117 protein-coding genes, 2 tRNA genes, 1 other RNA gene and 1 pseudogene (2 of these 121 cut by a window edge) are annotated in these 111,086 nt (G+C 69.7%); 59 read left to right on the forward strand and 62 right to left on the reverse strand.

Going from position 1 to position 111,086, the window contains the following annotated elements; translation table 11 throughout:
- Positions 1–815 carry the 3' portion of a zinc-binding alcohol dehydrogenase family protein gene (locus ACIA8R_RS01400; RefSeq protein ID WP_397035864.1) on the forward strand. It extends 139 nt beyond the left edge of the window, so 815 of the gene's 954 nt are visible here — the last part of the coding sequence; the start codon falls outside the window, past its left edge; its stop codon occupies positions 813–815.
- A gap of 5 nt (positions 816–820) precedes the next feature.
- Here the strand turns inward: ACIA8R_RS01400 and ACIA8R_RS01405 are convergent, their stop codons facing one another.
- Entirely contained in the window at positions 821–1,771 is a 951-nt protein-coding gene (locus ACIA8R_RS01405; RefSeq protein ID WP_397035866.1) for a serine hydrolase domain-containing protein, read from the reverse strand.
- Positions 1,772–1,900: 129 nt separating this feature from the next.
- Here ACIA8R_RS01405 and ACIA8R_RS01410 point away from each other — a divergent pair, with 129 nt between their 5' ends.
- The 3 genes from ACIA8R_RS01410 to ACIA8R_RS01420 all read left to right on the forward strand — a co-directional run bounded on the left by ACIA8R_RS01410 (position 1,901) and on the right by ACIA8R_RS01420 (position 4,252).
- Positions 1,901–2,884: a polyprenyl synthetase family protein gene (locus tag ACIA8R_RS01410; RefSeq protein ID WP_397035868.1), complete on the forward strand. Its 984-nt coding sequence runs from the start codon at positions 1,901–1,903 to the stop codon at positions 2,882–2,884.
- Positions 2,885–2,968: 84 nt separating this feature from the next.
- The gene (locus ACIA8R_RS01415; protein ID WP_357693491.1) at positions 2,969–3,643 is read left to right on the forward strand and encodes a hypothetical protein; all 675 of its coding nucleotides are present in this window, start codon (positions 2,969–2,971) and stop codon (positions 3,641–3,643) included.
- A 42-nt stretch (positions 3,644–3,685) separates the two neighbouring features.
- Entirely contained in the window at positions 3,686–4,252 is a 567-nt protein-coding gene (locus ACIA8R_RS01420; RefSeq protein ID WP_397035870.1) for a hypothetical protein, read from the forward strand.
- Here the strand turns inward: ACIA8R_RS01420 and ACIA8R_RS01425 are convergent.
- Both ACIA8R_RS01425 and ACIA8R_RS01430 read right to left on the reverse strand, forming a co-directional pair.
- Positions 4,230–5,660, reverse strand: a complete 1,431-nt coding sequence (locus ACIA8R_RS01425; protein ID WP_397035872.1) for an MFS transporter — start codon at positions 5,658–5,660, stop codon at positions 4,230–4,232. The two genes, ACIA8R_RS01420 and ACIA8R_RS01425, sit on opposite strands and share 23 nt — an antisense overlap.
- A gap of 41 nt (positions 5,661–5,701) precedes the next feature.
- Positions 5,702–6,430 carry a class I SAM-dependent methyltransferase gene (locus tag ACIA8R_RS01430; RefSeq protein ID WP_397035874.1) on the reverse strand — a complete coding sequence of 243 codons (729 nt, stop codon included), beginning with the start codon at positions 6,428–6,430 and terminating at the stop codon, positions 5,702–5,704.
- Between the two features lie 178 nt (positions 6,431–6,608).
- Here ACIA8R_RS01430 and ACIA8R_RS01435 point away from each other — a divergent pair, with 178 nt between their 5' ends.
- The 3 genes from ACIA8R_RS01435 (at position 6,609) to ACIA8R_RS01445 (ending at position 9,434) form a co-directional block, all read left to right on the forward strand.
- Positions 6,609–7,940 (forward strand): LCP family protein, encoded by a 1,332-nt coding sequence (locus ACIA8R_RS01435; RefSeq protein WP_397035876.1) that lies wholly within the window; start codon positions 6,609–6,611, stop codon positions 7,938–7,940.
- 100 nt (positions 7,941–8,040) lie between these two features.
- A complete protein-coding gene (locus ACIA8R_RS01440) occupies positions 8,041–8,970 on the forward strand; it encodes an ArsA-related P-loop ATPase (RefSeq protein WP_364083747.1) in 930 nt (309 codons plus the stop codon).
- A 77-nt stretch (positions 8,971–9,047) separates the two neighbouring features.
- Positions 9,048–9,434 carry an SCO5389 family protein gene (locus tag ACIA8R_RS01445; RefSeq protein ID WP_357693479.1) on the forward strand — a complete coding sequence of 129 codons (387 nt, stop codon included), beginning with the start codon at positions 9,048–9,050 and terminating at the stop codon, positions 9,432–9,434.
- Positions 9,435–9,469: 35 nt separating this feature from the next.
- Here ACIA8R_RS01445 and ACIA8R_RS01450 read toward each other — a convergent pair whose 3' ends face one another.
- The 3 genes from ACIA8R_RS01450 to ACIA8R_RS01460 are packed head-to-tail and all read right to left on the reverse strand — an operon-like array spanning position 9,470 to position 12,084.
- Positions 9,470–10,450 carry an LLM class flavin-dependent oxidoreductase gene (locus ACIA8R_RS01450; RefSeq protein WP_357693477.1) on the reverse strand — a complete coding sequence of 327 codons (981 nt, stop codon included), beginning with the start codon at positions 10,448–10,450 and terminating at the stop codon, positions 9,470–9,472.
- A 17-nt stretch (positions 10,451–10,467) separates the two neighbouring features.
- Positions 10,468–11,139: a ribonuclease HII gene (locus ACIA8R_RS01455; RefSeq protein ID WP_364083740.1), complete on the reverse strand. Its 672-nt coding sequence runs from the start codon at positions 11,137–11,139 to the stop codon at positions 10,468–10,470.
- Between the two features lie 9 nt (positions 11,140–11,148).
- Positions 11,149–12,084, reverse strand: a complete 936-nt coding sequence (locus tag ACIA8R_RS01460; RefSeq protein WP_357693473.1) for a LysR family transcriptional regulator — start codon at positions 12,082–12,084, stop codon at positions 11,149–11,151.
- A 79-nt stretch (positions 12,085–12,163) separates the two neighbouring features.
- On the opposite strand from ACIA8R_RS01460, the gene ACIA8R_RS01465 reads away from it, so the two are divergent.
- From ACIA8R_RS01465 to ACIA8R_RS01475, 3 genes are all read left to right on the forward strand, one after another.
- Positions 12,164–13,450 carry a pyridoxal phosphate-dependent aminotransferase gene (locus ACIA8R_RS01465; protein WP_364083736.1) on the forward strand — a complete coding sequence of 429 codons (1,287 nt, stop codon included), beginning with the start codon at positions 12,164–12,166 and terminating at the stop codon, positions 13,448–13,450.
- 141 nt (positions 13,451–13,591) lie between these two features.
- Complete coding sequence (locus ACIA8R_RS01470) at positions 13,592–14,236, forward strand: GNAT family protein (RefSeq protein WP_352318377.1); 645 nt, start codon at positions 13,592–13,594, stop codon at positions 14,234–14,236.
- A gap of 254 nt (positions 14,237–14,490) precedes the next feature.
- Positions 14,491–17,493 (forward strand): AfsR/SARP family transcriptional regulator, encoded by a 3,003-nt coding sequence (locus ACIA8R_RS01475; protein WP_397035877.1) that lies wholly within the window; start codon positions 14,491–14,493, stop codon positions 17,491–17,493.
- A 257-nt stretch (positions 17,494–17,750) separates the two neighbouring features.
- Here ACIA8R_RS01475 and ACIA8R_RS01480 read toward each other — a convergent pair whose 3' ends face one another.
- Complete coding sequence (locus ACIA8R_RS01480; protein ID WP_364084239.1) at positions 17,751–19,163, reverse strand: methyltransferase; 1,413 nt, start codon at positions 19,161–19,163, stop codon at positions 17,751–17,753.
- A gap of 124 nt (positions 19,164–19,287) precedes the next feature.
- Between ACIA8R_RS01480 and ACIA8R_RS01485 the strand changes: the two genes are divergently transcribed.
- Complete coding sequence (locus ACIA8R_RS01485; protein ID WP_357693465.1) at positions 19,288–19,590, forward strand: hypothetical protein; 303 nt, start codon at positions 19,288–19,290, stop codon at positions 19,588–19,590.
- Here the strand turns inward: ACIA8R_RS01485 and ACIA8R_RS01490 are convergent.
- From ACIA8R_RS01490 to ACIA8R_RS01500, 3 genes are read right to left on the reverse strand one after another with little or no spacing between them, the layout of a single operon-like run.
- Positions 19,562–20,539 carry an NAD(P)-dependent oxidoreductase gene (locus ACIA8R_RS01490; RefSeq protein ID WP_357693463.1) on the reverse strand — a complete coding sequence of 326 codons (978 nt, stop codon included), beginning with the start codon at positions 20,537–20,539 and terminating at the stop codon, positions 19,562–19,564. The two genes, ACIA8R_RS01485 and ACIA8R_RS01490, sit on opposite strands and share 29 nt — an antisense overlap.
- Positions 20,540–20,572: 33 nt before the next feature.
- Positions 20,573–21,172 (reverse strand): TetR/AcrR family transcriptional regulator, encoded by a 600-nt coding sequence (locus ACIA8R_RS01495; protein WP_364083728.1) that lies wholly within the window; start codon positions 21,170–21,172, stop codon positions 20,573–20,575.
- The gene (locus ACIA8R_RS01500) at positions 21,169–21,681 is read right to left on the reverse strand and encodes a GNAT family N-acetyltransferase (RefSeq protein ID WP_364083725.1); all 513 of its coding nucleotides are present in this window, start codon (positions 21,679–21,681) and stop codon (positions 21,169–21,171) included. Before ACIA8R_RS01500 ends, ACIA8R_RS01495 begins: the two co-directional genes overlap by 4 nt.
- Positions 21,682–21,739: 58 nt before the next feature.
- On the opposite strand from ACIA8R_RS01500, the gene ACIA8R_RS01505 reads away from it, so the two are divergent.
- The 4 genes from ACIA8R_RS01505 (at position 21,740) to ACIA8R_RS01520 (ending at position 25,179) form a co-directional block, all read left to right on the forward strand.
- Positions 21,740–22,219 (forward strand): helix-turn-helix domain-containing protein, encoded by a 480-nt coding sequence (locus ACIA8R_RS01505; RefSeq protein WP_357693457.1) that lies wholly within the window; start codon positions 21,740–21,742, stop codon positions 22,217–22,219.
- A 49-nt stretch (positions 22,220–22,268) separates the two neighbouring features.
- Positions 22,269–23,072, forward strand: coding sequence for an SURF1 family protein (locus tag ACIA8R_RS01510; RefSeq protein ID WP_397035880.1), 804 nt, complete (start codon positions 22,269–22,271; stop codon positions 23,070–23,072).
- A gap of 9 nt (positions 23,073–23,081) precedes the next feature.
- Positions 23,082–23,825, forward strand: a complete 744-nt coding sequence (locus ACIA8R_RS01515; RefSeq protein ID WP_397035882.1) for a tyrosine-protein phosphatase — start codon at positions 23,082–23,084, stop codon at positions 23,823–23,825.
- Positions 23,826–23,982: 157 nt separating this feature from the next.
- Positions 23,983–25,179 (forward strand): amidohydrolase family protein, encoded by a 1,197-nt coding sequence (locus tag ACIA8R_RS01520; protein WP_352362172.1) that lies wholly within the window; start codon positions 23,983–23,985, stop codon positions 25,177–25,179.
- On the opposite strand, the gene ACIA8R_RS01525 is transcribed toward ACIA8R_RS01520, so the two are convergent.
- The 4 genes from ACIA8R_RS01525 to ACIA8R_RS01540 form a co-directional block, all read right to left on the reverse strand.
- The gene (locus tag ACIA8R_RS01525) at positions 25,176–25,529 is read right to left on the reverse strand and encodes a YkvA family protein (RefSeq protein WP_364083716.1); all 354 of its coding nucleotides are present in this window, start codon (positions 25,527–25,529) and stop codon (positions 25,176–25,178) included. The two genes, ACIA8R_RS01520 and ACIA8R_RS01525, sit on opposite strands and share 4 nt — an antisense overlap.
- Before the next feature lie 65 nt (positions 25,530–25,594).
- Positions 25,595–27,013: an amidase gene (locus ACIA8R_RS01530; protein ID WP_397035885.1), complete on the reverse strand. Its 1,419-nt coding sequence runs from the start codon at positions 27,011–27,013 to the stop codon at positions 25,595–25,597.
- Positions 27,013–27,978 (reverse strand): LLM class F420-dependent oxidoreductase, encoded by a 966-nt coding sequence (locus ACIA8R_RS01535; RefSeq protein WP_397035887.1) that lies wholly within the window; start codon positions 27,976–27,978, stop codon positions 27,013–27,015. The genes ACIA8R_RS01530 and ACIA8R_RS01535 overlap by 1 nt, the downstream gene beginning before the upstream one ends.
- A gap of 66 nt (positions 27,979–28,044) precedes the next feature.
- Positions 28,045–28,713, reverse strand: a complete 669-nt coding sequence (locus tag ACIA8R_RS01540) for a TetR/AcrR family transcriptional regulator (RefSeq protein ID WP_397035889.1) — start codon at positions 28,711–28,713, stop codon at positions 28,045–28,047.
- Between the two features lie 157 nt (positions 28,714–28,870).
- Between ACIA8R_RS01540 and ACIA8R_RS01545 the strand changes: the two genes are divergently transcribed.
- Positions 28,871–29,779 carry a hypothetical protein gene (locus ACIA8R_RS01545; RefSeq protein ID WP_397035891.1) on the forward strand — a complete coding sequence of 303 codons (909 nt, stop codon included), beginning with the start codon at positions 28,871–28,873 and terminating at the stop codon, positions 29,777–29,779.
- Between the two features lie 128 nt (positions 29,780–29,907).
- Here ACIA8R_RS01545 and ACIA8R_RS01550 read toward each other — a convergent pair whose 3' ends face one another.
- From ACIA8R_RS01550 to ACIA8R_RS01570, 5 genes are all read right to left on the reverse strand, one after another.
- Positions 29,908–30,966 (reverse strand): aspartate-semialdehyde dehydrogenase, encoded by a 1,059-nt coding sequence (locus ACIA8R_RS01550; RefSeq protein WP_357693440.1) that lies wholly within the window; start codon positions 30,964–30,966, stop codon positions 29,908–29,910.
- Entirely contained in the window at positions 30,963–32,237 is a 1,275-nt protein-coding gene (locus ACIA8R_RS01555) for an aspartate kinase (protein ID WP_357693438.1), read from the reverse strand. The genes ACIA8R_RS01550 and ACIA8R_RS01555 overlap by 4 nt, the downstream gene beginning before the upstream one ends.
- 87 nt (positions 32,238–32,324) lie before the next feature.
- Complete coding sequence (locus ACIA8R_RS01560) at positions 32,325–32,855, reverse strand: DUF5063 domain-containing protein (RefSeq protein ID WP_352362187.1); 531 nt, start codon at positions 32,853–32,855, stop codon at positions 32,325–32,327.
- The gene (gene recR, locus ACIA8R_RS01565; protein WP_357693436.1) at positions 32,848–33,447 is read right to left on the reverse strand and encodes a recombination mediator RecR; all 600 of its coding nucleotides are present in this window, start codon (positions 33,445–33,447) and stop codon (positions 32,848–32,850) included. The genes ACIA8R_RS01560 and recR overlap by 8 nt, the downstream gene beginning before the upstream one ends.
- Positions 33,448–33,449: 2 nt before the next feature.
- The gene (locus ACIA8R_RS01570; protein WP_125640519.1) at positions 33,450–33,800 is read right to left on the reverse strand and encodes a YbaB/EbfC family nucleoid-associated protein; all 351 of its coding nucleotides are present in this window, start codon (positions 33,798–33,800) and stop codon (positions 33,450–33,452) included.
- A 491-nt stretch (positions 33,801–34,291) separates the two neighbouring features.
- Between ACIA8R_RS01570 and ACIA8R_RS01575 the strand changes: the two genes are divergently transcribed.
- Positions 34,292–35,548, forward strand: coding sequence for a GAF domain-containing protein (locus tag ACIA8R_RS01575; protein ID WP_357693434.1), 1,257 nt, complete (start codon positions 34,292–34,294; stop codon positions 35,546–35,548).
- A 25-nt stretch (positions 35,549–35,573) separates the two neighbouring features.
- On the opposite strand, the gene ACIA8R_RS01580 is transcribed toward ACIA8R_RS01575, so the two are convergent.
- Entirely contained in the window at positions 35,574–37,892 is a 2,319-nt protein-coding gene (locus ACIA8R_RS01580; protein ID WP_397035895.1) for a DNA polymerase III subunit gamma and tau, read from the reverse strand.
- Between the two features lie 31 nt (positions 37,893–37,923).
- Positions 37,924–38,019, reverse strand: an RNA gene (gene ffs / locus ACIA8R_RS01585) — signal recognition particle sRNA small type.
- Positions 38,020–38,125: 106 nt separating this feature from the next.
- Here ffs and ACIA8R_RS01590 point away from each other — a divergent pair.
- Positions 38,126–38,213: transfer RNA gene (locus ACIA8R_RS01590), tRNA-Ser, on the forward strand.
- Positions 38,214–38,215: 2 nt separating this feature from the next.
- Here the strand turns inward: ACIA8R_RS01590 and ACIA8R_RS01595 are convergent.
- The 3 genes and pseudogenes from ACIA8R_RS01595 to ACIA8R_RS01605 form a co-directional block, all read right to left on the reverse strand.
- A complete protein-coding gene (locus tag ACIA8R_RS01595) occupies positions 38,216–38,497 on the reverse strand; it encodes an SRPBCC family protein (protein WP_397035897.1) in 282 nt (93 codons plus the stop codon).
- 65 nt (positions 38,498–38,562) lie between these two features.
- Complete coding sequence (locus ACIA8R_RS01600) at positions 38,563–39,240, reverse strand: aldo/keto reductase (protein WP_397035899.1); 678 nt, start codon at positions 39,238–39,240, stop codon at positions 38,563–38,565.
- Between the two features lie 104 nt (positions 39,241–39,344).
- Positions 39,345–39,572, reverse strand: a pseudogene (locus ACIA8R_RS01605) (aldo/keto reductase); the annotation flags it as partial.
- A 174-nt stretch (positions 39,573–39,746) separates the two neighbouring features.
- On the opposite strand from ACIA8R_RS01605, the gene ACIA8R_RS01610 reads away from it, so the two are divergent.
- Entirely contained in the window at positions 39,747–40,670 is a 924-nt protein-coding gene (locus ACIA8R_RS01610) for a hypothetical protein (RefSeq protein WP_397035901.1), read from the forward strand.
- 55 nt (positions 40,671–40,725) lie between these two features.
- Positions 40,726–41,202, forward strand: a complete 477-nt coding sequence (locus ACIA8R_RS01615; RefSeq protein WP_364083680.1) for a hypothetical protein — start codon at positions 40,726–40,728, stop codon at positions 41,200–41,202.
- Between the two features lie 6 nt (positions 41,203–41,208).
- Here ACIA8R_RS01615 and ACIA8R_RS01620 read toward each other — a convergent pair whose 3' ends face one another.
- Complete coding sequence (locus ACIA8R_RS01620) at positions 41,209–41,850, reverse strand: LysE family translocator (protein ID WP_397035903.1); 642 nt, start codon at positions 41,848–41,850, stop codon at positions 41,209–41,211.
- Positions 41,851–41,938: 88 nt separating this feature from the next.
- Between ACIA8R_RS01620 and ACIA8R_RS01625 the strand changes: the two genes are divergently transcribed.
- The 4 genes from ACIA8R_RS01625 (at position 41,939) to ACIA8R_RS01640 (ending at position 44,579) form a co-directional block, all read left to right on the forward strand.
- Positions 41,939–42,901: a neutral zinc metallopeptidase gene (locus tag ACIA8R_RS01625; RefSeq protein WP_397035905.1), complete on the forward strand. Its 963-nt coding sequence runs from the start codon at positions 41,939–41,941 to the stop codon at positions 42,899–42,901.
- A gap of 54 nt (positions 42,902–42,955) precedes the next feature.
- A complete protein-coding gene (locus ACIA8R_RS01630; RefSeq protein ID WP_397035907.1) occupies positions 42,956–43,813 on the forward strand; it encodes a neutral zinc metallopeptidase in 858 nt (285 codons plus the stop codon).
- Between the two features lie 45 nt (positions 43,814–43,858).
- Entirely contained in the window at positions 43,859–44,155 is a 297-nt protein-coding gene (locus tag ACIA8R_RS01635) for a type II toxin-antitoxin system VapB family antitoxin (protein ID WP_357693414.1), read from the forward strand.
- 109 nt (positions 44,156–44,264) lie between these two features.
- Complete coding sequence (locus ACIA8R_RS01640; RefSeq protein ID WP_397035909.1) at positions 44,265–44,579, forward strand: hypothetical protein; 315 nt, start codon at positions 44,265–44,267, stop codon at positions 44,577–44,579.
- Positions 44,580–44,619: 40 nt separating this feature from the next.
- On the opposite strand, the gene ACIA8R_RS01645 is transcribed toward ACIA8R_RS01640, so the two are convergent.
- The 4 genes from ACIA8R_RS01645 to ACIA8R_RS01660 form a co-directional block, all read right to left on the reverse strand.
- Positions 44,620–44,709 (reverse strand) — tRNA-Ser (locus tag ACIA8R_RS01645).
- A gap of 10 nt (positions 44,710–44,719) precedes the next feature.
- Positions 44,720–45,190 (reverse strand): tRNA adenosine(34) deaminase TadA, encoded by a 471-nt coding sequence (tadA, locus tag ACIA8R_RS01650; RefSeq protein ID WP_357693410.1) that lies wholly within the window; start codon positions 45,188–45,190, stop codon positions 44,720–44,722.
- A gap of 26 nt (positions 45,191–45,216) precedes the next feature.
- A complete protein-coding gene (locus tag ACIA8R_RS01655; protein ID WP_357693408.1) occupies positions 45,217–45,693 on the reverse strand; it encodes a tRNA adenosine deaminase-associated protein in 477 nt (158 codons plus the stop codon).
- Between the two features lie 18 nt (positions 45,694–45,711).
- Positions 45,712–46,227, reverse strand: a complete 516-nt coding sequence (locus ACIA8R_RS01660) for a tRNA adenosine deaminase-associated protein (protein WP_397035911.1) — start codon at positions 46,225–46,227, stop codon at positions 45,712–45,714.
- Between the two features lie 149 nt (positions 46,228–46,376).
- Here ACIA8R_RS01660 and upp point away from each other — a divergent pair, with 149 nt between their 5' ends.
- The 6 genes from upp (at position 46,377) to ACIA8R_RS01690 (ending at position 50,451) form a co-directional block, all read left to right on the forward strand.
- Entirely contained in the window at positions 46,377–47,015 is a 639-nt protein-coding gene (gene upp / locus ACIA8R_RS01665) for a uracil phosphoribosyltransferase (RefSeq protein WP_397035913.1), read from the forward strand.
- A 210-nt stretch (positions 47,016–47,225) separates the two neighbouring features.
- Positions 47,226–47,450, forward strand: coding sequence for a hypothetical protein (locus tag ACIA8R_RS01670; protein ID WP_352318442.1), 225 nt, complete (start codon positions 47,226–47,228; stop codon positions 47,448–47,450).
- Positions 47,451–47,547: 97 nt separating this feature from the next.
- A complete protein-coding gene (locus tag ACIA8R_RS01675; protein ID WP_352318444.1) occupies positions 47,548–47,706 on the forward strand; it encodes a hypothetical protein in 159 nt (52 codons plus the stop codon).
- On the forward strand, positions 47,703–48,236 hold the full coding sequence (locus ACIA8R_RS01680) for a PH domain-containing protein (RefSeq protein WP_125640563.1): 534 nt from the start codon (positions 47,703–47,705) through the stop codon (positions 48,234–48,236). Before ACIA8R_RS01675 ends, ACIA8R_RS01680 begins: the two co-directional genes overlap by 4 nt.
- Positions 48,237–48,332: 96 nt before the next feature.
- Positions 48,333–49,676, forward strand: a complete 1,344-nt coding sequence (locus ACIA8R_RS01685; RefSeq protein ID WP_364083663.1) for a helix-turn-helix transcriptional regulator — start codon at positions 48,333–48,335, stop codon at positions 49,674–49,676.
- 100 nt (positions 49,677–49,776) lie between these two features.
- The gene (locus ACIA8R_RS01690; protein WP_357693399.1) at positions 49,777–50,451 is read left to right on the forward strand and encodes a FadR/GntR family transcriptional regulator; all 675 of its coding nucleotides are present in this window, start codon (positions 49,777–49,779) and stop codon (positions 50,449–50,451) included.
- Positions 50,452–50,458: 7 nt separating this feature from the next.
- Here ACIA8R_RS01690 and ACIA8R_RS01695 read toward each other — a convergent pair whose 3' ends face one another.
- Positions 50,459–51,301: an SDR family oxidoreductase gene (locus tag ACIA8R_RS01695; protein ID WP_397035916.1), complete on the reverse strand. Its 843-nt coding sequence runs from the start codon at positions 51,299–51,301 to the stop codon at positions 50,459–50,461.
- Entirely contained in the window at positions 51,298–51,585 is a 288-nt protein-coding gene (locus tag ACIA8R_RS01700; RefSeq protein ID WP_364083657.1) for an antibiotic biosynthesis monooxygenase, read from the reverse strand. The genes ACIA8R_RS01695 and ACIA8R_RS01700 overlap by 4 nt, the downstream gene beginning before the upstream one ends.
- 63 nt (positions 51,586–51,648) lie before the next feature.
- Between ACIA8R_RS01700 and ACIA8R_RS01705 the strand changes: the two genes are divergently transcribed.
- Positions 51,649–52,104 (forward strand): MarR family winged helix-turn-helix transcriptional regulator, encoded by a 456-nt coding sequence (locus ACIA8R_RS01705; RefSeq protein WP_397035918.1) that lies wholly within the window; start codon positions 51,649–51,651, stop codon positions 52,102–52,104.
- Between the two features lie 4 nt (positions 52,105–52,108).
- Here ACIA8R_RS01705 and dnaN (ACIA8R_RS01710) read toward each other — a convergent pair whose 3' ends face one another.
- The 3 genes from dnaN (ACIA8R_RS01710) to ACIA8R_RS01720 form a co-directional block, all read right to left on the reverse strand.
- Entirely contained in the window at positions 52,109–53,206 is a 1,098-nt protein-coding gene (gene dnaN / locus ACIA8R_RS01710; RefSeq protein WP_397035920.1) for a DNA polymerase III subunit beta, read from the reverse strand.
- A gap of 124 nt (positions 53,207–53,330) precedes the next feature.
- Positions 53,331–53,984 carry a response regulator transcription factor gene (locus ACIA8R_RS01715; protein ID WP_357693392.1) on the reverse strand — a complete coding sequence of 218 codons (654 nt, stop codon included), beginning with the start codon at positions 53,982–53,984 and terminating at the stop codon, positions 53,331–53,333.
- Positions 53,984–55,402 carry a sensor histidine kinase gene (locus tag ACIA8R_RS01720; protein ID WP_397035923.1) on the reverse strand — a complete coding sequence of 473 codons (1,419 nt, stop codon included), beginning with the start codon at positions 55,400–55,402 and terminating at the stop codon, positions 53,984–53,986. The genes ACIA8R_RS01715 and ACIA8R_RS01720 overlap by 1 nt, the downstream gene beginning before the upstream one ends.
- Positions 55,403–55,511: 109 nt before the next feature.
- Between ACIA8R_RS01720 and ACIA8R_RS01725 the strand changes: the two genes are divergently transcribed.
- A complete protein-coding gene (locus ACIA8R_RS01725; RefSeq protein WP_397035925.1) occupies positions 55,512–56,417 on the forward strand; it encodes an ABC transporter ATP-binding protein in 906 nt (301 codons plus the stop codon).
- The gene (locus ACIA8R_RS01730) at positions 56,414–57,145 is read left to right on the forward strand and encodes an ABC transporter permease (RefSeq protein WP_364083647.1); all 732 of its coding nucleotides are present in this window, start codon (positions 56,414–56,416) and stop codon (positions 57,143–57,145) included. The genes ACIA8R_RS01725 and ACIA8R_RS01730 overlap by 4 nt, the downstream gene beginning before the upstream one ends.
- 5 nt (positions 57,146–57,150) lie before the next feature.
- Here the strand turns inward: ACIA8R_RS01730 and ACIA8R_RS01735 are convergent, their stop codons facing one another.
- A complete protein-coding gene (locus ACIA8R_RS01735; RefSeq protein WP_357693384.1) occupies positions 57,151–58,062 on the reverse strand; it encodes an SMP-30/gluconolactonase/LRE family protein in 912 nt (303 codons plus the stop codon).
- Between the two features lie 56 nt (positions 58,063–58,118).
- Between ACIA8R_RS01735 and ACIA8R_RS01740 the strand changes: the two genes are divergently transcribed.
- Together ACIA8R_RS01740 and soxR are read left to right on the forward strand one after the other, a co-directional pair.
- Positions 58,119–58,550, forward strand: a complete 432-nt coding sequence (locus tag ACIA8R_RS01740; protein ID WP_397035927.1) for an Lrp/AsnC family transcriptional regulator — start codon at positions 58,119–58,121, stop codon at positions 58,548–58,550.
- Between the two features lie 9 nt (positions 58,551–58,559).
- Entirely contained in the window at positions 58,560–59,066 is a 507-nt protein-coding gene (gene soxR / locus ACIA8R_RS01745; protein WP_397035929.1) for a redox-sensitive transcriptional activator SoxR, read from the forward strand.
- Here soxR and ACIA8R_RS01750 read toward each other — a convergent pair.
- Together ACIA8R_RS01750 and dnaB are read right to left on the reverse strand one after the other, a co-directional pair.
- On the reverse strand, positions 59,032–59,487 hold the full coding sequence (locus ACIA8R_RS01750; protein ID WP_357693378.1) for a universal stress protein: 456 nt from the start codon (positions 59,485–59,487) through the stop codon (positions 59,032–59,034). The genes soxR and ACIA8R_RS01750 overlap by 35 nt on opposite strands.
- 104 nt (positions 59,488–59,591) lie before the next feature.
- The gene (dnaB, locus tag ACIA8R_RS01755) at positions 59,592–62,447 is read right to left on the reverse strand and encodes a replicative DNA helicase (protein WP_397035931.1); all 2,856 of its coding nucleotides are present in this window, start codon (positions 62,445–62,447) and stop codon (positions 59,592–59,594) included.
- Between the two features lie 284 nt (positions 62,448–62,731).
- Here dnaB and ACIA8R_RS01760 point away from each other — a divergent pair, with 284 nt between their 5' ends.
- Both ACIA8R_RS01760 and ACIA8R_RS01765 read left to right on the forward strand, forming a co-directional pair.
- Positions 62,732–64,033: an MATE family efflux transporter gene (locus ACIA8R_RS01760; RefSeq protein WP_397035933.1), complete on the forward strand. Its 1,302-nt coding sequence runs from the start codon at positions 62,732–62,734 to the stop codon at positions 64,031–64,033.
- Positions 64,034–64,155: 122 nt separating this feature from the next.
- Positions 64,156–65,625 carry an APC family permease gene (locus ACIA8R_RS01765; RefSeq protein ID WP_397035935.1) on the forward strand — a complete coding sequence of 490 codons (1,470 nt, stop codon included), beginning with the start codon at positions 64,156–64,158 and terminating at the stop codon, positions 65,623–65,625.
- Here the strand turns inward: ACIA8R_RS01765 and ACIA8R_RS01770 are convergent.
- From ACIA8R_RS01770 to rpsF, 7 genes are all read right to left on the reverse strand, one after another.
- Positions 65,622–66,365 (reverse strand): amino acid ABC transporter ATP-binding protein, encoded by a 744-nt coding sequence (locus tag ACIA8R_RS01770; protein WP_397035937.1) that lies wholly within the window; start codon positions 66,363–66,365, stop codon positions 65,622–65,624. The two genes, ACIA8R_RS01765 and ACIA8R_RS01770, sit on opposite strands and share 4 nt — an antisense overlap.
- Complete coding sequence (locus ACIA8R_RS01775) at positions 66,362–67,222, reverse strand: amino acid ABC transporter permease (RefSeq protein WP_357693368.1); 861 nt, start codon at positions 67,220–67,222, stop codon at positions 66,362–66,364. The genes ACIA8R_RS01770 and ACIA8R_RS01775 overlap by 4 nt, the downstream gene beginning before the upstream one ends.
- The gene (locus tag ACIA8R_RS01780; protein WP_357693366.1) at positions 67,219–68,088 is read right to left on the reverse strand and encodes an ABC transporter substrate-binding protein; all 870 of its coding nucleotides are present in this window, start codon (positions 68,086–68,088) and stop codon (positions 67,219–67,221) included. Before ACIA8R_RS01780 ends, ACIA8R_RS01775 begins: the two co-directional genes overlap by 4 nt.
- Positions 68,089–68,380: 292 nt before the next feature.
- Positions 68,381–68,827: a 50S ribosomal protein L9 gene (gene rplI, locus ACIA8R_RS01785; RefSeq protein WP_357693364.1), complete on the reverse strand. Its 447-nt coding sequence runs from the start codon at positions 68,825–68,827 to the stop codon at positions 68,381–68,383.
- A gap of 14 nt (positions 68,828–68,841) precedes the next feature.
- Positions 68,842–69,078 (reverse strand): 30S ribosomal protein S18, encoded by a 237-nt coding sequence (gene rpsR / locus ACIA8R_RS01790; RefSeq protein WP_020543048.1) that lies wholly within the window; start codon positions 69,076–69,078, stop codon positions 68,842–68,844.
- Positions 69,079–69,141: 63 nt separating this feature from the next.
- Positions 69,142–69,705, reverse strand: a complete 564-nt coding sequence (locus ACIA8R_RS01795; protein WP_364083620.1) for a single-stranded DNA-binding protein — start codon at positions 69,703–69,705, stop codon at positions 69,142–69,144.
- Positions 69,706–69,852: 147 nt separating this feature from the next.
- Positions 69,853–70,143, reverse strand: coding sequence for a 30S ribosomal protein S6 (gene rpsF / locus ACIA8R_RS01800; protein WP_026214314.1), 291 nt, complete (start codon positions 70,141–70,143; stop codon positions 69,853–69,855).
- Between the two features lie 191 nt (positions 70,144–70,334).
- Here rpsF and ACIA8R_RS01805 point away from each other — a divergent pair, with 191 nt between their 5' ends.
- On the forward strand, positions 70,335–70,652 hold the full coding sequence (locus ACIA8R_RS01805; protein ID WP_397035941.1) for a hypothetical protein: 318 nt from the start codon (positions 70,335–70,337) through the stop codon (positions 70,650–70,652).
- A gap of 58 nt (positions 70,653–70,710) precedes the next feature.
- On the opposite strand, the gene ACIA8R_RS01810 is transcribed toward ACIA8R_RS01805, so the two are convergent.
- Positions 70,711–70,890 (reverse strand): hypothetical protein, encoded by a 180-nt coding sequence (locus ACIA8R_RS01810; RefSeq protein WP_357693360.1) that lies wholly within the window; start codon positions 70,888–70,890, stop codon positions 70,711–70,713.
- 76 nt (positions 70,891–70,966) lie between these two features.
- On the opposite strand from ACIA8R_RS01810, the gene ACIA8R_RS01815 reads away from it, so the two are divergent.
- Positions 70,967–71,710: a deoxyribonuclease IV gene (locus tag ACIA8R_RS01815; RefSeq protein WP_364083614.1), complete on the forward strand. Its 744-nt coding sequence runs from the start codon at positions 70,967–70,969 to the stop codon at positions 71,708–71,710.
- Between the two features lie 128 nt (positions 71,711–71,838).
- Here ACIA8R_RS01815 and ACIA8R_RS01820 read toward each other — a convergent pair whose 3' ends face one another.
- The 4 genes from ACIA8R_RS01820 to ACIA8R_RS01835 all read right to left on the reverse strand — a co-directional run bounded on the left by ACIA8R_RS01820 (position 71,839) and on the right by ACIA8R_RS01835 (position 77,296).
- Positions 71,839–72,903: a mannosyltransferase family protein gene (locus ACIA8R_RS01820; protein WP_357693357.1), complete on the reverse strand. Its 1,065-nt coding sequence runs from the start codon at positions 72,901–72,903 to the stop codon at positions 71,839–71,841.
- Positions 72,900–74,216: a glycosyltransferase family 87 protein gene (locus ACIA8R_RS01825; RefSeq protein WP_397035944.1), complete on the reverse strand. Its 1,317-nt coding sequence runs from the start codon at positions 74,214–74,216 to the stop codon at positions 72,900–72,902. The genes ACIA8R_RS01820 and ACIA8R_RS01825 overlap by 4 nt, the downstream gene beginning before the upstream one ends.
- Entirely contained in the window at positions 74,213–76,678 is a 2,466-nt protein-coding gene (locus ACIA8R_RS01830; protein ID WP_397035946.1) for a transglycosylase domain-containing protein, read from the reverse strand. Before ACIA8R_RS01830 ends, ACIA8R_RS01825 begins: the two co-directional genes overlap by 4 nt.
- A gap of 231 nt (positions 76,679–76,909) precedes the next feature.
- The gene (locus ACIA8R_RS01835) at positions 76,910–77,296 is read right to left on the reverse strand and encodes a DUF5318 family protein (RefSeq protein WP_364083602.1); all 387 of its coding nucleotides are present in this window, start codon (positions 77,294–77,296) and stop codon (positions 76,910–76,912) included.
- Positions 77,297–77,429: 133 nt separating this feature from the next.
- Here ACIA8R_RS01835 and ACIA8R_RS01840 point away from each other — a divergent pair, with 133 nt between their 5' ends.
- Together ACIA8R_RS01840 and ACIA8R_RS01845 are read left to right on the forward strand one after the other, a co-directional pair.
- On the forward strand, positions 77,430–78,014 hold the full coding sequence (locus ACIA8R_RS01840) for a PadR family transcriptional regulator (protein WP_125640646.1): 585 nt from the start codon (positions 77,430–77,432) through the stop codon (positions 78,012–78,014).
- A 13-nt stretch (positions 78,015–78,027) separates the two neighbouring features.
- Positions 78,028–79,107: an inositol-3-phosphate synthase gene (locus ACIA8R_RS01845; RefSeq protein ID WP_364083598.1), complete on the forward strand. Its 1,080-nt coding sequence runs from the start codon at positions 78,028–78,030 to the stop codon at positions 79,105–79,107.
- A 24-nt stretch (positions 79,108–79,131) separates the two neighbouring features.
- Here ACIA8R_RS01845 and idi read toward each other — a convergent pair whose 3' ends face one another.
- Positions 79,132–79,716: an isopentenyl-diphosphate Delta-isomerase gene (gene idi / locus ACIA8R_RS01850; protein WP_364083595.1), complete on the reverse strand. Its 585-nt coding sequence runs from the start codon at positions 79,714–79,716 to the stop codon at positions 79,132–79,134.
- Positions 79,717–79,822: 106 nt separating this feature from the next.
- On the opposite strand from idi, the gene ACIA8R_RS01855 reads away from it, so the two are divergent.
- Positions 79,823–81,112, forward strand: a complete 1,290-nt coding sequence (locus tag ACIA8R_RS01855) for an MFS transporter (protein WP_364083592.1) — start codon at positions 79,823–79,825, stop codon at positions 81,110–81,112.
- On the opposite strand, the gene ACIA8R_RS01860 is transcribed toward ACIA8R_RS01855, so the two are convergent.
- Complete coding sequence (locus ACIA8R_RS01860; protein ID WP_364083589.1) at positions 81,092–82,516, reverse strand: CCA tRNA nucleotidyltransferase; 1,425 nt, start codon at positions 82,514–82,516, stop codon at positions 81,092–81,094. The two genes, ACIA8R_RS01855 and ACIA8R_RS01860, sit on opposite strands and share 21 nt — an antisense overlap.
- Positions 82,517–82,646: 130 nt before the next feature.
- On the opposite strand from ACIA8R_RS01860, the gene ACIA8R_RS01865 reads away from it, so the two are divergent.
- The 8 genes from ACIA8R_RS01865 (at position 82,647) to trxA (ending at position 91,599) form a co-directional block, all read left to right on the forward strand.
- The gene (locus ACIA8R_RS01865; protein ID WP_397035949.1) at positions 82,647–83,171 is read left to right on the forward strand and encodes a YbaK/EbsC family protein; all 525 of its coding nucleotides are present in this window, start codon (positions 82,647–82,649) and stop codon (positions 83,169–83,171) included.
- 44 nt (positions 83,172–83,215) lie between these two features.
- On the forward strand, positions 83,216–85,345 hold the full coding sequence (locus ACIA8R_RS01870) for a DUF6049 family protein (RefSeq protein ID WP_397035951.1): 2,130 nt from the start codon (positions 83,216–83,218) through the stop codon (positions 85,343–85,345).
- Positions 85,342–86,946, forward strand: coding sequence for a murein biosynthesis integral membrane protein MurJ (murJ, locus tag ACIA8R_RS01875; RefSeq protein ID WP_357693339.1), 1,605 nt, complete (start codon positions 85,342–85,344; stop codon positions 86,944–86,946). The genes ACIA8R_RS01870 and murJ overlap by 4 nt, the downstream gene beginning before the upstream one ends.
- 230 nt (positions 86,947–87,176) lie before the next feature.
- Positions 87,177–88,697, forward strand: a complete 1,521-nt coding sequence (locus ACIA8R_RS01880) for a protein kinase family protein (protein WP_364083583.1) — start codon at positions 87,177–87,179, stop codon at positions 88,695–88,697.
- 16 nt (positions 88,698–88,713) lie between these two features.
- Positions 88,714–89,349, forward strand: a complete 636-nt coding sequence (sigM, locus tag ACIA8R_RS01885; protein WP_357693335.1) for an RNA polymerase sigma factor SigM — start codon at positions 88,714–88,716, stop codon at positions 89,347–89,349.
- Positions 89,339–90,217 carry a zf-HC2 domain-containing protein gene (locus ACIA8R_RS01890; protein WP_357693333.1) on the forward strand — a complete coding sequence of 293 codons (879 nt, stop codon included), beginning with the start codon at positions 89,339–89,341 and terminating at the stop codon, positions 90,215–90,217. Before sigM ends, ACIA8R_RS01890 begins: the two co-directional genes overlap by 11 nt.
- A 124-nt stretch (positions 90,218–90,341) precedes the next feature.
- Entirely contained in the window at positions 90,342–91,274 is a 933-nt protein-coding gene (trxB, locus tag ACIA8R_RS01895; RefSeq protein WP_357693331.1) for a thioredoxin-disulfide reductase, read from the forward strand.
- A gap of 10 nt (positions 91,275–91,284) precedes the next feature.
- Positions 91,285–91,599, forward strand: a complete 315-nt coding sequence (gene trxA / locus ACIA8R_RS01900) for a thioredoxin (protein WP_397035955.1) — start codon at positions 91,285–91,287, stop codon at positions 91,597–91,599.
- Positions 91,600–91,676: 77 nt separating this feature from the next.
- On the opposite strand, the gene ACIA8R_RS01905 is transcribed toward trxA, so the two are convergent.
- A complete protein-coding gene (locus tag ACIA8R_RS01905) occupies positions 91,677–92,294 on the reverse strand; it encodes a GNAT family N-acetyltransferase (protein ID WP_357693328.1) in 618 nt (205 codons plus the stop codon).
- Positions 92,295–92,563: 269 nt separating this feature from the next.
- Between ACIA8R_RS01905 and ACIA8R_RS01910 the strand changes: the two genes are divergently transcribed.
- The gene (locus ACIA8R_RS01910) at positions 92,564–93,796 is read left to right on the forward strand and encodes a PLP-dependent aminotransferase family protein (protein ID WP_357693547.1); all 1,233 of its coding nucleotides are present in this window, start codon (positions 92,564–92,566) and stop codon (positions 93,794–93,796) included.
- 129 nt (positions 93,797–93,925) lie between these two features.
- Positions 93,926–94,882, forward strand: a complete 957-nt coding sequence (locus tag ACIA8R_RS01915; protein WP_357693326.1) for a D-alanine--D-alanine ligase — start codon at positions 93,926–93,928, stop codon at positions 94,880–94,882.
- Positions 94,883–95,010: 128 nt separating this feature from the next.
- On the opposite strand, the gene ACIA8R_RS01920 is transcribed toward ACIA8R_RS01915, so the two are convergent.
- Positions 95,011–96,015: a hypothetical protein gene (locus ACIA8R_RS01920; protein WP_397035958.1), complete on the reverse strand. Its 1,005-nt coding sequence runs from the start codon at positions 96,013–96,015 to the stop codon at positions 95,011–95,013.
- Positions 96,012–96,533 carry an RNA polymerase sigma factor gene (locus tag ACIA8R_RS01925; protein WP_397035960.1) on the reverse strand — a complete coding sequence of 174 codons (522 nt, stop codon included), beginning with the start codon at positions 96,531–96,533 and terminating at the stop codon, positions 96,012–96,014. The genes ACIA8R_RS01920 and ACIA8R_RS01925 overlap by 4 nt, the downstream gene beginning before the upstream one ends.
- Before the next feature lie 552 nt (positions 96,534–97,085).
- Here ACIA8R_RS01925 and ACIA8R_RS01930 point away from each other — a divergent pair.
- A complete protein-coding gene (locus ACIA8R_RS01930) occupies positions 97,086–98,132 on the forward strand; it encodes a threonine aldolase family protein (RefSeq protein ID WP_397035962.1) in 1,047 nt (348 codons plus the stop codon).
- A 262-nt stretch (positions 98,133–98,394) separates the two neighbouring features.
- Here the strand turns inward: ACIA8R_RS01930 and ACIA8R_RS01935 are convergent, their stop codons facing one another.
- The 8 genes from ACIA8R_RS01935 to rpmH all read right to left on the reverse strand — a co-directional run bounded on the left by ACIA8R_RS01935 (position 98,395) and on the right by rpmH (position 104,268).
- On the reverse strand, positions 98,395–99,357 hold the full coding sequence (locus ACIA8R_RS01935) for a ParB/RepB/Spo0J family partition protein (RefSeq protein ID WP_357693318.1): 963 nt from the start codon (positions 99,355–99,357) through the stop codon (positions 98,395–98,397).
- A 309-nt stretch (positions 99,358–99,666) separates the two neighbouring features.
- Positions 99,667–100,641, reverse strand: a complete 975-nt coding sequence (locus ACIA8R_RS01940; protein ID WP_397035964.1) for a ParA family protein — start codon at positions 100,639–100,641, stop codon at positions 99,667–99,669.
- Positions 100,642–100,778: 137 nt separating this feature from the next.
- Positions 100,779–101,450, reverse strand: a complete 672-nt coding sequence (gene rsmG, locus ACIA8R_RS01945) for a 16S rRNA (guanine(527)-N(7))-methyltransferase RsmG (RefSeq protein ID WP_357693314.1) — start codon at positions 101,448–101,450, stop codon at positions 100,779–100,781.
- A gap of 543 nt (positions 101,451–101,993) precedes the next feature.
- On the reverse strand, positions 101,994–102,482 hold the full coding sequence (locus ACIA8R_RS01950; protein WP_357693312.1) for a R3H domain-containing nucleic acid-binding protein: 489 nt from the start codon (positions 102,480–102,482) through the stop codon (positions 101,994–101,996).
- A 20-nt stretch (positions 102,483–102,502) separates the two neighbouring features.
- Positions 102,503–103,426: a membrane protein insertase YidC gene (yidC, locus tag ACIA8R_RS01955; protein WP_357693310.1), complete on the reverse strand. Its 924-nt coding sequence runs from the start codon at positions 103,424–103,426 to the stop codon at positions 102,503–102,505.
- 4 nt (positions 103,427–103,430) lie between these two features.
- Positions 103,431–103,688 (reverse strand): membrane protein insertion efficiency factor YidD, encoded by a 258-nt coding sequence (gene yidD, locus ACIA8R_RS01960; RefSeq protein ID WP_352322972.1) that lies wholly within the window; start codon positions 103,686–103,688, stop codon positions 103,431–103,433.
- Positions 103,689–103,705: 17 nt separating this feature from the next.
- The gene (rnpA, locus tag ACIA8R_RS01965) at positions 103,706–104,068 is read right to left on the reverse strand and encodes a ribonuclease P protein component (RefSeq protein WP_357693308.1); all 363 of its coding nucleotides are present in this window, start codon (positions 104,066–104,068) and stop codon (positions 103,706–103,708) included.
- A 62-nt stretch (positions 104,069–104,130) separates the two neighbouring features.
- Complete coding sequence (gene rpmH / locus ACIA8R_RS01970) at positions 104,131–104,268, reverse strand: 50S ribosomal protein L34 (RefSeq protein WP_043614899.1); 138 nt, start codon at positions 104,266–104,268, stop codon at positions 104,131–104,133.
- A gap of 444 nt (positions 104,269–104,712) precedes the next feature.
- Here rpmH and dnaA point away from each other — a divergent pair, with 444 nt between their 5' ends.
- The 6 genes from dnaA to gyrB all read left to right on the forward strand — a co-directional run.
- Positions 104,713–106,293 (forward strand): chromosomal replication initiator protein DnaA, encoded by a 1,581-nt coding sequence (gene dnaA, locus ACIA8R_RS01975; protein ID WP_397035968.1) that lies wholly within the window; start codon positions 104,713–104,715, stop codon positions 106,291–106,293.
- 525 nt (positions 106,294–106,818) lie between these two features.
- A complete protein-coding gene (gene dnaN / locus ACIA8R_RS01980) occupies positions 106,819–107,958 on the forward strand; it encodes a DNA polymerase III subunit beta (RefSeq protein WP_357693304.1) in 1,140 nt (379 codons plus the stop codon).
- A 49-nt stretch (positions 107,959–108,007) separates the two neighbouring features.
- Complete coding sequence (gene gnd / locus ACIA8R_RS01985) at positions 108,008–108,949, forward strand: phosphogluconate dehydrogenase (NAD(+)-dependent, decarboxylating) (RefSeq protein ID WP_364083562.1); 942 nt, start codon at positions 108,008–108,010, stop codon at positions 108,947–108,949.
- A gap of 90 nt (positions 108,950–109,039) precedes the next feature.
- Positions 109,040–110,272 carry a DNA replication/repair protein RecF gene (recF, locus tag ACIA8R_RS01990; RefSeq protein ID WP_397035970.1) on the forward strand — a complete coding sequence of 411 codons (1,233 nt, stop codon included), beginning with the start codon at positions 109,040–109,042 and terminating at the stop codon, positions 110,270–110,272.
- A gap of 31 nt (positions 110,273–110,303) precedes the next feature.
- On the forward strand, positions 110,304–110,762 hold the full coding sequence (locus ACIA8R_RS01995) for a DUF721 domain-containing protein (protein ID WP_397035972.1): 459 nt from the start codon (positions 110,304–110,306) through the stop codon (positions 110,760–110,762).
- Between the two features lie 302 nt (positions 110,763–111,064).
- Positions 111,065–111,086: the start of a DNA topoisomerase (ATP-hydrolyzing) subunit B gene (gene gyrB / locus ACIA8R_RS02000; protein ID WP_364083556.1), read on the forward strand. Its footprint extends 1,922 nt past the window's final position; only the first 22 of its 1,944 coding nucleotides appear in the window; it begins with the start codon at positions 111,065–111,067; its stop codon lies off the right edge, out of view.

Below are 111,086 nucleotides of genomic sequence, written 5' to 3' on the forward strand. Positions count from 1 at the left end.
GCTCGGGCGCGCTGCCGTTCCCGCTGCCGCTGCCCGCCGTGCTCGGCGCGGAGGCGGTCGGCGAGGTCGTCGAGGTGGGCGAGGGCGTGGACGGCGGCCTGCTCGGCACCGTGCGCGTGGGAGTGACCGGCGGCCTCGGCGCCTACGCCGAGTACGTGGCCATGCCCGCCGCCATGACCTGCCCCGTCCCCGAAGACGTGACGCCCCTGGAGGCCCTGGCCGGGGCCGCGCCCGGCGCGATCGCCCTCGCCCTGCTGCACCGGGCCCGGCTCGGCGGCGGGGAGACCGTGCTGGTCGAGGCGGGCGCGAGCGCGGTCGGCGGGCACGTGGTGGCGCACGCCAAGGAGTTCGGGGCGGCCCGGGTGATCGCCACCGCCGGCTCGCCGGCCAAGCTGCGGCGGGCCCTCGACCTCGGCGCCGACCAGGCCGTCGACCACGGCGACCCGGCCTGGCCGGACGCGCTGCCGGACATCGACGTGGTCTTCGAGTCGATCGGCGGCGCGTCGGCCCGGCGGGTGCTCGACCGGCTCGTCCCCGGCACCGGACGGATGTTGTTCTACGGCATGCTCAGCGGCGAGCCCGCCGCCGTCACGGCCGCCGATCTGATGGAGCGCGGCCTGACCGTCGTGGGCTGCAGCGGCCCCGGCTGGGCGGGCCAGGTGTTCGGCACGCACTACCCCGAGATGCTCGCCCGGCTCGGCTCAGGTCGCAGCCGGGCCGCCGTCCACGGGACCCTGCCGCTGGCCGAGGCGGCCGAGGCCCATCGCCTCCTGGAGTCGCGGGCGGCCACGGGCCGCGTCCTGCTGGTCCCGTGACCGGCTCACCGGTCGAGGACGGCGTCCAGCACGGCCGTGGCGCTCACCTGCTCCCCGTTGTAGTCGCCGGCCGTCACCGCCACCACCAGCTCCTCGCCGGGCAGCACGAGCAGCCGCTGGCCGCCGTTCCCGATGGCCTCGGTCCACGGCCGGTCGCCGGTGCTGACGTACCACTGGTAGCCGTAGCGGAAGGTGCCGTCGATGACGACGCGGGGCCGCGTCATCTCACGCACCCACTGCTCGGGGACGATGCCGAGCCCGCCGCCGAGCACGAGCCGTCCGAGTGCGGCCAGGTCGAGGGGCCGCAGCCGCAACCCGGACGCGGCCATCGCCACCCCGTCCGCGCCCTTGGTCCACTCGGACCGGGTGATCCCGAGCGGCTCGAACAGCACCTTCGTGGCGTACTCCTCCAGCGGTTCGCCCGCGCCCCGCGCGATGAGCCCGCCGATCAGCGCCGAGGCGCCGCCGCAGTACCGCCACCGCCTCCCGGCTTCCTCGACCACAGGGCGTTCCAGGACGAACCGGTACCGGTCGGGGGCGAGCTCCATCGCGAGCTCGCTGTTGGCCGGGCTCGTGTACGGCAGGTCCTCGTTCCAGTCGAGCCCGAGCGTCATGGTGAACGCGTGCTCGACGGTGAGGTGAGCCCGCTCGGAATCAGCCACCAGATCCGGATATTCGGGGAACTGTTCCACCAGTCGGGCGTCCGGCGGCGGCACCAGCCCGTCGCGCAGGGCGATGCCGTACAGCAGGGCGACCACGCTCTTGGTGACCGACCGCACGTCGTGCGGAGTGTCCCGGTCGAACACGACGTGCCGGGGCTCCTCCGTGATCCGCTGGTCGACGCCCGCGCCGTAGTGCTCGACGACGACCTCGCCGCCCCGCATGACCACGACCGCGTGCAGGTTGGGCGCCGTGCCGGCGTTCAGGGCCGCCTCGACCCGCTCCGCCATTCCCATGATGTCCTCCTAAGCCCGGGGGACATCCTGTCGTACCGGCTCACACGATGTCAGGGTCAACCCTCGGGCTGAGAGCGTCCTCAGCGTCTCTCAGGCACGGCACAGCGGCTCAGGAGCAGGCTTGATCCCATGGAGCAACTCGTGAACAGCCCCGCCGTCGCCGAAGGTCTGCTCAAGGTCGAGGCCAGGATCAGGCGGCTCAGCGGTTCGTCCGCGCTGCCGGGGATCAACGCGGGCGCCGGGCGGATCGTCGGCGCCGGAGGCAAGCGGTTGCGTCCGGCGCTGACGCTGGCGACCTCGCTCGCCCTCGGCAGGGCCCCCGACCGCCGGGTGATCACGGCCGCCGCCTGCGTCGAGCTCATCCACGCCGGCTCGCTCGTGCACGACGACCTCATGGACCGGGCGACCGAGCGGCGCGGCACCCGTACGCTCAACGCCGAGCTGGGCGAGGGCAAGGCGCTGGTGATCGGCGACTTCATGCTGGCCAGGGCGGGCCTGGCGGCCATTACCGCGGTCTCCAGGCCGGTCGCCGAGGTGCTCGCGGCCACCGTGGTCGAGCTGGCCGAGGGCCAGTACCTGGAGACGAGCGAGCTGTTCAACCCGGCCAGGACCCGGGAGAGCGCATTGCGCTCGATCACCGGCAAGACCGCCGCGCTGTTCCGGGCCGGCTGCCTGGTGGCGGCCGTCTGCGCGCGGGCCTCCGCCGAGGACCGGGCCCGCGTGGCGGCGTACGGCGAGAAGTTCGGGCTGCTCTTCCAGGTGCTGGACGACCTGCTCGACCTGACCGCCTCCAGCGCCCAGCTCGGCAAGCCGGCCGGCAACGACCTGCGGCAGGGCGTCTACAGCCTGCCGCTGCTGCTGTCGGGCACCGACCTGGGCGACCTGCTCGGCCGTGACATGACCGGCGAGCAGGTGGCCGAGGCGCTGCGCAGGCTGCGCGCGGGCGACCTGGTGCCCAACACGCTGGAGTTCTGCCGCGGCCTGGCCTCCGACGCGCTGGCCGCCCTGCCGGTGATCCACGACAAGGAGATCGCGACCCTCCTGTACGGCCTCCCGACGGCCTACATCGACCACGTCGCGAGGATGTCGTCGCAGTTGACGGGCGTCGGTTGAGATTTGTTGGAACAATTGGTAGGAATCGCCTCCACAACCCGGTGAATCGCGCTAATACTGGAGTCACGCACTACAGGAGCGCACATGCGAAAGATCCCCCCTCGCATGATGATCCGGGACGACGGGCTTGAGTCCAGTCACTTCCTCCAGCTCGCCGCCGTGGACTTCACCGGCATCTACGCGGTCCACCTGGCCGCGAAGGAAGAACGGCTGAAGATGACCAGGCTCGCGTTGAGCCTGTTGTCGGGGCCGTTCCTGGCGGCCATCGCCCTGACCAGCGCCAAGGTGGTGGACCCGCAGAGCCTCACGGACTGGCAGCGCGTGCCGTGGTACCTGTTCGCCCTGGTCACGGCGTTCGGGGTGCTCAGCGTGCTGCCGTTCCTGCGGCTGATCGAGGCGGTCGACGCGCACGCCAGGACGGCCCGCGCGATCAACAACTTCCGCCTGCTCTACGCCTCCAGGCTCAAGGACCGGCTCGGCTGGAGCCCGAACCTGCCGACCGACCCGCGCTTCCCGGAGACGTACGCGCCGCTGGCCTGGCCCGGGATCAACGTGATGACACTGGCGCTGGCGAACTCGACCTACCTGACGGTGGGCCTCACGGGCCTCTGCGGGCAGGCGCCCAACCTGCTCATGCTCACCTTCGGCGTCCTCCTGGTCGCGCTGGTCCACTACGCCGTCTACTACGTGCGCTGCAACGTGACCAGGCGACGCCGGCTCCCGCACAACCCCTACGAGTTCCCGAATCAGGAGACCTGAATGCCCGGCCCTGCGTCATGGGCGTCATGTGGGGAGGCGTGGATGTGGATGATGCGACATGTCTGGACGGCGGGCACCCTCGCCGACGACGACCGCGGCCCCGTGATCGAGGCGCCGTCCGTGCTGTTCGAGATCGCCGAGGTGAGGGGCGACGACCCGATCATCGCGCGGTACGGCGACGCCGAGAGGCTGGCCCTGTACAGCAGGAAGTTCAGCGAGGACGTGGTCGTGCCGCCGTTCAAGTACAGCTACGGCGCGCGGATCAGGGGGCAGCTCGCCTGGGCCGCCGACCTGCTGCGGGTCAAGCCGTACAGCAAGAGCGCGTGGATCTCGCTGACCACCCCGGGCGAGCCGTACGACGCGGTGCCGTGCCTGATCGGCGTGGCGTTCCGGATCCGGGACGGCGCGCTCGTCATGACCGCCACCTTCCGCTCCCAGAACGCCTTCACCAGCTACCTCAACTACCTGCCGCTCGCCGAGGTGCACGCGACCATGGCCCGCGGCCTGGAGCTGGACCGGGGCCCGATGCGGGTGTTCGTGGACGTTCCGCACCTGTACCTGGCCGACAGCACCCAGGTGCTGCGCGTCATGCGGCCCGCGCGGCGGTGAGCGGCGCGGCGATCTCCTCCAGGCCCTTGCGCTCGGCCTTGACCCCGAAGACCAGCTCGACCAGCCCCGCGACGATCATCACGATCGCGCCGATGGAGAACGCCAGCGCCGTGTCGCCCGGCGCGCCGCTCTCGACCAGCGAGGCGAACACGAGCGGGCCCGCGATGCCTCCGGCGGCCGTGCCGATCGCGAAGAAGAACGCGATCGCCATCGCCCTGGTCTCCATCGGGAAGATCTCGCTGACCGTCAGGTACGCCGCGCTCGCCCCCGCCGAGGCCACGAAGAGCACCGCCGACCAGCAGAGGGTCAGCGTCATCGCGGTCAGCGCGCCCTGGCCGAACAGCCAGGCGGTGCCGAGCAGCAGCACCCCGGAGCCGATGTAGGTCGCCGTGATCATCGGGACCCGGCCGACGGTGTCGAAGAGCCTGCCGAGCAGCAGCGGGCCGAGGAAGTTGCCGACCGCGATGATGGCGAAGTAGTAGCCGGTGTGCGAGTCGATCTTGAAGAACGTGGTCAGGATCTGGGCGTACCCGAAGGTGATCGCGTTGTACAGGAACGCCTGGCCGATGAAGAGCGACAGGCCGAGCACCGTTCGCTTGGGGTAGAGCGCGACCATCGTGTGCGCGATCCTGAGGAAACCGATCGACCTGCGCTGGTGGATGGTCATCGACTCCCGCGGCTCGGGCAGGTCGCCGCCGATCCGGCGTTCGATGTCGTCCACGAGCTGCTCGGCCTCGCGGTCGCGTCCGTGGATGAACAGCCATCGGGGGCTTTCCGGGACGTTCCTGCGTACCAGCAGGATGGCCAGGCCGAGCACCACGCCGAGCCCGAACGCCACCCGCCAGCCGATGTTGACCGGCAGGTCGTTCAGCAGCGGCACGGTCAGCAGCGCGCCGCCCGCCGCGCCGAGCCAGTAGCTGCCGTTGATGATGATGTCGATGCGTCCCCGGTGGTGGCTCGGGATCAGCTCGTCGATCGCGGAGTTGATGGCCGCGTACTCGCCGCCGATGCCGAAACCGGTCATGAACCGGAACAGGAAGAACCACCAGGCGTCGAAGGACAGGGCGGTCATCAGCGTGGCCGCGAGGTAGACCACGAGCGTCAGCAGGAACAGCTTCTTCCTGCCGAACCTGTCGGTCAGCCAGCCGAAGAACAGGGCCCCCACGCAGGCCCCGGCGACATAAAGGGCCGCGGCCAAGCCGGCGACCTGCGCCTGGGTGATGTCCAGGCCGCTGCCGGGCTTGGCGAGCTGCCCGGACAGGTTGCCGACGATGGTGACCTCTAACCCGTCGAGGACCCATACGGTCCCGAGACCGATGACGATCATCCAGTGCCAGCAGGACCACGGCAGCCGGTCCAGCCGTGCGGGCACTTTGGTAGTTACCGTGCCGGTTTCCACGTCGCTCATAAGGGCACTTGGGTACCCGGTAAACGAACGGCAAACGTTCCCTACAAGGCGGCTTTTCTGGCCTCGACCAGGGTGGTGCCGAACCAGGGGCCGCCGTACCACAGGCGTGCGCCGAGGTCGCGCACGCGGATGTCGATCACGCCCAGTCCGCGCAGGACGTCCTCGTAGGCGGGCACGTACCGGAAGTCCGCGACCAGCATGAGCCCGCCGGGCCGCAGCACCCGATGGGCCTCGCGGACGGCCTGCTCGCGACCTTCGGCGGAGGGGATGTTGTGGATCGCCAGGCTCGACACGACGACGTCGAAGGCGCCGTCCTCGAACGGCAGGGCGCGCATGTCGCCCGTGACCAGGTCGACCCGGTCGGCGACGCCTTCCGCCGCGGCGTTGGCCAGGGTGACGGCCGCGGCGTTGCCCGACTGGTCCTTCGGGCTCCACAGGTCGACCCCGGTGGCCCGTCCGGACGTGAGCCGGGCGGCGGCCGTCAGCAGCACCGCGCCGCGCCCGCAGCCGAGGTCGAGCACCCGCTCACCGCCTTCGAGCGGCTCCAGCAGCTCGCCCCAGACGGCGAACTTGCCGCGGCGGGTGGTGTAGAGGTAGCTGGCCGCGCTGGCCAGCGTGTAGAGCCCGCCGAAGGCGAAGGCGATCCCGGCGGCGGGGATGTCCAGCATGAAGGAGACCACCGCGAGAGCCAGCAGGACGATCGCTCCGAAGAACAGTCCGCCGAGGGCCCACGGTGCGTCGAATCCGTAGCTACCGTGTCGAGTGCTCACTCTCACGTTATATCTCAAGATGGTCTTGACCAGGAATTGAGCAAACACTGCCCCTTCACCCTCAATTGAGCCGCAACGCAATAACTATGGTGACTTGGATGGGCTGGCATTGGGGGTTTGACCAGGCATGACAGGGAAACATCGCGAATTCGGCCTAGGCGCGAGCATTGCGCTGACGGTGGCGTCGGCCGCCCTCTGGGGGGTGGCGCACCTGGCCACCCACCGCCATCGGATGGGCATCGCCCTGATGGCAGCCTACGTCCTGATGCTCGCCGGCATCCTCACGGTGTTCACGGCGTTCAGCACGCGTCTGCTGTCGCTGGCGGTCCAGCCCGGTTGGCTCACCCTGCTCACCGTGGCGCTGGTCGTGATCGCGCTCGTCTGGACCGCGGTGATCATCCGTTCGTTCCTGCTCGTCCGCCCCGACTCCTCCGACATCGCCGGACGCTTCCTGACCACCACGCTCGCAGCCGCCCTCTGCGCGCTCGTCCTGGCCCCCACCGCGTACGCGGCCCGCCTGGCCTACCTGTCCCGCGACGTCGTCAGCAGCGTCTTCTCCACCCCCACCGACAACAGCGCCCCCATCGTCGCCCAGGACCCGTGGCACGGCGCGAAGCGCGTCAACTTCCTCCTCATCGGCGCGGACGCCGCCCCCGGCCGTCCCGGCGTGCGCACCGACAGCATGACCGTGGCCAGCGTGGACACCGAGACCGGCGCCACCACCCTGTTCGGCCTGCCGCGCAACCTGCAGAAGGTCCAGCTCCCGCACGGCCCGGCCCGGAGCCGCTTCCCCTTCGGCTTCACCGGCGACGGCCCCAACACCCCCGGCCTGCTCAACGAGATCTTCCAGTACGCCGAGGACCACCCGGACATGGTCCCCGGCGTCCCCAAGGGCAAGCGCGGCCCGTCGCTGCTCAAGCGCACCGTCAGCGACATCCTCGGCATCCCGGTCCCCTACTACGCCATGGTCGACATGAAGGGGTTCGCCGAGATCATCGACGCGATGGGCGGCGTCCGGGTCACCGTCAAGTACCCCATCGTGTACGGCAAGTACCGCGAGGGCCTGCTCCCCGCGGGCACCCGCAAACTCTCGGGCGAGGAGGCCCTCTGGTACGGCCGGTCGCGCACCGACAGCGACGACTACGTCCGCATGGGCCGCCAGAAGTGCCTGCTCAACGCGGTCGCCAAGCAGGCCGACCCGATGACCGTGCTCAAGAGCTTCGAGAAGCTGGCCGCGGCCACCAAGCGGGCCATCTCCAGCGACGTGCCCCAGGACCTGCTGCCGGCCCTGATCGAGCTGTCGGACAAGGTGAAGGACGCCAGGATCAGGAGCCTGAGCTTCGTCCCGCCGCTGATCAGCACCGTCACGCCCGACTGGTACCTGATCAGGCGCAAGGTCTCCGAGTCCCTGGACGAGCGCCCCGCCAACCGGTCGGCGAGCGCGCACCACTCCGCCGAGCCGACCCAGGACCCGGAGAGCCCGGTCAGCCTCGACGCCGCCTGCGGCTGAACCCTCACCTTCCCGACAGCCATCACCCGTGTACGGAGTGTGGCATGATGGTGCCCGGGCCCAACGGAAACGATTTTCATCGTCATTTCAGGGAGCGCACGTGAGAGTGGCATTCGTCGGCAAGGGCGGCAGCGGGAAGACGACGATCTCGGCGCTGTTCGCACGGCACCTGGCGAGCCAGGGCGACCCGGTGGTCGTCATGGACGCCGACATCAACCAGCACCTGGCCCTGGTGCTCGGCCTCGACGCCCAGCCCGAGCCGCTCGGGGCCCACCTCACCGCGATCAAAGACCTGCTGCGCGGCGACAACCCGCGCATCGCCTCGGCCGAGACCATGGTCAAGACCACCCCGCCGGGCCGCGGCTCGCGCCTGCTGCGCTTCGACGACCTGGCCGCGCTCGACTACGCCGTGACCACCCCTCATGGCCTGCGCCTGCTGGCCACGGGCCCGTTCGACGACGACGACCTCGGCGTGGCCTGCTACCACTCGAAGGTCGGCGCGGTCGAGCTGCTGCTCAACCACCTGGTCGACGGCCAGGGCGAATACGTCGTGGTCGACATGACCGCCGGGTCCGACTCCTTCGCCTCGGGGTTGTTCACCCGCTTCGACCTGACCTTCCTCGTCGCCGAGCCCACCAGGCAGGGCGTGAGCGTCTACCAGCAGTACCGCGACCACGCCGCCAAGTACGACGTCGCGCTCGCCGTGGTCGGCAACAAGGTCCACGGGCCGTCCGACGTGGAGTTCCTGCGCGAGCACGTCGGCGACGACCTGCTGACCTGGATGGAGCACTCCTCGGCGGTGCGCGCCATGGAGCAGGGCCGCCACTTCACCCTCGACGACCTGGAGCCGGCCAACCTCGACGCGCTCGCCGTCCTGTGCAAGACGCTCGACGGGCAGGAGAAGGACTGGGCGCGCTTCGGCCGCCAGACCGCGGAGTTCCACCTGCGCAACGCCCGCGCGTGGGCCAACGCCCGTACGGGAGCCGACCTGGCCGAGCAGATCGATCCTGACTTCGTCTACGGCCCGTAAACCACACCTCCAGGCATCTGGAGCGACCCTCTTCCCCCGCATAACGTCAGATTCGATCCCCTTCGAGAGGAGACAGCATGTCGCTGACCGTCCCGAACGATCTGCTGGACCAGGCCCGAGCCGGAGACGTGGACGACGCCGCGTTCGTCGCCTGCGTCCGCGACTCGCTCCCCTACGCGTGGTCGATGATCAGTGAGCTGGTCACCGAGCGCGAGCGCAGCGGAGCCGAGTTCGCCGACAACCAGGTGCCACCGCCGTCCGAGGAGGCCCGTGGCCAGCTCCTGCGGTGTCTGGCGAGCGACGCGATGCGCGGCGCGCTCGAACGCCACTTCGGCGTACGGCTGGCCTTCCAGAACTGCCACCGGGTCGCCGTCTTCGACCCGTCGGCCACCAAGGCCCTCGACGAGTTCGTGACCCCGCGGGCCCAGATCCTCAACCAGAAACCGGAGCTGGTCGACTGCTGAACCCATGGGCGAGCCGGGCCGTCCCGGCTCGCCCGTCAGCCCCTCAGCAGGGGCAGGACCTCCGCGCCGATGCGGCGCACGTCCTCCAGGGCCCGCCGGTGGTCGCCGATGCCCTCGACGGTCAGGATGACGTGCTCGATGCCGGTGCTCCCGGCCGTGCGCAGCAGCACCTCGGCGCAGTGGGCGGGCGAGCCCACCGGGTGGATGCGCGTCAGCAGGTCGACATAGGCGGCGACGTCCCGTGCCGGGCGCGGCCGGTCGTCCACCGGCAGGTAGCCGGCCAGCCCGGGGCCGAGCCACGCGGGCATCGACTCCTTCAGCTCGCGGACGGCCGCCTCGGTGGAGTCGGCCACGTGGGCCACCCCCGCCGCCAGGTGCCCCGCCGGGCTCCCGCCGCGCGCGACGTGCTCGGCGACCAGCTGGGCCTTCTCCCGATCGCCGATGTGCATGCCGAGCAGCATCGGCAGCCCGCGCTCGGCCGCCAGCGCCACCGTCGAGCCCGACGTGCAGGCCACCACGGGCCGCAGCCGGGCCCGTGGCACCAGGGCGACCTCCCTGAACCGGAAGAACTCCCCCTCGGCCGCCACCGACCCCTCTGACAGGGCCTCGACCAGCAGGTCGAGCGACTCGGCGAACCCTCGCTCGAACCGGTCGAGCCCGGTGCCGAACACCTCCAGGTCGACCCACGGGCCGCCCCGGCCGACGCCGGGCGTGAACCGCCCGCCCGACAGGTGGTGCAGCATGGCCGCCTGCTCGGCCAGCGCGACGGGGTGCTGCGAGGACAGCACGCTCACCGCCGTGCCGAGCCCGATCCGGCTGGTACGCCCCGCGGCCACGGCGGCCAGCGTGACGGCCGACGGGCACACGCCGTAGGACATGAAGTGGTGCTCGGCGATCCAGGCGTCGTGGAACCCGGCCGCCTCGGCGGCCTCGATCAGCTCCACCGAGTTCCGCAGGACCCGCCCGGGATCCTGGCCGGGAAAGCACGCCGCGATGACGAAGATCCCGATCCGCACTCCCCCGATCCTACGGCTCAGCCGAACAGCGCGGCCTGCCCTTCACCCACGAGCGGATCCCTGACCTGCTTCAGATGCCGCCATTGCGGCAGGTCGTCCAGGTAGGACCAGGAGAGCCGGTGGTGCGGCGTGGGGCCGAGCCGGGCCAGGGCCTCCTGGTGTGCGGGCGAGGGATATCCGGCGTTCTCCGCGAAGCCGTACTCCTCATGCCCGATCAGCCCCATGTACGCGTCGCGCCGCACCTTGGCCAGGACCGAGGCCGCCGCGACCGAGACGCTGGCCGCGTCGCCCTTGATCTCCAGGCGGACCGGCCAGGGAGCGCCGATGTAGTCGTGCTTGCCGTCGAGGATCACGGCGTCGGGGCGCACCGGCAGGGCTTCGAGCGCCCGGCGGGCGGCCCTGCGCAGCGCCTCGGTCATGCCGAGCGCGTCGATCTCGGCGTGGCTCGCCTCGCCGAACCCGATGCCGGCCGCCCACGCGGTCAGCTCGTCGGCGAGCGGACCCCGCTTGGCGGCCGAGACCTGCTTGGAGTCGGTCAGGCCGGGCGGCGGCTCGGACAGGTCGGTCACGACGGCGCAGACCGTCACCGGCCCCGCCCACGCGCCCCTGCCCACCTCGTCGACGCCCGCGACCGTGCGGGTGCTCGGCATGGACAGCAGGAGCTGCTCGATCTCGTACGTCGGCGCCATGCGCAGACGCTACCGCTCGGCCGGGGTCACCGGTTCCAGATCGCCCGCGATGTACCGGGCGGCCACGTGGATCGCCCGCAACGTCACCGACACCGACGGCCGGTGCACGCTGGACCTGCGGGCCACCGCGTGCACGTCGCGGCCGACCGGGCTGCCGGGGAACTCCCGCACCGACAGCCCTCGCACCCCGGCGGCCAGCGCGAGCGCGGGCACCGCCGCGATGCCGATGCCCTTGGCGACGAGCGAGAGGATCGTCCCCAGCCCCTCGAACTCCCAGGGCGTCGGCCGGGTGCCGCCGACGTCCTGGAACAGCCGGTCCACCGCCAGGCGCGAGGGCTCGCCGTCGGGGGTGGCCATCCACGGTTCGTCGCGCAGTTCGCGCAGGTCGAGCGGCACGTCGGGGTCGGCCAGCCGGTGCCTGCGCGGCACGACGAGCACGATGGGGTCGCGCAGCAGGGGGAAGACCCGCAGGCTCTCGCTCTCGCGGACCGCGCCGTACCAGTCGTCCACCAGGGCGATGTCCACCTCGCCCGACTGGACCTCCCGCATCCCCCGGCCTGACCGGCTCTGGCCCAGTCGGAGCGTCAGCTCGGTGTGGCGGCGCAGCGAACGCGCGAGCGCCGGCGCGAATGCCACGGCCGCCGTGGGGAAGGCGGTGACGACGACGCGCCCCGAAGGGGTGCCCGCATGGGCGGAGAGGTCGGACTCGGCCTCCTCGACCATTGACAGGATGCGTTCGGCGTGCTGGACGAGCCGGCGTCCCGCATCGGTCAGCTCCGCGCTGCGCGCGGTCCTGTCGATGAGCGCGGTGCCGGTCTCCCGTTCCAGCGCCGCGAGCTGCTGGGAGACGGCCGACGGGCTGTAGCCCAGGGACTCGGCGGCGGCCGCGATGCTGCCACGGCGAGCGAACTCGCAGATCAGTGCCAAACGCCGGAATTCGAGCATCAGACTTCCTTATGCCTACCCACAAAAAGCCTCGCTTGTCCTGATGCCTTCATACAACCACCCTGGGAACGTGACAAACATGACGGTGACCTTGTCCGCCACCTTGGCGGCGAACGAAGACATCGAACGAAGACGACGCGCCGGGGAACGCGTGCTGCACCTGGCCTTCGGCGAGGCCGGCCTGCCCGTCCACCCGGCGCTGCGCGACAAGCTGGCCGCCGCCTCCGAGCGCAACGGCTACGGGCCGGTCGCGGGGGCGTCCGGGCTCCGGGCCGCGGCAGCGGGCTACTGGACACGACGGGGGCTCCTGACCGAGCCCGAGCTGGTCGTCTGCGGACCGGGCAGCAAATCGCTGCTGTACGGCCTGCTCCTGGCGATCGGCGGCGACATCGTCCTGCCCATGCCCAGCTGGGTCAGCTACGCCGCGCAGGCCGATCTGGTGGGCTCCCGCCCCATCCTGGTGCCCGCACCGCCAGGAGAGGGCGGGGTCCCCGACCCGGACCTGGTCGTCACGGCGGTCCGCCGGGCGCGGGCTGAGGGCAGGACCGTCAGCTCCCTGCTGGTCACGCTGCCCGACAACCCCACCGGCCGGCTGGCGACGCCGGAGACCGTCGCCCGCCTGGCGGCCGTGGCGCGCGAGCTGGACCTGATCGTGATCTCCGACGAGATCTACCGCGACCTCGTCCACGACGAGTCGGCGGTCTACACCTCGCCGGCCGACCTCGCGCCCGAGCGCACGATCATCACCACCGGGCTCAGCAAGAGCCTGGCGCTCGGCGGGTGGCGGATCGGCGTGGCCCGGCTGCCCGAGGGCGCGCACGCGCTGCGTACCCGGCTGCTGGCGGTGGCCAGCGAGATCTGGTCGGCGCCGGCCGCGCCCGTCCAGGAGGCCGCGACCTACGCCTTCGAGGAGCCGCGCGAGCTGACCGACCGCGTCGCCGCCAGCCGCCGGTTGCACGGCATCGTGGCGCGGGCCGTCCACGAGCGGTTCACGGAGATCGGCGCCTCGGTGCCGCGACCTCAGGGAGGCTTCTACCTCTATCCCGACCTGAGCCATCTCAGGCTGGGCGGCTCCGCCGACCTCACCAGGATCCTGCTGGACGAGCACGGCATCGGCGTCCTTCCCGGACACGCCTTCGGTGACGACCCGTCGGCCGCCCGCGTACGCGTGGCGGTGAGCCTGCTCTACGGCGACACGCCCGAAGAGCGCATGACCGCCCTGACCAGCACCGATCCCCTTCAACTCCCGTGGATCGCGGCAAATCTGAATCATCTGTCCATGGGCTTGAAGGAGCTGTCCCTGGTCCGTCACGGCGTCGTCGGTGAACGGCACCCGGCGCTGGTCCCGGCGCCATGTCACGGTTAGGCGAATCTTTCCCCAAGAGCTGGTTTACCATCCACCAAATCAGCCCTCTGACCTGCGGAAACACCGCACATCAAGAAACCCGGGAAAGATGGTGCCGAGAGCCTGGTTACACGCGCCCCGCGTGAGCCTCATCATGTGCTCATGCCCGCTCTTGTCACCTTGTCCGGGCGCTCCGTGCGCCTGGAACCTCTCAGCCACGCGGTGATCGACGATCTCGTCGCCGCGGCGAGTGAAGACCGCTCCACTTACGCCTTCACTCGCGTCCCGGACGGCCGGGACGAGATGGTCTCCTATGTGGAGGCCGCCATGGCTGAGCAGGCGGAGGGCCGCACGCTGCCCTTCGCCATCCGGTGGCTGAACACCGACCGCGTGGTCGGTGCCACCCGTCTCATGCACCTGGAGTATTGGCAGGGCCCCATGCCCTGGCCTCCGGGTACACGGGGTGCGGTGGGCGACATCCCGTCCGTGGCGGACATCGGTTACACCTGGCTGGGCGCCTGCGCCCAGGGCACGGGCGTCAACCGGGAGAGCAAGTTCCTCATGCTCTCGCTCGCCTTCGAGACCTGGAACGTCCACCGCATCACACTCAAGGCAGATGTCAGGAACGTCCGATCCCGGGCCGCCATCGAGGCCCTCGGCGCACACTTCGACGGGGTGCGGCGAGCGGATAGCCGAGGCGCCGACAACACGGTCCGAGATACGGCCTTCTACTCGATCCTGAACTCCGAATGGCCGCTCGTCCGAGAACGGCTGGCCATGCGGCTCGGACTGGTAGAGGCAGCGTAGGAACATCGGCAACGGCCCCGCCCATACTTTTCCGGGCGGGGCCTGTATTTTTCTGCGTCCCCATCGGCTCTACATGACACGCCCCCGTGTCGGTGTGTCATGTCCGGCCCACCATCAGCATGCGGAGGCGCGGTCAACACCGGATCAAAGGCGGATCAACGGGTCGTTCGGTGATCAGCCCAGCTCTAGGTGGTGAGTAGTGCTGGATCTATCATTTGGACACAAATCGTTCCATTGCCCAGGAGACAGACGGCATGGCTGGTCAGAGCGTTGAGGGCGGGCTGCGGTTCGCCGTGCTCGGTCCCGTCCGCGCGTGGCGCGAGGGGCAGGAACTCGACCTGGGCACCCCGCTGCAACGCTCCATCCTCGGCATGCTGCTCCTGCGGGAGGGCCGGGCGGTCTCGCCCGCCGAGATGATCGACGCCGTCTGGGGCGAGGACGCGCCGCCCCGCGCCCTGGGCGCGCTGCGCACGTACGTCTCCCGCCTGCGCACGGTCCTCGAACCCGACAGGCCCGCCCGTTCCCGCCCCGAGCTGCTGACCTCCATCGGCCGCGGCTACGCGCTCCGCCTGCCCAACGACGCCCTCGACCTGACCCGCTTCGAACGCGGCATCGCCGAGGCCGAGTCCGCGCGCAAGTCCGGCCGCCTCTCCGCCGCCGCCGAGGGCATGCGGGCCGCGCTGACCCTGTTCGAGGGCGAGCCGCTGGCCGGAGCCGTCGGCCCGTACGCCGAGCACCAGCGCGACCGCCTGGCCGAACGCCGCGTCAGCGTCATCGAGACCCTCATGGACCTCGACCTGGAGCTGGGCGACCACGCCGCGGTCGTGTCCGAGCTGATCGCGCTCACCGCCGAGCACCCGCTGCGCGAACGGCTGCGCGCCCAGCTCATGCTGGCCTACTACCGGTGCGGACGGCAGGGCGACGCGCTCAACGTGTTCACCGAGACGCGCGAGGCGTTGATCGACGAGCTGGGCATCGAGCCCGGCAGCGAGCTGACCACGCTCCACCAGCGCATCCTGGCCGCCGACCCGGCGCTCGCCCTCACGCCTCCCCCGTCCGCGGCCGAGCAGGCCGCCGACGAGCACGAGGCCGAGGAGGAGCCGCCCGCGCTCGAACTGCCGCGTCCCGCGCAGCTCCCCGCCGCGGTCAACGACTTCACCGGGCGCAAGGAGGTGGCCGTCCGCGTCCACACCCTGCTGTCCTCGCAGTCGTCGGCGGAGGGCGTGCCGGTGGTGGCGCTGTGCGGCATCGGCGGCGTCGGCAAGACCACGCTGGCCGTCCACGTGGCGCACACGGCCGACGACCTGTTCCCCGACGGCCAGCTCTACGCCGACCTGCGCGGTCACAGCGACGAGGTGACCGCGCCGGAGTCGGCGCTCGGCGGCTTCCTGCGCGCGCTCGGCGTCCCCCCTGACGTCATCCCCGACGGCCTGGCCGAACGTTCGGCGCTCTACCGCTCGCTGCTGTCCGACCGGCGCATCCTCGTGCTGCTGGACAACGCCCGCGACGCCGACCAGGTCAGCCCGCTGCTGCCGGGCTCGCCGGGCTGCGCCACGATCGTCACCAGCCGGGCCAAGCTGGCCGACCTGCCCGCGGCCAGGCTGATCGACCTCGACGTCATGGAGCCGGACGAGGCGCTGTCGCTGTTCTCCACCGTGGCCGGTCCCGAGCGGGTGGCGGCCGAGCACGGCGCCGCCATGGACGTGGTCGCCGCCTGCGGATTCCTGCCGCTGGCCGTCCGGATCGTGGCCGCGCGGCTGGCCGCCCGCCCCTCCTGGACGGTCGCCTCGCTGGTGCCCAGGCTGGCCGACGAGCAGCGCCGCCTCGACGAGCTGCGCGTGGGCAACCTGGCCGTCGAGGCCACGTTCGCGCTCGGTTACGGCCAGCTCGAACCCGCCCAGGCCCGCGCTTTCCGCCTGCTGTCCCTGCCGAAGGGCCCCGACATCTCGATCGGCGCCGCCGCGGCCGTGCTGGCGATGACCATGTACGAGGCCGAGGAGCTGCTGGAGTCGCTGGTCGACATGAGCCTCCTGGAGGCCACCGCGCCCGGCCGCTACCGCTTCCACGACCTGCTCAGGCTGTTCGCCAGGCGCGTCCTGGACAAGACCGAGCGTCCCGAGGACAAGTCGCTGGCGTTGCGCCGGCTGCTCGGCTTCTACCTGGCCTCGTCCCGGTCCGCCCATCAGCTGGCCTACGAGGGCAGCATGATCCCCGACAACCTGGCCGTGGTCGGCAGCGGGCTCACCTTCACCTCCGTCGACGAGGCCGTGGCCTGGCTGATCTCCGAGGGCGACTCGCTGTTCGCGGCCATCAACCAGGCCGCGACCGCATCCCCCACGGGCGAGCAGCTGCTACCGGCCGCCGACATGCTGGTGGCCATGGAACCGCTGCTGGAGGCCGGTACCCACACCCGCGAGTTCGACCAGGGCACCCGCGCGGTGCTCGCCGCCGCGCTGAGCCTGGACGACGAGGCGAGCGAGCTGCGCTCGCGTTACGTGCTGGGCCGCGTGCTGTTCGCGAGCAACCGGCTCTCGGAGTCCGAGACGCACTTCCGCCGCGTGTACGAGCTCTCCGACGCCCGCCACGAGAAGATCGTCACCGGCGAGGTGCTCAACGCGCTGGCCGTCGTCGTCGGCCGGCAGCGCCGCCACACCGAGGCCCTGGCCCTGTTCGACGCCGCCTCCCGCTACTACCGCGAGAACGGCGTGCCCGCCGGCGAGGCCCTGGTGCTCAGCTACTCGGCCCGCGACCACCTGGGCCTCGGCCACGCCGACGACGCCATCGCGGCGGCGGAGAAGGGCCTGGCCATCTTCACCGAGATCGGCAGCGGCGCCGGCACCGCCCGCGCCCGCTACCACCTGGGCATCGTGCTCAGCCGGGTCGGCCGGCTCACCGAGGCGGTGCACCACCACGCCGAGTGCCTGGCCTTCTTCCGTTCCAGCAAGCAGCGCGTCTGGGAGCAGCGCGTGTGCTCCCGGCTGGCCGAGACGTTCATCGCCGCCGGGCGCTACCCCGACGCCGTACGCCACGCCGAGCAGGCCCTCGTGGTCTCGCGCGAGATCGGCCACCCGTACGGCGAGGCGCTCTCGCTCACCGTGCTCGGCCGGGCGCTACGCGGACTTGGCAGCACCGGGCGGAGCCTGGACTGCCTCCGGCAGGCCTACGACGTCTTCACCAGGCTCGGCGCCCCCGAAGCCGGCGACCTGAAACTCCTGCTGGACGGCTTCGCCGTCGAACGGTCCGTCGTCGAGTCCTGAGTACAGCTCGTCGTCCAGACGTGTCATCCACACATGGTTGATCACAGCTGTCCTTCGTCAATGCCGATGGCAGCCCGGCCGGTCATCCTGACCGCCACGCGTCGCCAGGGGGCCCGGTCATCCGGATGCTTCGCGTGACGGCTAGCCGCCTCACATCAGACGACCGGCCGGACTCGACACGGGACCTTTGAACCCCCCAGGCCCGCGTCTCGGTCAAGAGCTTCCACCCGGGGGGTCAACGTCGGATCAACGGTGAATCAAAGCAGGAAATAACCCTCGGCGATGAGCGGCCGGATCGCGTCGGCGTTGGGGATCTCGCCGTCGCCGACCAGCTCGGCGATCACGTTGAGCAGCGGCCCGAGCGCCAGGTCGCCGTCGCACACGCCGGCCAGCGCGGCCTCGACGGTGCCGACCTCCCTGCTGCGCCGCAGCCCCTGCGTCTGGCGCAGCACGATCCGGATCGGGTCCTCGGCGCCGGGCAGGCCGACACGCTCGTCGAGCACCCCTTCTGCCGTGCGCAGCAGCGCCCCGTCGAGGTCGGCGGCCCGGTGGGCGGCGGCGATCGCGTCGAGCACGTCGTCGACGTAGTCGCCGACCGGGAGGGCCACCTGGTGGGGAAGGTGCTCCACGCGCACGACCGGGTCGAGCGTGCCCGAGTTGCGCATGGTGATCCAGCCGAAGCCGATGCCCTCGACCTTGCGCTCGTCGAACCAGGCCAGCCACCGGTCGTAGTGGTCGGTGTAGCCCTTGGTGCCCTGCTCGGCGGCGTCCTTGAGCCACAGCTCGACGTATTCGGCCGGGTCCTGGACGTCGCGCTGGACGACCCAGGCGTCGCAGCCGGTCTCGCGCAGCCAGCCGCCCACCCGGTCGTGCCAGTCCTCGCCCTCGACGTGCAGCCAGTTGGCCAGGAAGTGGGCCTGTCCGCCGGGCGCCAGGTGGCGCGGGGTGCGGCGGACGAGGTCGCGGCAGAAGTCGTCGGCCTCGCCGCCGGACTCGCGGTAGGTCAGCGTGCGCTCGGCCCCGGGGGCGATGACGAACGGCGGGTTGCTGACGACCAGGTCGAACAGCTCGTCCTCGACCGGCTCGAACATCGACCCCACCCGGGCGTCGACACCCGGCACGCCGGACAGCTCCCAGCTCAGCCGGGCCAGCTCGACGGCGCGCGGGTTGAGGTCTGTCGCCACCACCTGCTCGGCGCGGCCGGCCAGGTGCAGCACCTGGACGCCGCAGCCGGTGCCGAGGTCGAGCGCGCGCGGGACGGCACGCCTGGTGACGAGCTGGGCCAGGTTGGCCGAGGCGCCGCCCGCCCCCACGACGTGGTCGGCCCGCAGCGCCGGGTCGCCGGGCCGGACCTTGCGGTCGGAGACCACGTAGCCGCCGGTCTCCCAGGGCTGGAGGTGCACGGTCGCCCTGATCAGGTCGCCGTCGGCCGACACCAGGCCCGACTCCAGGACGGCGGCCGGCACGGCCCTGGCCGGGACCGGCACGCCGAGCCACCAGAGCCTGATCAGGGTGGCCAGGGGGTCACCGTCGGCGGTCGCCCGCAGAGCCGGGACGAGCTCCTCCCGCGCCAGGGCCGAGGCCGCCATGGCGCCGAGCCGGTCGCGGACGCCGTCGATCGTGTAGCCGGTTTCGAGGAGGTGATGGCGCAGTCGTTCCACGGACACCATCCTTTCACCAGCCACCGACAGTGCTCATACTGTTACGTACACCCCCAAGCGTTCTGCAAGCCATGGACAAGTGGGTGGCGGTATCTCTAAGGGTGCAAGACGCCGCACCGAGGAGCGCGCCACCATGCTGATCCCCTGCCTGGCCTGCGAATCGCGATTCGGGCCCGACGAGTACTTCAACGCCTGCTCCGACTACAACCGTGGCCTGGACCTCGTCTCGTGGACCTGCCCGCGCTGCGGCAACCGCGACGACCTGCGGGTGCTGCCCGGCGAGCTGGGGTTCGGCTATCCCTCGCGCGGCAGGTTCGACGTCCACGACCGGGTGCGCGTGCCCGGCCTGCGCAGGCAGCGCGGCGACCTGCGGCTGGACATCTCCCTCGACCGCTCCCGCTGGCAGGTCAGGACGCGGATCCGGCAACCGGCCTGACCGGCGCGCACGCGTAGGCGGGCGGCTCGCCCCGCAGCAGCCGCGCGATGTCCTCCACCAGCGCCTCCGCCAGCTCCTCCAGGCTCTCCCCGGTGGCCTCGCCCAGTCTGGGCGTGAGCACGACGTTCGGCAGCCTGGTCAACGGGTGGGCCGGATCGAGCCATTCGCCCTCGAAGTGGTCGAGCCCGGCGCCGCCGACCTGGCCCTGCCGCAGCGCGTCCACCAGGGCGGTCAGGTCGTGCAGGGCTCCGCGCGAGGTGTTGAGGTAGATCGCGCCGTGGCGCATCGCGCCGAACTCGCTGTAGCCGAAGAAGCCCCTCGTGTCCGGGGTCAGCGGCACGTGCAGCGACACCACGTCGGCCTCCGCCAGCAGCGCGGGCAGGGTGTGCGTGGCCTCGGGGACGAACGGGTCGCAGGTGACCACCCGCATGCCCAGCCCCTGGCAGCGCCAGCGCATGGCCCGGCCGATCCGTCCGAGGCCCACGATGCCCAGCGTGCGGCCGGTGAGCCGTCTGCCGCGGTGGCGTTGGGCCGGGGGCACCCTGCCGCGGTGCGCCCGGCCCCTGCGCACCTCACGGTCGGCGGTGACGATGTTCCTGCTGACCGCGAACAGCAGCGCGAGCGTCAGCTCGGCCACCGCCTCCGGGTCGCGGTCGGGGGCGTGCAGGACGGTGACCCCGCGTTCGGCGGCCAGGCGCAGGTCCACGCCCGTGGGGGCGCCCAGGCTGGCCACGATGTCGATGTGAAGTCCGAGTACCGAGGTGCGAACCTGGTCGCCGTCGGTGATGAGCACGTTCGCGCCGGTCTCGATGACCAGGTCGGCGAGCTGCTCGTCGGTGAAGCCGACGCTGGGCCGCGGAGGAGCCTCGGCCACGTCGGCGACCTCGCCCAGGCGGGCGAGCGCGCTCTCCGGCAGGTCGGGCAGTACCAGAGCCCGAGGTCTTCTCACATTTGGACAATAACACCACAGACGGTACTCAGATCATTGCTCCCCGCGCTGGCGGAGACTCTGCCAGGCCGCCTCGCCCAGGCCCTTGATCTCTTCCTCGGTCGGGGTGTGCGCCCCGGCGAACCACAGGCGGCACATCTCCTGCGCGGGACCGAGCCACAGGACGTAGCACATGGTGGCGTGGACGGGCTGGAGCCGGCCGTTCTTCATGTGCGGCTTCCACCAGTCGGAGACCTGGCGGAAGAACGCCCGCCTGGCCTCGGCGACCTCCGCGCCGCCCGGCTCGTGCTTGCGCGGCGGGCGCTCGCTGACCAGGATCCTGGCCCGCTCGGGGTGCTCGCCGGCCCAGCGCATGTGGAAGGCGACCACGGCCTCGATGCCGGCGCGGGCGTCGTCGTGGCCGACCAGCTCGGCGAGGAACGCCTGCTGGTAGGCGTCGAGGATCTCGGCGTACAGAACGCCGTAGACATGTTCCTTGCTGGCGAAGTGGTGGTAGAAGCTGCCGACGCTTACACCGCTCTCCTCGCGCAGACTGGCCAGCGTGGTGGCCGAGACACCGTCCTGGCTGAAGCGGCGGAGGGCACCCTCGATGATGCGGGTGCGGCCGTCGCGTCCGTTCTTGACACTCTTCACACTGTCAATGGTGTGCTACCAGAACCTTGTTCCGCAAATACTCCGGCCAGATCGATCATAGCGGTCACCTCGACCGTCCCGGACGCGACCTTCATCCTGGCGTCCGGCCACAGCCTGCGGACGAGCCCGAGCACCCGCCGGTTCTCGCCCAGCACGTCCATCCCCACGGTACGCGCGCCCCGCCCGGCGGCCCTGAGCAGCAAGGCGTCGACGAGCCACGGGCCGAGCCCGCACCCCTGCCAGCGGTCGGCCACGACGACGGCGATCTCGACGTCGGCGCAGCCGCCCCGGTAGCTCATGGCGTGCCCGACGATCTCGTCCCCGGCGGTGACGACGAGCGCGTCGCGGCGTTCGTCCAGGGTCAGCAGGGTGCGTACGAGGTGGGCGGCCGGGACGGCCAGGCCGGTGAAGAACCGCAACGTCTGCGTGTGCAGAGACAACCCGGTCAGGAAGCGTCTGATCCGTTCCTCGTCGTCCGGGCGGACCGGGCGGATCTGAGTTCCGTGCATAGACTCAGCGTGCCTTTCAGAGCTGGGTCTGTCAATTGAACTCAGATATGATGGGGAGATGAACGTGCCGTTCCGATTGGGCTTCCGGGTGGACAACTGCTCGATCGAGCGCACCCTGGACATCGTCGGCGAGAAGTGGACATTCCTGGTGCTGCGCGAGGCGTTCCGCGGCGTACGGCGGTTCGCCGACATGCAGGCGATCACCGGCGCCCCCCGCCAGGTGCTCAGCGCCCGCCTGGCCCGGCTGGTCGACGAGGGCCTGCTGCGCAAGGAGCCCTACCGCGAGCCCGGCCAGCGCCAGCGCGACGAATACCGGCTGACCGACAAGGGCCGCGACCTCTATCCGCTGCTGGTCGCGCTCATGCACTGGGGTGACAAGTACCTGGCCGACGACGAGGGCCCGCCGGTGCGGCTCACCCACCGCGACTGCGGCGCCCCCGTCGAGCTGCGCTTCCGCTGCGCAGAGGGCCACGAGGTGGCCGGTCCGCGCGAGGTGACGCCGGTGCCCGGCCCGGGCCCCGGGCTGCGGAGCGTCTAGCCGGACGGCCGCGTGAGGGAGCACCCGCACCGGTGCCTAACCTTGAAGCGTGTACCGGTTCCTGCTGACGCCCCGGTGGCTGGCGCTCCACGTCGTGGTGCTGCTGGTCATCCCCTCGTTCGTGTTCCTGGGCAGGTGGCAGTTCGGGCGTTTCGAGGAGCGGTCCGACAACAAGGACAGGGTGACCTCCAACATCGAGGCCGCCCCCGCCCCGCTCGACCGGCTCACGGCTCCCGGCCGGCAGGTCGGCGAGGCCGACCGCTACCGCACGGTCGTCGCCTCCGGCACGTACGACGCCGCCAACGGCCTGCTCGTACGCCGCCGCCCGCAGGAGGGCCAGAACGGCTTCTACGTCCTGACCCCCCTCGTCACCGGCGACGGCGCCGCGGTGATCGTCAACCGCGGCTGGATCCCGGCCGCCGCCAGCGCCGACGCGGCTCCCCCGGTCCCCGCCCCGCCCACCGGACAGGTAACTGTCACCGGACGGCTACGTCTGAGCGAGACCGAAGACTCCACCGGCATCCGCGAACGGTCCGGCCTGCCGGACGGCCAGGTGCTGCTGATCGACGCGGACAAGATCGGGAAGCGGTGGCCGTACCGGCTGGTGGGCGGCTATGTCGAGCTCACCGGGCAGCAGCCGGCGTCCGGCTCGGCACCCGCGCCGGTGCCCGCGCCCGACGTCGGCTCCGGCGGCGGGCTCAACCTGGCCTACGGGGTCCAGTGGTGGTTGTTCATCGGCATCGCCATCGGTGGCTGGATCATGCTGATCCGGCGCGAGGTGGCCGAGCGGAAGGCCGGAAAGGCCTCCGGCGAGCCCGTGGCGTCCCCGGAGGCGGAAACCGCCGCCAACTAAGGTTGAAGGGTGATCCGCCACATTGAGTTCACCAATCTCCGCAACTTTCGTGACGTAGGTGGATATGCCACCGAAGACGGGCGTACCGTCCGGTGGCAGCGGCTCTACCGGGCCGACTCCCTGGGCTGGCTGTCCGGCGACGACCTGGCCGCCTTCCACGCGCTGCGCGTGCGCACTGTCATCGACCTGCGGCATTCCTCCGAGGTCGAGAGGTCCGGCCGGGTGCCGGAGACCGAAGGGCTGACCTACCGGAACCTGCCGATCGAGGGCCGCGCCTGGAACATCGCCGAGTTCAGCGAGGAGCTCGGCGTCGAGCGCTACCTCGCCGACCGGTACCTGGAGATGACCGAGGACGGCGTGGCGAACCTGCGCACCGCCGTGGAGACGATCGCCGTCGACGACAACGCGCCGGTCGTCGTCCACTGCGCGGTGGGCAAGGACCGCACCGGCCTGCTCACCGCGCTGATCCTCTCCCTGGCCGGCGTGGCCGAGGACGACATCGTCGCCGACTACGCCCTGACCGGCCTGGCCACCGAGCGCTTCATCGCCGACCGGCACACCAGGCATCCGGAGGCCCTGATGTGGCCGGGGTTCGGCCAGGCCCCCGCCCAGGCCATGCGCCTGTTCCTGGACGACCTGATCGAGCGGCACGGCTCCGTCGAGCGCTACGTCACCGGCGTCCTCCAGGTCGAGCGGTCCACCATCGCCGAACTTCGCCGAAATCTCCTGACTGATTCGATCTCCCGCGGGTAGAAGCCGCCGGGGTCCGCAAGGGGCAGCATCCTCAAGGACCCCACGGCCCGGGACCGCCGCCATCCCCCTCCAGGCGGTCCCGGGTACGAACGTATGGATACCCAACGGATACGTCGCAGCTTGTTCGACGTTATGCCGTCGTCGTACGGTTACCTGCGTGACTACGCCGCTGCTCCCCGACCCTGATCCCCGGCGGCGCGACTATGTGATCATCTCTGCCGACGATCACCTGATCGAGCCTCCTGACCTCTTCGAGGACAGGCTCCCGGAGAAATACGCCGACGTCGCGCCCAAGGTCGTGGAGACGGACGCCGGTCACCAGGTCTGGCGCTACGGCGGGGCCACGTACCCGTGCGCGGGCATCGACGTGGGCGCCGGGCTGCCGCGCGAGCAGTGGACCCTGGATCCGGTCAGGTTCGAGCAGATGCGTCCCGGCTGCCACGACATCGAGGCCCGCGTCCAGGACATGGACGTCGCCGGCATCTGGGCGGCGCTCTGCTTCCCCGGCATGCTGGCCGGCCAGGCGGGCATGCCGTTCGCCAGGACCCGCGACCAGGAGCTCGGCCTGGCCCTGGTCAAGGCGTGGAACGACTGGCACATCGACGTCTGGGCCGGCACCTACCCCGAGCGGATCATCGGCCTGCAACTGCCCTGGCTGCCCGATCCGGACATCGCCGCCAAGGAGATCAGGGCCAACGCCGCCCGCGGCTTCAAGGCCGTGGTCTTCCCCGAGTTCCCGACCAGGCTCAGGCTGCCGTCGATCCACACCGGCCACTGGGACCCGTTCTTCGCCGCCTGCGAGGAGACCGGCACGGTCGTGGCCCTGCACACCGGCGACTCCTCCTGGTCGCCCGTGCCCTCTCCCGACACGCCCATCGAGGCGATCACCACGCTGATGCCCACCAGCGCCATGTTCGCCTGCGCCGACTGGCTCTGGTCGGGCCTGCCGCTGCGCTTCCCCGGGCTGCGCATCCTCATCGTCGAGGGCGGGGTCGGCTGGCTGCCGATGCTGGCCGAGCGCGCCGACTACGCGCTCGACCACCCGGTCGCCGGCGAGGCCGCCTGGGACGGCGGCCTGAAGCCCAGCGAGGTGCTGCGCCGCAACTTCTTCTTCGGCACGCTCGACGACCACGCGCTGTCCGGCGTGCGCCTCGCGGTCGGGCTCGACCACGTGCTGCAGGAGAGCGGCTATCCGCACTCCGACTCGACGTGGCCCGACACCCAGAAGGCCGTGGCCGCCAACCTCGGCGCGCTCCCGCCCGCCGACATCGCCAGGGTCGCCTACGGCAACGCCGCCCGCCTGTTCGGGCATCCGCTGCCCTCGCGCGCCTGGTTGCGGATGGAGGAGATCTAACCCTCGTCCTCGACCAGCCTGGCCTGGATGACCTTGCGCTCGTGCTCGACGTAGCGACCGCTCTCGCCGAGCAGCGAGGCGATCAGCCACAGGAACACGCCGAAGTCGTCGGCCACCCCGATGAGCACCAGGAAGTCGGGGATGACGTCGATCGGCGACAGGATGTAGACCACGCCGAGCGCCATCAGGGCGAGCCTGCCCTTGCCCATGCCGTCGTAGCGGCCGCGCGTGACCGCGCCGATCATGCGCGGGATCGCCCGCACCCTGGTCATCATTCCCGGCGTGCCAGGCTTGGTCACCTCGCGGTACGTCCGCCACGCCGCCGCTGCCCGTGCTGCCTTCGCCATCATGAGGAACCTCCTACCCCCGGCTTCTCACGACATAACGCGTCAGCCGGGTGAGGGGTTCCTGACGGTCACCGCATGGCGGCATGCACGAACGGGCTGACCTGCTCGATCCGCGCGGCCACCCGGATCAGCAGATCCTCCCGGCCCGCCGCCGCCACGAGCTGCACGCCGACCGGCAGCCCCGCCGCGTTCCTGTGCAGCGGCAGCGAGATCGCCGGCTGGCCGGTCGCGTTGATCGGCGAGGTGTAGGCCACCACCTGCGCGGTCCTGCCGAACGCGGTGCTCAGGTCGGCGGGCGGGATCCAGCCGAGCGGGAACGGCGCCGCCCCCGACGACGGCATCAGCAGCAGGTCGTTGCCCTCGGCCCACCAGGAGGCCATGCGGCGGCGGAAGCCGTCCACCCATTGGGTGGCCAGGATGTGGTCGGCCGCGCTGTTGGCGCGGGCCGCGGCGACCATGGCCGCGTTGCGCGGTTCGAGCTCGTCCTGCTCCACCGGCCTGCCGCGGGCCGCGCCCAGGCTCAGCACGTGCGCGGCGAGGTTGTTGGCGACGATGGCGCCGAAGTGCCGGGCGAACTCCGGTTCGGCGAGCGCCCGCGGGCCGCCGGGGGCCACGTCGTGCCCGAGGCTCTCCAGCAGCGCCGCCGCCCTGGTGACGGCCTCGGCCAGGTCGGGATCGGCGGGCACGTCCTGCCGCGGGTGGGCGGTCAGGAAGCCGACGCGCAGCCGTCCGGGGTCGGCGTCCAGCTCGGCGGTCAGCGGGCCGGGCAGCGCCGGGGCGTCGTAGGGGTCGCCCGGCTCGTAGCCGGAGACCGCGTCGAGCGCGGCCGCCGTGTCGCGGACGGACCTGCTCACGAACCCCGGGCAGGAGAAGCCGCTCCAGCCCTCGCCCGCGGACGGGCCCATGCTCAGCCGGCCGCGCGTCGGCTTGAGCCCGACCAGACCGCACAGCGAGGCGGGGACGCGGATCGAACCGCCGCCGTCGCTCGCCGTGGCCAGCGCGACCATGCCGGCGGCCACCGCCGCCGCCGAGCCGCCGCTCGACCCGCCCGCCGAGTACGCCGGGTCGTAGGGGTTGCGGGTGGGGCCGAACGCCGCCGGCTCGGTCGTGACCGTGCTGCCGAACTCGGGGGTGTTCGTCCGGCCCAGCAGCACGAATCCCGCCCGGCGCAGGCGGACGACGCCGTGGCCGTCCTGGGCGTCGTCCAGGCCGTCGAGCACCCGCGAGCCCGCGCCGTACGGCTCGCCCGCCTGCCGCCAGCCGAGGTCCTTGAGCAGGATCGGCACGCCGCGGAAGGGCGCGTCCGCCGGAAGGGCGTCGATCTCGGCCAGCGCCCGCTCGAACCGCCGGTGGACGACGGCGTTGAGCTCGCCGTCGTGGGCCTCGATGGCGGCGATGGCGGCCTCTGCCAGCTCGCGGGCCGACACCTGCCCGTCCCTGACCGCCTGGGCCTGGCCGACGGCGTCGAGCCGCAGCACGTCGTCCATCAGCCCTCCCGGATGGGGGCCAGGTCGCGTACGGCCTGCTCGATCGGCACCTCGCCGCCGGGGATGGGCGCGAGCACCGGCGTGTCGAGCCCGTTGTCGACGTACCGGCGGATCCTGGCCCGGCAGGTGGCGGCGTCGCCGTGGACGACGAGGGCGTCGACCACCTCGTCCGGGATGGCCTTGAGCGCGGCCTGGCGGTCGCCCGCCGTCCACGCCTCGTGCATGGGACGCAGCACCTCGCCCCGGCCCAGCCAGTCGTGGAAGGCGGCGTACGCGGGGACGGTCAGGTAGCCGGCCAGCATCCGCCGGGCCATCTCGCGCACCTTGTCGGCGTCCTCGCTCACGCAGACGAACAGGCGGGCGATCAGCTCGGTGTCCGGGCCGATCTCGGCGCGCACCTTGGGCACGTCCTCGGGGGCGAGCCAGTTGGTGATCGCGCCGTCGGCCTCCTCGGCGGCCAGGCGCAACATCCGGGGCCGCAGCGCGGCCAGCACGATCCTGGGGGCGGTCTTCGGCGCCCGTTCCAGCCTGAATCCCTTGATCTCGAACGTCTCGTACCGCTCGGAGACCTTCTCCCCCGCCAGCGCCCTTCTGAGGAAGCGCAGCGTGTCTCGGGTGCGCGCGTACGGCTTGGCGAACTCCCCGGCGTTCCACCGCTCGACGATCGCCGGCGAGGAGGAGCCGATGCCGAGCACGAACCGGCCGGGCGCCAGGTCGGCCAGGGTGGCCGCGGACATGGCCAGCAATCCCGGCCCCCGCGTGGAGACCGGGACGATCGCGCTCCCGAGCCGCATCCCCGGAGCCCACTGCGTGGCCAGCGCCAGCGGGACGAACCCGTCGTTCCCGTTGACCTCGGCCGACCAGGCGTCGGTGTAGCCGAGGCCCGGCAGCTCCGCGATCAGCTCTTGCGACTTCGCCAGGGAACGGTCGTAGAAGGGGATGGTCATGCCCCAGTTCGGCGTCATTCAGGGCCTCCGGTTCGATGACGGTGAGCCGACCATACCAAGCGGTATGTCGCTACCAGGAGCCCCTCAGGCCCGCAATTCGTGCACCGCCGCGATGAAGTCCTTCGTGATCCCCTGCAACCCAGGCAGATGCGACAACCCCACCAGCCGATCCACCAGCGGCACCGTCACCTCGATCAGCCGGTACGTGCGCACGCACCCCGGCGAGGTGTCGTGCACCCAGAACAGCACCATGCCCATCGACAACAACCACAGCAGCTCGGGCAGCTCGGCCCGCAGCTCGGCGTTCATCCGGTCCTTCGACCCCTCGACCACCTCGCGGTAGATCCCGATGGACGCCTCCCGCGCCGGCGACGACTGGGCGCTGAACGGACTCAGCGGGTTCGTCGGCTCGGCCGCGTGCTTGAAGAACTTCACCGCGAACTCGTGGTACGGCTCCGACACCCGCACCCACTCGCACAGCACCCCGCTCAGCCGCGCGGCGAACGACCTCTCCGTGGCCAGGAACTCCCGGCAGGCCTGCTCGTGCTCGGCCTGCGCGCGGTCGTAATAGGCCTGGATCAGCGCCTCCTTGCTCTCGAAGTAGTAGTAGGCGTTGCCCACTGACACCCCTGCCTCGGCGGCGATGGCGCGCATGGTCGTCGCGTCGAAGCCACGCTCACGGAACAGTCGCAAGGCCGTCTCGACGATGACCTCTCGGGTGCTCTCCGATCCTCTGTTTCGGGCTTCGGACACGTTCGTCACTTTACGTCTTGAAAGCGCGGTGGGTCATGGAGTGGCACGGTGATCGCCGCCACAGGGCAAAGATGGCTATGAGACATGAGTTATCTCCTGGGAATGGTGGGATTGTCGTTTCAGGCGGAAGGGCTCTTTTCCGCGAAAAGGCATCGACATGTGGATACGTGGAACAGCGCGCACCTTCGTGGTGGCGCTCCTCGGCATTCAGATCACCATAATCGCGCTGGCGTCGGCCGCTTCCGCCGCCTCCCACCCATCAGGTGGAGAGCGGGCTCAGGCGCCAACACCGTTCAACCGTCCTGACGAGACCGGGGGGATCGACCTGTCCCTGTGGTTCCCGGAGGGGATCGACGGGCCGTGGACGAACATCCGGCAGGCCGCCGTCGAGGCAGCCATGGCGGAGACATACCAGGTCGGGCACCACCAGGCGGACCCCACGGCCGCCGAGTCGCAGCTGGGGAGGGAGGACTCAGAAGAGGCGGAGGACGCCTGGGCCGACGCCGAGGAGGCGTTCGTCGAGCAGACGTACGCCCAGGATCGCGCCGAGCGCTCAGAGGCCGCCACGAGGCCCGCGAGCGTCGAGGAGGCCGTCGTGCCTCAGTTCCGGCCGCAGAGGGCGCAGAAGCGATCTCAGCTTGATCTGGCGCGCACGGTGCCCAGGCAGGCGGCGATGCACATGACCCACGCCCTGGCCGCCCGCTGGCTGAAGAGCTCGGGCCTGCGCACGAAGTCGTCGGGCCACTGTACGAGCCGCCACATGCACCACTGCACCTCGCTCGACTCCGTAAGGGCCGGCACGATCGCCCGGATCATCGACCTCAAGCATGACAGCGGCTGCCCGGTCATGGTGACCGGCGGCACGGAGACGGGCCACGCACCCGGCCAGTACAGCCACGGGAACGGCTACAAGCTCGACATCACGCACAACGCGTGCATCGACCGCTACATCACCAGGAACCACCGCAAGACGGGGGTCCGCGGTGACGGCGCCGCGCTCTACCGTTCCGCCACCGGAACCGTCTTCGCCAACGAGAACAGCCACTGGGACATCCTGTTCCGGTGACAGGCCCCGCCCGCCGTCGCGCCGCCGGAGCCTCTCCTTGAGAAGGCGACTCTCCGTGACAGGCGACTCTCCGTGAAAAGGCGAAGGACGCCGCGACTGGCACGGCGTCCCCACGGAGTCGGCCGGGCCTACAGCTCGGAGGCCACCAGTTCGGCGATCTCCGCCGCGTTCAGCGCGGCCCCCTTGCGCAGGTTGTCGCCGCAGACGAACAGGTCGAGCGTGTTCGGGAAGTCGATCGCCTGGCGGACGCGGCCCACGTAGGTCGGGTCGTTGCCCACCACGTCGAGCGGCGTCGGGAAGACGCCGTTGGCCGGGTCGTCCATCAGCACCACCGTCGGCGCCGCCGACAGCACTCGGTGCGCGTCCTCGACCGTGATCTCCCGCTCGAAGCGGGCGTGCACGGCCAGCGAGTGCGTGGTGATGACCGGCACGCGGACGCAGGTCGCGGAGACCTTCAGGCCGGGGATGCCGAGGATCTTGCGTGACTCGTTGCGGAGCTTGAGCTCCTCGGACGCCCAGCCGCCGTCCTTGTACGAGCCCGCCCACGGCACCACGTTGAACGCGATGGGCGCCGGGAACGGCGACTCCCCGGGCAGCTTGTCGGCCAGGACGTTGCGCACGTCGCCGGCCGTCTGGCCGACCGAACGGTCGCCGGCCAGCGCCTCGACCTCGTCGTAGAGCCGCGCCGAGCCCGCCACGCCCGCGCCCGACACCGCCTGGTAGGAGGCGACGACGAGCTCCGTGAGCACGTACTCGGCGTGCAGCGCGCCCATGGCCGCCATCATCGACAGCGTGGTGCAGTTGGGGGTCGAGATGATGTTCCTGGGCCGCTCGCGCGCGTCGAGCGGGTTGACCTCCGGCACCACCAGCGGCACGTCGGGCTCCATGCGGAACGTGCCGGACTTGTCGATCGCGATCGCGCCACGCTCGGCCGCGATCGGCACCCACACGGCCGACACCTCGTCGGGCACGTCGAAGATGGCGATGTCGATGCCGTCGAAGACCTCGGGCGCCAGCGCCTGGACCACGACGTCCTCGCCGCGCACGCGCAGCACCTTGCCCGCCGAGCGCGGGGAGGCGACGAGACGGATCTCGCCCCAGATGTCCTCCCGGCTGGACACGATGTCCCGCATGACGGTGCCCACGGCGCCGGTGGCGCCGATCAGGGCGAGATTGGGCCTGCTCATCGTCCGCTACCTCCGTACACCACGGCTTCGACCTGGTCGGCGTCGAGATCGAAGGCTCGGTGGGCGGCCGCCACGGCCGCGTCGACACCGTCCTGCTCGACGATCACTGAGATGCGGATCTCCGAGGTGGAGATCATCTCGATGTTGACCCCCGCGTCGGCGAGGGCCGCGAAGAACGTCGCCGTGACGCCGGGGTGCGAGCGCATGCCCGCGCCGATCAGCGACACCTTCCCGATCTGGTCGTCGAAGAGCAGCGACTCGTAGCCGATGCGGCCCTGGATCTTCTTCAGCGCCGTCAGCGCGACCTGGCTGTCGGCCGTGGGCAGCGTGAAGGAGATGTCGGTACGGCCCGTGGCCGCCGCCGAGACGTTCTGGACGATCATGTCGATGTTGATCTCGGCTTCGGCCAGCGTTTTGAAGATCGAGGCAGCCTCGCCGACCTTGTCGGGGACCCCGACAACAGTGATCTTGGCCTCGCTCCGGTCGTGCGCGACGCCGGAGATGATCGGCTGCTCCATCTCGGTTCCTTCGGTGTAAGGGTCGGAGACGACCCACGTGCCTTCCCTGGTGCTGAACGAGCTGCGTACGTGGATCGGCAGGTCGAACCGCCGAGCGTACTCGACGCAGCGAAGATGCAGGATCTTCGCGCCGCAGGCCGCCATCTCCATCATCTCGTCGTACGAGATCCTGGGGATCTTGCGGGCCACGGGGACGATGCGCGGGTCGGCCGTGAAGATGCCGTCGACATCGGTGTAGATCTCGCAGACGTCGGCCTCCAGGGCCGCCGCGAGCGCGACGGCCGTGGTGTCGGAGCCGCCGCGGCCCAGCGTGGTGATGTCCTTGGTGTCCTGCGAGACGCCCTGGAACCCGGCCACGATCGCGATGTGCCCCTGGTCGAGCGCCTCACGGATGCGGCCCGGCGTCACGTCGATGATGCGGGCCTTGCCGTGGGTGGAGTCGGTGATCACGCCGGCCTGCGAGCCGGTGAACGAACGGGCCTCGTGGCCGAGGTTGGCGATCGCCATGGCCAGCAGGGCCATCGAGATGCGCTCTCCGGAGGTCAGCAGCATGTCGAGCTCGCGGCCCGGAGGCAGCGGCGACACCTGCTCGGCCAGGTCGAGCAGCTCGTCCGTCGTGTCGCCCATCGCGGAGACGATCACGACCACGTCGTTGCCGGTTTTTTTCGTCGCGACGATCCGCTGCGCGACCCGCTTGATGCAGGACGCGTCGGCGACGGACGAACCACCGTACTTTTGCACAACGAGCGCCACGAGAGTCTCCCGGTCTGGACTGTGAACTGCCAGTCTACTGGGGGCCTCTCATGGGGCTGATGGTTCATACCACTATGTGGATGATCATCACACGGTGGTGGCTTCCTCCGCCACGTCGAGCCGCGAGTGCGCGGCGAGGGCCTGCAGCGCGCGCATCGCCGCGCCCGCATGGTTGCCCCAGGTGTTGAAGTAGGAGTACTGCCACCACCACAACGCCTCGTGCGGACGGCCGGCGTGGAAGTGACGCAGCCCGTGGATGAGGTCGGCGGCCACCGCGGTCAGATCGTCCGACAGCCGGTACGGCGTGACCGACGTGTCCTTGTACGGGTCGAACACCTCGGCGTAGTCGTCGACCGCCTCCAGCCGCTCGGCCAGCGCCGTGCGCACGCCGTCGATGTCGGGGTCCTCGCTCATCGGCGGCTCGTAGTTGCCCGAGAGGATCACGTCGCGGTTGGCGCCGAGCTTGGCCCCGGCCAGGCTCACCTGCGCGACCTCCACCAGGAGCAGCGACCAGATCGCGTCGCCGCCCTCGCCGCCGGCGACCCTGGTCAGGCCGTCGACGTAGTTCTGCGCGTGCGCGGCGATCTCTTCGGCGAGCACATCCCACATATCAGACATCCAGGAGCCTCCGTCCTTCGAAAGCACGGCCCAGGGTCACCTCGTCGGCGTACTCGAGGTCACCGCCCACCGGCAGGCCGCTGGCGAGTCGTGTCACTTTGATGCCCATCGGCTTGACCAGACGGGCGAGGTAGGTAGCGGTCGCCTCGCCTTCGAGATTGGGGTCGGTGGCGAGGATGAGCTCGGTGACCCGCCCGTCGGCCAGGCGCGTCATGAGCTCGCGGATGCGCAGGTCGTCGGGGCCGACACCGTCGATCGGGCTGATCGCGCCGCCGAGCACGTGGTACGTGCCGCGGTACTCGCGCGTCTTCTCGATCGCCACGACGTCCTTCGACTCCTCGACCACGCAGATGACGTGCGTGTCGCGCCGCGGGTCGCGGCAGATGCGGCACTCCTCCTCGGAGGCCACGTTGCCGCACACCCGGCAGAAGCGCACCTTGTCCTTGACCTCGAGCAGCGCGTGCGCCAACCGCTTGACGTCGGCCGGGTCGGCCGACAGCAGATGGAACGCGATGCGCTGCGCGCTCTTGGGACCGACCCCGGGCAGCATGCCGAGCTCGTCGATCAGGTTCTGGACGACCCCTTCGTACATGCCTAGAACCCTGGCAGCTGTCCGAGTCCGCCGCCGCCCAGACCTTGGGCGAGCGGGCCGAGCTTCTCCTGCTGCAGGTCGGCGGCGGCGCGCACCGCGTCGCGGACGGCCGCGATCACCAGGTCGGCGATCGTGTCGGCGGTGTCCTGCGGGTCGGCCGCGTCGATCACGCTCGGGTCGATCTTGAGTTCGAGCAGCTCACCTGAGCCGTTGACGACGGCCGTGACCATGCCGCCGCCTGACGAGCCCTCGATCTGCGCGTCGTTGAGCTCCTGCTGGGCGCTCACAAGCTGCTGCTGCATGAGCTGAGCCTGCTCCAGCAGCTGCTGCAGGTTGACATCCCCTGGGTTCACCGTCGTGCGCTCCTCGTGGCTCCGGTTCTTGACTGCCACGAGCCTACGGTGTTTGGGCGGCGTCATGTACTGGGAGGGCTCCCCATGTTTCCCTCCAGACACGTCACGGTCCTTGGTCATGGCCGGATCTCGGCCCCCCTCCAGTGTCCGAGACCCGGCCATCACGTCGGACGGAGCGGCCGCACCACGCCGACGCGTGTTTCGGAACGCTAGTGCGACCAACGTTGCACACACGTTGCGTTCATTCAATCACCCTTCGCAATCCCCCTGAACGGCTTGCGCATATCGCCGCCAGGACGGATGCTCTTGTTGACTACTTGGAGTGACCGATGAGTTACGGCCATCTCGATGCGTACTCCCGCCTTCTACGCGGAGCACACGAAGCGGCGACTACGGGACAGAGTTCCCCCGATTCGCCTCGCACTCTGATCACGGCGTCCTGGCGGCGATCGCTTGCGGCGGGGATCGACCCGGATGGCCGGAGTGCTCCTTTGGTCTGCGAGTCCGCCGACATCGACGAGATCCGCGAGGCTCATCCGCTGCAACCGCTGCTGCCGCTGCTCGCCCAGACCCTCTCCGGCCTGGCGGACGAGACCGACCACGTCATGATCGTCACAGACCGTGACGGACGGGTCCTCTGGCGGGAGGGCAAAGGCGGCATCCTGCGCGACGCCGACCAGGTGGGCCTGGCCGACGGTCACCACTGGGGCGAGTGCATGGCCGGCACCAACGGCATCGGCACCGCGCTCGCCACCGGCCGGCCGGTCCACGTCTACTCCGAGGAACACCTGATGCGGGTGCTGCACGTCTGGTCGTGCAGCGCGGCGCCGATCAGCGATCCGGAGTCGGGCGACGTCATCGGCTGCGTCGACGTCAGCGGCATCGCGCGTTCCCTGCATCCGGCGACGGTCGCCCTGGTCAGCGCGACGGCCAAGCTCGCCGAGTCGCAGCTCGCCGTACGGATGCACGAGCGCGACGAACGCCTGCGCCGCCGCTACGAGTCCCTGCGCAACCGGGGAGGCATCCTGCTGTCCCCCACGGGCCGGGTCATCTCGGGCGATCCCATGGGCCGGCTCGGCACCCGCCTGTCCCTGTCCGGCCAGCGCATGATCCTGCGCGACGGGAGCGTCGCCTTCCTTGAGCCCTTCTGCGACGGCTACCTCCTGCGCGACACCCCGTCCGCGACGCCGCCCACCCTCCGCCTGACCTGCCTCGGCGAGGGCACCCCGACGGCCGACCTCGGCGACCGCGCGCACCCGCTCTCACTGCGCCACGCCGAGATCCTCGCCCTTCTCGCCCTGCACCCCCAGGGCCTGTCGGCCGACCAGCTCTCGTTCCACCTGTACGGCGACGACGGCAACCCGGTGACGATCCGGGCCGAGATCCATCGGCTGCGCAGCCAGCTCGGGGAGGTGCTGGCGGCGAAGCCGTACCGGCTGGTGTGCCCGGTCGAGGCCGACTTCCTCGGCCTTCGCCGGCTGCTGGCGTCGGGCGACACCGCCGCCCTGGCCCGCTCCTACCCCGGCCCGCTCCTGCCGCGCTCGGAGTCGCCGGACATCCGGCGCGAACGCGAGGAACTCGAAGCCCAGGTACGCGCGTGCCTCCTGCGCCACGGCTCCCCCGAGGACCTGTGGACGTACGCCCAGACTCCCAACGGCCGCGACGACTACCAGGTGCTCGAACGCCTGTCGGCCCTTCCGCCGACGGACCCGCGCTCGGCCGCCGCCCGCGCCCGTCTCTTCCCCTGACCGCGCCGGTCCCGGGCGGCCGTCGTCAGGTGTGGTCGATCTCGCCGATGACCTGGGCGCCGAGTTCGCGTTGCAGCAGGGCCATGCCGGAGACGGCGTCCACGTCGGCGTCGGCGTCGTTCAGCGGGTCGACTTCGTCGGCGTCGGCGGCCTTGTCACGACCGGGGATAGCGCTCGGCCACGCCGCCGCGCCGCCCGCGCGCGAGGCGGGGGCACGTGGCCCCGCCTGGGCGGCCGCCTTGGCAGCCGACCGCGCGGCGGCCAGGCCCGCTCCGACCGGCGCACCGGCGGGCTGCCGGGCGGTCACGGTCTGGGTGGGGTCGGGGCTCGGCGGGGAACCGGGGCTGAGGTCGTCGGGCGCGTCGGGCCAGGACTCGTCGGTGGTCGCGGGCACGGACGCGGCGGCCGGAGGTTGGCCCGGGTCCGGGGATGCCTGGTCGTCCTGGGAGCCGCCGTGGGAGGCGGATCGCCCCTGGGAGGTCGCCTGGACGCCGGCCCCGCCTTGCGGACTGGTCGTCGCCTGACCGGCGGCCGGGGCCGCCTGCGGCGCGGGGGCGGCGTGGCCGCCGGACGGCGGCTGCTGGCGTGCGGGGCCGCGGGTGGCCTGGGGCGCCGGTGAGCCGCCGACCACCGCCTCGACCCGCCAGGTGCCGCCGAGCACGTCGCCGAGCGCGGTCGCCACGACGGCGTCCTTGCCGCCGCCCGTGAAGTTCTTCATCGCGCCGACCTGGCTGAACCCGAGCGTGACCAGGTTGCCTTCGACGCCTACGACCTGGGCGTTCGTGCTGACGTTGGCCCAGACCACGATGCTGCGCTGCTTGAGCGCGGCCAGCACGGCGGGCCACTGCTGCTGCATGCCGCCCGCCCCGCCCGCGACCGGGCCGGAAGCGACCGGAGCCGCAGCCGCAGCCGGAGCGGTGGGGGCCGGTGCGGGCGCGCCGGAGACCTGGGCCGCCGCCGAGCCGGGACGTACGGGCTCGGGCCAGTCGTCGGCCCCTCCGCTCACAGGCGCGGGACCGTCGACGGGCGTCGCAGGCTCCTGAGCCACCGCGTCGTGACCGGCGGCCACGGGCGCGGCGACCTGGACGGCCGGAGGAGCGACGGCGGGAACGGGCACGTCATGGCCGCCTGAAGCCGCCGGACGCGGGATCGTCACCGCGCCCGCCCTGGAGGCCATCTGGGCGACCGTGCCGCCGCGCTCCAGGCGTTCGAGCCGGGCGAGCAGGGACGCCTCACCCTGCGAGGCGCCCGGCAGCAGGACGCGCGCGCACATGAGTTCGAGCAGCAGGCGCGGCGAGGTGGCGCCGCGCATCTCGGTGAGCCCCGCGTTGAAGATCTCGGCCGCGCGGGTGAGCTCGGCGGGACCCATCGAGGACGCCTGCTGCACCAGCCGCTCCAGCTCGTCGGCGGGACGGTCGAGCAGCCCGCTCGACGCCGCCTCGGGCACATTGGCCAGGATCACCAGGTCGCGGAAGCGCTCCAGCAGGTCGGAGGCGAAGCGGCGCGGGTCGTGGCCGCCCTCGATCACCCGGTTGACCGCCTGGAACACCTGGCCGCCGTCACGCGCGGCGAACGCGTTGACGACCTCGTCGAGCAGGTCGCCGTCGGTGTAGCCGAGCAGGGAGACGGCCTTGGCGTAGGTGATGCCGTCCTCCTCGGCCCCGGCGAGGAGCTGGTCGAGGATGGAGAGCGAGTCACGTGCCGAGCCGGCGCCCGCGCGTACGACCAGCGGCAGGGCGGGCGGCTCGAAGGGCACGCCCTCGGAGGTGAGGATCTCCTCCATCAACACCTTGAGCGTCGCCGGCGGCATCAGCCTGAACGGATAGTGGTGCGTACGCGACTTGATGGTGCCGATGACCTTTTCCGGCTCGGTCGTCGCGAAAATGAACTTCAGGTGCGGCGGAGGCTCCTCGACGAGCTTGAGCAGCGCGTTGAAACCCTCGCGGGTCACCATGTGCGCCTCGTCGATGATGTAGATCTTGTAGCGCGCCGACACGGGCGCGAAGAAGGCGCGTTCGCGCAGGTCACGGGCGTCGTCGACGCCACCGTGGGAGGCCGCGTCGATCTCGATGACGTCGAGGTGGCCGGGACCGGTCGGGGCGAGCGCGACACACGACTCGCAGGTGCCGCAGGGGTCGGGCGTCGGGCCCTGCTCGCAGTTGAGAGAGCGGGCGAGAATCCGCGCGCTGGAGGTCTTGCCGCATCCACGGGGGCCGCTGAACAGGTAAGCGTGGTTGATGCGGCCCGTACGCAACGCCTGCCGCAGCGGATCTGTGACGTGTTCCTGACCCTTGACCTCGGCGAAGGTCCCGGGTCGATACCTGCGGTAAAGCGCAAGGCTCATGCGACCATCCCGCCTGCGAGGGGGCTCTCAACGAAGAGACCCCCCGCACACCCGCCAGAGCCCGCTTATCCTTGCTGCCTTCCGGCCCTGGGGAGGTTCACAGGATGACGCCGCGCGAGGGGTCCCTGGACAGTCTAACCGGCCTCAGCAGTGCTCGCTCCACGGTTCGGGCCAAGAGCGTCCCGGAAAAATCGCGGTCACCACAGTGCTGGAAGTCCGGTAAGCTCGTCGGCGGAGGATTCGCCTAGTGGCCGAGGGCGCACGCTTGGAAAGCGTGTAAAGGGCAACCTTTCAGGGGTTCAAATCCCCTATCCTCCGCCAGTTCAGAAGGGGTGTGCCGTGATCACGGCACACCCCTTCTGGCTTTGGAAGGGCGCTTCGACGATGGCGTAGGTGTAGTGGCGCTCCGCCTCGCTGAAGTCCATGAGGCGTTCGACGATCACTTCGCCGTCCGGGTTGGTCAGCCGGCGGACGCGGCCGCCTTCGAGCATGGTGCTCTCGGGGATGTACGGAAGCCAGTCGGGCAGGGCGTGGAACCCTCCGATGAGATCCCAGACCCGCTCCGGGGAGGCGGGCAGGACGCGGCTGACCGAGGTCGTTGCCATGGTCGTTCTCCTGGTGGTCGTTCTCCTGGTGGTCGTTCTCCTGGATCGTGGCGGTACGGGCGAGGTCAGGCGCCGCCGGGGAGCGGGGCGGCCGGGCTGACCAGGCCGAGGGCGCGGAGTTCCTCCCAGAACGCGGCGGGCACGGTCTCGTTCAGCGCGGCGACGTCCTCGGCGATCCGGCTGGGACGGGTGGCCCCTGGTACAGCGGCCACGGCCACCGGATGGGCGAGGGAGAACTGCAGGGCGGCCGCCTTGATGCTGACGCCGTACCGCTCGGCGAGGGCCTTGATCTGGCCGACGCGCTCGACGATCTCCGGTGGCGCCTGCTGGTACTCGAAATGGGTGCCGCCGGCGAGGACGCCGGAGCTGTAGGGCCCGCCGACGACCATGCTGACGTCCTGCTCCTCGGCCATGGGCAGCGGCCGTTGCAGGGCGTGCTCGTGGTCGAGGAGCGTGTAGCGGCCGGCGAGCAGGTAGCCGTCGGGCTGGGGTTCGTCCAGGGCGAGGGTCAGCTCGATCGGCTCGGTGCGGTTGACGCCCAGGCCCCAGCCCCGGATCACGCCTTCGTCGCGCAGCCGGGCCAGCACCCGGAATGCCCCGGTACGGGCCTCCTCGAACTTCTGCAGCCACACGTCGCCGTGGAAGTCCTGGGCGATGTCGTGCACCCAGACGATGTCCAGCCGGTCGACGCCCAGTCGCTTGAGGCTGTCCTCGATCGACGTTCGGTGGCGGGAGCGGTCCATTCGTCGAGCATCCGGTTCGGGCGGCCGTGCTCGAACAGCCCGCCCTTCTCGCCCAGTTCCCGGTCGCCGCTCTCCACCTCGTCGAGGATGACGCGGCCCACCTTCGTCGACAGGACGTAGGAGTCGCGGGGCTTGCCGGACAGCAGCGTGCCGAGCCGGGACTCGGCCAGGCCGGCCCCGTAGAAGGGGGCGGTGTCGTAGTAGCGGATGCCGTGGTCCCAGGCGGCCTCCAAGGTGGCGTGCACCTCTTCCTCGGGGATCGCGCGGAACATGTTGCCGAGGGGAGCCGCGCCGAACCCGAGTCGGCCGGGAAGGATTCCCGCGAGTGACATGACATTTCTTCCTTCCCTGTGCCGGCACTGCGGCCAGGTGGCGGGCTTGCCTGGCGCGACGGCCCGCGACAAGTGTCTGGAGTCCAATCCCCTGCAGGCCGGAGGTCGCACTTCGCGTGGGTAGAGAGCGGTCCCCCAAGCCGGACGGCCTTCTTTACGCTGGTCCAGCCCGGCGTGATCAAGCGCTCCGGCATCCCCGACCCGAAGGACACACCCGTGGCCCGCATGCTTCGCCACCTCGATGAAGAGCTCCGCCTGTTCTACGGAAGGCTCTGCCTGTACGGCGGCACCGAGATCCCGGAGTTCAGCGACGACGAGTCGGAGGCCACCCACGAGACGGTGACCGTCCGCCTGGAGGCATGGGACGTCGAGCCGCCGGAGCCGGGCCCCGACTGGAGAGCGATCGAGCAGACGGGCTTCACGGCCGCGACCGGAGTCGTTCAGATGGGGGTGTTGGACGGCAATGGCGGTGATTTCCTGATCGGTCCGCCCTGGTTCGAGTACGGCCTGACCGTGCACGTCCACAGCGTGAACATGCTGCGCTGGGTGTTCCGGTTCTGGCCGATCCGGGATGTCTTCGACCCGCTCGTGCACATGAGGCCGAAGGAACCGGCCGGAGCCGCGCTGGAGCACCGCCGGGTGCCCGTTCCCGTCACGGAGGCCGGGCAGTGGGCGGCGATGCGGCAGGACAGGTTCAGGTCCCCGCAGGAAAGCGTGTCGTGGACGGCCCCGGCGCAGGATCATCTCGGCGCCGATCCGATCGCCCGCAAGTTCAGCCTGCTTCAGCAGGATCCGGTCTCACGTGCGCTGAACCCCGATCACGTGCCCACCTTCCCGGCTTCCGTGGATTCGGACCGGAACCCGGGCGAGACCTACCGGATGTGGCGCTGGGAGACGTGGACCGCCGACGGCCGCCCGCCGGACGGACACCTTCGGACGGGCAGGATCGTGCACCTGCGTGACGTCCACGAGGGCCGGGTGCTGGCCTCGGGCATCGTGACGATGCTCCACACCGAGGACGGGCGTCGCCACGTCCGGGACGCCGAACCCCACGAGGCCGCCCGGGTCCTCTGCGCCGAGGAAACCTGGACGGAATAACGCGATCCTCGGAACGGGTGGCAAGAACGGAATTCGTCAGGATATCTTGACGGTCATGACTCTGAGCATCGCCGATCTTCCCGGCCACGAGGGCTTCGCCGCGCCCGTCCTGCCCGACGGGGAGCTGGCCTCGACGTCCAGCGCCTTCACCAGGTCGTACGTCGGATACCAGGCCGCGTGTTCGTGCGGGTGGGCCGATCGGCGGCGGTATCCGGCGACGCCCGAGGGGGCCAAGGAGGCGGAGTACCGGTGGTGGAGCAGGCACACGCCGCCACTGCTCGCCGCCGCCCCGCCCGCGTGGCTGGTGACCAAGTCGAACCTGCTGTGCGAGCAGGTCGTGAAGCTCTCCGCTGATCGTCCGCTGGCCGCGCTCACCCTGCTGTCCCAGCTGGAGAGCTGGCAGCGCACACTGCTCGACCAGGCCGTCGCCGGAGCGCGCGAGAACGGCGCCTCCTGGACGGAGATCGGCGAGGCCATGGGCATCTCCAAGCAGGCGGCCCACGAACGCTTCAGGGCCCAGGTGAGCCGGTAGAGCCCGTCAGGCCGGCACGAGGGCCTTCGAGCGGTCGGCGACCATGCGTACGGCGAAGACGCCGAGCACCGTGCCCATCGCGTACCGCTGCACCCGCAGCCACACCGGACGACGGGCGAGGAAGGCGGCGAGGCCGCCGGCCGAGACCGCGATCAGCGCATTGACGAGCGTGCCGATCGCGATCTGCACCGAGCCGAGCGCGAGGCTCTGCAGCAGCACGTGCCCCATGGCGGGGTCGATGAACTGCGGAAGCAATGACAGGTACAGGATCGCGATCTTGGGATTCAGCAGGCAGGTGAGCAACCCCATGGCGAACAGCTTCCGCGGCCGCTCGACCTCCAGCTCCCGTGGCTGGAAGACCGACGCGCCGCCCGGCCTGATCGCGTTCCAGGCCATCCAGAGCAGGTACGCGGCCCCGGCCAGCTTCAGCGCCGTGTAGGCCACCGGCACGTACGCGAACACGGCCGTCAGTCCGAGGCACGTCGCCGTCAGGTACGTCATGAACCCCAGCGCGACGCCGACGAGCGAGATCAGCCCGGCGCGGGGCCCCTGGCTGATCGAGCGGGACACCAGATAGATCATGTTCGGCCCCGGCGTCAGAACCATGCCCAGGGACACCAGCGCGATCCCGATCAACCCACCCGTCATGGCGGCAGATTAACCGACAAATGCGGAAAAATCATGCTCGCACATAGTGCTCTGCGTAATCACCTGACTACGGGGGATGAAGCAGGGTATGCAGTTCGACGATGACACCCCACTCGACCCCTCACAGGTCGAGGACGTCCGGGCCTCCGGCTCCCAGCCCGGCCGCGGCGGCGGCGGTGGCTGGGGCGGGATGCCGGGCGGCGGCTGCATGTTGCCCATCGGCGGCCGTGGCGGCGGCTGCCTGCTGCTGGTCCTGGCCGTGGCCGGGCTGTTCCTGTTCAAGCTCGCCCCCTCGCCCTTCCGCGGCGACGAGGGCGGCGAGCAGGGCGGCGGACGCTACCCGAGCGCCCCCGGCCAGCTCTCCCCCAGCGGCAACCTCGCCGAACGCTGCCGTACGGGCGCCGACGCCGACCAGGCGGAGGACTGCCGGGTCGTCGGCACGGTGAACAGCATCCAGTCCTACTGGCGGCATGCGTTCAAGGAGCGCGACAAGGAGTACACGCCGGCCAAGACCGTGCTGTTCTCGCGGGCCGTGAACACCGGCTGCGGCCCGGCCGACTCGGCCGTGGGCCCGTTCTACTGCCCGAGCGACCGCAAGGTCTACCTGGACCTGGCCTTCTTCGACACCCTCCAGCGCGACTTCGGCGCCGAGGGCGGCCCGTTCGCCCAGGCGTACGTGGTCGCCCACGAGTACGGCCACCACGTCCAGAACCTGTTCGGCACCATGGACAAGGTCGGCAACAACAGCAGGCCGGGCGCCAACAGCGCGTCCGTGCGCCTGGAACTGCAGGCCGACTGCTACGCCGGCGTCTGGGCGCACAACGCGGTCAAGACCGGCTTCTACCGCGAACCTTTCACCCCGGCCGACATCAACCAGGCCCTCGACGCCGCCGCGGCGGTCGGCGACGACAGCATCCAGCGCCGTTCCCAGGGCCGCGTCACCCCCGACGCCTTCACCCACGGCACCTCGCAGCAACGCGAGAAGTGGTTCGGCGTCGGGTACGACACCGGCGTCCCGGAGAGATGTGACACCTTCTCGAATGGCATCTAGGCGGCCAGTTGGGGAAGCTCTGTAGCGGGCAGCACCCCAGAAGGGACGTCAGATATGGATTTCAAGGACGACGTCAACCTCGATTCGTCGCAGGTCGAGGACGTCGGTGGTCGCGGTGGCGGCGGGTTCTCGGGCGGCGGCTTCCCCGGCGGCATGGTCCTCGGGGGCGGCGGGATCGTCGGCCTGATCGCCTTAGTGCTGGTGTTCGTGCTCAACAACCTGGGCGGCGGCGGTGGCGACGGCGAGCCCGCGCAGAAGCAGCCTCCGGCCAAGCTCTCCCAGGAGTGCAAGACGGGCAAGGACGCCGATCAGTCGGAGAAGTGCCGCGTCGTGGGCGTGGTCAACAGCATCCAGGACTACTGGAAGCAGGAGATCTCCGGCTACCGGACGTCGAAGACGGTCCTGTACTCCGGCAGCCTCCGTACCGGCTGCGGCGCGGCCAGCTCCGCCGTCGGCCCGTTCTACTGCCCCAGTGACCAGCGCGTCTACCTCGACCTGAGCTTCTTCGACCAGCTCCACAGCCAGTTCGGCGCCAAGGGCGGCCCCTTCGCCCAGGCTTACGTGATCGCCCACGAATACGGCCACCACGTCCAGGACCTGCGCGGCGCCCTCCAGTCCGACACCGGCAGTTCGGTCCCCGTCGAGCTCCAGGCCGACTGCTACGCCGGCGTCTGGGCGCAGAACGCGGTCAAGACGGGCTTCTACGAAAAGCCCTTCACCCAGACGGAAATCGCCGAGGCCCTGGACGCCGCGGCCGCCGTGGGCGACGACAGAATCCAGCAACGCACGAGCGGCAGAATCGATCCCGAATCGTTTACGCACGGCTCGTCCGAGCAACGCGTCAACGCCTTCCAGCGCGGCTACCAAAACGGCCGGCCCGGCGACTGTGAACAGTCTGAGCTGGGCCGATAGCCCCGGAGAACGCACGGGGTCGAATTCTCTCCTAAAATGAGGTGGGTGATCTTCAAGCTCGTCGGCGACGGACGCCCTTATCCCGAACACGGTCTGACGAACCGAGAGTGGGCGCAGATCCCTCCCAGGCAGGTCCGACTCGACTCGTTGATCACCACGAAGGCCATGCTGGACCTGCATTCGCTGCTCGCCGCCGACTCCACCTTCTACGGCGACCTGTTCCCGCACGTGGTGCAGTGGAAGGGCGAGCTCTATCTGGAGGACGGCCTCCACCGGGCCCTGCGCGCGGCCCTGCACCAACGGTCGATCCTGCACGCCAGAGTCCTGGATCTGCCCAGCTGAAACGCGCCGGAAAAGGGAGCCGTCATTCGCGGCTCCCTTTTTCATGTGTCAACCTGATCGACGTGCCGTGCGTCACGCCCGCGTCTTTCGACATCCTTTGGAGAATGCCGTGTCGTATCCACCGCCACATGGGCCGTGGCCGCCACCCGGATACGGCCCGCCGCACTACTCCCACCAGCCGGTCCAGGAGTACTTCGAGGAGCCTGGGCCCATCGACAATCGCAACCTGATCGTGTTGCTGGCGATCGGGCTGCCGCTGTTGCTCCTCAGCGCCTGCGGCGCCCTGTTCTTCGTCCTGGCCGACGACGGCCGCCCGGAGTCCCGCGCCGGCGAGACGGTCCAGACGCAGGTCGTCGAGGACAGCCCGCCCGACATCCAGCTCAACCTGAACCCGCCGTCCGACGGGCCCACCCAGCAGCCCTGAGGGCAAAAGAAAAGGGCCTCCGAGGTCGTCGGAGGCCCGATGGCGGTGGTGGTGGGATTTGAACCCACGGATGAGTTGCCCCATCACACGCTTTCGAGGCGTGCGCCCTCGGCCACTAGGCGACACCACCGCGGACGAGCTTACCGGATTCTGCGAGTGGCGAAGAACTCCTTAAGGACAGCGGAGCACTCTTCGGCCAAGACACCCATGACGACCTCGGGCCGGTGGTTGAGTCTCCGGTCACGTACGACGTCCCAGAGCGAGCCCACGGCGCCGCCCTTCTCGTCCACGGCGCCGTACACGATCCGGTCGACCCGGGCGAGCACGGCCGCGCCCGCGCACATCGTGCAGGGCTCCAGGGTGACCACCAGTGTGCAGCCGGCCAGCCGCCACTGCCCGCGCAGCGCGGCGGCCCGCCTGAGCGCGAGCACCTCGGCGTGCGCGGTGGGATCGGCGGCGGACTCGCGATCGTTGCCCGCCGCGGCCAGCACCTCGCCGAGCGGCCCGAGCACGACGGCGCCGACGGGGATCTCGCCCCTGCCCCCGGCCGCGACGGCCTCGGCCAGCGCCAGGCGCATCGCTTCCTCGTGGGCCGCTTCCTCGTGGGTCACTTTCTCGTGGGTCACTTTCTCGTGGGTCAACGCAACCGGTCGAGCTCGTCGGCGAACGACAGCCGTTCGGCGATCACCGAGAGGACGTCGGCGGGCAGCAGGCCCTCCTCCATGCTCAGCTCCAGCAGCTCCTCCGAGCTCACGCCGAGGTCGCTGAGCAGCTCGAAGTCACCGGCGGGACGGATGCCGAGGCCGTTGCCCTCCTTGTCGGGGGCCACGCCGGCGAACTCGGCGAACAGCTCCCCCATGCCGTTGGAGGTGATCGCGTGCACGTCCGACAGGAACACCCGGGGCTCGTCCTCGCCGCGGTAGCGGGCGATGGCGAACCATTCGTCCTCGACCTCGACGCAGAGCAGGGCCAGCTCGTCGCCCGTCAGGCCCAGGGCCTCGATGACGGCATCGCCGAAGTCGTCGACGATCTCCGCGTGGCGCAGGTCGACCTCTGCACCGGTCCAGCCGTCGGAAGTCCTGACAAAAGCCGCAGAGAAGGTGTTGGACGCCATGCCCGCACTCCAGGGGGGTCAGCCGAAGACCGTTTCGATGGCACGCTCGAACGGCTCGGAGAAGCCGAGCCGCGCGGCGATGCTGGACAGCACATCTTCGGGGAGGAGATCGATGTCGCCGGAGAGGATGCCCAGCTCCATCTCGTCCAACCCGAGATCGGCGAAGATCGACAGATCTCCCGCCGGCAGCACGGTCTCCTCGTCCTGGAGGATCTCGTCGAGCTCCTCCTCGTCGGGGACCGGCACGTCGAGGTAGTGCAGCACCTGGCGGGCGAGCGGGAAGTCCCAGGAGGCGGCGATGTCGGACAGGAAGACGTCGACCCGGTCACCGAGGACGCGCAGCGCCACGAAGAACTCGTCGCCGACCGCGACCAGGCCGATCGTGCCGCTCTCGCTCGGCTGCTGCCTGAGGGCCTGGATCAGGCCCTGGAGGTCGGACGTGAGCGTGACGGGCAACAACTCCGCGTGCCACCGCTCGTCCTCGCGATAAATCACGATGGCGAAGTCGAGCGCATCTTCGTCTGTCATCGTCATCCCCACCCGAGCCTCTGACACGACAGGTTCGCACCAGGCCCCAATCGTTCCAGAACAGGCCACGCGGCGTGTGCCTCTCCGACCAAATTGTGATCAAAACCAAAGGCCCGAGATGCCACCACTCCGTCCACCGGATACCGTTGGCCTCTATGGAAACCCTCGTCGTCGACCATCCGCTCGTGGCCCACAAGCTCACCACGCTGCGCGATGTCCGCACCGACTCGCCGACCTTCCGCAGGCTCGCGGACGAGCTGGTGATGCTGCTGGCGTACGAGGCGACGCGCGACGTACGGGTCACCGACGTCACCGTCCAGACCCCGGTCTCCCCCGCCCACGGCGTGCGCCTGGCCAAGCCGCAGCCGCTGGTCGTGCCCATCCTGCGCGCCGGGCTCGGCATGCTCGACGGCATGACGCGGCTGCTGCCCACCGCCGAGGTCGGCTTCCTCGGGATGATCCGCAACGAGTCCACCCTCCAGGCCGAGACGTACGCCACCCGCCTGCCCGACGACCTGTCCGGGCGTCAGTGCTTCGTCGTCGACCCGATGCTCGCCACGGGCGGCACGCTCGCCGCGGCCGTGCAGTTCCTGTTCGACCGGGGCGCGGTCGACGTCACCGCCATCTGCCTGCTGGCCGCCCCCGAGGGCCTGGCGTACATGGACAAGGTGTTCGCCAACTCCGGCAAGCCCATCCGCGTGGTCACCGCCGCCCTCGACGAGCGGCTCAACGAGAACGGCTACATCGTCCCCGGCCTCGGCGACGCCGGCGACCGCCTCTACGGCGTGGTCTGACCCTTCCATCGGCTCCCCTTCTCCTTACGCTGGGTCGTCACTTCGTTACATACTGTGGTTGGGTGGGTACGAAGAGACAGGAAGGGAACTTCCGCATGCGCGTGGGGGAAGCACGATGAGCGACATGCCCGGTGCCAAGGGGTCCTCGTGAATGAGCGAGCACCCGGCAACAGCAGTGCCCCGTCTCATGCGACCAGCACAGGAGGGCGCATGAGCGAGCACACCGAGGCGGACCCGACTCCGTACGCGGAGGTGGAGGCCGCACTTCGCGACGAGTTCGCCGGCGTGCATTCCTCGACCACCGTAACGCGCTGTGTGGAAGCAGCGCACTACGGCGCGCTGGAAGTCACCGGTTATGCGCATCCGAGCCTTGTGGAACGCATCGCCCGGAAGCACCTTCACGTCCTGGCGCTGGTCGCCAGCGAACGTGGCTAAGCAAGATCAAAACTAACCCGCCAAGTTACCTTTACCCCGGCTAGCGGGTGGGTAATGTATACGGCGGGTGGAGTGGGTTAGTGGCACGGAGGCGACAGTGCAGGTCAAAAAAGTCCTCACATACGGTGGTATCGCGTTTGTGGCGTACTACCTGTTCGCGCGACCAGCTGATGCCGCAGACGCGGTGAAGGGAGCGTTCGACACGGTGTTCAACGCGGCCGACTCTCTGGCCCAATTTGTGAACAATCTCGCATGAGACTGGTGACCCACGGGGACTCTGCTCCGTCGTCGGTCAACCGCTACCTCCTCCCCAACGAACAACAGGTCATCATGGTGCGGCGTCATCCCGCCGTACTTCTGCGTCCGGTCGCCGAGGTCTTCGGCGGCCTGGTCGTCGCCGGGCTCCTCAGCAAGTTCTTCGGTGGTGGGGAGTCCGGCGGCACCGCGCTCGTCGTGGTGTGGTGGCTGTGGCTGCTGCTGCTCGTCCGCTTCGTATGGAAAGTCGCGGAGTGGTCGGTCGATTACTTTGTGGTGACGTCCAAGCGCATGTTGCTCACCACAGGGTTGATCACGCGCAAGGTCGCGATGATGCCGCTCGGCAAGGTCACCGACATGAGCTTCCAGCGATCTCTCCTGGGGCGCATGCTCGGTTACGGCGAGTTCATCCTCGAGTCCGCTGGTCAGGACCAGGCTCTGTCAACGGTCGAGTACATTCCGTATCCGGAGACCCTCTACCTGGAGGTCTGCCAGATGCTTTTTCCCAGCAAGGACGAGAGCGACGATTAATCTCGACGTGGCAAATTCTTCACGCGGGGATACCAGATTCGGCCACTTCATGCAATCATTGCGTGTTGTTGACCCTTCCCCGCCTTGAGAGATGAGATGCCGAGTCAGGGAACCATCGGTGACCGCGTCCGTGGACTGCGGCTGAACAGGCGGATGTCCCAGGCCCAGTTGGCCGGACCCGACCTGTCTGACAGTTATGTCTCGCTCATCGAGTCGGGCAAGCGTACGCCGACTCCTGTCGTGGCCCGCCTCCTCGCCGAGCGGCTGGGATGCACCACCGAGTTCCTCCTGCACGGCATCGAGCCGAGGCAGCGCATCGACACCGAGCTGGGTCTCCGCCATGCCGAGCTGGAGCTGCAGCACGGCGACCCCGCGGTTGCGGCCGACCGTTTCACGGAGATCGTGAAGGCCGCCGACGAGGAGAACGCCATGCTCACCGCGCACGCCCGGTTCGGCCGGGCCCGTGCGCTGGAGGTGCAGGGGCGTCTCGGGCAGGCCGTCGAGGCGTTCGAGCGGCTGCGCAGGGAGGCCGCCGCGCATCCCGAGCGCCTGGCCGACCTGCCGCTCACGATCGCGCTGAGCCGCTGCTACCAGCGGGCCGGCGACCGGTTGAGGGCCCGTGACCTGGCCGCGTCCGCGCTGGAGCAGGCCGAGCGGCTGTCCATCTCGCAGGGCGAGATCGCGGTCGACCTGGCCACCGCTCTGGTCGAGGCGCGCAGCGAGCGTGAGGGCGACTCCCCCGAGCTCGAGTACGTCAAGAGGGTGCTGGACAACAGCGGCGTTCCTGAAGTTATGGACCGTTCCGAGGAAATCCACGCGCTGTGGCAGGCGAGTTCCGCCGCCGCCGCCGGGGAGGACTCCGCGCTGGCCGTGCGCCTGGCCGACGACGCCATCATGGCGGGCCGTCAGGCCCGGCTCGCGCTTCAGCTCGCGCGGGCGGCCATGCACTGGTCCAGGCTGGTCACCGCGCCCCTCGACGAGGCCGAGCGGCTGGCCGCCGCCGCGTCGCGCGCCTTCGCCGCCTCTCCCGGCAGCGTCCGTGAGCACGGCGAGAGCCTGATCGCGCACGCGCGGGTCCGGCTGCGGGCGGGCGACCAGACGGGCGCCGCCGAGCTGGCCACCACGGCGCTGGGGCTGGCCCACGACGGTTCGGGCACCACGCCGGCCGAGGCGAACCTTCTGCTCGCCACCGTCGCGCTCGACCTCGACGGCAGTGCCACGACGCAGCTCCGCACCGCGCACGAGATGCTCGACTCGCTCGACCGTCCGGTGTTCGGATCCGACAGGCAGGCCGCCCGCTGCTGGCGCGAGCTGGGTGACCTCTACGGCAGGGTCGGGGCGAGAGCACAGCAGACCGCGGCATATCGTAAAGCCCTTGAAGCTGCCGGAGTTCGCTCGGCATTGGCAGGGGTGACGGTAGACGCCACGGTCGCGCACTGAACCTCCGGGAGCTCCAGATTTGGACTTTTGAGTCTGGAATAATTAGGGTCTACCAGTCATTGACTCATAGGATGATTGGTTTCCCCGGAGGAGGCGGACTGTGAGTCTGCGTACGGCGCAGCGGGCTTCGCTCGTCGACCAGGTGATCGATCAGCTCAAGGAGCAGATCACCTCAGGGTCGTGGCAGATGAACGGCAAGATCCCCACCGAGACGGTGCTCGCCGAGCAGCTCGGGGTGGGGCGCAACACCGTTCGCGAGGCCGTACGTGCGTTGACGCACGCCGGGCTGCTGGAGTGCCGTCAGGGGGACGGCACTTACGTCCGGGCGACCAGTGAGCTGTCGGGGGCGATGCTGCGCCGGCTGCGCCAGGCCGAGCAGCTGGAGATCCTTGAGGTGCGGCGCGCGCTGGAGGTCGAGTCCGCCCGGCTGGCCGCGACCCGCCGCACCGACGAGGACATCCGCCGCATCGAGGCCGCGCTGGCCGAACGCGACCGCGCCTGGGAGCTGGACGACCCCGACTTCTTCGTCGAGGCCGACCTCGCCTTCCACATGGCGGTCGCGCACGCCACCCACAACCTCGTGCTCATCGACCTCTACGAGGACTTCTCGGCGGCTCTGCGGGCCAGCATCACGGCCGCGGGCACGTCGTTCAACAAGAGCTACATCCCGCACGACGCCATCGCCCGTGCCATCGCCGCCGGGGACGCCACCGCGGCCGAGCGGGCCGGGCACGCGTGCATGGAGCACATCCTCATCGCCCTCACCGACGCCTGACCGGCTGTCAGGCGGCGGCACGCAGCTCGGCCGCATGGTCCTTCGCGAACTCGGTGAAGGACCGGCCCGGGCGTCCCGTCACGTCGGTGAAGGCCGTCGTCGTGAGGTCGCCCCAGTTCCCGGAGTACGCGTTGAGGTACTCCCTGGTGACGGCCGCGTCCCACTCGCGCAGGCCGGCGTCGAGCATCGAGCGGTAGGCGTCGTCGGGCGTCACGGGCTGGTAGGCGATCGGCGTGCCGTAGACCTCGGTCAGGGCGGTGGCCGCCTCCCCCAGCGAGATGCTGGCCGGGCCCGTGAGCGTGTAGGTGCGGCCCTTGTGCGACGCCGGGTCGCGCAGCACCGCGGCGGCGAAGTCGCCGATGTCGCGGACGTCGATCAACCCGATCCTGCCCTCCCCCGTGCCGCCGTAGAGGGTGTCGCCGTTGACCGAGCCCAGCAGGTTCTGCATGAAGAAGGCCGGGCGGATGACGGTCCAGTCGAGGCCCGAGGCGGCCAGCTCGACGTCGGACAGGGCGTGCAGGCGGCCGTTGCGGGTGGGGGCGTCGTGGGCGGCCCCGATGGCCGACAGGCGCACGACGTGACGCACCCCTGCCTTCCTGGCCGCCCAGAGGGCGTTCATGCTCGCGTGGGGCGCCTGGGGGCCCATGGCGGTCAACAGCCACAAGGTGTCGACGCGCGCGAAGGCCGCGTCGAGCGTGGCGGGATCGTCGAGGTCGCCGACGGCCACTTCGACGCCCGCGGGGGCCTTGGCCGCGTCGCGCACCAGGACGCGCACGTCGGTCAGGTCGCCGAGGGACCTCAGCACGGCGCCGGAGACGGTGCCGGTGGCACCGGTGATCAGGATGGTCATCGCAATGTCCCCTCTTCTGCGGAGATCAACTCGTCGATCAGGTCGAAGAACTTCTGGATGCCCGGCAGGTTCGCCCCCTTGGCGCGGGAGGCGGCGAAATCGTCGCCCGAGCGCCAGTCGACGATGTCCAGCCATTCGTCGTCGGACAGGCGGACGAGCCTGGCGCCGAGGAAGCCGGCGCGGTCGGCCGCGAAGTCGGCGAGCATGTCCGGGCGGGCCGCCAGCAACTGGTCGGCACGCTCCGGGGACACTCTGAATCTGGTGAGTTCCACCGTCGTCGTCATGCCACGACAATATAGTAAGAATTAGTGACAGTCAAAATCAGTGACTAAATGGAGGGCCGACACGTGCGCAGGAGTCATCGCAAGCAGGACGAACCAGACCTCGGTGTCCTGGCGGGGCGCACGCTCTTCGCCCTGCAGGGCGAGCTCTTCGCCAAGCTGGCCGAGCAGGGGCATCCGGGTCTGCGGCCGCGGCACGGGGCGGTGCTGGCCTACCTGGACGAGGAGGGCAGCAGGGCGACCGACCTGGCGGCGCAGTCGGGGCAGCACAAGCAGGTGATCGGCACGCTGGTGGACGAGCTGGTCGCGCTCGGCTACGTGGAACGCCAGCCCGACCCGGCCGACCGCCGGGCCAAGCTGATCGTGCCCACGGAGAAGGCGCTGGACCACATGACCAGGTCGGACGCCATCATCGCCGAGATGGAGGCCGCGCACGCACAGGCCGTGGGCGAGCAGGCGTACGCGGAGTTCAAGAGGGTCTTCAAGCTGGTCGCCGAGCGGCAGACGAGCGCGGCGGGATGACGGCTCAGGTCAGGCGCAGCGACATGACCAGGTAGCGGAAGGCGGGCTGGGCGTCGCCCGGGACGTCCTGGATGAGGGCGGGCCTGGTCGGTGACTCCATGTTGATCCTGGCCAGCTCGGTCTCGATGCCGGTCAGGCCGTCGAGCAGGAACTGCGACTGGAAGGCGATCTGGATGTCGTCGCCGCGCAGGTCGCATCCGACCACCTCGGTGCCGCGCCCGATGTCGCCGCCTCCCGCCTGGATCAGCACCTGGCCCTGCGAGAACGACAGCCGGATCGCGGTGTTGCGCTCGGCCACCAGGGCCACCCGCTTGATCGCGTTGACGAACGGCGTCACCGCGACGTCGGCCCTGATCGACCAGTCGGAGGTCAGCCTGGCCCGGTAGTCGATGAACTGCTCGTCGAGCAGGCGCACGGTGGTGCTGCGGCCGACGCTCTCGAACCCGGCCACGCCGTCGCCCATCGCGACCGACACCTCGCCGCCGCGCAGCGACTTGGCCACCTCCACCAGCACCTTCGCCGGCACCATGGCCGAGACGGCGACGCCCGGCGCGGCCGGACGCCAGACGAAGTCGTGGGCGGCGATGCGGTAGCGGTCGGTGGCGGCCATCGCCACGGACTCGCCGTCGATGTCGACCCGGATGCCGGTGAGCATCGGCAGCGTGTCGTCGCGGCTGGCCGCGGGCGCGACCTGGCTGACCGCGGTGGCGAACACGCCGCCGCCGATCGCGCCGATGCTCGGAGGCATCGTCGGCAGGGCCGGGAAGTCTTCGACCGGCATCGTGATCAGCCCGAATTCGGCGCTCCCGCAGGTCAGCACGGCCTCGGCGCGCTCGGTGACGATCTCGACGTCTTCGGCCGGCAGGCTGCGGCTGATCTCGGCGAGCAGCTTGCCGGGGATGAGCACGCTGCCGGGCTCGGCCACGTCGGCGTCGACCCGGGCGCGCGCGGAGACGTCGTAGTCGAAGGCGGACAGGGTCAGCTCGTCGCCCGCCTCCAGGAGCAACCCGGAAAGTACGGGCACCACCGGGCGGCTGGGCAGGACTCTGGCGGCCCATGCCACCGCATCTGCCAGTACATCGCGGTTAACCCGGATCTTCACGAGGATCCACCCTTTCGTCGCGCCGTGCCTCTATGAAAATAGCCGCTCCCACCGACAACTCCGGCTGAGACCGGGCACGACTGGGCGGCCAGTGACCATTGAGCCTGGTGGGGCAGGAAGGGCGTCAGGCCCGGCTGTTCAGGTATGCGAGCACGGCGAGGACGCGGCGGTTGTCGTCGTCGGAGGGGGCCAGGCCGAGCTTGGCGAAGATGCCGGCCGTGTGCTTGGCGACGGCGCTCTCGCTCAGGTAGAGCCGCTGGGAGATCGCGGCGTTGGAGCGGCCCTCGGCCATGGCCTCCAGCACCTCGCGCTCGCGCGGCGTGAGCGCGGCCAGCGGCTCGTTCCTGGCGTTGCTGGCCAGCAGCTTGGCGATCACCTCGGGGTCCATCGCGGTGCCGCCCTCGGCCACCCTGCGCACGGCGTCGATGAACTGCTCCGCGTTGAACACCCGGTCCTTCAGCAGGTAACCGATGCCGCCCGAGCCGTCGGCCAGCAGCTCGCGGGCGTAGAGCTGCTCGACGTGCTGCGACAGCACGAGGACGGGCAGCCCCGGCACCTGCGCGCGGGCGGTCAGCGCGGCCTGAAGGCCCTCGTCGGTGAACGTGGGCGGCAGCCGTACGTCGACGACCGAGACGTCGGGACGCAGCTCCAGCAGGGCCTTCAGCAGCTCGGGGCCGCTCTCGACCGCGGCGACGACCGTGAAGCCGTGCGCCTGCAACAGGTGGACCAGGCCGTCTCTGAGCAGGTAGAGGTCTTCGGCGACCAGCACCCGCTTCATCAGCAGGACCCCAGACCACCGACACGGCCGAGTACGAGGCTTCTGTTGTGGACGAGCCGGATACGCATGGCCGCAATGTACATGATGGTGCCAATGGCGATGTTGAACACGATCAGCGGCCATTGCAGGGGTTCGGGCAGGTAGAGGGCGAGGAACCAGCTCCGCTCGTCGATGTGGGCCGCCTTGAAGACGGCCGTGACGAGGCCCTGGGGGAACAGCGGGCACCAGGCCGTGGCGTACAGGACGGCGATCGTGGCGGCCTTCCTGGGGGGCAGCTTGGTCTGCTCGGCCTGGTCGGGGAGCACGTGCGGGATGTCCAGGGTGACGACGGTGGGGCCGCCGGGCGGGCTGTGCAGGGCCAGCACGCCGTCGAAGGCGGCCAGGCGGCGTTCGATGCCGGTCAGTCCGCTGCCCGCGGCCGGGTCGGCGCCGCCCATGCCGTCGTCGCGGACGGTGATGCGCAGGGCCGCGCCGTTGACGCTGATGTCGATGGCCGCCGACTCGGCCCCGCTGTGCCGGGCGGCGTTGGCGAGCAGCTCGCTGATCGCGAAGTAGGCCGCCGCCTCCACCGGGGGCTCCAGGCGTTGGGGCAGCTCGACGTCCACCGTGACGCGCAGCGGGCTGTCCATGGCCAGGGCGCGTACGGCGTCGGCCAGGCCGCGTTCGGCCAGCACCGGCGGGTGGATGCCGCGGATGACGGTACGCAGCTCGGTCAGGGTCTCGGCCGAGGCGTCCCTGGTCTTGACCAGCAGGGCTTTGGCGGCGGCCGGGTTGTCGTCGATGAGCTGCTCGACCGCGCCCAGCGTCATGCCGATGGCCACCAGGCGGGCCTGGGTGCCGTCGTGCAGGTCGCGTTCGATCCTGCGCATCTCGGCGGCCTGGGAGTCGGCGGCGAGGTTGCGTACCTGTCTGAGATGGATGAGCTGGCCGGACAGGCGGCTGGCGGAGGTGGCGCCGAGCAGGAGGCGGACCATGAGGGCGTACAGCCGCAGGCCGCGCCCCGGGAACACGACGAACAGCGGCAGCAGCCCGACCTTGACGATCGGGTCGAGCACCAGCCAGAGCATGTCGCGCCAGGTCGCCGGGTCGGTGAGCAGCCACTTGAACCGGTCGTTCCAGGCCGGCATGCGCGGCGACTTGTACAACGTCCGGTCGGCGCGGTAGAGGCCGTCGGACATGGGGACCGGCGGCGGCGGCTTGGGGAGGTAGGGCGGCTCGATCTCGATGCCGGTCCACGCGCGCAGCAGGCCGCGGTGCTTCTCGGCCGTGCGCCGGACCATCCGGGCCTGCCACGGGAAGAAGAAGACCATCCCGAGCCCGAACGACAGCGTGATCATGGCGCCGGCCAAGGGGATCAGCACGATCTCGACCAGCAGCAGCGCGTACAGGGCCGCGACCTGCCCGAACCTCTGAAGCATGCTCCCAGTCTGCGCCAACATCCGCGCCGGGAACACTGCACCTAGATACACCCTTGCGCGGCATCTACCGCGATTCCACGGAAAAGCCGGAACTCCTAGCGTCGATGCCATGAAGGTGATCGAAGTGAGGAACCTGCGCAAGCAGTATCCGAACCACCTCGCGGTGGACGACGTGTCTTTCGAGGTCGCCGAGGGTGAGATCTTCGGCATTCTCGGCCCCAACGGCGCCGGCAAGACCACGACCGTGGAGTGCGTGGCGGGCATGCGCTCATCGGACGGCGGCACCGTACGCGTGACGGGCCTGGACCCACGCCGCGACCGGGACGAGCTGCGCCAGGTGCTCGGCATGCAACTGCAGAGCGCCGCGCTGCCGGAGAAGATCAAGGTGTGGGAGGCCCTGGACCTGTACGCCTCCTTCTACCCCGACCCCGCCGACTGGGGGGAACTGCTCGAACACGTCGGTCTCGGGCACAAGCGCGACGCCACGTTCAAGAACCTCTCCGGCGGCCAGCGGCAGCGGCTGTCGGTCGCGCTGGCGCTGGTGGGCCGGCCGCGGGTGGCGGTGCTCGACGAGCTGACCACCGGCCTCGACCCGCAGGCCCGCAGGGACACGTGGGAGCTGATCGAGCAGGTACGCGACTCGGGCGTGACGATCGTGCTGGTCACGCACTTCATGGAGGAGGCCGAGCGGCTCTGCGACCGGCTCGCGCTCATCGACGCGGGCAAGGTGGTGGCCACCGACACGCCCGCGGGGCTGATCGCCCAGGTGGGGGCCGAGCAGCACGTACGGTTCCGCCCCTCGGGCCCGTTGGACGACGCCGTGCTGCTGGCGCTGCCCGAGGTGCGCGAGGTCGTCAGGCACGGCGGGCAGGTCTCGGTTTCGGGCACCGGCAACCTCGCCCATGTGGTCACGCTGGCCCTGGCCCAGCACCAGATCATCCCCGCCGACCTGCGCATCGAGCAGGCGACCCTGGACGACGCGTTCCTCGCGCTCACCGGAAGGAAGTTGTCATGACGAAGATCCTGCTCGTGGAGGCCAAGCTGCACCTGCGCGACTGGCCGTTCATGATCTTCACCATCGGGTTGCCGGTCGGCCTGCTGCTGGTGCTGGGGCTCAGCGTGCCGGACATGACCAAGCCCGACGCATCCGGGCTGCGGTCGGTGGACGCCCACATGCCGGCCATGATGACCCTGCTCGCACTGCTGACGCTGGCCTGCAGCGTGCTGCCCACCGTGCTGGCCGGCTACCGGGAGCAGGGCGTGCTCAGGCGCATGTCCACCACGCCGGTGCATCCGGGACGGCTGCTGGCCGTGCAACTCGTGGTCAACCTGACCGTCGGGGCCGTGTCCACGGTCGTGCTGATCGTGGCCGGGATGGCGGCGTTCGGGACGTCGGCGCCCAGGCAGTGGCTCGGGTTCGTGCTGGTCTTCCTGCTCGGCACCGCCGCCCTGATGGCCATCGGCCTGGTGATCGCGGCGCTGGCGCCCAACGGGAAGGCGGCCTCGGGGATCGGGTCGGCGGTGATGTTCCCGCTGATGTTCGTCGGGGGCATGTGGCTGCCGCGCGAGATGATGCCGGACGCGCTGCGCAAGGTCAGCGACTTCTCCGTGGCCGGGCCCTTCGCCCAGGCGCTCAAGGACACCTGGGCCGGACAGGCCCCCCAACTCCTGCACGTGGTGGTGATGGCCGCAGGGCTGGCGGTGTTCGGGGGCCTGGCCGTGCGGCTGTTCCGGTGGGAGTAGGGACGTCAGCGGCGGGCCCAGACCGGGCGGGCGCCGGTGACGTTGGTCATCAGGGAGTAGAGCGAAGAGGAGGAGGCGATGAACAGCCTGTTCCTCTTCTGCCCGCCGAACACCAGGTTCGCCGTGTTCTCCGGCAGCCTGAGCCGGCCGATCAGGGTGCCGTCGGGGTCGTGGCAGAGCAGCGCCTTGCCGGCCGCGGCCCAGACGCGGCCGGTGTCGTCGAGGCGCAGGCCGTCGAAGTTGTCGGCCGGGGTGCCCTCGGCGAAGACCTTGCCGCCCGACAGCGTGCCGTCCTCGCCGACCTCGAAGACGCGCAGGTGCCTGGCCCTGGTGTCGGCGACGTAGAGGAGCTTCTCGTCGAGGGAGAAGGCCAGGCCGTTGGGACGGACGAAGTCGCCGGCCACCATGCGCACCTCGCCGGTCACCGGGTCGGCGCGGTAGACGTGGCAGCCGTCGATCTCCTGCTCGGCCACGACGCCCTCGTAGTTGCTGGTGATGCCGTACGGGGGGTCGGTGAACCAGACGGAGCCGTCGGAGCGCACGACGGCGTCGTTGGGGCTGTTGAGGCGCCTGCCCTGCCAGCGGTCGGCGATGACGGTGATCGAGCCGTCGTGCTCGGTGCGGGTGACGCGGCGGTTGCCCTGCTCGCAGGAGATCAGCCGGCCCTCGCGGTCGATGGTGTTGCCGTTGGTGTAGCCGGACGGCTGCCGGAACGTGCCGACCGTGCCGGTCGTCTCGTCCCAGCGGAGCATGCGCTCGTTGGGGATGTCGCTCCAGACCAGGTAACGGCCGGCCGGGAAGTAGACCGGGCCCTCGGCCCATCGGGTGCCCGTGTGGAGGCGTTCGAGCCGGTCGTCGCCGCCGATGCCGGCGAAACGCTCGTCGAGGGCTTCGAACTCGGTGGGGATCGTGTCCATGATGACCACCATACGGCATTCGGTCATATCGGCATTTCACCGTATAGGATTCAGCAATGGACGAGATCGACAGGACACTGATCGGGTTGTTGCTGGAGGACGCGACGCAGTCGTACGCGGCGCTCGGCAAGGCGGTGGGGCTGTCCAGCGGGGCGGCGCACGAACGTGTACGGAAGCTGCGCGAGCGCGGCGTGATCAGACGGACCACGATCGAGGTGGACCAGGACGCCCTGGGCCGCACGGTGACCGCCTACGTCCTGGTGGACGGCGCGACCTGGATGGGCGAGACCGCCGGCCCGCTGGCCGCGATCCCCGCCGTGGAGGAGGCCCACGTCATCGCGGGGCCGGCGTCGCTGCTGGTCAAGGTGCGCACGTCCAGCACCAAGGAGCTCCAGGACGTCCTGCGCCAGATCTTCGAGGTGGACGGCGTGACCGGCACCCAGACCATCGTCGTGCTGGAGACGTTCTTCGAGCGAACCCTCAAGTAAGCTTCAGGTATGGTCGCCTGGAACAGCAAAGAACTGACGGTCGGACAGCTCGCCGAACGCAGCGGCGTGGCCGTCTCCGCGCTGCACTTCTACGAGACCAAGGGTCTCATCGCCAGCCGCCGCACCGCCGGCAACCAGCGCCGCTACCACCGCGACACCCTGCGCAGGGTCGCCTTCATCCGGCTCTCGCAACGGCTCGGCATCCCCCTCGCGACCATCGGGGACGCGCTGTCCGAACTGCCCGACGGGCGCACCCCCAACCGGGAGGACTGGGCCAGGCTGTCGGCCGCCTGGCGCGGCGAGCTGGACGACCGCATCGAGCAGCTCCAGCGGCTGCGCGACGACCTGACCGACTGCATCGGCTGCGGCTGCCTGTCACTCGACCGATGCCCGGTCGCCAACCCGTACGACCGGCTCGGCGAGGAGGGGCCGGGCGCCCGCCGCATGGACACCCGGCTGTCCCCGCCCAAGGTCTGCTGCGTCAGCCCTTCGGCGCCGCAACCGGCGGAACGATGAGCGTCGGCCGGTGGGCGTGGTGGAGCACATGGTTGGACACGCTGCCGAGCAGCACCGACCTGACCCCGGCCAGGCCCCGCGAGCCGGTCACGATGAGCGAGGCGTCGATCTCGTCGGCCACGTCGACGACCGTCTTCCAGATGGACTCGTTGTCGGCGACCGCGCGGTAGGTCACCTCGGGCAGACCGGCGGCGACAGCCAGCTCGGCGCCTTCCTTGGCGTAGTACTCGGCCTGGGCCTGCGCCTCGGTCTCGGTCTCCGGCGAGATCGCCCCCGCCGCCAGCGGGTACTTCCTCATCTGCACGAGCAGCGGCTCCCACACGGTGACGACGACGGTCGGCTGAGCGGCCAGATTCTTGGCGGCGAACTCGATGGCGCTGCGCGAATCCGCCGAGCCGTCGTAGGCGATCAGAATGGTCATGGCGTTCTCCCCTTTGCTTACGTCATCGGGTAGAGCGCCCTGATGATCGATCCCCATCCCTTCCGCGGCTGTCTGGTTTGTCACACCTTGACCGTCGTTTGGCGTCAGTGCTGGGCCATGTCCACGAAGCGGCTGTAGTGCCCCTGGAAGGCCACGGTCACCGTGGCGGTCGGGCCGTTACGGTGCTTGGCCACGATCAGGTCGGCCTCACCGGCCCGGGGCGACTCCCGCTCGTAGGCGTCCTCGCGATGCAACAGGATGACCATGTCGGCGTCCTGCTCGATAGATCCCGATTCGCGAAGGTCGCTAACTGCGGGGCGTTTGTCCGTACGTTGCTCGGGGCCACGGTTGAGCTGCGAGATGGCGATGACCGGCACCTCAAGCTCCTTGGCCAGCAGCTTGATCGCACGCGAGATCTCCGAGACCTCGTTCTGGCGGCTCTCGGTCTTCTTCGGCGAGCTCATGAGCTGGAGATAGTCGATGACCACGAACCGCAGGTCGTTGCGTTGCTTGAGCCGCCGGCACTTGGCCCGGATCTCCATCATCGACATGTTGGGCGAGTCGTCGATGAACAACGGCGCCTCGGCCACCTCGCTCATCCTGCGCGCGAGGCGGGTCCAGTCGTCGTCGCCCATCATGCCCGAGCGCATCGCGTGCAGGGCGACCCTGGCCTCGGCGGACAGCAGACGCATGGTGATCTCGTTGCGGGACATTTCCAGCGAGAAGATGACAGTGGTCATTCCATGCTTGATCGCCGCAGAACGCGCAAAATCCAGACCCAGCGTGCTGTTGTGAGTGGGAATGCAGGTGCGGCCCGCCAGGTACATGTGGTCGGCGTTGTCGACCTCGACGCAGCGCACCGGACGGCTCTCGATCTTCCGCACATCGACGATGTAGCGGACCCGGGTCTTGGGATGCGCGGCATCGACCTGCCTGGCCGCCTTCCTCGGCAGCCGGAAGAGCTTGTCGGAGGTCGTGAAACTGATCATGTAGCAGGTCGAGCTCTCCTCGGTCCTGCCTCTGACCGGCTTGGTACGCATGGTCGCCTTGTAGCCGAGGCTCAGCACCAGCTCGTGCACGTCGGCGGCGAGGCGACGGCTGGTGACGGCGAACTGGATCTGCCCAGCGGCGTTGACGTGGCCGTCGGAGTCGAGCAGCCCGGCCAGCAGGGCGCGTCGCTGTCCCTCAGAGGCCCGCAGGTAGCCCGGCGGGATGTGCTTGTCACCGAGGACGCCCAGAGTGCGGAGGAGGCCTTGGACGGTGCCGTGGTCGAGATGGCAGGCCTGACACCGCCGCAGCCCGCTCGAGGGACGACCGCAGTCGGGACACGTGGGCGCGGCCACCGGCGCGGAGACCGAACGGGCCCTCGCCCCGCAGCCCCTTCCACAGGTGCGGACCTGCGAGGTCTTGGAGACGAACACGGCACCGCACACCACGCACGTGCGCCGCGCCGGGGACGCCGGCTCCGGAAGGGTCATCTGGTAGGCGATCGAGGAGCCCACGCGGGTGACCCGGATGCCCTCGGCCTCGATGTTCTCGATGATCTCCGGGTCGACGGTGGAGAACCGCGCGCCCGCGCTGTGGCCGTCGCCCAGCCACACGCCGAGCACGTAAGGGGACAGCGGAAGCTCCCGCTCGGCCAGCGCGAAGGGCGCCGCCACCGCCACCGCGTGGTTGGGCCGCCCGTCGGCCGTCGTGCAGCGGAGGGTGGCGGCGATCTCCTCCGTCGTCACGACGTGCTGGTGCTCCGCGGTCGTGGCGGCGTTCTTCGGCGTGGTGATCCGCGTGTGCAGAGCGCTGTGGAGCTCGCCCGCCGGGTAGGCGGGGGCATGCCAGGAAGAGCTCCTGATCGGGCCGCCGACGGCGGTGGGGACCTTCCCCATGGGGCCGACCTGCCGCTGGACGGTGTGGAGGACGTTGCGGAACTCCTCGCCCACGGTCTCAAGGGCCTCGCGATGCGTCACCGGCCTGTCCGGATGTCCGAACGCCGCGTCGCGGGCCTCTTCGACCCGCCGGACCGCCGCCGCCGTCCAGTGGAGGGACGGCAGCGTGGCGGCCGCCCTCCTGGCCGCGCGCGAGGACGTACGCCATTGGTGCTGGGCGTCTGCGACGATCACCGTGCCGTCGCTGAACTCCACCTCGTAGCACGGCCTGTCGTCCATCACGTCGGTCGCCGCGACGACCCGGGTCGGCCTGCCGTCGGCTCCGATCAGCTCATCGCCGACCTCGACCTCGCCCATCGTCGTCCAGCCGGTGGGCGTGGGCAGCGGGGTGTCGAGGGCCAGCGCCTTGCCGATGGCCGGGCGGGCGGCCACGACGATCATCTGGCCCGGGTGGAGGCCGTTGGTGAGTTGGTCGAGGTCCTGGAAGCCGGTCGGGACGCCGACCATCTGGCCGCCGCGGCTGCCGATGGCCTCCAGCTCGTCGAGGGCGCCCGGCATGATGTCGGCCAGCGGCGCGTAGTCTTCCGACGTGCGGCGTTCGGTGACCTTGTAGATCTCCGCCTGGGCGCGGTCGACGAGGTCGTCGACCTCTTCGTTCTGGCCGCCGTAGCCGAAGGAGACGATGCGGGTGCCGGCCTCGATCAGGCGGCGCAGGATCGCCTGCTCGCGCACGATCTTGGCGTAGTAGCCGGCGTTGGCGGCCGTGGGGACGACCGCCGTCAGCGTGTGGAGGTAGGCGGCGCCGCCCACCCTGGCCATCTCGCCGCGTTTCTGCAGCTCGTCGAAGACGGTGACGGCGTCGGCGGGCTCGCCTCGGCCGTAGAGGTCGGTGATGACCTCGTAGACCATCTGGTGGGCGGGCCGGTAGAAGTCGTCGGAGCGCAGGATCTCCACGACGTCGGCGATGGCGTCCTTCGACAGCAGCATGCCGCCGAGCACGGACTGCTCCGCCTCGATGTTGTGCGGCGGGGTGCGATCGAAACCGGGGCCTCCGCCGCCCTCTTCGTCAATGCTCACCGCGCCCCCTCGAACAACCTTGCAGGCGGTCGCACCACCCCCACTTGTAGTCGACCGGTGTGACAGTTTCGCTGGTTCGGCGCGTGAGGGCAACGCGGCCTGTGGACAACGCTGTGGGTGAGCTGTGCACCAGCGCGCCCAGGGTGTGAAAGCTCTGTGGACGAGCCTGGGGATAACTCTTTCGGATATGCACCGATCATCGTCTGACCTGGGCAAACAGTGTCCACCGGCTGTGGAGGAAAGAAAGTTGGCCCGACACGCCGTGTAATGGCCATAATAGACAAATGCCCATTACACCCCAGGACCGGGAGATTTTGCGGCTCGCGCTGCCCGCGTTCGGCGCGCTGGTCGCCGAGCCGCTCTTCCTGCTCGCCGACTACGCCATCGTCGGCCACGGCCTCGGCACCACGGCCGTGGGCGCGCTGGGCGTGGCGGGGGCGGTCCTGGCGACGCTGGTGAACCTCTGCGTCTTCCTCGCGTACGGCACGACGGCGTCCGTGGCGCGGCAGAGCGGCGCCGGCAACCACGCGCGGGCCATGCGCAACGGCGTGGACGGCATCTGGCTGGCCCTGTCCATCGGCGTGGTGCTCATCGCCCTGGGCTGGCCGCTCGCGCCGGCCATGGTCGACCTGTTCGGAGCCGCTCCCGACCAGGCCGAGCTGGCCGTGACGTACCTGCGGATCAGCCTGCTCGGCGCGCCCGGGATGCTGGTCGTGCTGGCGGGCACCGGGGTGCTGCGCGGCCTGCAGGACACGGTCACGCCGCTGGTGGTGGCCGTGGGCTCGTTCGCGCTCAACGCGGCGCTGAACGCCTGGTTCGTGCTCGGGCTGCATTGGGGCATCGCCGGGTCGGCGTGGGGCACCACACTGGCCCAGACGCTCGGAGCCGTCGTCTACCTGGTCGTGGTGGTCAGGGGCGCCCGGCGGCTCGGCACGCCGCTCACGCCCGACCTCGCGGGCGTCCGGCAGGCCGGTACGGCCGGTTTCGCCCTGCTCATCCGTACGGTGTGCCTGCGGATCGTGCTGATCGTGGGCACGGTGGTCGCCACCAGGATGGGCCAGGCCCAACTGGCCGCGTACGCCATCGCCGGCCAGGTGTGGAACCTGATGGCCTTCGCCCTCGACGCGATCGCGATCGCCGGCCAGGCCATCACCGGACGCTCGCTCGGCGCCGGGGACACGGTCGTCACCAGGGCCGCGACCAGGCGGATGATGCAGTGGGGCCTGTGGTCGGGCCTGGCGCTCGGCGTGGCGGTCGTGGCGGCCAGGCCGCTGCTGCCCGGCCTGTTCGGCGCCGACCCGGCGGTGACCGACGAGCTTCTGGCCGTGTTGTGGCCGGTCGCGCTGTTCCAGCCGATCTGCGGGGTGGTGTTCGTGCTCGACGGCGTGCTGATCGGCGCGGGCGACCAGCGCTACCTGGCCTGGGCCGGGGTGTGGACGACGCTGGCGTACCTGCCCGCGGCCTTCCTGGCCGCCGAGTTCGGCCTGGTCGCGCTCTGGTGCGCGCTCGGGGTGTGGATGATCGCCCGGCTGGTCACCCTCACCCGGCGGGCGGCCGGCACGGCCTGGCTGGTGACCGGCGCGTAGCCGATCCGACCTGCCGCGTCACCCCGGCGGACGGCCGGAGTCCGGGTCACCGTAATCGTCTTGTGCTTGCCGTTGTCCAACTGGTGAGACAGCATGGGCGAGTTCCCTGAGCGGGGTGTTCCGTGTCCACGATTCTGCGACGACTGCCGCCGTCAGAGGCGACCGGGTTACGCACCGGCGCCCGCCACAGCCTGTCCGAGGTCTATCGCCCGGCCGACCTCGTGGTTCTCGGGCTCGGTGTGATCATCGGAGCCGGCATCTTCAGCGTCGCCGGCGAGCAGGCCCAGACCACCGCGGGGCCCGGCGTGATCCTCTCGTTCATGATCGCCGGGATCGCGTGCCTGCTGGCGTGCCTGTGCTACGCCGAGCTGTCGTCCACGATGCCAACCTCGGGCAGCGCCTACACCTTCACATACGTCATCTTCGGCGAGGTCTGGGCGTGGATCATCGGCTGGGCGCTGATCCTGGAGCTGCAGTTCGCCGCCGCGGTGGTGGCCAGGGCTTGGGCGTCCATCGCGGTCAAGGCGGTCGCCGACTTCGGCGTACGGGTGCCGCAGTCCGTGGACGACGTGCTCGTCCTGGCCATCCTGGTGCTGCTGACGGGCATCGTGGCCCTCGGCGCGCGGGTCGGGCTGCGGGCGCTGTGGATCATGGTGTCGGCCAAGCTGCTGGCCATCGGGGCGGTCATCGTCGTGGGCCTGGCCCACATCGACGTGGCCAACTACGGCGACTTCTACGTCGAGCCCAAGGCGCTGCCCGTGCGTCCGCGGACCGTCATCGAGCTCTTCGCCGGGCACGGCATGGCCTTCGGCTGGTTCGGCGTCTTCGCAGCGGCCTCGGCGATCGCGTTCGCCTACATCGGCTTCGACATCGTCGCCACCTCGGCCGAGGAGAGCGTCAACGCGCCGAAGGCCGTGCCCAAGGGCATGATCCGCAGCCTGGTGATCGCCACGGTCATCTACCTCGCGGTCGCGCTCGTCATGGTGGGCATGGTCTCGTACACGAAGATCAGCGGGGACGCGCCGCTGTCGAGCGCGTTCCGTGCCGTGGGCGTGGACTGGATGGTGCACGTCATCGACGCGGGGGCGGTGCTCGGGCTGACGACGGTGATCCTGGTGCTGATCGTGGGCCAGACGCGCGTGCTGTTCTCGATGGCCCGCGACGGGCTGATCCCGCGCGGCCTGGCCACGGTCAGCCGCAGGTACCACACGCCGACGCGGGTGACGCTGCTGATCGGGTTCATCGCGATCGTGCTGGCCGAGTTCGTGCCGGTGCTGACCATGCAGGAGCTGGTGGTGATCGGGACGCTGTTCGCGTTCCTGTTCGTGGCGGCGGGGGTGATCGTGATGCGGCGGCGCATGCCGCACCTGGAGCGCGGCTTCCGCGTGCCGCTCTCGCCGCTGCTGCCCGCGCTCTCGCTGGTCGCCACGCTCTGGCTCATGCTCAACCTGCGCGTGCTCACCTGGGCGTGGTTCGTCCTGTGGATGGCCTTCGGGCTGCTGGTCTACCTTCTGTACGGCCGCCGCCACAGCCTGCTCGCCACCCCGCGCGACGCCCCGGCCGAACCCGGCCGGGGCCGCCACCGCCGCTAGAGGCGTCCGGATTCGAGCACGCTGCGCAGGAACTCCCTGGTCCGCGGCTGCTCCGGCGAGGCGAAGATCTTCTCCGGCGGGCCCTTCTCCACCAGGACGCCGTCGTCGAGGAAGCACACGGTGTCGGAGATGTCGCGGCAGAAGCTCATCTCGTGGGTCGTGAGGATCATGGTCATCCCCGACTCCTTGAGCTCCCTGACGATCCCCAGCACCTCGACCACCAGCTGGGGGTCGAGCGCCGAGGTGACCTCGTCGAGCAGCATCAGCCTGGGCTGCATGGCCAGCGCCCTGATGACCGCCACCCGCTGCTGCTGGCCGCCCGAGAGCTGGTCGGGGTAGGCGCCGGCCTTGGCCGCCAGCCCGAATTTGGCCAGCAGCTCATGTGCCTCCTCCTCAGCCTGCTTCCTGGGCGTCTTGAGCACCTGGCGCGGCGCGAGCGTGACGTTGTCGAGCACGGTCATGTGCGGGAACAGGTTGAACGCCTGGAACACGATGCCGAGCCGCTTGCGCACGTCGTCGACGTCCACGCGGGGGTCGGTGATCTCCTGGCCGTCGAGGTGGATGGCGCCGTCGTCGACGGTCTCCAGCAGGTTCACGCAGCGCAGGAGGGTGGACTTGCCCGACCCGGACGCGCCGATCAGGCTGACGACCTCGTGCGCGCGCACCTCCAGGTCGATGCCGCGCAGCACGCTGTGACCGTGGAAGTTCTTCCACACCCCTTCGATGGTCAGCAGGCTCATGCGCCCCGCCTCCTGCGCGTACGGGCGGCCAGGTGGTCGGTGAGCCTGGCCATCGGGATCGTGAGCAGGATGAACAGCAGCGAGGCGACCAGGTAGGGCGTGTAGTTGAACTTGCTGGAGGCGATGATCTGGGCCTGCCTGAGCGCCTCCAGCGGCCCGATGGTGGCCACCAGCGCGGTGTCCTTCTGCAGCGAGACGAAGTCGTTGAGCAGCGGCGGCACGACCCGGCGGGTGGCCTGCGGGAGCACGACGAACCGCATGGTCTTGACGTGGCTCAGGCCCAGCGAGCGGGCGGCCGCGACCTGGCTGGGGTGCACCGACTCGATGCCGGAGCGGAACACCTCGGCCACGTACGCGCCGTACGAGAGCGTGAGCCCGATCACGCCGAGCGTGGCCAGGTCCGTGGGGATGCCCTGCAGCCGCAGCGCGGGCAACCCGAAGCCGACGAGGTAGATGACCAGGATCGTCGGCACGCCGCGGAAGACGTCGGTGTAGAGCGTGGCCAGGGCCCTGATCGGGAAGAACGCGGGCGTGGTGATGCCTCTGGCCAGCGCCACCAGCAGCCCGACGATCAGGATCAGCGGCTCGGCGATCAGGAACATCTTGATGTTGAGCAGGAACCCGTCCAGCACGTGGGGCAGCGCCTTGACGAACCACTCGGGGGCGAAGAACGCCTCCTGAACCCGGGGCCAACCGGGCGAGTTCGTGACCAGGACCACGACCAGGACGATGAAGACGATCGTCGAGGCCGTGGCGATCGAGCCCGAGCGGCGCGCCCGCGACCTGCGGACGCGCTCGCGCTCAAGCTGCCGCTGCGAGGGGACGTGCTCGCTGGCGGGCTTACTCGTCGGGCTCACGACAACTCAGGCGCGCCGGCGGCCGAGCCCAGCCACTCCTGCTCGATCTTCGCCAGGTCGCCCTTCGACTTCAGGGAGTCGACGGCCTTGTCCAGGCACGGCTTGAGCGCGCTGCCCTTCTCCATGACCAGGCCGAACTCCTCCGGCGTGCCCGCGGTCGAGCTGAACTGGCCGACGATCTTGGAGTTGTCCACCTGGGCGGCCGTGACGTAGAACGCGGTGGGCAGGTCGACGACGATCGCGTCCACCTGCTTGTTCTTCAGCGCGTTCACGGCGTCGACCTGGTCGTTGTAGACGTTGGGCTCGGCGGACGGCTTGATGACGTCCTTGACCCCGGCCAGCGACGTGGTGCCCACCTGGACGCCGAACTTGGCGTCCTTGAGCTCGGCCACGTTCTTCGCCTCGGCGAACTTGCTGCCCTTGATCGCCACGACGGCCTGCTTGACCGTGTAGTAGCCCTTGCTGAAGTCGACCGCCTTGGCCCGGTCGGGGTTGATCGAGACCTGGTTGACGTCGAAGTCGAACTGCTTGGCCCCCGGCGCGAACGCGGAGTCGAACTTGATCGTGCTCCACTGCACCTCGGTCCGGTCGAAGCCGAGCTCGCCGGCCACCGCGAACGCCACCGCGCTCTCGAAGCCCTGGCCGTTGCTCGGGTCGTCGTCCTTGAACCACGGCTCGTAGGCCGGCTTGTCGGTGCCGATGGTGAGCTTGCCGCCGTTGACGAGCTTGAGCTGGTCCTTCGTGCACATGTCGGCAGCCGCGGAGCCGGTCGCCGTGGCCGCGGGGGCCGGTTGGTCCGCCGGGGCACATGCGACGGCCCCTACCGCGAGCACACCGATCGCGAGCAGCATCGTGGAACGGGCCATGGCAGAGCCTCCAGGGGGAAACACACACAAAGAACGCAGGCATTCTACGCGGCCCCCACGGGAAACAAGTGCGCAGGTCACCACGGCAGCCGGTCACGCGTGGGCGCGCGTCACGGCGGCCCGCCGGTGAAGGGTCAGCGGCCGTTCCCCTGGAGGGCCCTCGGCCGGAGCACGGCGGGTGGCCGGACCAGGCGCAGCCGTAAGGACCGGAAAAGGACACCGGCCACGGGCGGCGGGCACGGGAACGCGAAAAAGCCCCCCTCCTTGCGGAGAGGGGCTTGATCAGCGATCGTCAGCCGGCCACGACGTCGACGTCGACGGACGCCGACACCTCGGGGTGGAGCTTGACGGAGATCTTGTGCGACCCGACGCTCTTGATCGGGTTGCGGATCTCGATGCGACGGCGGTCGAGGGTCGGGCCACCGGCCGCCTTGACGGCGTCGGCGATGTCGCCCGTGGTGATCGAGCCGAACAGCCGGCCCGACTCGCCCGCGCGGGTGGTCAGCCGCACGCGCAGGGCGCCGAGCTGGCCGGCGACCTCCTTGGCGGTGCCGATGTCGCGGATCTCGCGAGCGTCGCGAGCCTTCTTGATGGTCTCGATCTGGCGCTCGGCGCCACGCGTCCAGCGCATGGCGTAGCCGCGCGGGATGAGGTAGTTACGGCCGTAGCCGTCCTTGACCTCGACGACGTCGCCAGGGGCGCCGAGGCCGGAGACCTCGTTGGTGAGGATGAGCTTCATGTCGACAGACCTCCTTAGCGCGCGGTGCTCGTGTAAGGCAGCAGAGCCACCTCACGGGCGTTCTTGATCGCGGTCGCCACGTCGCGCTGGTGCTGGGTGCAGTTGCCCGTCACCCGGCGCGCACGGATCTTGCCGCGGTCGGAGATGAACTTCCGAAGCAGCGCCGTGTCCTTGTAGTCGACGTATGAGATCTTGTCGTGGCAGAACAGGCAAACCTTCTTCTTGGGCTTGCGCAGTGCCGGCTTAGCCATCGTGGTGCTCCTCTCAGAGCCCCGCCTTTCGGGCGGGAATGGACTCGGGCTTGTGGACAGGTGTTAGAAAGGCGGTTCGTCGCTGAAGTCGTTGCCGCCGCCGAAGCCGCCGCCCTGGTTGCCGCCGCCACCGAAGCCGCCGCCACCACCGCCACCGCCCTGGTAGCCGCCGCCCTGGGGCGGGGCGGGCGAGGCAGAGGCCCACGGGTCGTCGGCAGGGCCGCCGCCGAAGCCGCCGCCACCGCCGCCGCCGCCCTGACGGGTGGTGCGGTTGACCTTGGCCGTGGCGTTGCGCAGGGACGGGCCGACCTCGTCGACCTCGACCTCATAGACCGTGCGCTTCTCGCCTTCCTTGGTCTCGTAAGACCGTTGCTTGAGCCGCCCCTGCACGATGACCCGCATGCCGCGCTGGAGGCTCTCGGCGGCGTTCTCCGCCGCCTGCCGCCACACGTTGCAGGTCAGGAAGAGGCTTTCGCCATCCTTCCACTCGTTGGTCTGGCGATCCATGAACCGCGGAGTGGACGCGATGCGGAATCGAGCCACCGCTTGACCCGTCGGGGTGAAGCGCAGCTCCGGGTCGTCGACAAGGTTGCCGACGATGGTGATTACGGTGTCGCCTGCTGCCATGGCTAGCGCTCGCCTTCCTGCACGCCTTCGCTTGGGTTACGGCTCAGAGTACGGGTGCTCTCCGACAAAAAGCCGGTGGTCGTCAACAAGAAACCCGCTCGTCGGCCCGCCACCGAGACGGCGGCCCGCTTCGCGGCCTTCCTGCTGCTAGTGCACGTCCGGGCGCAGGACCTTGGTGCGCAGGATGCCCTCGTTGAGGTTCATCTGCCGGTCGAGCTCCTTGACCGTCGCGGGCTCCGCGGACAGGTCGATGACGGCGTAGATGCCTTCCGACTTCTTGTCGATGTCGTAGGCGAGCCGACGACGGCCCCAGACGTCGACCTTCTCCACGGTGCCGCCGTCGTTGCGGACCACGGTGAGGAACTGGTCGAGGGACGGCGCGACAGTGCGCTCATCGAGCGAAGGGTCCAGAATGACCATTACTTCGTAACGACGCATGCGGGACTCCAACCTCCTCTGGACTCTTGCGGTCACGACACTCTGCCGTGACAGGAGGACGCTGACGTCAGGCCGCGGCGCCCCATTTCGGCGCCCCGGGTCGATGGATCACCCATCACAACGCAGCGCTGCCCAGGTTACCAGCCACGAGTAGGTGGGAAAGCATGTAAGAAAGCAAGGGGGTGGCGGCTGTGCCACATGTGCTTCATCCCTCTGAAAGGGAGCAGTTCAGGCTCACGCTCAACACCGACGGACGCTCTCACCCGGTGGAGAACGGCCTGGCGGTCGCGACACTGGCGTGCGGTCTCGTGGCGTTCGTCGCCGCGTTCTTCCCCGCCGCCCACGTGATCTCGTCCTGGCTCGGCACGCTCGGTTTCGGGACCGGTCTCTACTCGCAGTACATCTCGGTGACCACGCCTCAGCGCTCGGTCAACATCGTGGGTCTGGTGGCCTCGTTCGTGGGAGCCGTGCTCGGCATCGCCCACGGCGGCTTCCTGCCGCATCCTTGACGGGCCCCCGCACGGCGAACGGCCCCGGTGACGCCCGGGGCCGTCGTGTGTCCGCGGCTCACCTGCCGATGTGCAGGTCGATGCCGAGCAGGACCAGGAACCAGAGGAACACCGCGAGCAGTGCCTCGGCGACGTCCCGGAGGAGACCCGGGGTGATGTAGTCGTAGATCCAGGCGACGTAGATTCCGACGATCACGTAGACCAATAAGAGCAGCGCCCGCAGCCGCCAGCGTGTCATATGCGTTCTCCTCGGGGGTAGGGGGTGCCGGGCGTCTTCCCGGGGGCGGTCCCGCCAAACGGATAAGCTCCTTGACATGCTGCGTATCGGAGCTCACGTCGACCAGGACGATCCCGCCGCTCACGCCGAACGGGTCGGCGCGGAGGTCGTGCAGTTCTTCCTCGGCGATCCCCAGGGCTACGCCAAGCCGGTGCTGCCGGACAAGCCGGTCGAGGGCGTCGACGTCTACATCCACGCGCCCTACCTGATCAACGTCGCCACGACGAACAACCGCATCAGGATCCCCAGCCGCAAGCTGCTCGAACAACATCTGAAGGCGGCCGCGGGGCTCGGCGCCAAGGGCCTGGTCGTGCACGGCGGCCACGTCAACAAGAGCGATGACCCGCAGGTGGGCTTCGACAACTGGCGCAAGGTGTTCGAGCGCATGGAGTGCCCGATCCCCGTGCTCATCGAGAACACCGCGGGCGGCGGCAACGCGATGGCCCGCAAGCTGGAGCGCATCGCCCGGCTGTGGGACGCGCTCGACGGCTTCGACGTGGGCTTCTGCCTCGACACCTGTCACGCGCACGCGGGCGGCGAGGAGCTGGTCGACCTGGTCGAGCGGGTCAAGGCGATCACTGGCCGGATCGACCTCGTCCACTGCAACGACTCGCGCGACGACTTCGACTCCGGCGCCGACCGGCACGCCAACCTGGGCCAGGGGAAGATCGACCCCGAGCTGATCCTGGCGGTCTGCCGCGCGGCCGGCGCCCCGGTCGTGGTGGAGACGCCGGGCGAGGGCCAGGCCGACGACATCGCGTTCCTGCGCAAGAACCTCTGAACGCGGCGCGAGAACCTCGGAACGCCGCACTGGGGCCTCGGAACGCCGCGCGGGAGCCTCTGGACCGAAAACACACAGCCTGTGGATAACTTCCCTGGATTACCGAGGCGAAGAAACGGGTAGAGACTTCAGCCCGCCCAGGCACCCGTGAGGAAGCGGGCCGCGTTGAGGTACATGAGCGGCCCGCAGATCAGCGCGTACAGCACGATGACCCACGGCTTCCTGGTCGCCACCTTCGCGACCAGCACCCACAGCGGGAACCACAGCAGCAGCGAGCGCGGGATCGACAGGTAGTACGCCGAGGTCATCAGCGCCGCCGCCTGCAACCCGCAGTAGACGGCCTCGCTCCACCTGCGCAGCGCCAGCAGCCACACCAGCACGCCCACCGCCAGCACGGCCCCGGCGATCTCCATGCGGAAGGCCACCGCGAAGTCGTCGGTGCCCATGGCCGAGCTCCACGTCGTCCGCCACGCCTGCCAGGGCCACTCGAAGTCGCGACCCCAGCCGGCCTCCTGCGCGTGCTTCCACGCCAGCCAGTCCCCGGAGCGCCGGTAGTGGTAGAACGAGTACGCCGCCAGCGGCAGGAAGGGCACCGCCAGCCAGCCGGCCCGCCGCCACGACTCCCTGCTCCTGACGAACTCCACCGCCAGCGCGACCGCCAGGAACAACCCGGTGATCCGCACGCACGACGCCCCCGCCGCCAGCAGGACGGCCTGCGGCCAGCGTCCGAGGCGGGCGGCCAGCCACGCGGGGATCGCGAAGGCCAGGAACAGCGACTCGCTGTAGCCCGCCGACAGGAACACCGCCATCGGGAACAGCAGCAGCGCCAGCACCGCCATCCAGCCGGTCGCGCCCTCCAGCTCGGCCAGCCTGGCCAGCGCGACCATGGCCACCGCACCGGCGACCAGCGAGATCAGCATCCCGCAGATCGCCCAGTCGGGCACCACGAGATGCACCGCCCGCAGCGCGACCGGCAGGCCGGGGAAGAACGCGGGCAGGCCGTCGTCGTGCGGTTTGCCGGGTTCTCCGTCGTACCCGTACTGGGCGATCGTGACGAACAGGCCGGCGTCCCATTGGCGCCACTTGCCGGCGTACTCGGCGAGGGTCACGCCGAGCAGCGTCGACACCAGGAGCCCGGCCCGCGATCCGAGCCACAGCAGCAGCGCGTCCCGGCCGGCCGAGCGCGTGATCATGGTGTCTTCAGTACGAACCGGTCGGGGGCGTCGTCGAACACCCCGCCCGCCTGGTCGTCGATGTCACCCTGGCGCACCACGTCCCGTTCCGGGCGCAGGATGTCACGGACGACGAACGCCATCATGATCCCGATGGTGATGACCCGTCCCCAGACCGCGGTGAAGTACGTGTCGTCCCCGATGCCCAGGTCGTCGCGGCTGAGCGGGGGCTGGGCGAGCAGGTAGAGCCAGATCGCCGCGAAGTACCAGACCTCGGCGAGCTGCCACAGCGCCAGCGGCTTCCACCTGGGCCTGGCCAGCACCGCGAACGGCACCAGCCACAACACGAACTGCGGCGACCACACCTTGTTCGTCATCATGAACGCGGCCAGGGCGAGGAAGCAGATCTGCACCAGCCGGGGCCGGCGCGGCGCGGCGAGCGCGAGCACGGCGATGCCCAGGCACAACACGGCCAGCGCCACCATGCCGAGCGTGCTGACGTCGGCCTCGCCCAGGATGCCCCAGCCCTTGCGCTGGAAGAACAGCCACGGCGATCCCCAGTCGATCCCGCGTTCCTGGGAGAAGACGTAGAAGCGGCGCCAGCCGTCCCAGGCGAAGAGCATGAAGGGCACGTTCACCACGAGCCAGGCCCCCGCGGTCGAGCCCAGCGTCACCAGGAACGGCCGCCAGCGGGCGGTCCTCAGCGTGAGCAGGAACAGCGCGCCGAGGAACATCAGCGGGTAGAACTTGGTCGCGATCGCCAGGCCGAGCAGCACGCCCGCCAGCACCTGCCGCTTGCGCGCCCAGGCCAGCAGCATGCCCATCGACAGCGCGCCGGCGACCAGGTCCCAGTTGATGTACGCGGCCAGGATCACGGCGGGCGAGATCGCGTACCACAGCGCGTCCCACCGGCGGGTGGGCCCGGCCACCGCCGCCATCAGCAGGACGCCGACCACCAGGCAGATGCCGAGCAGCAGGACCGTGAGGTCGTAGAACCTGACGGCCTGGGCGACCTGGTCGAGGTCCAGCTTCCGCGAGATCCAGGCGATGACCTGCATCACCTCGCCCAGCACCACCGGGTACTCGACCTGCTTGTCGAACGGCACGTCGGCGAAGTACGGGTTCTGGGTCGCGAGCTGCCGGTCGAAGTACAGCGGGTAGATGTCGGTGTAACAGAAGTTCGTGTACGTCTGGACCTGGTCGTTCCATCCGCCGGTCCGGCACGGCAGCCGCACCACGTAGGCGAGGACGGCCCCCAGGGCGGCGATCAGCCCCAGGGGGAGGAACGGCACGGCACGCGCCACCAGGGGGGCGCGTGCCTCGGTCGTGGTCACCACTCCTCGTGTCTGGCGTTCATCTGGTGGGTGCCGGCCGGGCGGGAGTCAGGCACCCTGCCGCCTCCGCCGCCGCTCAGGATGCCGTGGTCGTCGGCCTCGGGGATGCCGGTGTCCTGCTGGGAGTCGTCGGTGACGTCACCGCCGTCGTCGTTGCAGGGCGCGACCAGGCAGTCCTGCTGGTTGCCGTCGTCGAAGGGGTTGCCCGAGCCGTCGTCGATCGGGTTCGTGGCGGTCGGCGTCGGCGTCGGCACCGGGCGCGGCACGATGTTCTCCGGCAGGCCGATGTCGGCCTTCTGCGGGAACTGCTCGATCGGCTTGCCCTCGTGCGCGGCGAGCATGAACCGCCGCCAGGTCGCGGTGGGCGGGCCGGCGCCCTCGAACCCGAGCGGGGACTCCACGGCCTTGGTGTACTTGTTGTTCGGGCCGTACTTCTTGCTCGGCTTGCCGCCGGGGGTCTCCGGGCAGTTGGCATGCAGGGGCTGGACGACCTTGCCCGTCTTGGTCACGCACCGCTCGCGGTAGAACCCGACAGCCGTGGAGATCTGCGGCGTGTAGCCGACGAACCAGGCTTCCTTCTCGTTGTTGTTGGTGCCGGTCTTGCCGGCCGCGGGCCGGTTGCCGAGCCCCTGGCCCGCTGCGGTGCCGCTCCTCAGCACCTCCTGCATGGCGGTCGTCGAGTCGGCGGCCACCTCCGCGTCGATGACCCTGGTCGAGGTCCGCTGCTCGGGGTAGACGACCTGGCCGTTGAGCTTGACGTCCTGCACCACGTGGTACTTGGTGTACTTGCCGCCGTTGGCGAAGATCGCATACCCGGCGGCCTGCTCGACCGGCTTCACCAGGGCGCTGCCGATGGCGAACTGGAACTGGTGCTCCCTGACGTCCTGGTCCATGCGTCCCTTGTCGAACCCGGCGTTCTCCACGAGCTCCTTGACGTCTTCGAGCTGCCTGGGCAGCTTGAACGCCATCGACACGTACGCGGTGTTGACGGACTGCGCCGTGGCCTTGATCACGTCGACGGCCTGGCCGACGTTGTGGCTGTTGCGGAAACCGTCCTTCTGCTGGCCCGGGATGATCTTCGGCACGGTCTGGTTGCCCGGCACGTAGCTCTTGAGCGAGTAACCGGCCTGCAGCCAGGCCGCCAGCACGTACGGCTTGAACGCCGACGCGGCCTGCTTGTTGGCGTCGAACGGCTCGTTGAACGGGTCGGTGAGGAAGTCGCGGCCGCCGTAGAAGGCCAGGACGCGGCCGTTCTTCGGGTCGACGGCGGCCAGGCCGGCGTGGAACTCCTTCGACATGTTCGCCGTCGTGGCCTCGACCGCCGTCTTGGCGGCCTTCATGAGCTTCTCGTCGAAGGTCGAGGTGATCTGGTAGCCGCCGCTCCTGACCATGTCAGGGGTGAGCTTGCGCTGCTTCAGCTCCTCCAGCACCTGCGTGATCATGTAGCCGCGCAGGCCCGCGTAGGCTTCCTTGGCGTCGCCCTTGTAGATCTTGGGGAACTTCGCCTTCGCCGGCAGGTCGCCGTACTTCTGGGGCCACTGCTCGGCCATGTACTTGATGGTCGTGCTCCACCGCTCGCGCAGGCCGGGGTCGTCGGGGCCCCAGCTCGGGCGCTGGATGCGCGCGGCCAGGTAGGCGCCCTGCTCGGGGGTCAGGTTCTTGGCGTGGACGCTCTTCCCGAAGTACGCCTGCGAGGCGGCCTCGACACCGTAGGCGAGGCCGAAGTTCACGGTGTTGAGGTAGCGGGCGAGGATGACTTCCTTGGTCAGCTCCTGGTTGAGCTTGACCGCGACGAAGATCTCCTTGAGCTTGCGCTTGACGGAGACCTCCTGGCTGAGGCCGTCGTAGTAGCCGCGGGCCATCTGCTGGGTGATGGTCGAGGCGCCCTGGAGCTGCTGGCCGGTCGCGGTCATCCACACCGAACGCGCCATGCCGGAGAGGGAGACGCCGGAGTCCTCGTAGAACGTCTTGTTCTCGATGGCGACCGTGGCGTCCTTGACGGTGTCGGCCATGTCCTTGAAGTCGACGGTCTGCCGGGGCACGCCGAGCTTGGCGAGGACCTTGCCGTTGCGGTAGTAGAGCGTGCTCTGCTGCGCGACCGCCGACGCCTGGGTGGCCTCGGGCACCGGCGTGAGGTTGTAGGCGACCATGATCATGCCGAAGATGCCGGCCGCCAGCACGACCACGCTGGCCACGACGATCTTCCAGCTCGGCACGAACCGGCGCCAGCCGCTGCGCCTCTTGGTCGGCGGCCCGGGCGGCTCCGGGGGTTCGTCCTGCCCGCTCGCCCGGCGCGAGCGCCTGGGCGGCGCCTCGCTGACCATCGTCTCCTGGTTGCTCACGGAACGCGTGTCCTGCCGCGCCCGGGAGCGGGCGCGCGGCGGCAGCTCCTCACGCCCCTGGGGCGCCCCGCGCCGGGGCTGCGGCCCGGAGGCGGGGTCGCTGTACGACTGCGCGGACATTGCGCCGGTCTGCTCATAAGCGGCTTCAGGACGACGCGGCGACTGCGCCGAACCCCAATCGGAGTCACCGGTTTGGGGAGGAGAACCTGGGGGCACAGAACGGGATGAGTTGGAGCGACGGCGCCTTCCCGGGCGGGCCGTCCCCTCATTCATGCTGTTACTCACACGTCCTCGCATCGTCGTCGGATAAAAACGGCGTATGGGCGTGAGGTGACTCGCCGCCCTCGGTGTTCACGGTTGGCCGACGAGGTCTGGCGGTCCGTTGCCGAGGACGAACGAGACCGTCAGGTGGTTCCAGGAACAACCTTGGCAGACCTCGACGACGTACACCCGGAACTCATCGTAATCATGGGCCATTTCGACAAGCTCTGACGTGGCCTTTGCCTGACCGGCATGCCGCCCGAGCGAATCGCCGTAGACATAGGTCACGTTGGTGACGTTCTCCCTCTCGCACACCGGGCAGAGACGTTCGGTCGACTCGCCGAACACGCGGGCTGCGCGAAGGAGGTACGGCTGTGCGTCACAGAGGTCTCCGCGCGAGGCGCGGCCCACCTCAAGGGAACGGACCGCTGCCCGCTTGGCGAGGCCGTAGTCCACCACCCTCCGCTGTGACCACATGAGCGCCAGACTACGGCGTTTTACCGAATCATCCCAACGGCTTGGCAAATCCTTTGATTGCGGCCTTATAGCGAATCGACGTATCCTCTGGATGTATCGACTCGATACATCGACGCGAGAGGAGGCGGTTCCAGTGGCCAGCGGACAAGGCAGAGTTCTGGAGCTCGCCGTTCTCGGGTCGCTGCACGAACAGCCGCTACACGGCTATGAGCTGCGCAAACGGCTCAACGCCCTGTTGGGCATGTTCCGTGCGTTCTCCTATGGATCGCTGTACCCCTGTCTGCGATCGCTACTGGCCCAGGGCCTCATCGTGGAGGAGCAGCCCGCTCCCGCCACGATGGTCGGCGGCCGGTCGAAAATCGTCTACAAGCTGACCGCCGAGGGCAAGGAACGCCTCCAGGAGCTGCTGACCCAGGCCGGCCCGTCAGCCTGGGAGGACGAGAGCTTCGGTGTGCACTTCGCCTTCTTCAGGCACACGGAGGCCGAGGTGCGCCTGCGCATCCTCGAAGGCCGCCGCAGCCGCCTGGAGGAGCGCCTCGACAGCGTGCGCACGGCGCTGGCCCGTACCAGGGAGAGGCTCGACAGCTACACGCTCGAGCTGCAGCGCCATGGGCTTGAGTCGGTCGAACGCGAGGTGCGTTGGCTGAACGAGCTGATCGCCACGGAGCGGCGGGCCTCGGAAGGGCCCGAGAGAGATACCACGTCAACTGATGAGTAAGGGAGCGAGTGCGATGGGTTCGGTTCGCGTGGCCATTGTCGGTGTCGGCAACTGCGCGTCTTCGCTGGTCCAGGGTGTCCACTTCTACAAGGACGCGGACCCGGCCGCGCGAGTGCCGGGCCTGATGCACGTGAAGTTCGGTGATTATCACGTGGGCGACGTCGAGTTCGTCGCCGCCTTCGACGTGGACGCCAAGAAGGTCGGCCGCGACCTGTCGGAGGCGATCGTCGCCAGCGAGAACAACACCATCAAGATCACCGATGTGCCCCCGACGGGCGTGACCGTGATGCGCGGTCACACCTTCGACGGTCTGGGCGAGTTCTACAGCGAGATCATCGAGGAGTCCGACGAGGAACCCGCCGACGTGGTCAAGGTGCTCCGCGACAACCAGGTCGACGTCCTGGTGTCCTACCTGCCGGTGGGCTCGGAGGAGGCCGACCGCTTCTACGCGCAGTGCGCCATCGACGCCAAGGTGGCGTTCGTCAACGCGCTGCCGGTCTTCATCGCCTCCGACCCCGAGTGGGCCGAGAAGTTCACCGAGGCCGGCGTGCCGATCGTCGGCGACGACATCAAGTCGCAGGTCGGCGCCACGATCACGCACCGCGTGCTGGCCAAGCTGTTCGAGGACCGCGGGGTCGAGCTGCTGCGCACGTACCAGCTCAACTTCGGCGGCAACATGGACTTCATGAACATGCTGGAGCGCAAGCGCCTCCAGTCGAAGAAGATCTCCAAGACGCAGTCGGTCACCTCGCAGATCCCGCACGAGATGGGCAAGGCCGACGTGCACATCGGCCCGTCGGACCACGTGCCGTGGCTCGACGACCGCAAGTGGGCGTACGTGCGCCTGGAGGGCCGCTCGTTCGGCGACACGCCGCTGAACCTGGAGTACAAGCTGGAGGTCTGGGACTCCCCCAACTCCGCCGGCATCATCATCGACGCCGTGCGCGCCGCCAAGATCGCCCTCGACCGGGGCATCGGCGGCCCGATCCTGTCGGCTTCGTCGTACTTCATGAAGTCGCCGCCGGAGCAGTACTCCGACGACGAGGCCCGCGAGTACGTCGAGAAGTTCATCAGGGGCGAGGTCGAGCGCTGACCGATGGCCCCTCGCGGCCGCGGCTCAGCCGCGCGCGGCGGGGGGCAGTTCGTCGTCGGGGGCGGGACGCCAGGCCAGCGGGTCGGCGCCCAGCTCACTGAGCAGCGGCACCTGCTCCCTGCACCACGGCGAGATCGCCAGCAGGCCGCTCAGCACGCCCTCGGCGAACTCCTTCCACGGCATCCAGCGCACCTCGCCCACCTCGTCGGGGTTGGGCGCCACCGGGGTGTCGACCGTGACGCGGTAGACCGGGCACAGCTCGTGCTCGACGATGCCGTTGCCCATGACGGCGCGGTAGGAGAAGCCGGGCAGCATGAGGTCGGCGCGGCCGGCGTCGAGGCCCAGCTCGTAGGAGAGCCTGCGGAGGACCGCCTGGGCGGGCTTCTCGCCGGGCAGCGGATGGCCGCAGCAGCTGTTGGTCCAGACGCCCGGCCAGGTGATCTTGTGGTCCGCCCGCCTGGTGAGCAGCACGCGGCCTTCAGGGTCGAAGACGTAGCTGGAGAAGGCTAGATGGAGCGGGGTCTCCTGGCCGTGCACCGACGTCTTGGGCGCGGTGCCGAGCGCGTGCCCCTCGCGGTCGACCAGCACAACGTGTTCCTCAGTGGTCACGCTTCGAAGCGTACGAGATCCCGGCGCACGTTCGTAACCCGCCGGGCATCTGCCGTACCAACCTCCGGCGCATCCTAGTTCAGGCACTCGGGGCTAGGCTGACGGGGTGTCATTCGTCGCCGATCTCCGCGTCGTCCTTCAAGGCCGTGACTTCCGACGGCTGTTCAGCACGCGGCTGGTCTCCCAGTTCTCCGATGGGATCTTCCAGTTCGGCGTCACGAACTTCGCGTTCTTCAGCCCCGAGAAGCAGACGACCGCCCTTGCGGTGGCCGCGGGCCTCGCCGTGCTGTTCCTGCCGTACAGCGTGCTCGGGCCGTTCGTCGGGGTGTTCATCGACCGGTGGTCGCGGCGGCAGATCCTCGTCATCGCGCCCTTCGTGCGCGGGGGGCTGCTGCTGGTCGCCGCCGGGCTGGTCGCCGCCGACGCGCCCGACCCCGTCTTCTACGCGGCCGCGCTCGGCGTGCTCGGCGTCAACCGGTTCTTCCTGGCCGCGCTCGGCGCCTCGCTGCCGCACGTGGTGCCGTCCGACCGGCTGATGGCGGCCAACGCGGTGACGCCGACCTGCGGCACCGTGGTCACGTTCGTCGGCGCGGGCGTCGGGTTCCTGCTGCGTGAGGTGTTCGGCGACGGCGACGCGGGCATCGCGCTGCTGCTGGTCGTGTCGGGCGTGATGTTCGGGCTGAGCGCCCTGGTCGCCCGCACGATGGACCGCGCGCTGCTCGGCCCCTCCTACGACCCCGGCCAGCCGCAGGCCCGCGAGGCGCTGCGCAACGTGGTCGTGGGCCTGGTCGACGGCGCCAGGCACCTGGCGAGCCACCGCGACGCCGCCGCGACCATGGGCGCGATGGCCGCCCACCGCTTCCTGTACGGCATGGCCACCGCCCTCGGCATCATCCTCTACCGCTACTACTTCACCGACGGCGATCCCGACGCCGCGCTGCGCGGGATCAGCCTGGTGGTGGCCACCTCCGGCTTCGGCTACTTCCTCGCGGTGATCATCACCCCGTACGCGACCGAGCGGTTCGGGATCGGCCGCTGGGTGGTCATCGCGCTGTCCTCGGCCGGCGTGCTGGCGGGGGCGTTCGTCCTGCCGTTCCAGACGTGGGGGCTGCCGGTGGCCGGCTTCGTGCTGGGCGTGGCCGGGCAGAGCGTCAAGATCTGCGCCGACACGACCGTCCAGCGCGACGTCGAGGACGCCTATCTCGGCCGCGCCTTCTCGATCTACGACATGCTCTTCAACGGCATGTACGTGCTGGCCGCCGCGCTCTCGGCGGCGATCCTGCCGCCCAACGGCAAGTCGTACCTGGCCGTCGTGATCATCGCGGTCGGCTACCCCGTGGCGGCGCTGGTCTACCGGATGGTCACGACGTCGTCCTCACGCTCCCAGGTCGTGTGACCTCGCCCAGTCGAGCAGCGCCTGGGTGGCCGCCTCCTTGCCGAGCACGCCCTTGTCCAGCCTGAGGTCGAGCAGGAACTTGTACGCCCGGCCCACCACGGGCCCGGGGCCCACACCGAGGACGGCCTGGATCTCGTTGCCGTCGAGCTCGGGCCGGATCTTGGCCAGCTCCTCCTCCTCGGCCAGCCGGGAGATGCGCTCTTCGAGCTGGTCGTAGGTGCGCGACAGCGCCGCCGCCTTGCGCTTGTTGCGCGTGGTGCAGTCGGCCCTGGTCAGCTTGTGCAGGCGGCCGAGCAGGGGGCCGGCGTCGCGGACGTAGCGGCGCACCGCGCTGTCGGTCCACTCCCCCGTGCCGTAGCCGTGGAAGCGCAGGTGGAGCTCGACGAGCTGGGAGACGTCGGCCACGACGTCCTTGGGGAACCTCAGCTCGGTCATGCGCTTCTTCGTCATCTGCGCGCCGACCACCTCGTGGTGGTGGAACGACACCCGCCCGCCGGCCTCGTGGCGCCGGGTCTTGGGCTTGCCGATGTCGTGCAGGATCGCGGCCCAGCGCAGGATGCGGTCGGGCTTGCCGTCCTCCTCCTGGGCGATGGCCTGGTCGAGGACGGTCAGCGAGTGCTCGTAGACGTCTTTGTGCCGGTGGTGCTCGTCGATCTCCAGGCGCAGCTTGGGCAGCTCGGGCAGCACGTGGGCGGCCAGGCCGGTCTCCACCAGCAGGCGCAGGCCCTCGCGCGGGTTGGCGCCGCAGATCAGCTTGTCGAGCTCGTCGCGGATGCGCTCGGCCGAGACGATCTCGATGCGCTCGGCCATCGCGGTCATCGCCGCCAGGGCGGCCCGGTCGACGCCGAAGCCCAGCTGGGAGGCGAACCGCGCGGCCCTGAGCATGCGCAGCGGGTCGTCGGCGAACGAGCGCTCGGGGGTGCCGGGGGTGCGCAGCAGCTTGGCGCGCAGGTCGTTCAGGCCGCCGTAGGGGTCGACGAACTCGTGGCCGGGCAGGCGTACCGCCATGGCGTTGACCGCGAAGTCGCGACGCTCAAGGTCGGCCTCCAGGGTCTCGCCGTAGGCGACCTCGGGCTTGCGCGACTTGGGGTCGTAGGACTCGCTCCGGTACGTCGTGATCTCGATCAGCCAGTTGCCCTTGCGCAGGCCGACGGTGCCGAAGTCGATGCCGATCGTCCACACGGAGTCGGCCCAGTCCCTGACGACGTCGAGCACCCTGTGGGGGTTGGCGTCGGTGGTCAGGTCGAGGTCGTTGCCGACGCGGCCCAGCAGGATGTCGCGCACGGGCCCGCCGACGAGGGCCAGCTCGTGCCCGTGGTCGGCGAACAGGCGGCCGAGCTCGTCGGCCACCGGTGCGATCTTGCGGAACAGGTCGTGCATCGCCCGCTGCTGGCTTTCGGTCATTGTTGAGTCGGACAAACCCTGTCGGTCCTTCGATTCCGGAACATATCCCCCGAGCCACATCAGGTCCGGGTTACCGTCGGTCTGGGGACCGTCGGGGGCCATGGAACAGGGCGAGACGGAGGAGGACTTCATGAAGGACGCCCTCGCGATCCACCGCTGGCTCCTCGCACACCAGGTCCATCATGAGATCGTACGCCTTCCGCGCCCCATGACTTGCGCGGAGGAACTGCCGGAGACGGTCTCCGCGGCACCCGGGCGGTGCGTCGTGGTCACCGTGTTCGACGTCGCCACCAGGATCGGCAGCGAGGTCGTCGTCGCCGTCGTCTCCACGGCGGCGGCCCCGCCCCAGCCCGGCGTCGTCGGGGGCCTGCTGGGGGCCCGCCAGGTGCGCCCGGCCCCGGCCTTCCTGGTCAACTCGGCCACCGACTACACCGGCGGGCTCGTCTGCCCGCTGCTGCTGCCGGAGTCGCTGCCGGTGCTCATCGACGACCGGCTCGTCGCCGACGACGCGGCCGTCTTCACCGCCACCGGGGAAAGGCACACCGCGCTCTGTCTTCGTGCGCTCGACCTGCTGAATCTTCTCACCGGCAAGACGGTCGACCTGCGGGTGCCGCGACCGCGGAGCACCCGCGAGGCGGTCGCGCCGCGGCACTGAACCCGTACCATTGCGGGCGTGCGCCGTCGTACCCCAGCCCTGGCATGCGCGTGATCCGTAAGGCCGCGCTGCTCGCCGTGATGTCCGCCGCGTCGCTCGCCCCCTTGGTGGCGGCGGCGCCGAACTCCGCTGCCATGGTGGCGGCGGCGCCCGACTCCGCCGCCACGGCGGCGGCACGGGAGACGCTCTCCGTCTCCATCACGTCGATCACGCCACAGGTGGCGACCAGTCCGACCGACGAGATCAAGTTCACCGGCACGGTCCGCAACGACACCGGGACCGCGCTCGGCCCCCTCCGCGTACGCCTGCGCTACACGGGCGAACGCTTCTTCGACCGCGCCTCCATGGCCGCCTACCAGAGCGACCAGAACATCGCCACCCTGCCCGCCAACGTGTCCCGCACCTCGGCCATGGACGTCCCGGCCCTGGCCGTGGGCGGGCAGGCCACCTGGACGTTCACCGCGACCCCGGTCCAGCTCGGCTACCAGGCGTTCGGCGTCTACCGGGTCGCCGTCGACGTCTCCCAGAACGAAGTGCCGATCAGCGCGCAGCGCACGTTCCTCACCTATGCCCCGCCCACCACGCCGAAGCCGCCGCGCAACAAGCTCGCCGTCGCCCTGCCCGTCATCGACCAGCCCCACCGGGGCTCCGACGAGACGTTGTTCGTCGACGACAAGCTGAGCCAGTCGCTCAGCGGCAAGGGCCGCCTGGCCGACCTGGCCCGCATCGCGCAGGAGGCGCCGAAGAGCGTCACCTGGTTCGTCGAGCCGTCGCTGCTCGACGACCTGAAGGCGATGACCAAGGGCTACCACGTCAAGACCAAGGACGGCACCGAGGGCAAACCGGCCAACGACACCGCCGGCACCTGGCTGACCACCATGAGCACGGCGCTGGCCGCCTCCCCCGTGATCGCCACCCCGTACGCCGACCCCGACGTGACGGCCCTGGCCCATCAGGGGCTCGACGCGCAGCCCGGCCGGGCCATCGAGCTCGGCGGCCAGACCGCCAGGGCGCTGCTCAACCGCAACACGCAGACGTCGATCAACTGGCCGCCCGCGGGCGTCCTCGATGCCGATGCCCTCGACCTGCTCTCGGTCAGCCCCGGCAAGGTCACCACCGTCCTGCTCAACTCCACCAACCTGCCGCCGCAGCCGCCGGTCACCCACACGCCCGACGCCGCCGCCATGCTCGACACCGTCGCCGGGCCGGTCAAGGCACTGGTCGCCGACGCCGAGCTGAGCCGGCTGTTCGAGCCGACCGCGCCCACCACGGTCCTGCTCAGCACCCAGCGCTTCATCGCCGAGACCGCGATGATCGCCGCCGAGGCCGGGCAGGTCGAGCCGCGGTCGCTGGTCGTCGCGCCGTCGCGCCGCTGGGACCCCAACCCGACGCTGGTCACCAGCCTGCTGAAGACCGCCCGCAAACTGCCGTGGCTGTCGATGACCACGCTCGACTCGATCAAGCCGAGCAAGACGGCGACGCCGCGGGCCGGGCTCACGTACACCGAGCAGGACCGCAAGGAGGAGCTGAGCGCCAAGTACCTGGCCCCCGTCCGGGAGGTCGCGTCGCAGGCGCAGCTCACCGCGTCGATCACCGGGGCCAAGGCGCCCTCGGCCTTCGACGCCGCGGTGCTCAGGCTCACCTCGTCCGCCTGGCGCAACAACACCCGCGCGGGCCGGGTGGTGACCAAGCTGGTCGGCACGGCGGTCGACGACCAGATCGACAAGATCCAGATCACCGACGCGCCGCGCACGCTCGCCGGCAGCAACGGCGTGGTGCCCATCAGCGTGAAGAACTCGCTGGACAAACCCGTCACCCTCTACATCGACGTCAAGTCCAACGACCGCGCGCGGTTGCAGATCCTGTCGCCGCCGGCGCCGATCGAGCCGCTGGTGATCGGCGGCAACCAGAGCGGCACGCTCCAGGTGAGCATGAACGCCACCACCAGCGGCGACGCCACCGTCACCGTGCAACTGCGCACGGTCGACAACCTGCCCTACGGCAAGCCGCAGCGACTGACCATCCGCACCACCGGCTACACCGGCATCGCCCTGGTCATCGTGGGCGCCGCGCTGACGGTGATGCTCGCCGCCGTCGTGACGCGGATCCTGCGCCGAAGGTCGGAGCGACGGCTCGCGCGGGCGGGCAAATCCCGGGAGAATGAGACCGTATGAGCCGTATGTTGCGGGCCAGCGCCATCATGGCGGCGGGCACGATGGTGTCCAGGGTCACCGGGTTCGCCCGCACGATGGTGCTGGCCTACGCCATCGGCACCGCGGCGCTGGGCGACTCCTACAACGCGGCCTACGCGATCCCGTACAGCATCCTCGACCTGCTGCTGCTGGGCGTGCTGAGCAGCGTCGTGGTGCCGATGATCGTCCGGGCGCAGCAGCACGACGCCGACGGCGGGCGGGCCTACGAGCAGCGCCTGCTGACGCTGGCCACCGCCGTGCTGGTCGTGGTGGCGGCGCTCGCCGTGCTGGGCGCGCCGCTGCTCATCGACCTCTACACCGACTGGGACCGCGGCACCCCCAAGTTCGAGACCGCGGTCATGCTGGCCCGGTTCATCCTGCCGCAGCTGGCCTTCTTCGGGATCGGCGCGGTCGCGGGCGCCATCCTCAACACCCGCGACCGCTACGGCGCCCCCATGTGGGCGCCGGTGCTCAACAACCTGGTCGTCATCTGCGTGTTCCTGGCCTACGCCGTCGTCGGCAGCGGCTCCGACATCGACGCGGTCACCACCGGCGACCTCGCGCTGCTCGGCCTCGGCACCACGGCGGGCATCGTCGCCCAGGCGGTGGTGCTGATCTTCGCGCTCAGGCGCGTGGGGTTCTCGTTCGTGCCGCGCTTCGACGTGCGCAACGCGCGGCTGGGCGAGATGGGCAGGGCCGGGGTCTGGACCATCGGCTACGTCGTGGTCACCCAGCTCGGGTTCATGCTGACGACCAACCTGGCCAGCTCGGCGGGCAACGAGGTGGCCGGGCACGGCATCAGCCCGTACACGCTGGCGTTCCAGCTCTTCCAGCTCCCGTACGGGATCATCGGCGTCTCGGTGATCACCGCGATGCTGCCCCGGATGAGCCGGGCGGTGGGCGAGGGCCGGCTCGACGACGTGCGCACCGAGTTCGGGTCGAGCGTGCGGCTCATCTGCTCGCTCATGGTGCCGGTCTCGCTGCTGCTGATGGTGCTCGGGCCGGCGATCACCGTGCCGATCTACGGCCACGGCGCCAACAGCGTCGCCGATGCCGTCTACATCGGGAACGTCCTCCAGGTCTACGGCCTGGCGCTGGTGCCGTTCGCGGTGTTCCAGCTCCTGCTGCGGGTGTTCTACAGCTTCGGCGACACCCGTACGCCGGTGTTCGTGGGGGCCGGCACGACCGCGGTCAACGCACTGCTCATGATCATCTTCTTCGTCCTGCTGCCCGCCCGCTACGCCGTGATGGGGCTGGCGCTCGCGTACGCCATCGCGTACGGGCTGGGCGCGGTCCTGGCCTGGACGCTGGCCAGCCGCCGGGTGCAGGGCCTGGGCGGCTGGACCATCGGCACGGCTCTGACCAGGATGTACCTGGCGTCCCTGCCCACGGCCGTGCTGGGGCTGCTCACGGTCTGGGTGGTCACGCAGATCTTCGGCGGTCTGGGCTTCGTCAACTCGCTGATCGTCCTGGCGGTGGGCGGTGGCCTGGGCCTGTTGCTCTATCTCGCCGTCGCCCACAGGATGCGCATAGCGGAGGTCAACTCACTCGTTGGTATGGTCGCGAGACGCGTAGGTCGGTAGTAATTGGGAAATCCGCCATATGGACGGACTTGACCACGACGGCTGACGAGTTTCCGGTTGGCAAAGAACGCGGGCGGAATCGACTCGGCACTACCATGGTGCCCTACGCGCGCGAATGGAAGCAGGAGGGGCGTGGGCGGATCCACCCGGCATAGCGTGCCTACGTGGGACACCACCACGCAGGTGAGTCGAGTCATGAGCACGCCCGATCGGCCTAGCGGAGAGAGCCTGTGAGCACGTCGGCCGTGGAACCCGGCACCCGACTGGCCGAGCGCTTCCGGCTGGAGGACCGCGTCAGCGAGTCCGACGGCGCGACCCTGTGGAAGGCGATCGACGAGATCCTCGCGCGGCCGGTGGCGGTGCACACGTTCGGCCCCGACTTCCCGCGCGTGCACGAGGTCGTCACCGCCGCCCGTGCCGCGAGCCGGCTCACCGACCCGCGCCTGACGCAGGTGTTCGACGCCGCCGAGGACGACGACCACTCCTACGTGGTCAGCGAGTGGGTCACCGGCGATTCCCTGACCGACCTGCTGGCCGGCGGCCCGCTGGAGCCCGAACGCGCGGCCGGTCTGGTGGCCGAGGCGGCCGAGGCCCTGGCGCACGCCCACGAGGCCAAGCTCTACCACCTGTGCCTGCGCCCGTCCCACCTGGTGTGGACGACGGGCAACACGGTCAAAGTGCTCGGCGTGGCCGTCGACGCCGCCCTGTCCGGGCTCACCACCGACCAGCCCGCCCTCGACGACGCCGAGGGGCTGGGCCGGTTGTTGTACGCCGGCCTGACCGGCCACTGGCCCGGCGACGAGGAGGAGGGCGGCCTGCCCGCCGCCCCCATGAGCGACGGCCACTTCTGCTCGCCGCGACAGGTCACCGCCGGTGTCCCGACTTATCTGGACACGGTTACCGTCCGCGCCTGCCTTCCCGAGTCGCGCAAGGGCCAGGGCGCGCTGTCGAGCCCGTCCGAGGTCGCCGAGGCACTGGCCGACGTGGCCAGGCCCATGCCGATCGCGATCTCCTACCCCTCGACGCCGGCGGTCGCCTCCGCCTCGCACACCGAGGGCCTCGACATCGCCCACCGGCAGCAGCGCACCATGCCGCCGCCCCTGCCGACCGTGCCGCGCCGTCCCCCCAACCAGGGTGGCGGCAACGTGCTCAACCGGGTGCTGATGACCCTGGTGGTGCTGCTGGTCATCGCCGCCGTGGGCGTCGGGGCCTGGACGATCGGCCGCAGCCTCGGCAGCCCCGCCACACCGGAGGCGTCGGTCGTCCCCACCACCGGCAAGTCCTCCGCCGCGGCCTCGACGCAGGCCGTCAAGCCGGACAAGGCCAAGGGCTTCGACCCGCTCGGCGACGACGGCGACGAGAAGTCCGACATCGCGGGCCAGGCCATCGACGGCAAGCCCGGCACGGCCTGGACGACCCAGAGCTACGGCAGCGCCGAGCTGGGCAACCTCAAGAAGGGCGTCGGCCTGCTGCTCGACATGGGCAAGTCCATGCAGATCAGCGACGTGGTGGCTACGCTGGCCAAGACCGAGGGCGCGAGCGTCGAGTTGAAGGTCGGCGACTCCCCCGAACTCGGTTCGCTCAAGACCGTGGCGACCGAGAAGTCCGCCTCGGGCAAGACCACCCTCACTCCCGGGGAACCGGCAACCGGTCGGTACGTTTTGATCTGGTTTACGCGCGTTCCGGCGGATGCAGGCCAGTTTCGTGGCACCATCTATGAAGTAGTGGTGCATTCTCCCGGATCGGCATAAATCAGGAATCTCTCTTGTGAACTCCCCACCCGAGACACCCTCAGCAGCGGAACGGCCGGCGATCACAGACGCCGAGCTGCTCACCGCGCACATCAACGGGGATCCACACGCGTTCAGCGAGATCGTCAAACGGCACCGTGACCGCATGTGGGCGGTCGCGTTGCGTACTCTCGGTGACCCTGACGAAGCGGCGGACGCCGTTCAGGACGCGTTCGTCTCCGCATATCGCAAGGCTGCCTCGTTCCGAGGCGAGGCGGCCGTGACCACCTGGCTCCACCGCATCGTCGTCAACGCCTGTCTCGACCGGATGCGGCGCAAGTCCGTCCGGCCGGTGGCCGACGACGAACTGATCGAGGCCGCCGAGCGGGACAGCCCGCTCCCCGACCAGACCGTCGAGCGCGAGGTCTCGATGGAGGTTTCGGCGGCTCTGAAACTGCTGCCCACCGACCAGCGGGCGGCTCTCGTGCTCGTGGACATGATGGGCTATTCAGTCGAAGACGCAGCTCAAGTGCTTGAGGTGCCCAGCGGCACCGTGAAGAGCAGATGCGCGCGGGGCCGCGCGAAACTTGCCCCAATTCTTTCGCATCTGCGGAACCGTTCGGACCTCAATCGCGTCTCATCCGCGAAGGGAGCAGAACTTCGTGACGGGTGATACGCACTACGATCTTGAGGTCCTGGCCGAGCTGGCAGAGGACCTCTTGGACGCCGCGACGGCACGCCGGGTCCGCGAGCATCTCGCGGTCTGCGACCCCTGTGGGGAGCTTCTGGCAGACCTGGCGGCGGTTCGCGAGGTGCTCGCGGCGACCGCTACACCGGCAATGCCGATGGGCGTCGCACTGCGCATCGACAAGGCGCTGGCCGCCGAGGCGGAGTCCCCCCGCGGGGGTGTCGGCCTCGTGGAGGCACCTGACTGGGACAGGCTCATGCGGGACGCGCCGTGGGAGCAGCCGGCGGCGGAGGTCCCCGAGCCGGCGCGTCTCGGGGTGGTCTCCGACGACGGCACCATCGTCCCGGCCCGGACCAGGTCCTCCAGGCGGCGCAGGTGGGCCATGCCCGCCGTGGCGGCGTCGGCGGCGGCCGCGGTGGTGGTCGGCACGCTGGCGCTCTCGGGCGGGTTGCTGGCCGGTGGAAGCGGACCGGGCGGTTCGTCCGGGCCCACGGTGGCCGAGTCGACGACATCGTCGAAGCCGTCCCACCAGCGGGCGAGGGCCTACGCCCTGACCGACAGCAACTACAACTACAGCGACCGGGAGCTGCGCCAGCCGCTGCTCGGGTACTTCGGCGCGGCTCCGGCCGCCCTCGAAGGCTCCCCGGACACCGCCAGGGTCGACCGATGCGTCGCCAAGGTGGCCGCCCGTTCCAAGCTGCAGACGTTCGCCGTCGACCAGGGCCAGTACAACGGCCAGGAGGCGCTGGTCGTGGCCTCCTGGAAGGACGAGGCCGCCAAGAAGTTGCGCATCGACATCGTCGACCCGTTCAACTGCAAGAACCTGCGGAAGCCCACATTGGGCCGCTGGTAATCGAAAGCCCACGTCAGAGCCCGCTTCGGCGGGCTCTTTCGTTTCGCTGGCAGGGGCGGGAATCAGCGCGGCCTAGGATCTGTTGAGCCCGAAGCAAACAGCAGACGAGGAAGGCGTGGGAGCGTTGAGCGACGTTCGTAACGTGATCATCATTGGGTCGGGCCCTGCGGGCTACACCGCGGCCGTCTACTCCGCGCGCGCCGAACTCAAGCCGCTGGTCTTCGAGGGCTCCGTGACGGCGGGTGGCGCCCTCATGAACACCACCGACGTGGAGAACTTCCCCGGGTTCCCCGACGGCATCATGGGCCCCGACCTGATGGACAACCTGCGCAAGCAGGCCGAGCGCTTCGGCGCCGAGCTGGTGGCCGACGACGTGGTCGAGGTCGACCTGGAGGCCAACCCCAAGGTCGTCAAGACCCACACCGACACCTACTACGCCAAGTCGGTCATCCTGACCATGGGCTCCGGCTACCGCGAGCTCGGCCTGGAGAACGAGAAGCGCCTGTCCGGCCACGGCGTGTCCTGGTGCGCCACCTGCGACGGCTTCTTCTTCCGCAACAAGGACATCGTGGTCGTGGGCGGCGGCGACACCGCCATGGAGGAGGCGACGTTCCTGACCCGGTTCGGGCGCATGGTGACGGTCGTGCACCGCCGTGGCGAGCTGCGCGCCAGCAAGATCATGCAGGAGCGCGCGTTCGCCAACGAGAAGATCCGTTTCGTCTGGGACTCCGAGGTCGTCGACGTGCTCGGCGACACCAAGGTCGAGGCGGTCAAGCTGCGTAACGTCAAGACCGGCGAGGAGTGCGAGCTGGCGACCGACGCGCTGTTCCTGGCCATCGGTCACGACCCCCGCACCGACCTGGTCAAGGGCCAGATCGACCTCGACGAGAACGGGTACATCCAGGTCGCCTCGCCGTCGACCGCCACCAACATCGACGGCGTGTTCGCGGCCGGCGACGTCGTCGACCACACCTACCGCCAGGCCATCACCGCGGCCGGCACCGGCTGCGCCGCCTCGCTCGACTCCGAGCGCTGGCTGGCCAACAACGAGAAGTAAGGAGCGCACCGTGAAGGCAGTTACCGACGCCACGTTCGAGACCGAGGTCCTCAAGAGCGACAAGCCTGTGCTGGTCGACTTCTGGGCCGAGTGGTGCGGCCCGTGCCGTCAGGTCGCGCCCATCCTTCAGGAGATCTCGAACGAGTACGGCGACAAGCTTGAGATCGTCAAGCTGAACATCGACGAGAACCCCGAGGTTCCCCGTCAGTACGGTGTGCTCCAGATCCCCACGATGAACGTCTACAAGGGGGGCGAGGTCGTGAAGCAGATCATCGGCGCCAAGCCGAAGGCCATGCTGCTGCGCGAGCTCGAAGGCATCATCTAGTCGCCCTCCTGTCGAAGCCCCCTGCGGCGGTGCCCGCGGGGGGCTTTCGCTTGCCCTTCTCAGGCGCCCAAGAGCCGTCAGACGGGACGAAGGGCGCGCTCCGGGCTCATGGACCCCAGAAGGCGTTCGAGGGCCACCTCGACGTCCTCACGCCACGAGATGGCGCTCTTCAGCTCCAAACGCAACCGCGGAAACCGCAAATGCGGTCGAACCGTCTTAAAACCCACAGAAAGCAAGTATTCAGCAGGAACTACACAACTAGGCTCTTCCCACTTCAGGTCGCCGAACGCCTCAATGGCCTTCACACCGCGCCTGGTCAGGTCCTTGGCCACGCCTTGAATGAGCATCCGGCCCAGCCCGCCGCCCGAGAACTCGGGGATGATGTGGGCCGTCATCAGCAGCACCGCGTCGGCGCTCACCGGCGAGGTGGGGAAGGCCAGCGAACGCGGGCTGTAGAGCGGCGGGCTGTAGAGGACGAACCCGGCCGGAACCCCGTCGACATAGGCGATTTTCCCGCAGCTCCCCCATTCCAGCAGCGTGCCCGAGATCCAGGCCTCCTTCTCCAGCCCGGAGTCGCCCGAGTGCACGGCGCGCTCGCCACTGACGGGATCCAGCTCCCAGAACACGCACCGCCGGCAACGGCGTGGCAGATCTTCGAGATTGTCCAGGGTTATGTTGACCAGCCGGCGCGACAACTACGGCCCCTATCGTCGACCCAGAAAAGCGCGCGAAAACCGCGTCCGTTGGTGGCATGGTAGCTCAGTGAAGATGCAGCCAGCGGATACCACGACGGTCGAGCCCGGTCACGAAGGACATCTCCGACTGGCGTAATCTGGTATTTCGGTCCGATATGACACCTAGGAGGTGGGCCGTGACGGAAGAGCTGAATCACGGTCAGACACCCGCGACCCATGGGTCGCGCATCGACGCCTACGTCGACCGGTACGCCGCACGAGCTACCGGGATGGTCGCCTCCGAGATTCGAGCTCTCTTCGCCGTCGCGTCGAGACCCGAGGTGGTCTCGCTCGCCGGCGGCATGCCGTACGTCACGGCGCTCCCCCTCGACATGGTCGGCGAGCTGGTCTCCGACCTGGTCACCACGCGCGGCACGGTCGCGCTGCAGTACGGTTCCGGCCAGGGTGACCCGCATCTGCGCGAGCAGATCTGCGAGGTCATGCGGCTGGAGGGGATCGAGGCCGGGGCGAACGACGTCGTCGTCACCGTCGGTTCACAGCAGGCGCTCGACCTGATCACCCGGATCTTCATCGACCCGGGTGACGTCGTGCTCGCCGAGGGCCCCTCGTACGTCGGGGCCCTTGGGACGTTCTCCGCCTACCAGGCCAAAGTGGTCCACATCGCCATGGACGATCAGGGCATCGTGCCCGAGTCGCTGGCGCAGACCATCTACGCGCTGGAGACCGCCGGAGCGCCCGTCAAGTTCCTCTACACGATCCCGACCTTCCAGAACCCGGCCGGCGTCACGCTGAACCTGGCCAGGCGGCAGCAGGTGCTCGACATCTGCCAGCGCGCCGGGATCCTCGTCATCGAGGACAACCCTTACGGGCTGCTCGGCTTCGACGGCGAGCCCATGCGCGCCCTGCGGGCCGACAACCCCGACGGCGTGGTCTACCTGGGGTCGTTCTCCAAGACGCTCGCCCCCGGCTTCCGCGTCGGCTGGGCGCTCGCGCCGCACGCCATCCGCGACAAGCTGATCCTGGCCATGGAGTCGGCCGTGCTGTCGCACTCGGTGTTCACGCAGCTCGCCGTGGGCCAATACCTGGCCACGCAGCCGTGGCGGGAGCAGATCAAGTCCTTCAAGGAGCTCTACCGCGAGCGGCGCGACTCCATGCTGGACTCCCTGGAGGCCCTGATGCCGCCCGAGGTCACCTGGACCCGTCCGGCCGGCGGCTTCTTCGTCTGGGCGACCCTGCCCGAGGGGCTCGACTCCAAGGCGATCCTGCCGCGGGCCGTGGCCGAGCGGGTGGCGTTCGTCCCCGGCACCGGGTTCTTCTCCGACGGCAGCGGCGCCCGGCACATGCGCCTGTCCTACTGCTTCCCCGAGCCCGACCGCATCCGCGAGGGCGTACGACGCCTGTCCGGGGTGATCGAGCAGGAGATGCAGCTCCGGGACATGTTCGGCACCGGCTCCGGTCCCGATCGGGTCGGCGTCGACACTCCGGGGCCCGAACTGGCCTAGCTTTCCTCGGTACGGCCGGCGCTCCCCGGGGACGGGGACGCCGGCCGTACTCGTGTGCGGGCCTCACCTACACCATTCGCCGCCAGCCGCCGGTACGGTTGGACGCGTACGATCAGCGGAGGAGATGTGATGAGCGATCTGGGCCACGTGCTCGTGCTGGCCGGGGGCCTCTCCTATGAGCGGGAGGTGTCCCTGCGCTCCGGCCGCCGGGTGAGCGAGGTGCTGCGCGCCACGGGCATCGACGTGGAGGCCCGCGACACCGACGCCTCCCTCGTGCCCGCCATCCTCGCCGACCCGCCGGAGGCGGTGTTCGTCACCCTCCACGGCGGCGCGGGCGAGGACGGCGCGATCCGTTCCGTGCTCGAACTCCTCGACGTCCCCTACGTCGGCGCCGGCCCCGACGCCTGCCGGGTGGCCTTCGACAAGCCCACCGCCAAGGCCGTCGTACGCTCGGTCGGGCTGCGCACCCCCGAGTCCGTCACCCTCCCCCGGGAGACCTTCCACGACCTCGGCGCCACCGTCGTGCTCGGCCGCATCATCGACCGGCTCGGCCTCCCGCTGTTCGTCAAGCCCGCGCGCGGCGGCTCGGCCCTCGGGGCCTCCATCGTCCGTACGGCCGAAGACCTGCCCGCCGCCATGGTCGGCTGCTTCGCCTACGGCGACACCGCCCTCATCGAGCGGTACGTCGAGGGGGTCGAGGTGTCGGTCTCGGTCGTCGACCTGGGCGAGGGGCCCGTGGCGCTGCCCGCCGTGGAGATCGTCCCCGACGCCGGCGTCTACGACTACGCGGCTCGTTACACGGCCGGGCACACCGAGTTCTTCGCCCCCGCCCGCCTCTCCACGGCCGCCGCCGAAGCCTGCGCGCAGATGGCCGTGACGGCGCACACGGCGCTGGGGCTGCGGGACATCTCCCGTACCGACCTGATCGTGGACGCGGCCGACGACCCGCACTTCCTTGAGGTGAACGTGGCGCCGGGGATGACGGAGACGTCGCTGCTGCCGATGGCGGCGGAGGCGGCGGGCCGCGACCTCGGCGACCTCTGCCGCACCCTCCTCCAGAACGCCGCCAACCGCCCCCGCCCCTGACCGTGCGGGGATTGCGGGCTCGCCCGGGCTCTCGCCTCCCGAGCCCCAGCTGCTCTCGCGAGTCCGCACCCCCTCGCCCGCCCAGCCGGGACGCAGTGCTCACCGCACCGCGATCCACTACGCGTGTTCTAGAGCCGGGCCGTACAGCGGACGCATCCGGCAGGCGGCGCCGGCCGCACATCGCTCCAGCCCGCCTTCCTGACGATCTCGGCGCTCCAGGCGACGCCCTCCGGAGTCAGCCGTTGCCTCCCGAGGAATCGGCCGGTCCTGCGGTCAATCACGATCTGCTCCTCCTTGGATTGGAGGGCCAGCCCGTCGAGCCGGAACGTCCCGGGAACATCGTCGACCACTTTGATGCCCGGCGCCTTCGCCAGGAGAAGATAGGCGGCAGCCCTGGTGCCGGGCGTCGCCGGTGAGTTGATGAGCCGCGAGGCGGCCCCCGCGAGCCAGGACTCACGCTCGGCGGCCGCATGGGGGTCGTAGCTTTCCAGCAGCCGTTCCCTGAGCGCCGCCGGCTCCTCGGGGAGGCTCCGCAGTTGCGTCAGCGTCGGGTTCAGCCCATCGGCGAGCTCCAGTCCCGCATCCAGGTCCACCGAGGAATATGCGGGCATGTTCTTGTCGCACCCCCGCGCGGGGCACAGCCGGGGGGAGCCGTCCCGTCGCCACGCGTTCAGTCCCTCGGCCGTGTACGGCTTCGACGAGATCGGCTCGTGCCAGCCGTAGACCTCGCGGTCGGGCCCGAAGGCGAGGACCTCCATGGCCCGTTCCTCGACCTTGTAGGCATAGCCGTTCTTCGTCCGCATGACCTGCTCGGTGTCGCGTCGCCAGTAGCGGCCCTTCGCCTCCGGCGTCGCCGCCAAGCTGGCGGCCGCAGCTTCCAGTTTCTGCAGGGGAGTGACCGCGACCGGCTCCACCGCAGGTCGAGGTACGAGGGCCACCACCACGCCGACCACGAGCGCGACGGCCGCCGCGACGAGCGCCATCCCCGTCCACGACTGTCTACCCACCCGCGCTCCGGACGCAGGGGGCACCCGGGTGGCTGCGAGTACCCGCTCCCGCGCCGCCGCCAGCTGGCCGGCCGACGGGGGCGGCACATCGGGCATCACCGAGTCGATGACCTGGAACTCGTTCATCGCAACACCTCACGCAGCTTGGTCCTGGCCCTGCTCAACCGGGACGCGACCGTCCCCGAGGCGATCCTGAGCGCCGCCGCCACCTCGTCGTAGCCCAGCCCGCCGTACGCGATGAGGAGCACCACGTCGCGCTCCCCCTTCGACAGCCGCGCCAGCGCCCCGGCCAGCCGATCGACCGTCACGCTCGCGCTGAGCCTGTCCACGATCCGCTGGTCGTGTCCTTCGTCGTCAGGCGGCGGCCCCGTCCGGGCCATGGCGCGGTACCTGCGCACCTCGGCGCGCCGGTGGCGGCCGATGAGGTTGGTCGCGATGCCGTACAGCCATGGCCTGACCGCACCCATGGCCGAGTCGAAGCGTTCACGTTGCCTGAAGGCGATGAGGAACGTCTCCGCGGCGAGATCCTCAGCCACGCCGGGGTCGAGCCTGCGCCCGATGTAGCGCCGGATCTCCTCGTAATGGGCTTCGAAGACGACCTCGAAGACGTCAGGAGCAGTGATCACACCCCTGTTTGCCCGCAAGCATGCGATCCTTCCAGGAAATCTTGATTACTTCTCGCAGAGATGCGTCCGCGCGCCTGGTCATGTACGAACGCCGCTGCGCCGCCGCTCTCTTCGCCCGCCTGTACTGGGCGCCGGTTCAGCGCGCCTCTCCCCAAAGGTCTTCCGGATCGCGTGCAGACGCTTCCCACCTGCGCACCTATCTGGGCACGCTTTCTCCCGAAGCCTCACCCCGTGGTCTCCATCCCGTTCCCTACCCTCGCCGTAGCCGTTGCCATCGGCGTCACCAGCCTTCCGCCATCTCCGTCCCAACCGCGAGGGCGACCTCGCCTCCACCCCCACACCGACAGACACCACCGTCTTGCGGTGCCTTGATGCTCGCGGTCGCCTACCTCTGCGCGTAACCGCCCTAAGGCTTCAGGCAACGCCGTCCTGCCCTCTTGAAGCGTCAGCACGACGCCAACGGCGACACCACCACCGTGGACGGACCGGGCATCTGAAGCGAGAACACCCCCCCGGAAGCCACCCCGCCCCTCCCCGCCCCCGCCCCAGCACCTTGCATAGCCTTACGGTGTGCCGATCAATCCCGCCCACCCCAAGAGCTTCGCCAGCGACAACCACGCAGGCGTGCACCCCGACATCCTCAACGCCATGACCACCGCCAACCGAGGAGACGCCCCCGCCTACGGCGACGACACCTGGACCTCGACCTTCGAGCAGAAGATCAAGGAAACGTTCGGCCCCACAGCAGAAGGCTTCGCCGTACTCAACGGAGCCGGCGCCAACATGGTCGGCCTGGCCCTCATGCTCGGCCGCTACGACGCCATCCTCTGCACCGACACCGCCCACATCGCCACCCACGAAACAGGCGCCACGGAACGCCTTCTAGGGGTGAAGCTCCGAACCGTCCCCACCCCTCAGGGCAAGCTTCACCCGGACGACATCAAGGCCCACCTGAACCTCATCGGCCAGCACCACGAGCCCCAGCCGACGGTCGTCTCCATCTCCCAGGTGACCGAACTGGGCACCTGCTACTCCCCCGCCGAGATCGCCGCTCTGGCCGAAACAGCCCACGCCGCCGGCCTACGCCTCCACGTAGACGGCGCCCGCCTCGCCAACGCCGCCGCCCATCTCGACTGCTCCCTGAAAGCCATCACCACGGACGCAGGCGTAGACGTCTTCAGCTTCGGCGGCACCAAGAACGGCGCCATGGCCGCCGAAGCGGTGGTCGTCCTGGACCCGTCCCTGACGGACGCAGTGCCGTACCTCCGACGGCAGTCGCTTCAACTGGCCTCGAAGATGCGCTTCATCTCCGCTCAGCTCTCCGCCCTCCTGACCGACGGCCTCTGGCACCGAAACGCCTCGCACGCCAACCAGATGGCACTCCGCCTGGCGAACGGCCTCACAGACGTCCCCGGCGTGACACTGGCCTACCCCGTGGAGTCCAACGCCGTCTTCGCCACGCTCCCCCACGCCATCAGCGAGTCCCTCCGGCAGCACTACCTCTTCCACTACTGGGACGAGCCCGCAGGCACCGTCCGCTGGATGACCGCCTTCGACACCACCGAAGAACACGTGGACGACTTCCTGGCCGCCCTCTACAAGGCAGCGACCCCTTAGCCTCCCGGCGCCGTTTCACGTGAAACACCCGCCTCCCCACCGCTCAGAACCGACAGGGTTTCACGTGAAACAGCGCCCAGCCGAGGGCGTGAAACAAGACAGACGGCAGCGCCCAGGAGAGAAGACGGGACTCAACGAAGAAAGAGAGAGAAACGAGGGCGGAGTCTCAGGCGAGCCACCACGCCACTCGGCCTAGACGCGCTCGTGCAGGGAGCCAACAATCACCAAGGAGCACGCACGTTTCACGTGAAACACGTGAGGTTCAGTCTTCGCGCTCCCGCATCACCCGAGCCGCCTCAGGCGCCATCGTCCCGATGATGCGCTCAAGGTCGTCGATCGTCGCGAACTCCACCACGATCCGCCCCTTACGCCGCCCCAAGTCGACCTTGACCTTCGTCTCGAAGTGGTCGGAGAGCCGGTCCGCCAGATGGGTCAGGCCAGGAGCCGTAGGCTTGGGCGCCTGCCGCTCACGCGGCGCCTTCTGAGCAGCCTTCGCGCTGCCCATGGCGACGATCTCTTCCACCGCCCTCACGGACAGAAGCTCCGCCACAATGCGCTTGGCCAACGCAACCTGCTCCTCCACACTGCTCAGGCCGAGCAGGGGGCGAGCGTGCCCGGCGCTGATGGTGCCGGCGGCCACGCGGCGCTGAACCTCCGGCGGGAGGTTGAGCAGCCGGAGCGTGTTGGTGATGTGGGATCGGGAGCGCCCCACCTTGCTGGCCAGCTGCTCGTGGGTCGCCTGGAAGTCGTCCAGCAACTGCTGGTAGGCGGCCGCCTCTTCCAGAGCGTTCAGCTGCTCGCGCTGAAGGTTCTCGATGAGCGCGTCCCGGAGGAGATCGGTGTCCTGCGTGTTCCGGACGATCGCGGGAACCGGGTCAAGACCGACCTGCTGGCACGCCCGCCAACGCCGCTCCCCCATGATCAGCTCGTACTGGCCGCCGCCCACAGAGCGCACCACGATCGGCTGCAGAAGGCCGACCTCGCGGATGGAGTCAGCGAGCTCCTTGAGGCGCTCGCCGTCGAACACCTCACGCGGCTGTCGGGGGTTGGGCACGATCGCGGTCAGCGCGACCTCTTTGAAGTACGCTCCAGCGATCGGCTGAGGGCCCGCCTCGGCCGAGGAACCGTTCGAGGGAGCGGGCGCCGTACCCGGGCCGTCAACGATGGGTCCGGTCGGGATGAGCGCCCCGAGTCCCTTGCCCAATCCCCGCCGCTGCTGACTCACTGCGTCTCCTCATCCAGCCGGTCGAATCCGGCCGGTCGATTCCGGTCACTCCAGGAGAGGTTACCGTTGCAGGCCCAACGGGGTGCCCCCACGCCACACACAGTCCTGTGGGATTTACGCCGACACGGCTACAAATCTGCGTAACTCACGACGGGCCACGAACAAGACCACCCGGCCACCGGCCCCACCCAACGGCAGCCGGCCGGTGATTCCACACAGACCACCCAGGGCGCGGGCATGACGAGCCCACAACCGACACGACCTCACCAGGAGCCCTCTCGCGCGTACGCGGAAGACCCGCAACCGGGGTCAGGCCACAGTGGCGCGGTGAGCGATCTCGCGGGCCGCGTCCATGTACGCCATCGCCCCGCTCGAACCCGGGTCGTACGTCATGACCGACTGCCCGTAGCTGGGCGCCTCCGACAGCCGGACGCTGCGCGGGATGACCGTCTTCAGCACCGTGTCGCCGAAGTGCGACCGCACCTCGTCGGCGACCTGCGAGGCCAGCCGGGTACGCCCGTCGTACATCGTCAGGACGATCGTGGAGAGCCGCAGGGTCGGGTTGAGGTGCGCCTTGATCAGGTCGACGTTCCTGAGAAGCTGCCCCAGGCCCTCCAGCGCGTAGTACTCGCACTGGATCGGGATCATGACCTCCTCCGCGGCGACCAGGGCGTTGACCGTCAGCAGGCCGAGGGACGGCGGGCAGTCGATGACGATGTAGTCGAACTCCACCTCGTACGCCGCCAGCGCCCGCCGGAGCCGCGCCTCCCGCGCCACCAGCGAGACCAGCTCGATCTCCGCACCGGCCAGATCGATCGTGGCGGGGGCGCAGTAGAGGTTCGGCATCTCGGGGACCTGCTTGACGATGTCCGCCATGGGCAGATCGTCGACGAGCACCTGGTACACATCCGGTACGTCACCGCGATGCTCGGTCGCCAGCGCCGTCGAGGCGTTGCCCTGAGGGTCAAGGTCGACCACGAGGACCCGCTGCCCATGCATCGACAGGGCCGCGGCGATGTTCACCGAAGTGGTGGTCTTGCCGACGCCGCCCTTCTGGTTGGCCACCGCGATCACCCTGCACTGCGCCGGACGCGGCCAGGAGCCGTCGCCCTCGCTGCCGGTGCCGCCTCTCTGGGCGGCGGGCTGGGCAGCAGGCTGCGCGGCAGGTGGCAGGGTGGCGGCCGGCTGGGCGGCAGGCGTTTCACGTGAAACCACTGAACTGAGCGCCTCTCGTACCAACGGCGAATCACCGGGGTTCAGGGGGGTCTGGGTCACGTTGGCCATCCTTTCAACCAGTGGTGTGCCGGTGCCGGGAATTTGCTTGTGCGACACGCCCATTTCGGGCCATCCAACCCCGGCTGGGCTCTCGGACCGACGGCTGTCCGGCCAGCCAAGACCGCAAGACGCGACTGGCACAACCGTCACCTCCTTCGTCGCCGCCTGGCTCGCTCCGGCGCGCGACCCGCTACCACCCGAACCAATGTTGCAGGCGGCTCGACCTTACCGTGCCCGACGGTCACAAGCTCGGCCGTTCGGGCCCCGCTGGCCCGCAATTGGGACTCCGCCTCGGCGAGCTCGCCGGCGGCCCGCTCGCCCTTCATGGCTATCAGTTCGCCGCCCTCCCGCAGAAGAGGCATGGCCCATTTCAGCAACCGGTCGAGCGGCGCGACCGCCCGAGCACTGGCGACGTCGAACTCCCGCTCCCCCGCCAGGTCCTCCGCCCGCGCGCGCAGCACCTCGACGTTGTCCAGTTTGAGCGCCTCGACGCACTCCTCCAGGAACACGGTACGGCGAAGCAGCGGCTCCAGCAGCGTGACCTCGATGTCCTGACGGACGATGGCCAGGACGAGCCCCGGCAACCCCGCCCCGGAGCCGATGTCCACCAGACGCACCTCCGGCGGCACGGCCTCGGCGACCACCGCGCAGTTGAGCAGGTGACGATCCCAGATGCGCGGCACTTCGCGCGGCCCCAGCAGCCCCCGGACGACACCCGGGCCCGCCAGCATCGCGGCGAACGCGTTCGCGCGGTCCCATGCCTCCCCGGCGAAGACGTCCCGCGCTATGTCCGGCGGCGCCGGAAGCTCTTCGCTCACTGGATGCTGGCCTTTCTCGGTCTCAAATGCTGTTGGTACTCAGGTTGCCTGCTCGGCGGAGGTGCCGGTGGGCGTTCGACGGTAGGTGTCCCGACGTTCTAGGGGCGCTGTCCACCCAAGGCTAGATGTGAGATCACACTGGAAGACTAGCGGGCTGGCATGTAGGTGACCGTCGAGCACGCGCCGCGCGCACCTCTCAATCCCGCCACTGACGCCAACTCCCCAATAAACGATATAAAGCGCACACCCCTCAAAAGACACCCTTACGCGCACCTTCATGGACGAACATCAAGCTCACCGCACAAATGCGCACGTGCCCCTCCGACCGCCCCGAACACGCACACAAACGCACGAAGGCCCCGAAGAACGCTCCGACCACCAACAGTCCGGATCGATCTGCACAGGTCTGGATGTCCGCTCACAAACCCGCTAACCGCCCACACAAGCTCGCCCACCCGCACGTACAGCCATAAATACGGAAACGGCCGCCCATCAGCGCAACCAAGCGCCGACAGACGGCCGAACCGGCTGACAATTCACGTTTCAGGCGGGAAGGACCACCACGTACCGCTGCGGCTCCTCACCCTCGGACTCGCTGCGCAGCCCGGCGGCCGCCACCGCGTCGTGGACGATCTTCCGCTCGAACGGCGTCATCGGGTGCAGCGCCTTCGGCTCGCCCTTCTCCTTGACCTGGATGGCGATCTCGGTGCCGAGCTTGCTCAGCTCGGCCCGGCGCCGCTCGCGGTAGCCGGCGACGTCGAGCATGAGCCGCGACCGCTCCCCGGTCTGCCGGTGGACGGCCAGGCGGGTCAGCTCCTGCAGCGCCTCCAGGACCTCCCCCGCGGGCCCGACCAGCTCGTTGCCCTTGAGCCCCACGACGGAGACCATGGCTCGGTCGCCCTCGACATCCATGTCGATGTCACCGTCGATGTCGGCGATGTCGAGAAGGCCCTCGACGTAGTCGGCAGCGATCTCGCCTTCCTGCTCAAGCGCGTTGAGATCAGGAGCCTTCTCCTGCTCGGCCTCGGTCATGGCCGGCCTCTCCTTCGTGTTCAAGACTTCTTGCTGCCGGTGCGCTTGCTGCGGGACTGGCGGCTGGGCTGCTGCCTAATGATCTTAGGCTCCGGCGGGGCGGGCGGTGCCGCCTCTTCGGGAGTGGTCTTGCGCATCTTGGCCACCAGGCCGGGCTTGGGCGTCACGGGAATGGCGTTGCCCTTGGCGTCGAACTGCGGCATCGGGTGCCGGCTGTAGAACCAGTGCTGCTGGCCCAGCGTCCACAGGTTGGTGGTGACCCAGTAGAGGATCAGGCCCAGCGGGAAGTTGAGGCTGAAGAAGGCGAACAGCGGCGAGATGTACATCAGGATCTTCTGCTGCTGCGCCATGGGGTTGTCCGGCATCTGGGCCATCGAGCGGGTGACGCTCTGCCGGACGGTGAGGAACGTGGTCAGCGAGCTGATCGCCACGAAGAAGCCGATGACGATCTTCTGGGCGATGTCAGGAGCCTCGAAGAACGTGGCCGGCAGGGGCGCGTTGATGATCAGCGCGTGCTTGGCGCTGTCGACCAGCTCCTGCGACATGCCGAACTTGGCCTGGTCGGCGGCGATGGCCCGCAGCACGGTGAACATCGAGATGAAGATCGGGAACTGCGCCACGACGGGGAGGCAGCCACCGAGGGGGTTGGCGCCCGCACCCTGGTACAGCGCCATGACCTCCTGGTTCATGCGCTGCTTGTCGTTCTTGTAGCGCTTGCGGAGCTCCTGGACCTTCGGTGCCAGCTCCTGCATCTTCCGCGAAGACCGCATCTGCTTGAGGAACAGCGGGAAGATGAGGATCCGCATGCAGACGGTCAGCGTGACGATGGTCAGCGCCCAGGTCAACCCGCTGTTGGGGTCGAGGAAAGTGCTGTAGACCTGGTGGATCCAGGTGATGACTTGGGCGACGGCCGTGTACAGCCAATTGAGCCAGGACAGCTCCACCGAGCTAGCTCCCTTGCGTTTCGTGGGACCGGACCGGGCGTGGGGGCACCGGGTCTATACCTCCGGGATGGAATGGGTGGCACCGCCCGATGCGCCGGACAGTCAGCCAAGTGCCGCGCAATGCCCCATGTACGGCAATCGCCTCGAGCCCATACGCGCTGCACGACGGGTAGAACCGGCAGCGTGGACCGAGCATCGGGCTGATGAACGCCCGGTAGAACCGAATGGGGATGATCAGCGCCCGGGCGGCGAGGCCCGGCATCCCTTGCGGCTGCTCCGTCATCTGTGTCCACCCGTCGAGGACTCGCGCCGCCTGAGCAAACGATCCAGCGCGGCGTCGAGCTCGGCGGCCAGTTGCTCGACGCACGCGGACGCGGCCGGTGGATTGGCGCGTACCACCAGCAGGCTACCTCGCGGCAGCCGGTCGAGACGGTCGCGCATCAGGTGTCGGAGCCGTCGTTTGACCTTGTTCCGGGTCACCGCGCCACCAACGGCCTTGCTCACCACGAAACCAACCAGAGGTGTCTCTTCCCCAGAAAAGTTGAGATGCACCACCAGAGTGGGACGACCGGCGCGTTTTCCGCGCCGGACCGCCGCTTCGAATTCGTCCCCGCGCCGCATGCGGGATTGACGGGACAGCACCGTATACGCCTAACGCCCGTCGGCGAGGTACACCGACGGGCCGGACTTCTGGCGCGGGTCGATCAGGCCGACAGCTTCTCGCGGCCCTTGCGGCGACGGGCGGCGAGGATGGCGCGACCGGCCCGGGTGCGCATCCGCAGCCGGAAGCCGTGGGTCTTCGCGCGGCGACGGTTGTTCGGCTGGAAAGTACGCTTGCTCACGGGTGGGCTCCTTGAAGGTGCGCCCAGGGGCGCTTATACACACATGGCTGGCTTGCCGTGGGAGCGAGGGCACGCGAAATAGCCGTCGCGTGGCAAGCCGACCGTCGTACGTTACGGGCCAACGGCCTCCCAGGTCAAACCGAACGGGTTATCCACTGATCCACAGGCGACTTTTCCACCGCCGGGCCCACGTCCACAGTTTGTGCATCCGGGTGCCACTAGGCTGTGGACAACGTCTTGAACACAGCTGTGCACATGGATACTGTCGGCCCTTCTGGACCACCTGAAACACCGTGCACAGCCTGTGGATCTCCTGTGGAGGACCTGGGTACGAAGCCCTGCCGCCACGCTGTGGACGAAGGGGTCGCCGACCGCTCGGGGCGGCCACGGACATGTGGATAAACGATCGCGGGGGGCCGCGAGAGGAAGGAGGGGAGCCGCACCATGAGTGGTGTCGACCTCGGCACGGTATGGGCGAGGGCCCTGGGCAACTTCCTCAACGAGAACGTGCCCATCCAGCAGCGCACCTGGCTGTCGATGGTCCGTCCGATCGCCCTCGCGGACGACACGATCGTGCTCGGTGTCCCCAACGACTTCCTCAAGGACCTCATCGAGGGCAAGTTGCGCCCGCTGGTGGCCCACGCGCTGTCGCAGGAACTCGGGATGACGATGCGGCTGGCCGTGATGATCGACACCACGGCCCCTGAGCAGCCTTTGCCAGACGCCCATCAACAGCCTGTGAATATGCCCTATCCCCAGAGTGTGGATAGCCAGCCGCGTTACACACAGCCGGTGCAACCCCAGCACTACCAGGCATCCGAGCCCCCGCAGTTCTATTCTCCACAGCCTGAGCAGCCATCGGCGTCCACCGAATATCCACAGCCTTCGTTCTCTTTTGAACAGGTGCAGCCGTACACACCGCCTGTGGAGAAAGCGCCGGAGCCGGCGCCGAATCGCTGGGAAGCGAAGAGCAACAAGCCCAGCGAACCGGCCAGACTCAACCAGAAGTACACATTTGAGACATTCGTCATCGGTGCCAGCAATCGGTTCGCGCACGCCGCGGCCGTGGCGGTGGCCGAATCCCCCGCGAAGGCGTACAACCCGCTCTTCATTTACGGCGACTCCGGCCTGGGGAAGACGCACCTGCTGCACGCGATCGGGCATTACGCGCAGAGCCTGTACGACGGCGCCCGGGTGAGATACGTGAGCTCGGAGGAGTTCACCAACGACTTCATCAACAGCATCCGCGACCACAAGGCCGACGGCTTCCGCGGCCGCTACCGGGCGATCGACATCCTGCTTGTGGACGACATCCAGTTCCTGGAGGGCAAGGAGCAGACGCAGGAGGAGTTCTTCCACACCTTCAACACCCTGCACAACGCCAACAAGCAGATCGTCATCTCCAGCGACCGGGCGCCCAAGCAGCTCATCACGCTGGAGGACCGGCTGCGCAACCGGTTCGAGTGGGGCCTGATCACCGACGTCCAGCCGCCCGAGCTGGAGACCCGCATCGCGATCCTGCGGAAGAAGGCCATCCAGGAGGGCCTGGCCGCGCCGCCCGAGGTGCTGGAGTACATCGCGAGCCGGATCTCCACCAACATCCGCGAGCTGGAGGGCGCCCTGATCAGGGTGACCGCGTTCGCCAGCCTCAACAGGCAGGGTGTGGACCTGCAGCTCGCCGAGGTCGTGCTGAAGGACCTGATCACCTCGGAGTCCGACACCGAGATCACGATCGCGGCCATCATGACCGAGACCGCCAACTACTTCGGCATCAGCATCGAAGACCTGTGCGGCACCTCGCGCAGCCGCGCGCTCGTCAACGCCCGGCAGATCGCCATGTACCTGGCGCGCGAGCTGACCGAGCTGTCGCTGCCCAAGATCGGGCAGCAGTTCGGCGGCCGCGACCACACCACCGTGATGCACGCCGAGCGCAAGATCCGGTCGCTCATCGCCGAGCGCAGGTCGATGTACAACCAGGTCAACGAGCTGACAATGCGTATCAAACAGAGCAAGCGTGGATCTTGATGGTCGTACACAGCCTGTGGAAAACACTGTGGACCAGCGGAAACGCAAAATCGGCCCGTCGGTACGACCACCAATGCCGGGAAAAATCCGCCCACAAGGGCTGGGGACGAATCTGGGGACATCCTGAGGAGAACCTGGGGATGACTCGTGGATAACGTGTGGACGGCCTGTGAACAGTCGATCTGGGACTCCAGAAGGCCCCCGCTTACCCCGTGGACAACCTGTGGAAACCTCGTGGATAACCGGTGGATGAACACACCATGATCTGGGGACGGCCTGTGGGCAACGAATCTTCATCCCCAGGCGGCGAAGTTTCCCCCAGGCGTCACCCACACCCTCGGTGGATGAAAATACGGGTGCTGACCTGCGAGGACTTCAGTTGTCCACAGTTCCCACAGCCCCTAGTGTGATGACCTCTTATCTCTCTTACTAAGAAAATCAAAGACCCATAGAGGGGTTCTCCCCGAACCGAGGTGCGGGAGAGTGAACACTTGAATCAACGACGAACCCAGGAGGCTGATCACCGTGATGTTCCGAATCGAGCGAGACGTCCTCGCTGAGGCGGTGGCATGGACGGCACGCAGCCTCCCGGCGCGCCCGTCGGTGCCCGTACTCGCCGGCATGCGGCTGGAGGTGACGGAGGGACAGCAGCTCAAGCTGTCGGGGTTCGACTACGAGGTCTCCGCCGAGGTCACGCTCGAACTCCAGACCGGTGAGGCGGGCGTCGTCCTGGTCTCGGGCAAGCTGCTCGCCGAGATCACCCGCGCGCTTCCCGCACAGCCTGTGGACTTCGTGGTGGAAGGCGCCAAGGCCGTCGTCACGTGCGGCAGCGCGCGTTTCACACTGCTGACCATGCCTGTGGAGGACTACCCGTCGCTCCCGGCCATGCCGCCGGCCGCCGGACGGGTGGGCAGTGACGTGTTCGCCTCGGCCGTCGGCCAGGTCGCCGTCGCGGCGGGCAGGGACGACACGCTGCCGATGCTCACGGGCGTGCGCATGGAGATCGAGGGCGACACCGTCACCCTGGCCGCCACCGACCGCTACCGGCTGGCCGTGCGCGAGCTCAAATGGCAGCCGGGCCAGCCCGACTTCGCCGCCATCGCGATGATCCCGGGCAAGACGCTCGCCGACACCGCCAAGGCACTCGGCACCACCGGCGCCGAGGTGGAGATCGCGCTCAGCTCGGCCGGCGGCACCGGCGAGGGCATGATCGGCTTCTCCAGCGCGGGCCGGCGCACGACGACCCGGCTGCTCGACCCCGAGTTCCCCAAGTACCGCTCGCTGCTGCCGACGGAGTTCTCCGCGCGCGCCGACCTGTCCACAGGCCCGTTCGTCGAGGCGGTCAAGCGCGTGGCCCTGGTCGCCGAGCGCAACACCCCCGTCCGCCTGGCGTTCAGGAGCGGCGAGGTCGTGCTGGAGGCCGGCAGCGGCGACGAGGCGCAGGCCGTCGAGGCACTGCCTGTGGACTACGAGGGCGAGGAGATGAACATCGCCTTCAACCACCAGTTCCTGCTTGAGGGGCTGGGGGCCATAGACTCCGACATCGCACGCCTGCAGATGACGACCTCGACCAAGCCCGCCATCCTCACCGGGGGCAAGCCTGTGGACGAAGGCGCAGGTACGGACTACCGTTATCTGATCATGCCCATCCGCCTGTCGGGCTGATCCCGTCATCGGGGATGATGGAAGCCTGACAAGGGGGTAGAGGAGCGTCATGCAGATCGGCATGGTGGGACTGGGCAAGATGGGCGGCAACATGGCCGAGCGGCTGCGCCGCGGCGGCCATGAGGTGGTCGGTTACGACCGCGACCCTGGCATCAGCGACGTGGCCAGCCTGAAGGAGCTGGTCGAACGGCTGTCCGCGCCGCGCGCGGTCTGGGTCATGGTTCCCGCGGGCAAGCCCACCCAGCAGACGGTCGATGAGCTCGGCGAGCTGCTCGACGAGGGCGACATCGTCGTCGACGGCGGCAATTCACACTATGTGGACGACCAGAAGCACGCCGCCGAGCTGCGCGAGAAGGGCATCGGCTTCGTCGACTGCGGCGTGAGCGGCGGCGTGTGGGGGCTGCAGAACGGCTACGCCCTCATGTGCGGCGGCGAGCAGGCCGACGTCGACCGGCTCATGCCGATCTTCGAGACGCTCAAGCCCGAGGGCGAGGACGGCTTCGTCCACGCCGGTGACGTCGGTGCCGGCCACTTCGCGAAGATGGTCCACAACGGCATCGAGTACGGCATGATGCAGGCTTTCGCCGAGGGCTGGGAGCTTCTGGAGGCGTCCGACGTCGTCAAGGACGTCAGGGGCTCCTTCAGCAGCTGGCGCACCGGCACCGTCATCCGTTCGTGGCTGCTCGACCTGATGGTCCGGGCGCTCGACGACGACGAGCACCTCGACGAGCTCCGCGGTTACGCACAGGACTCCGGCGAGGGCCGGTGGACGGTCCAGGCGGCCGTCGACCACGCCGTGCCGCTGCCGGTGATCACCGCCGCCCTCTACGCGCGGTTCGCCTCGCGCCAGGACGACTCCCCCGCGATGAAGGTCGTCGCCGCGCTGCGCAACCAGTTCGGCGGCCACGCGATCACCTCGACCGAGGGCAGCACCGGCAAGGGCGCCGACTCGCCCGGCGCCGACGTGACCCCGCCGCGCGAAGCCGAGTAGTCCACAGGCGGCCAGGGGAAGCCCGGGGTTTTCCCCAGGACGGCACGCCGGTGACGCGGGCGGCCCCCGCGGCGCACTAACCTTCGTGGGGTGCATGTCGCCCACCTCTCGCTGACCGACTTCAGGTCCTACGCGTCCGTGGAGCTCGGTCTGGAACCGGGCGTCACGGCTCTCGTGGGGCCCAACGGCCAGGGCAAGACCAACCTGGTCGAGGCCCTCGGCTATGTCGCGACGCACTCCAGCCACCGGGTGGCCAACGACGCGCCGCTGGTGCGTCAGGGTGCCGCGCGGGCCATCGTGCGGTGCGCCGTCCACAGGGACGATCGGCGGGCGCTGATCGAGCTGGAGATCAACCCGGGCAAGGCCAACCGGGCGCGGCTCAACCGCTCCCCCGTGTCCAGGCCGCGCGACGTCATCGGCCTGCTGCGCACGGTGCTGTTCGCGCCGGAGGACCTGGCGCTGTCCAAGGGCGACCCGTCCGAGCGCCGCCGTTTCCTCGACGACCTGCTGGTGGCCAGGGCCCCCAGGTTCGCCGGGGTCCGGGCCGACTACGACCGGGTGCTGAAGCAGCGCGGCGCCCTGCTGCGCACGGCCGCGCAGGCCCGCAGAGGCAGCAGGAGCGCCCGGCGGGCCGAGAGTGACACCGCGTTCGCCGCCGCGGGCGCCGGCGACGTGCTGAGCACTCTGGAGGTGTGGGACGCCCACCTTGCCCGGCACGGCGCGGAGCTGTTGCAGGCGCGGCTCGAACTGATCGAGGCGCTGCGCCCGCTGGTCGCCGGGGCCTACTCCGCGCTGGCCCCCACGAGCGCCCCCGCGACGCTGGCCTACCGCAGCACGTTGTCCACAGGTGGGGACGCCGCGGAGGACGAAGTCGCCGGTGAGCGGGGATCTCCCGATGCGCAGACGTTATCCACAGACTTGGGGAAAACCCTTGAACAGCAGCTCCGCGACCGGCTGTTGGAGGTCCGCCAGGCCGAGCTGGAACGGGGGGTCACACTCGTCGGCCCACACCGCGACGACCTGATCCTGGGCCTCGGCGACCTGCCCGCCCGCGGCTATGCCAGCCACGGCGAGTCGTGGTCGTTCGCGCTGGCGCTGCGCCTGGCCGCCTACGACCTGTTGCGGGCCGACGGCGGCGACCCGGTGCTGATCCTCGACGACGTGTTCGCCGAGCTGGACAGCCACCGCAGGCGCAGGCTGGCTGAGATCGTCGCGCCGGCCGAACAGGTGCTGATCACCGCCGCCGTGCCCGACGACGTGCCGAAGGAGCTGGCGGGAGCCCGTTTCGACGTCGCTGAGGGGAGCGTGACCCGTGTCCGATGAGCAGCATAACGCGGCGGCCAGGGGGGCCGCCATGGCGAGGGAGAAGCTGGCGCAGGCCAAGGCCGACGCGGCCAAGCGCGGGCAGCTCCCGCGCCGCGAGCCCAGGCGGAAGGCCGGCCCGCGCCGGGAGGCCGGCGATCCGCAGCTCTTCGGCCGGGCCATCGCCGACCTGCTGGCCGACCGGGGCTGGGAGCGGTCGGCGGCCGTCGGCGCGGTGTTCGGCCGGTGGAAGGAGATCGTCGGCCCCGACCTGGCCGCCCACACCCGGCCGGAGTCGTTCGACGAGGGCGAGGTGCTCATCGCGGCCGATTCCACGGCATGGGCGACGCAGGTCAGACTGCTCGCGCGCACCCTCATCCGCAGGCTGAACGAAGAGCTGGGTGACGGATCGGTGACAAAGGTCAAGGTCAGGGGGCCGCAGAACGCGCCCCGGCCCACAGGGGGATTGCGGGTGACCGGAAGCAGGGGGCCCGGCGACACCTATGGTTAGGCGCCGGGGGCGATCAGACAGCCGCAGACGCGATAAGCCCCCTTTCCGAAGGGGGGATGCTTGAGTGGGGGGCAAAACGAGCTAGGGCGCATCACAGGCGCGTGTATTGCCACCACGGGCTCCGGGAAGCGGTAGAATGAAAAAGGATTCCGGACACGTCCGCTTGCGTGTCACCCCGGCAGCAAGCCGACTCCCCCGGGTGACCGCGCATCGGGGCACTCACGACGGTGACGGGCACGGCAGGGGCAGCATCAGGTTGATGGCCTCCCCCGCCGCGTGTCCGCGGCAGGAGGATTTCGCAGTTGTCCTACGACGCTAGCTCAA

Source organism: Nonomuraea sp. NPDC051191 (genome assembly GCF_044455665.1).
Taxonomy (GTDB): Bacteria; Actinomycetota; Actinomycetes; order Streptosporangiales; family Streptosporangiaceae; genus Nonomuraea.

Coding starts and splice junctions, on each gene's coding strand:
- ACIA8R_RS01405 (WP_397035866.1), bottom strand. CDS start 1,771: ATGGGAATGGCGGAGCGGGTCGAGGCGGCCCTGAACGCCGGCACGGCG.
- ACIA8R_RS01410 (WP_397035868.1), top strand. CDS start 1,901: ATGGAGCAACTCGTGAACAGCCCCGCCGTCGCCGAAGGTCTGCTCAAG.
- ACIA8R_RS01415 (WP_357693491.1), top strand. CDS start 2,969: ATGCGAAAGATCCCCCCTCGCATGATGATCCGGGACGACGGGCTTGAG.
- ACIA8R_RS01420 (WP_397035870.1), top strand. CDS start 3,686: ATGTGGATGATGCGACATGTCTGGACGGCGGGCACCCTCGCCGACGAC.
- ACIA8R_RS01425 (WP_397035872.1), bottom strand. CDS start 5,660: ATGAGCGACGTGGAAACCGGCACGGTAACTACCAAAGTGCCCGCACGG.
- ACIA8R_RS01445 (WP_357693479.1), top strand. CDS start 9,048: ATGTCGCTGACCGTCCCGAACGATCTGCTGGACCAGGCCCGAGCCGGA.
- ACIA8R_RS01455 (WP_364083740.1), bottom strand. CDS start 11,139: ATGGCGCCGACGTACGAGATCGAGCAGCTCCTGCTGTCCATGCCGAGC.
- ACIA8R_RS01460 (WP_357693473.1), bottom strand. CDS start 12,084: ATGCTCGAATTCCGGCGTTTGGCACTGATCTGCGAGTTCGCTCGCCGT.
- ACIA8R_RS01465 (WP_364083736.1), top strand. CDS start 12,164: ATGACGGTGACCTTGTCCGCCACCTTGGCGGCGAACGAAGACATCGAA.
- ACIA8R_RS01470 (WP_352318377.1), top strand. CDS start 13,592: ATGCCCGCTCTTGTCACCTTGTCCGGGCGCTCCGTGCGCCTGGAACCT.
- ACIA8R_RS01475 (WP_397035877.1), top strand. CDS start 14,491: ATGGCTGGTCAGAGCGTTGAGGGCGGGCTGCGGTTCGCCGTGCTCGGT.
- ACIA8R_RS01480 (WP_364084239.1), bottom strand. CDS start 19,163: ATGGTGTCCGTGGAACGACTGCGCCATCACCTCCTCGAAACCGGCTAC.
- ACIA8R_RS01485 (WP_357693465.1), top strand. CDS start 19,288: ATGCTGATCCCCTGCCTGGCCTGCGAATCGCGATTCGGGCCCGACGAG.
- ACIA8R_RS01500 (WP_364083725.1), bottom strand. CDS start 21,681: ATGCACGGAACTCAGATCCGCCCGGTCCGCCCGGACGACGAGGAACGG.
- ACIA8R_RS01505 (WP_357693457.1), top strand. CDS start 21,740: ATGAACGTGCCGTTCCGATTGGGCTTCCGGGTGGACAACTGCTCGATC.
- ACIA8R_RS01525 (WP_364083716.1), bottom strand. CDS start 25,529: ATGATGGCGAAGGCAGCACGGGCAGCGGCGGCGTGGCGGACGTACCGC.
- ACIA8R_RS01530 (WP_397035885.1), bottom strand. CDS start 27,013: ATGGACGACGTGCTGCGGCTCGACGCCGTCGGCCAGGCCCAGGCGGTC.
- ACIA8R_RS01535 (WP_397035887.1), bottom strand. CDS start 27,978: ATGACGCCGAACTGGGGCATGACCATCCCCTTCTACGACCGTTCCCTG.
- ACIA8R_RS01545 (WP_397035891.1), top strand. CDS start 28,871: ATGTGGATACGTGGAACAGCGCGCACCTTCGTGGTGGCGCTCCTCGGC.
- ACIA8R_RS01550 (WP_357693440.1), bottom strand. CDS start 30,966: ATGAGCAGGCCCAATCTCGCCCTGATCGGCGCCACCGGCGCCGTGGGC.
- ACIA8R_RS01560 (WP_352362187.1), bottom strand. CDS start 32,855: ATGTCTGATATGTGGGATGTGCTCGCCGAAGAGATCGCCGCGCACGCG.
- recR (WP_357693436.1), bottom strand. CDS start 33,447: ATGTACGAAGGGGTCGTCCAGAACCTGATCGACGAGCTCGGCATGCTG.
- ACIA8R_RS01580 (WP_397035895.1), bottom strand. CDS start 37,892: ATGAGCCTTGCGCTTTACCGCAGGTATCGACCCGGGACCTTCGCCGAG.
- ACIA8R_RS01595 (WP_397035897.1), bottom strand. CDS start 38,497: ATGGCAACGACCTCGGTCAGCCGCGTCCTGCCCGCCTCCCCGGAGCGG.
- ACIA8R_RS01600 (WP_397035899.1), bottom strand. CDS start 39,240: ATGGACCGCTCCCGCCACCGAACGTCGATCGAGGACAGCCTCAAGCGA.
- ACIA8R_RS01615 (WP_364083680.1), top strand. CDS start 40,726: ATGACTCTGAGCATCGCCGATCTTCCCGGCCACGAGGGCTTCGCCGCG.
- ACIA8R_RS01620 (WP_397035903.1), bottom strand. CDS start 41,850: ATGACGGGTGGGTTGATCGGGATCGCGCTGGTGTCCCTGGGCATGGTT.
- ACIA8R_RS01625 (WP_397035905.1), top strand. CDS start 41,939: ATGCAGTTCGACGATGACACCCCACTCGACCCCTCACAGGTCGAGGAC.
- ACIA8R_RS01630 (WP_397035907.1), top strand. CDS start 42,956: ATGGATTTCAAGGACGACGTCAACCTCGATTCGTCGCAGGTCGAGGAC.
- ACIA8R_RS01655 (WP_357693408.1), bottom strand. CDS start 45,693: ATGGCGTCCAACACCTTCTCTGCGGCTTTTGTCAGGACTTCCGACGGC.
- ACIA8R_RS01660 (WP_397035911.1), bottom strand. CDS start 46,227: ATGACGATGACAGACGAAGATGCGCTCGACTTCGCCATCGTGATTTAT.
- upp (WP_397035913.1), top strand. CDS start 46,377: ATGGAAACCCTCGTCGTCGACCATCCGCTCGTGGCCCACAAGCTCACC.
- ACIA8R_RS01670 (WP_352318442.1), top strand. CDS start 47,226: ATGAGCGAGCACACCGAGGCGGACCCGACTCCGTACGCGGAGGTGGAG.
- ACIA8R_RS01680 (WP_125640563.1), top strand. CDS start 47,703: ATGAGACTGGTGACCCACGGGGACTCTGCTCCGTCGTCGGTCAACCGC.
- ACIA8R_RS01685 (WP_364083663.1), top strand. CDS start 48,333: ATGCCGAGTCAGGGAACCATCGGTGACCGCGTCCGTGGACTGCGGCTG.
- ACIA8R_RS01695 (WP_397035916.1), bottom strand. CDS start 51,301: ATGACCATCCTGATCACCGGTGCCACCGGCACCGTCTCCGGCGCCGTG.
- ACIA8R_RS01700 (WP_364083657.1), bottom strand. CDS start 51,585: ATGACGACGACGGTGGAACTCACCAGATTCAGAGTGTCCCCGGAGCGT.
- ACIA8R_RS01715 (WP_357693392.1), bottom strand. CDS start 53,984: ATGAAGCGGGTGCTGGTCGCCGAAGACCTCTACCTGCTCAGAGACGGC.
- ACIA8R_RS01720 (WP_397035923.1), bottom strand. CDS start 55,402: ATGCTTCAGAGGTTCGGGCAGGTCGCGGCCCTGTACGCGCTGCTGCTG.
- ACIA8R_RS01725 (WP_397035925.1), top strand. CDS start 55,512: ATGAAGGTGATCGAAGTGAGGAACCTGCGCAAGCAGTATCCGAACCAC.
- ACIA8R_RS01730 (WP_364083647.1), top strand. CDS start 56,414: ATGACGAAGATCCTGCTCGTGGAGGCCAAGCTGCACCTGCGCGACTGG.
- ACIA8R_RS01735 (WP_357693384.1), bottom strand. CDS start 58,062: ATGGACACGATCCCCACCGAGTTCGAAGCCCTCGACGAGCGTTTCGCC.
- ACIA8R_RS01740 (WP_397035927.1), top strand. CDS start 58,119: ATGGACGAGATCGACAGGACACTGATCGGGTTGTTGCTGGAGGACGCG.
- soxR (WP_397035929.1), top strand. CDS start 58,560: ATGGTCGCCTGGAACAGCAAAGAACTGACGGTCGGACAGCTCGCCGAA.
- ACIA8R_RS01750 (WP_357693378.1), bottom strand. CDS start 59,487: ATGACCATTCTGATCGCCTACGACGGCTCGGCGGATTCGCGCAGCGCC.
- ACIA8R_RS01760 (WP_397035933.1), top strand. CDS start 62,732: ATGCCCATTACACCCCAGGACCGGGAGATTTTGCGGCTCGCGCTGCCC.
- ACIA8R_RS01770 (WP_397035937.1), bottom strand. CDS start 66,365: ATGAGCCTGCTGACCATCGAAGGGGTGTGGAAGAACTTCCACGGTCAC.
- ACIA8R_RS01780 (WP_357693366.1), bottom strand. CDS start 68,088: ATGGCCCGTTCCACGATGCTGCTCGCGATCGGTGTGCTCGCGGTAGGG.
- rplI (WP_357693364.1), bottom strand. CDS start 68,827: ATGAAGCTCATCCTCACCAACGAGGTCTCCGGCCTCGGCGCCCCTGGC.
- rpsR (WP_020543048.1), bottom strand. CDS start 69,078: ATGGCTAAGCCGGCACTGCGCAAGCCCAAGAAGAAGGTTTGCCTGTTC.
- ACIA8R_RS01795 (WP_364083620.1), bottom strand. CDS start 69,705: ATGGCAGCAGGCGACACCGTAATCACCATCGTCGGCAACCTTGTCGAC.
- rpsF (WP_026214314.1), bottom strand. CDS start 70,143: ATGCGTCGTTACGAAGTAATGGTCATTCTGGACCCTTCGCTCGATGAG.
- ACIA8R_RS01810 (WP_357693360.1), bottom strand. CDS start 70,890: ATGACACGCTGGCGGCTGCGGGCGCTGCTCTTATTGGTCTACGTGATC.
- ACIA8R_RS01815 (WP_364083614.1), top strand. CDS start 70,967: ATGCTGCGTATCGGAGCTCACGTCGACCAGGACGATCCCGCCGCTCAC.
- ACIA8R_RS01820 (WP_357693357.1), bottom strand. CDS start 72,903: ATGATCACGCGCTCGGCCGGCCGGGACGCGCTGCTGCTGTGGCTCGGA.
- ACIA8R_RS01830 (WP_397035946.1), bottom strand. CDS start 76,678: ATGTCCGCGCAGTCGTACAGCGACCCCGCCTCCGGGCCGCAGCCCCGG.
- ACIA8R_RS01835 (WP_364083602.1), bottom strand. CDS start 77,296: ATGTGGTCACAGCGGAGGGTGGTGGACTACGGCCTCGCCAAGCGGGCA.
- ACIA8R_RS01845 (WP_364083598.1), top strand. CDS start 78,028: ATGGGTTCGGTTCGCGTGGCCATTGTCGGTGTCGGCAACTGCGCGTCT.
- ACIA8R_RS01860 (WP_364083589.1), bottom strand. CDS start 82,516: ATGACCGAAAGCCAGCAGCGGGCGATGCACGACCTGTTCCGCAAGATC.
- ACIA8R_RS01865 (WP_397035949.1), top strand. CDS start 82,647: ATGAAGGACGCCCTCGCGATCCACCGCTGGCTCCTCGCACACCAGGTC.
- ACIA8R_RS01870 (WP_397035951.1), top strand. CDS start 83,216: ATGCGCGTGATCCGTAAGGCCGCGCTGCTCGCCGTGATGTCCGCCGCG.
- murJ (WP_357693339.1), top strand. CDS start 85,342: ATGAGCCGTATGTTGCGGGCCAGCGCCATCATGGCGGCGGGCACGATG.
- ACIA8R_RS01910 (WP_357693547.1), top strand. CDS start 92,564: ATGGTCGCCTCCGAGATTCGAGCTCTCTTCGCCGTCGCGTCGAGACCC.
- ACIA8R_RS01915 (WP_357693326.1), top strand. CDS start 93,926: ATGAGCGATCTGGGCCACGTGCTCGTGCTGGCCGGGGGCCTCTCCTAT.
- ACIA8R_RS01920 (WP_397035958.1), bottom strand. CDS start 96,015: ATGAACGAGTTCCAGGTCATCGACTCGGTGATGCCCGATGTGCCGCCC.
- ACIA8R_RS01940 (WP_397035964.1), bottom strand. CDS start 100,641: ATGGCCAACGTGACCCAGACCCCCCTGAACCCCGGTGATTCGCCGTTG.
- ACIA8R_RS01950 (WP_357693312.1), bottom strand. CDS start 102,482: ATGACCGAGGCCGAGCAGGAGAAGGCTCCTGATCTCAACGCGCTTGAG.
- yidD (WP_352322972.1), bottom strand. CDS start 103,688: ATGCCGGGCCTCGCCGCCCGGGCGCTGATCATCCCCATTCGGTTCTAC.
- dnaA (WP_397035968.1), top strand. CDS start 104,713: ATGAGTGGTGTCGACCTCGGCACGGTATGGGCGAGGGCCCTGGGCAAC.
- gnd (WP_364083562.1), top strand. CDS start 108,008: ATGCAGATCGGCATGGTGGGACTGGGCAAGATGGGCGGCAACATGGCC.
- ACIA8R_RS01995 (WP_397035972.1), top strand. CDS start 110,304: ATGGCGAGGGAGAAGCTGGCGCAGGCCAAGGCCGACGCGGCCAAGCGC.